The sequence below is a fragment of the Pseudoclavibacter sp. Marseille-Q434 genome (genome assembly GCF_050315415.1).
Lineage (GTDB): Bacteria > Actinomycetota > Actinomycetes > Actinomycetales > Microbacteriaceae > Pseudoclavibacter.
Genome location: NZ_JBNPQH010000004.1, coordinates 56,698 through 168,472 on the forward strand (window position 1 = coordinate 56,698; position 111,775 = coordinate 168,472).

General features: G+C 67.1%; 109 protein-coding genes and 3 tRNA genes (2 of these 112 running past the window's edge). 56 read left to right on the forward strand and 56 right to left on the reverse strand.

All coding sequences use genetic code 11. The features are described 5' to 3' along the window. The 4 genes from ACQFZP_RS14860 to ACQFZP_RS14875 all read left to right on the forward strand — a co-directional run. Positions 1-478, forward strand: partial view of an amidohydrolase family protein gene (locus tag ACQFZP_RS14860; RefSeq protein WP_211891842.1) — the 3' portion only. The gene continues 461 nt to the left of window position 1, outside the view; the window shows 478 of its 939 coding nt (coding positions 462-939); the start codon falls outside the window, past its left edge; the stop codon is at positions 476-478. Next, the gene (locus ACQFZP_RS14865) at positions 475-1,569 is read left to right on the forward strand and encodes an aldo/keto reductase (protein ID WP_307852898.1); all 1,095 of its coding nucleotides are present in this window, start codon (positions 475-477) and stop codon (positions 1,567-1,569) included. The genes ACQFZP_RS14860 and ACQFZP_RS14865 overlap by 4 nt, the downstream gene beginning before the upstream one ends. Before the next feature lie 119 nt (positions 1,570-1,688). Next, complete coding sequence (locus ACQFZP_RS14870) at positions 1,689-2,537, forward strand: fumarylacetoacetate hydrolase family protein (protein ID WP_211891843.1); 849 nt, start codon at positions 1,689-1,691, stop codon at positions 2,535-2,537. Positions 2,538-2,871: 334 nt separating this feature from the next. Beyond that, positions 2,872-3,633: an SDR family NAD(P)-dependent oxidoreductase gene (locus ACQFZP_RS14875; RefSeq protein ID WP_211891844.1), complete on the forward strand. Its 762-nt coding sequence runs from the start codon at positions 2,872-2,874 to the stop codon at positions 3,631-3,633. Positions 3,634-3,736: 103 nt separating this feature from the next. Here ACQFZP_RS14875 and ACQFZP_RS14880 read toward each other — a convergent pair whose 3' ends face one another. Together ACQFZP_RS14880 and ACQFZP_RS14885 are read right to left on the reverse strand one after the other, a co-directional pair. Beyond that, complete coding sequence (locus tag ACQFZP_RS14880) at positions 3,737-4,378, reverse strand: dihydrofolate reductase (RefSeq protein ID WP_211891845.1); 642 nt, start codon at positions 4,376-4,378, stop codon at positions 3,737-3,739. Beyond that, a complete protein-coding gene (locus ACQFZP_RS14885; protein ID WP_104310462.1) occupies positions 4,375-5,184 on the reverse strand; it encodes a thymidylate synthase in 810 nt (269 codons plus the stop codon). The genes ACQFZP_RS14880 and ACQFZP_RS14885 overlap by 4 nt, the downstream gene beginning before the upstream one ends. Before the next feature lie 171 nt (positions 5,185-5,355). Here ACQFZP_RS14885 and ACQFZP_RS14890 point away from each other — a divergent pair, with 171 nt between their 5' ends. After that, a complete protein-coding gene (locus ACQFZP_RS14890) occupies positions 5,356-6,207 on the forward strand; it encodes a sugar nucleotide-binding protein (RefSeq protein ID WP_211891846.1) in 852 nt (283 codons plus the stop codon). Positions 6,208-6,489: 282 nt separating this feature from the next. Beyond that, positions 6,490-8,277, forward strand: coding sequence for an amidohydrolase (locus tag ACQFZP_RS14895; RefSeq protein WP_211891847.1), 1,788 nt, complete (start codon positions 6,490-6,492; stop codon positions 8,275-8,277). Between the two features lie 253 nt (positions 8,278-8,530). Here ACQFZP_RS14895 and ACQFZP_RS14900 read toward each other — a convergent pair whose 3' ends face one another. Beyond that, positions 8,531-9,262 carry a FadR/GntR family transcriptional regulator gene (locus ACQFZP_RS14900; RefSeq protein ID WP_211891848.1) on the reverse strand — a complete coding sequence of 244 codons (732 nt, stop codon included), beginning with the start codon at positions 9,260-9,262 and terminating at the stop codon, positions 8,531-8,533. Positions 9,263-9,383: 121 nt separating this feature from the next. On the opposite strand from ACQFZP_RS14900, the gene ACQFZP_RS14905 reads away from it, so the two are divergent. The 10 genes from ACQFZP_RS14905 (at position 9,384) to ACQFZP_RS14950 (ending at position 21,006) form a co-directional block, all read left to right on the forward strand. Then, positions 9,384-10,529 (forward strand): mandelate racemase/muconate lactonizing enzyme family protein, encoded by a 1,146-nt coding sequence (locus ACQFZP_RS14905; RefSeq protein WP_211891849.1) that lies wholly within the window; start codon positions 9,384-9,386, stop codon positions 10,527-10,529. 235 nt (positions 10,530-10,764) lie between these two features. Next, positions 10,765-11,910 (forward strand): Gfo/Idh/MocA family protein, encoded by a 1,146-nt coding sequence (locus ACQFZP_RS14910; RefSeq protein WP_211891850.1) that lies wholly within the window; start codon positions 10,765-10,767, stop codon positions 11,908-11,910. 73 nt (positions 11,911-11,983) lie between these two features. After that, the gene (locus ACQFZP_RS14915; protein WP_104310466.1) at positions 11,984-12,898 is read left to right on the forward strand and encodes a sugar phosphate isomerase/epimerase family protein; all 915 of its coding nucleotides are present in this window, start codon (positions 11,984-11,986) and stop codon (positions 12,896-12,898) included. Positions 12,899-13,029: 131 nt separating this feature from the next. Next, entirely contained in the window at positions 13,030-13,785 is a 756-nt protein-coding gene (locus ACQFZP_RS14920) for an SDR family NAD(P)-dependent oxidoreductase (RefSeq protein ID WP_211891851.1), read from the forward strand. Further along, positions 13,782-14,927 (forward strand): aldose 1-epimerase family protein, encoded by a 1,146-nt coding sequence (locus ACQFZP_RS14925; RefSeq protein ID WP_211891852.1) that lies wholly within the window; start codon positions 13,782-13,784, stop codon positions 14,925-14,927. The genes ACQFZP_RS14920 and ACQFZP_RS14925 overlap by 4 nt, the downstream gene beginning before the upstream one ends. 98 nt (positions 14,928-15,025) lie before the next feature. Further along, positions 15,026-16,456 carry a CaiB/BaiF CoA transferase family protein gene (locus tag ACQFZP_RS14930; protein WP_211891853.1) on the forward strand — a complete coding sequence of 477 codons (1,431 nt, stop codon included), beginning with the start codon at positions 15,026-15,028 and terminating at the stop codon, positions 16,454-16,456. Next, positions 16,453-17,772, forward strand: a complete 1,320-nt coding sequence (locus tag ACQFZP_RS14935; protein ID WP_211891854.1) for an ABC transporter substrate-binding protein — start codon at positions 16,453-16,455, stop codon at positions 17,770-17,772. Before ACQFZP_RS14930 ends, ACQFZP_RS14935 begins: the two co-directional genes overlap by 4 nt. Further along, the gene (locus tag ACQFZP_RS14940; protein WP_211891855.1) at positions 17,769-18,563 is read left to right on the forward strand and encodes an enoyl-CoA hydratase/isomerase family protein; all 795 of its coding nucleotides are present in this window, start codon (positions 17,769-17,771) and stop codon (positions 18,561-18,563) included. The genes ACQFZP_RS14935 and ACQFZP_RS14940 overlap by 4 nt, the downstream gene beginning before the upstream one ends. Before the next feature lie 197 nt (positions 18,564-18,760). Continuing rightward, the gene (locus ACQFZP_RS14945; RefSeq protein ID WP_249312591.1) at positions 18,761-19,981 is read left to right on the forward strand and encodes a fumarylacetoacetate hydrolase family protein; all 1,221 of its coding nucleotides are present in this window, start codon (positions 18,761-18,763) and stop codon (positions 19,979-19,981) included. After that, positions 19,978-21,006: a LacI family DNA-binding transcriptional regulator gene (locus tag ACQFZP_RS14950; protein ID WP_211891856.1), complete on the forward strand. Its 1,029-nt coding sequence runs from the start codon at positions 19,978-19,980 to the stop codon at positions 21,004-21,006. Before ACQFZP_RS14945 ends, ACQFZP_RS14950 begins: the two co-directional genes overlap by 4 nt. A 92-nt stretch (positions 21,007-21,098) precedes the next feature. On the opposite strand, the gene ACQFZP_RS14955 is transcribed toward ACQFZP_RS14950, so the two are convergent. From ACQFZP_RS14955 to ACQFZP_RS14985, 7 genes are all read right to left on the reverse strand, one after another. Next, positions 21,099-22,673, reverse strand: a complete 1,575-nt coding sequence (locus tag ACQFZP_RS14955) for an AMP-binding protein (RefSeq protein WP_211891857.1) — start codon at positions 22,671-22,673, stop codon at positions 21,099-21,101. 154 nt (positions 22,674-22,827) lie between these two features. Next, complete coding sequence (locus ACQFZP_RS14960) at positions 22,828-23,250, reverse strand: RidA family protein (protein WP_211891858.1); 423 nt, start codon at positions 23,248-23,250, stop codon at positions 22,828-22,830. 39 nt (positions 23,251-23,289) lie between these two features. Further along, entirely contained in the window at positions 23,290-24,369 is a 1,080-nt protein-coding gene (locus ACQFZP_RS14965) for an acyltransferase family protein (RefSeq protein ID WP_211891859.1), read from the reverse strand. 241 nt (positions 24,370-24,610) lie between these two features. After that, on the reverse strand, positions 24,611-25,666 hold the full coding sequence (locus ACQFZP_RS14970; protein WP_211891860.1) for an ABC transporter permease: 1,056 nt from the start codon (positions 25,664-25,666) through the stop codon (positions 24,611-24,613). Next, complete coding sequence (locus ACQFZP_RS14975) at positions 25,663-26,682, reverse strand: ABC transporter permease (protein ID WP_211891861.1); 1,020 nt, start codon at positions 26,680-26,682, stop codon at positions 25,663-25,665. Before ACQFZP_RS14975 ends, ACQFZP_RS14970 begins: the two co-directional genes overlap by 4 nt. Further along, entirely contained in the window at positions 26,679-28,325 is a 1,647-nt protein-coding gene (locus tag ACQFZP_RS14980; RefSeq protein ID WP_211891862.1) for a sugar ABC transporter ATP-binding protein, read from the reverse strand. Before ACQFZP_RS14980 ends, ACQFZP_RS14975 begins: the two co-directional genes overlap by 4 nt. Before the next feature lie 75 nt (positions 28,326-28,400). Beyond that, positions 28,401-29,483 (reverse strand): substrate-binding domain-containing protein, encoded by a 1,083-nt coding sequence (locus ACQFZP_RS14985; protein WP_104310478.1) that lies wholly within the window; start codon positions 29,481-29,483, stop codon positions 28,401-28,403. A 601-nt stretch (positions 29,484-30,084) separates the two neighbouring features. Between ACQFZP_RS14985 and ACQFZP_RS14990 the strand changes: the two genes are divergently transcribed. Then, the gene (locus ACQFZP_RS14990; protein ID WP_211891863.1) at positions 30,085-30,810 is read left to right on the forward strand and encodes a hypothetical protein; all 726 of its coding nucleotides are present in this window, start codon (positions 30,085-30,087) and stop codon (positions 30,808-30,810) included. A 178-nt stretch (positions 30,811-30,988) separates the two neighbouring features. Here the strand turns inward: ACQFZP_RS14990 and ACQFZP_RS14995 are convergent, their stop codons facing one another. From ACQFZP_RS14995 to ACQFZP_RS15005, 3 genes are all read right to left on the reverse strand, one after another. Then, positions 30,989-31,861, reverse strand: coding sequence for a DUF3592 domain-containing protein (locus ACQFZP_RS14995; protein ID WP_211891864.1), 873 nt, complete (start codon positions 31,859-31,861; stop codon positions 30,989-30,991). Continuing rightward, complete coding sequence (locus ACQFZP_RS15000) at positions 31,858-32,703, reverse strand: hypothetical protein (RefSeq protein WP_211891865.1); 846 nt, start codon at positions 32,701-32,703, stop codon at positions 31,858-31,860. Before ACQFZP_RS15000 ends, ACQFZP_RS14995 begins: the two co-directional genes overlap by 4 nt. Positions 32,704-32,852: 149 nt before the next feature. Then, complete coding sequence (locus ACQFZP_RS15005) at positions 32,853-34,187, reverse strand: uracil-xanthine permease family protein (RefSeq protein ID WP_211891866.1); 1,335 nt, start codon at positions 34,185-34,187, stop codon at positions 32,853-32,855. A gap of 299 nt (positions 34,188-34,486) precedes the next feature. Here ACQFZP_RS15005 and ACQFZP_RS15010 point away from each other — a divergent pair, with 299 nt between their 5' ends. Continuing rightward, positions 34,487-36,031 carry an NCS2 family permease gene (locus ACQFZP_RS15010; protein ID WP_211891867.1) on the forward strand — a complete coding sequence of 515 codons (1,545 nt, stop codon included), beginning with the start codon at positions 34,487-34,489 and terminating at the stop codon, positions 36,029-36,031. 31 nt (positions 36,032-36,062) lie between these two features. On the opposite strand, the gene ACQFZP_RS15015 is transcribed toward ACQFZP_RS15010, so the two are convergent. Beyond that, positions 36,063-36,599: an NINE protein gene (locus tag ACQFZP_RS15015; protein ID WP_211891868.1), complete on the reverse strand. Its 537-nt coding sequence runs from the start codon at positions 36,597-36,599 to the stop codon at positions 36,063-36,065. 100 nt (positions 36,600-36,699) lie between these two features. Next, on the reverse strand, positions 36,700-37,626 hold the full coding sequence (locus ACQFZP_RS15020; RefSeq protein ID WP_249312593.1) for a DUF368 domain-containing protein: 927 nt from the start codon (positions 37,624-37,626) through the stop codon (positions 36,700-36,702). A 222-nt stretch (positions 37,627-37,848) separates the two neighbouring features. On the opposite strand from ACQFZP_RS15020, the gene ACQFZP_RS15025 reads away from it, so the two are divergent. Both ACQFZP_RS15025 and ACQFZP_RS15030 read left to right on the forward strand, forming a co-directional pair. Next, positions 37,849-39,543, forward strand: a complete 1,695-nt coding sequence (locus ACQFZP_RS15025; RefSeq protein ID WP_211891870.1) for a molybdopterin-dependent oxidoreductase — start codon at positions 37,849-37,851, stop codon at positions 39,541-39,543. A gap of 166 nt (positions 39,544-39,709) precedes the next feature. Beyond that, positions 39,710-40,357 (forward strand): hypothetical protein, encoded by a 648-nt coding sequence (locus tag ACQFZP_RS15030; protein WP_211891871.1) that lies wholly within the window; start codon positions 39,710-39,712, stop codon positions 40,355-40,357. A gap of 218 nt (positions 40,358-40,575) precedes the next feature. On the opposite strand, the gene ACQFZP_RS15035 is transcribed toward ACQFZP_RS15030, so the two are convergent. The 12 genes from ACQFZP_RS15035 to ACQFZP_RS15090 all read right to left on the reverse strand — a co-directional run bounded on the left by ACQFZP_RS15035 (position 40,576) and on the right by ACQFZP_RS15090 (position 50,648). Continuing rightward, entirely contained in the window at positions 40,576-40,938 is a 363-nt protein-coding gene (locus ACQFZP_RS15035) for a hypothetical protein (protein WP_211891872.1), read from the reverse strand. Between the two features lie 221 nt (positions 40,939-41,159). Then, positions 41,160-41,495: a hypothetical protein gene (locus ACQFZP_RS15040; protein WP_211891873.1), complete on the reverse strand. Its 336-nt coding sequence runs from the start codon at positions 41,493-41,495 to the stop codon at positions 41,160-41,162. Beyond that, a complete protein-coding gene (locus tag ACQFZP_RS15045; RefSeq protein WP_211891874.1) occupies positions 41,492-41,815 on the reverse strand; it encodes a hypothetical protein in 324 nt (107 codons plus the stop codon). Before ACQFZP_RS15045 ends, ACQFZP_RS15040 begins: the two co-directional genes overlap by 4 nt. After that, positions 41,812-42,273, reverse strand: coding sequence for a hypothetical protein (locus tag ACQFZP_RS15050; RefSeq protein WP_211891875.1), 462 nt, complete (start codon positions 42,271-42,273; stop codon positions 41,812-41,814). The genes ACQFZP_RS15045 and ACQFZP_RS15050 overlap by 4 nt, the downstream gene beginning before the upstream one ends. A 63-nt stretch (positions 42,274-42,336) precedes the next feature. Next, a complete protein-coding gene (locus tag ACQFZP_RS15055; protein ID WP_211891876.1) occupies positions 42,337-42,897 on the reverse strand; it encodes a hypothetical protein in 561 nt (186 codons plus the stop codon). 258 nt (positions 42,898-43,155) lie between these two features. Then, positions 43,156-43,410, reverse strand: a complete 255-nt coding sequence (locus ACQFZP_RS15060) for a hypothetical protein (protein ID WP_211891877.1) — start codon at positions 43,408-43,410, stop codon at positions 43,156-43,158. Positions 43,411-43,505: 95 nt separating this feature from the next. Continuing rightward, entirely contained in the window at positions 43,506-44,321 is an 816-nt protein-coding gene (locus ACQFZP_RS15065) for a hypothetical protein (protein ID WP_211891878.1), read from the reverse strand. A 4-nt stretch (positions 44,322-44,325) separates the two neighbouring features. Then, positions 44,326-45,186, reverse strand: coding sequence for a hypothetical protein (locus ACQFZP_RS15070; protein WP_211891879.1), 861 nt, complete (start codon positions 45,184-45,186; stop codon positions 44,326-44,328). 123 nt (positions 45,187-45,309) lie between these two features. Further along, the gene (gene nrdH / locus ACQFZP_RS15075) at positions 45,310-45,546 is read right to left on the reverse strand and encodes a glutaredoxin-like protein NrdH (protein WP_211891880.1); all 237 of its coding nucleotides are present in this window, start codon (positions 45,544-45,546) and stop codon (positions 45,310-45,312) included. Between the two features lie 35 nt (positions 45,547-45,581). Next, the gene (locus ACQFZP_RS15080) at positions 45,582-47,102 is read right to left on the reverse strand and encodes a DNA polymerase (RefSeq protein ID WP_211891881.1); all 1,521 of its coding nucleotides are present in this window, start codon (positions 47,100-47,102) and stop codon (positions 45,582-45,584) included. A 152-nt stretch (positions 47,103-47,254) separates the two neighbouring features. After that, positions 47,255-50,329 carry a hypothetical protein gene (locus ACQFZP_RS15085; protein WP_211891882.1) on the reverse strand — a complete coding sequence of 1,025 codons (3,075 nt, stop codon included), beginning with the start codon at positions 50,327-50,329 and terminating at the stop codon, positions 47,255-47,257. Positions 50,330-50,405: 76 nt separating this feature from the next. After that, positions 50,406-50,648: a helix-turn-helix domain-containing protein gene (locus ACQFZP_RS15090; RefSeq protein ID WP_211891883.1), complete on the reverse strand. Its 243-nt coding sequence runs from the start codon at positions 50,646-50,648 to the stop codon at positions 50,406-50,408. 62 nt (positions 50,649-50,710) lie between these two features. On the opposite strand from ACQFZP_RS15090, the gene ACQFZP_RS15095 reads away from it, so the two are divergent. Beyond that, positions 50,711-51,145, forward strand: coding sequence for a helix-turn-helix transcriptional regulator (locus tag ACQFZP_RS15095; protein ID WP_211891884.1), 435 nt, complete (start codon positions 50,711-50,713; stop codon positions 51,143-51,145). 573 nt (positions 51,146-51,718) lie between these two features. On the opposite strand, the gene ACQFZP_RS15100 is transcribed toward ACQFZP_RS15095, so the two are convergent. Both ACQFZP_RS15100 and ACQFZP_RS15105 read right to left on the reverse strand, forming a co-directional pair. Beyond that, positions 51,719-51,874, reverse strand: a complete 156-nt coding sequence (locus ACQFZP_RS15100; protein WP_211891885.1) for a hypothetical protein — start codon at positions 51,872-51,874, stop codon at positions 51,719-51,721. 384 nt (positions 51,875-52,258) lie between these two features. Continuing rightward, a complete protein-coding gene (locus ACQFZP_RS15105) occupies positions 52,259-52,384 on the reverse strand; it encodes a hypothetical protein (RefSeq protein ID WP_283245204.1) in 126 nt (41 codons plus the stop codon). A 306-nt stretch (positions 52,385-52,690) separates the two neighbouring features. Between ACQFZP_RS15105 and ACQFZP_RS15110 the strand changes: the two genes are divergently transcribed. Further along, positions 52,691-52,924 carry a hypothetical protein gene (locus tag ACQFZP_RS15110; RefSeq protein WP_211891886.1) on the forward strand — a complete coding sequence of 78 codons (234 nt, stop codon included), beginning with the start codon at positions 52,691-52,693 and terminating at the stop codon, positions 52,922-52,924. A gap of 13 nt (positions 52,925-52,937) precedes the next feature. Next, on the forward strand, positions 52,938-53,948 hold the full coding sequence (locus ACQFZP_RS15115; protein ID WP_211891887.1) for a hypothetical protein: 1,011 nt from the start codon (positions 52,938-52,940) through the stop codon (positions 53,946-53,948). 206 nt (positions 53,949-54,154) lie between these two features. On the opposite strand, the gene ACQFZP_RS15120 is transcribed toward ACQFZP_RS15115, so the two are convergent. Together ACQFZP_RS15120 and ACQFZP_RS15125 are read right to left on the reverse strand one after the other, a co-directional pair. Continuing rightward, positions 54,155-54,895, reverse strand: coding sequence for a hypothetical protein (locus ACQFZP_RS15120; RefSeq protein WP_211891888.1), 741 nt, complete (start codon positions 54,893-54,895; stop codon positions 54,155-54,157). A 365-nt stretch (positions 54,896-55,260) separates the two neighbouring features. Further along, positions 55,261-55,704 carry a hypothetical protein gene (locus tag ACQFZP_RS15125; RefSeq protein ID WP_211891889.1) on the reverse strand — a complete coding sequence of 148 codons (444 nt, stop codon included), beginning with the start codon at positions 55,702-55,704 and terminating at the stop codon, positions 55,261-55,263. A 176-nt stretch (positions 55,705-55,880) separates the two neighbouring features. Here ACQFZP_RS15125 and ACQFZP_RS15130 point away from each other — a divergent pair, with 176 nt between their 5' ends. After that, on the forward strand, positions 55,881-56,681 hold the full coding sequence (locus ACQFZP_RS15130) for a hypothetical protein (protein WP_211891890.1): 801 nt from the start codon (positions 55,881-55,883) through the stop codon (positions 56,679-56,681). Here the strand turns inward: ACQFZP_RS15130 and ACQFZP_RS15135 are convergent. From ACQFZP_RS15135 to ACQFZP_RS15145, 3 genes are all read right to left on the reverse strand, one after another. Beyond that, positions 56,678-57,787, reverse strand: a complete 1,110-nt coding sequence (locus tag ACQFZP_RS15135; protein WP_211891891.1) for a pentapeptide repeat-containing protein — start codon at positions 57,785-57,787, stop codon at positions 56,678-56,680. The two genes, ACQFZP_RS15130 and ACQFZP_RS15135, sit on opposite strands and share 4 nt — an antisense overlap. A gap of 44 nt (positions 57,788-57,831) precedes the next feature. Then, complete coding sequence (locus ACQFZP_RS15140) at positions 57,832-58,281, reverse strand: hypothetical protein (RefSeq protein WP_211891892.1); 450 nt, start codon at positions 58,279-58,281, stop codon at positions 57,832-57,834. 140 nt (positions 58,282-58,421) lie between these two features. Further along, a complete protein-coding gene (locus tag ACQFZP_RS15145; protein ID WP_211891893.1) occupies positions 58,422-59,606 on the reverse strand; it encodes a hypothetical protein in 1,185 nt (394 codons plus the stop codon). A 9-nt stretch (positions 59,607-59,615) separates the two neighbouring features. On the opposite strand from ACQFZP_RS15145, the gene ACQFZP_RS15150 reads away from it, so the two are divergent. Further along, positions 59,616-59,774, forward strand: a complete 159-nt coding sequence (locus ACQFZP_RS15150) for a hypothetical protein (RefSeq protein WP_211891894.1) — start codon at positions 59,616-59,618, stop codon at positions 59,772-59,774. A gap of 906 nt (positions 59,775-60,680) precedes the next feature. Here ACQFZP_RS15150 and ACQFZP_RS15155 read toward each other — a convergent pair. From ACQFZP_RS15155 to ACQFZP_RS15185, 7 genes are all read right to left on the reverse strand, one after another. Next, positions 60,681-61,550, reverse strand: coding sequence for a helix-turn-helix domain-containing protein (locus tag ACQFZP_RS15155; RefSeq protein WP_211891895.1), 870 nt, complete (start codon positions 61,548-61,550; stop codon positions 60,681-60,683). Then, on the reverse strand, positions 61,547-61,744 hold the full coding sequence (locus tag ACQFZP_RS15160; protein WP_211891896.1) for a hypothetical protein: 198 nt from the start codon (positions 61,742-61,744) through the stop codon (positions 61,547-61,549). Before ACQFZP_RS15160 ends, ACQFZP_RS15155 begins: the two co-directional genes overlap by 4 nt. Before the next feature lie 52 nt (positions 61,745-61,796). Further along, on the reverse strand, positions 61,797-62,246 hold the full coding sequence (locus tag ACQFZP_RS15165; protein WP_211891897.1) for a hypothetical protein: 450 nt from the start codon (positions 62,244-62,246) through the stop codon (positions 61,797-61,799). Between the two features lie 64 nt (positions 62,247-62,310). Next, the gene (locus ACQFZP_RS15170) at positions 62,311-62,997 is read right to left on the reverse strand and encodes a hypothetical protein (protein WP_211891898.1); all 687 of its coding nucleotides are present in this window, start codon (positions 62,995-62,997) and stop codon (positions 62,311-62,313) included. An 11-nt stretch (positions 62,998-63,008) separates the two neighbouring features. Beyond that, a complete protein-coding gene (locus tag ACQFZP_RS15175) occupies positions 63,009-63,602 on the reverse strand; it encodes a hypothetical protein (RefSeq protein WP_211891899.1) in 594 nt (197 codons plus the stop codon). A gap of 15 nt (positions 63,603-63,617) precedes the next feature. Continuing rightward, complete coding sequence (locus ACQFZP_RS15180) at positions 63,618-64,217, reverse strand: hypothetical protein (RefSeq protein WP_211891900.1); 600 nt, start codon at positions 64,215-64,217, stop codon at positions 63,618-63,620. A 262-nt stretch (positions 64,218-64,479) separates the two neighbouring features. After that, complete coding sequence (locus tag ACQFZP_RS15185) at positions 64,480-64,911, reverse strand: hypothetical protein (protein WP_211891901.1); 432 nt, start codon at positions 64,909-64,911, stop codon at positions 64,480-64,482. Positions 64,912-65,018: 107 nt separating this feature from the next. Between ACQFZP_RS15185 and ACQFZP_RS15190 the strand changes: the two genes are divergently transcribed. The 5 genes from ACQFZP_RS15190 (at position 65,019) to ACQFZP_RS15210 (ending at position 67,829) form a co-directional block, all read left to right on the forward strand. Then, a complete protein-coding gene (locus ACQFZP_RS15190; protein ID WP_211891902.1) occupies positions 65,019-65,579 on the forward strand; it encodes a hypothetical protein in 561 nt (186 codons plus the stop codon). Positions 65,580-65,802: 223 nt separating this feature from the next. Then, entirely contained in the window at positions 65,803-66,549 is a 747-nt protein-coding gene (locus ACQFZP_RS15195; protein WP_211891903.1) for a hypothetical protein, read from the forward strand. Between the two features lie 38 nt (positions 66,550-66,587). After that, on the forward strand, positions 66,588-67,229 hold the full coding sequence (locus tag ACQFZP_RS15200) for a M23 family metallopeptidase (RefSeq protein WP_211891904.1): 642 nt from the start codon (positions 66,588-66,590) through the stop codon (positions 67,227-67,229). 36 nt (positions 67,230-67,265) lie between these two features. Then, positions 67,266-67,484 carry a hypothetical protein gene (locus ACQFZP_RS15205; RefSeq protein WP_211891905.1) on the forward strand — a complete coding sequence of 73 codons (219 nt, stop codon included), beginning with the start codon at positions 67,266-67,268 and terminating at the stop codon, positions 67,482-67,484. A 54-nt stretch (positions 67,485-67,538) separates the two neighbouring features. Beyond that, complete coding sequence (locus ACQFZP_RS15210; RefSeq protein WP_211891906.1) at positions 67,539-67,829, forward strand: hypothetical protein; 291 nt, start codon at positions 67,539-67,541, stop codon at positions 67,827-67,829. 1 nt (position 67,830) lies between these two features. On the opposite strand, the gene ACQFZP_RS15215 is transcribed toward ACQFZP_RS15210, so the two are convergent. Next, positions 67,831-69,633: an AIPR family protein gene (locus ACQFZP_RS15215; RefSeq protein ID WP_211891907.1), complete on the reverse strand. Its 1,803-nt coding sequence runs from the start codon at positions 69,631-69,633 to the stop codon at positions 67,831-67,833. A 49-nt stretch (positions 69,634-69,682) separates the two neighbouring features. On the opposite strand from ACQFZP_RS15215, the gene ACQFZP_RS15220 reads away from it, so the two are divergent. Beyond that, positions 69,683-70,678, forward strand: coding sequence for a hypothetical protein (locus ACQFZP_RS15220; protein WP_211891908.1), 996 nt, complete (start codon positions 69,683-69,685; stop codon positions 70,676-70,678). Positions 70,679-70,738: 60 nt separating this feature from the next. Here ACQFZP_RS15220 and ACQFZP_RS15225 read toward each other — a convergent pair whose 3' ends face one another. From ACQFZP_RS15225 to ACQFZP_RS15245, 5 genes are all read right to left on the reverse strand, one after another. After that, positions 70,739-71,869 (reverse strand): hypothetical protein, encoded by a 1,131-nt coding sequence (locus ACQFZP_RS15225; protein WP_211891909.1) that lies wholly within the window; start codon positions 71,867-71,869, stop codon positions 70,739-70,741. Between the two features lie 49 nt (positions 71,870-71,918). Further along, a complete protein-coding gene (locus ACQFZP_RS15230) occupies positions 71,919-72,767 on the reverse strand; it encodes a L,D-transpeptidase (protein ID WP_211891910.1) in 849 nt (282 codons plus the stop codon). 96 nt (positions 72,768-72,863) lie between these two features. Then, positions 72,864-73,301 (reverse strand): hypothetical protein, encoded by a 438-nt coding sequence (locus ACQFZP_RS15235; RefSeq protein ID WP_211891911.1) that lies wholly within the window; start codon positions 73,299-73,301, stop codon positions 72,864-72,866. Then, positions 73,301-75,730 (reverse strand): FtsK/SpoIIIE domain-containing protein, encoded by a 2,430-nt coding sequence (locus ACQFZP_RS15240; protein ID WP_211891912.1) that lies wholly within the window; start codon positions 75,728-75,730, stop codon positions 73,301-73,303. Before ACQFZP_RS15240 ends, ACQFZP_RS15235 begins: the two co-directional genes overlap by 1 nt. Positions 75,731-75,742: 12 nt before the next feature. Further along, on the reverse strand, positions 75,743-76,234 hold the full coding sequence (locus tag ACQFZP_RS15245; protein ID WP_211891913.1) for an excisionase family DNA-binding protein: 492 nt from the start codon (positions 76,232-76,234) through the stop codon (positions 75,743-75,745). A 143-nt stretch (positions 76,235-76,377) separates the two neighbouring features. Here ACQFZP_RS15245 and ACQFZP_RS15250 point away from each other — a divergent pair, with 143 nt between their 5' ends. Further along, positions 76,378-76,884, forward strand: coding sequence for a helix-turn-helix domain-containing protein (locus ACQFZP_RS15250; protein WP_211891914.1), 507 nt, complete (start codon positions 76,378-76,380; stop codon positions 76,882-76,884). 78 nt (positions 76,885-76,962) lie between these two features. Here the strand turns inward: ACQFZP_RS15250 and ACQFZP_RS15255 are convergent, their stop codons facing one another. Next, complete coding sequence (locus tag ACQFZP_RS15255; protein WP_211891915.1) at positions 76,963-77,169, reverse strand: helix-turn-helix transcriptional regulator; 207 nt, start codon at positions 77,167-77,169, stop codon at positions 76,963-76,965. A gap of 431 nt (positions 77,170-77,600) precedes the next feature. Between ACQFZP_RS15255 and ACQFZP_RS15260 the strand changes: the two genes are divergently transcribed. Further along, the gene (locus ACQFZP_RS15260) at positions 77,601-78,755 is read left to right on the forward strand and encodes a tyrosine-type recombinase/integrase (RefSeq protein WP_211891916.1); all 1,155 of its coding nucleotides are present in this window, start codon (positions 77,601-77,603) and stop codon (positions 78,753-78,755) included. Positions 78,756-78,921: 166 nt separating this feature from the next. Here ACQFZP_RS15260 and ACQFZP_RS15265 read toward each other — a convergent pair. The 3 genes from ACQFZP_RS15265 to ACQFZP_RS15275 form a co-directional block, all read right to left on the reverse strand. After that, positions 78,922-78,994 (reverse strand) — tRNA-Phe (locus ACQFZP_RS15265). Positions 78,995-79,073: 79 nt separating this feature from the next. Then, a tRNA-Asp gene (locus ACQFZP_RS15270) sits at positions 79,074-79,150 on the reverse strand. A gap of 92 nt (positions 79,151-79,242) precedes the next feature. Continuing rightward, positions 79,243-79,315: transfer RNA gene (locus ACQFZP_RS15275), tRNA-Glu, on the reverse strand. A gap of 360 nt (positions 79,316-79,675) precedes the next feature. Here ACQFZP_RS15275 and ACQFZP_RS15280 point away from each other — a divergent pair. Continuing rightward, positions 79,676-81,469, forward strand: a complete 1,794-nt coding sequence (locus ACQFZP_RS15280) for a peptidoglycan DD-metalloendopeptidase family protein (protein WP_211891917.1) — start codon at positions 79,676-79,678, stop codon at positions 81,467-81,469. Positions 81,470-81,783: 314 nt separating this feature from the next. Here the strand turns inward: ACQFZP_RS15280 and ppa are convergent, their stop codons facing one another. After that, positions 81,784-82,272, reverse strand: coding sequence for an inorganic diphosphatase (gene ppa, locus ACQFZP_RS15285; RefSeq protein ID WP_068479635.1), 489 nt, complete (start codon positions 82,270-82,272; stop codon positions 81,784-81,786). 237 nt (positions 82,273-82,509) lie between these two features. On the opposite strand from ppa, the gene ACQFZP_RS15290 reads away from it, so the two are divergent. The 4 genes from ACQFZP_RS15290 to ftsH all read left to right on the forward strand — a co-directional run bounded on the left by ACQFZP_RS15290 (position 82,510) and on the right by ftsH (position 86,648). After that, on the forward strand, positions 82,510-82,770 hold the full coding sequence (locus ACQFZP_RS15290) for a PLDc N-terminal domain-containing protein (RefSeq protein WP_104310610.1): 261 nt from the start codon (positions 82,510-82,512) through the stop codon (positions 82,768-82,770). A 95-nt stretch (positions 82,771-82,865) separates the two neighbouring features. Further along, complete coding sequence (gene tilS, locus ACQFZP_RS15295) at positions 82,866-83,894, forward strand: tRNA lysidine(34) synthetase TilS (RefSeq protein WP_211891918.1); 1,029 nt, start codon at positions 82,866-82,868, stop codon at positions 83,892-83,894. 64 nt (positions 83,895-83,958) lie between these two features. Next, positions 83,959-84,516, forward strand: a complete 558-nt coding sequence (gene hpt, locus ACQFZP_RS15300; protein ID WP_104251707.1) for a hypoxanthine phosphoribosyltransferase — start codon at positions 83,959-83,961, stop codon at positions 84,514-84,516. A 155-nt stretch (positions 84,517-84,671) separates the two neighbouring features. Beyond that, a complete protein-coding gene (gene ftsH / locus ACQFZP_RS15305) occupies positions 84,672-86,648 on the forward strand; it encodes an ATP-dependent zinc metalloprotease FtsH (protein ID WP_104310490.1) in 1,977 nt (658 codons plus the stop codon). Between the two features lie 90 nt (positions 86,649-86,738). Here the strand turns inward: ftsH and ACQFZP_RS15310 are convergent, their stop codons facing one another. Next, positions 86,739-86,939, reverse strand: coding sequence for a hypothetical protein (locus ACQFZP_RS15310; RefSeq protein ID WP_211891919.1), 201 nt, complete (start codon positions 86,937-86,939; stop codon positions 86,739-86,741). Between the two features lie 354 nt (positions 86,940-87,293). Between ACQFZP_RS15310 and folP the strand changes: the two genes are divergently transcribed. From folP to ACQFZP_RS15330, 4 genes are all read left to right on the forward strand, one after another. Further along, positions 87,294-89,231, forward strand: a complete 1,938-nt coding sequence (gene folP, locus ACQFZP_RS15315) for a dihydropteroate synthase (RefSeq protein ID WP_211891920.1) — start codon at positions 87,294-87,296, stop codon at positions 89,229-89,231. After that, a complete protein-coding gene (gene folK / locus ACQFZP_RS15320) occupies positions 89,224-90,675 on the forward strand; it encodes a 2-amino-4-hydroxy-6-hydroxymethyldihydropteridine diphosphokinase (RefSeq protein ID WP_249312594.1) in 1,452 nt (483 codons plus the stop codon). The genes folP and folK overlap by 8 nt, the downstream gene beginning before the upstream one ends. Then, positions 90,672-91,271 (forward strand): DUF3180 domain-containing protein, encoded by a 600-nt coding sequence (locus tag ACQFZP_RS15325; RefSeq protein ID WP_211891921.1) that lies wholly within the window; start codon positions 90,672-90,674, stop codon positions 91,269-91,271. Before folK ends, ACQFZP_RS15325 begins: the two co-directional genes overlap by 4 nt. Before the next feature lie 727 nt (positions 91,272-91,998). Then, positions 91,999-92,925 (forward strand): type IV toxin-antitoxin system AbiEi family antitoxin domain-containing protein, encoded by a 927-nt coding sequence (locus tag ACQFZP_RS15330; protein WP_211891922.1) that lies wholly within the window; start codon positions 91,999-92,001, stop codon positions 92,923-92,925. A 16-nt stretch (positions 92,926-92,941) separates the two neighbouring features. Here the strand turns inward: ACQFZP_RS15330 and ACQFZP_RS15335 are convergent, their stop codons facing one another. Then, positions 92,942-94,027: a GTP-binding protein gene (locus ACQFZP_RS15335; RefSeq protein WP_211891923.1), complete on the reverse strand. Its 1,086-nt coding sequence runs from the start codon at positions 94,025-94,027 to the stop codon at positions 92,942-92,944. 45 nt (positions 94,028-94,072) lie between these two features. Here ACQFZP_RS15335 and ykgO point away from each other — a divergent pair, with 45 nt between their 5' ends. Then, positions 94,073-94,195, forward strand: a complete 123-nt coding sequence (gene ykgO / locus ACQFZP_RS15340; protein WP_179557095.1) for a type B 50S ribosomal protein L36 — start codon at positions 94,073-94,075, stop codon at positions 94,193-94,195. A 119-nt stretch (positions 94,196-94,314) separates the two neighbouring features. After that, on the forward strand, positions 94,315-95,304 hold the full coding sequence (gene galE, locus ACQFZP_RS15345; protein ID WP_211891924.1) for a UDP-glucose 4-epimerase GalE: 990 nt from the start codon (positions 94,315-94,317) through the stop codon (positions 95,302-95,304). On the opposite strand, the gene ACQFZP_RS15350 is transcribed toward galE, so the two are convergent. Continuing rightward, positions 95,294-96,484 carry an acyltransferase family protein gene (locus ACQFZP_RS15350; protein ID WP_211891925.1) on the reverse strand — a complete coding sequence of 397 codons (1,191 nt, stop codon included), beginning with the start codon at positions 96,482-96,484 and terminating at the stop codon, positions 95,294-95,296. The two genes, galE and ACQFZP_RS15350, sit on opposite strands and share 11 nt — an antisense overlap. Before the next feature lie 52 nt (positions 96,485-96,536). Next, positions 96,537-97,613 carry an acyltransferase family protein gene (locus ACQFZP_RS15355; RefSeq protein WP_211891926.1) on the reverse strand — a complete coding sequence of 359 codons (1,077 nt, stop codon included), beginning with the start codon at positions 97,611-97,613 and terminating at the stop codon, positions 96,537-96,539. A 418-nt stretch (positions 97,614-98,031) separates the two neighbouring features. Here ACQFZP_RS15355 and ACQFZP_RS15360 point away from each other — a divergent pair, with 418 nt between their 5' ends. From ACQFZP_RS15360 to ACQFZP_RS15415, 12 genes are all read left to right on the forward strand, one after another. Further along, entirely contained in the window at positions 98,032-98,574 is a 543-nt protein-coding gene (locus ACQFZP_RS15360) for an SGNH/GDSL hydrolase family protein (RefSeq protein ID WP_211891927.1), read from the forward strand. A gap of 212 nt (positions 98,575-98,786) precedes the next feature. Further along, the gene (locus tag ACQFZP_RS15365; protein WP_211891928.1) at positions 98,787-100,250 is read left to right on the forward strand and encodes a polysaccharide biosynthesis tyrosine autokinase; all 1,464 of its coding nucleotides are present in this window, start codon (positions 98,787-98,789) and stop codon (positions 100,248-100,250) included. Positions 100,251-100,370: 120 nt separating this feature from the next. Next, positions 100,371-101,672, forward strand: a complete 1,302-nt coding sequence (locus ACQFZP_RS15370; protein ID WP_211892093.1) for a UDP-glucose dehydrogenase family protein — start codon at positions 100,371-100,373, stop codon at positions 101,670-101,672. A 65-nt stretch (positions 101,673-101,737) separates the two neighbouring features. Then, a complete protein-coding gene (locus tag ACQFZP_RS15375; RefSeq protein ID WP_211891929.1) occupies positions 101,738-102,787 on the forward strand; it encodes a hypothetical protein in 1,050 nt (349 codons plus the stop codon). A 1-nt stretch (position 102,788) separates the two neighbouring features. Further along, a complete protein-coding gene (locus ACQFZP_RS15380; RefSeq protein ID WP_211891930.1) occupies positions 102,789-103,625 on the forward strand; it encodes a polysaccharide pyruvyl transferase family protein in 837 nt (278 codons plus the stop codon). Between the two features lie 7 nt (positions 103,626-103,632). Then, positions 103,633-104,361 (forward strand): hypothetical protein, encoded by a 729-nt coding sequence (locus tag ACQFZP_RS15385; RefSeq protein WP_211891931.1) that lies wholly within the window; start codon positions 103,633-103,635, stop codon positions 104,359-104,361. Positions 104,362-104,365: 4 nt separating this feature from the next. Continuing rightward, a complete protein-coding gene (locus ACQFZP_RS15390) occupies positions 104,366-105,760 on the forward strand; it encodes an O-antigen ligase family protein (protein ID WP_211891932.1) in 1,395 nt (464 codons plus the stop codon). A 26-nt stretch (positions 105,761-105,786) separates the two neighbouring features. Then, a complete protein-coding gene (locus tag ACQFZP_RS15395) occupies positions 105,787-107,202 on the forward strand; it encodes a lipopolysaccharide biosynthesis protein (protein WP_249312634.1) in 1,416 nt (471 codons plus the stop codon). A 2-nt stretch (positions 107,203-107,204) separates the two neighbouring features. Beyond that, positions 107,205-108,242 (forward strand): glycosyltransferase, encoded by a 1,038-nt coding sequence (locus ACQFZP_RS15400; RefSeq protein ID WP_211891934.1) that lies wholly within the window; start codon positions 107,205-107,207, stop codon positions 108,240-108,242. Beyond that, entirely contained in the window at positions 108,239-109,285 is a 1,047-nt protein-coding gene (locus ACQFZP_RS15405; protein WP_211891935.1) for a polysaccharide pyruvyl transferase family protein, read from the forward strand. Before ACQFZP_RS15400 ends, ACQFZP_RS15405 begins: the two co-directional genes overlap by 4 nt. 162 nt (positions 109,286-109,447) lie before the next feature. Continuing rightward, the gene (locus ACQFZP_RS15410) at positions 109,448-110,578 is read left to right on the forward strand and encodes a glycosyltransferase (RefSeq protein WP_211891936.1); all 1,131 of its coding nucleotides are present in this window, start codon (positions 109,448-109,450) and stop codon (positions 110,576-110,578) included. Positions 110,579-110,754: 176 nt separating this feature from the next. Beyond that, positions 110,755-111,775 carry the 5' portion of a hypothetical protein gene (locus ACQFZP_RS15415; RefSeq protein ID WP_211891937.1) on the forward strand. Its footprint extends 557 nt past the window's final position, so only the first 1,021 of its 1,578 coding nucleotides appear in the window; its start codon is at positions 110,755-110,757; its stop codon lies off the right edge, out of view.

Below are 111,775 nucleotides of genomic sequence, written 5' to 3' on the forward strand. Positions count from 1 at the left end.
GGGCCTGGCCGAGCTCGGCACGCGGGGTCTGAGCTTCGATCTCGTGATCAGGCCATGGCAGCTCGAGCAGGCCGCACGCCTCGCGCGGCGCGTGCCAGGAACGACCTTCGTGCTCGACCACCTCGGCAAGCCCCCGCTGTCGACGGGCGAGCTCGAGACCTGGCACTCCGGACTGCGGCAGCTCGCGGCGCTGCCGAACGTGGTCGCGAAGATCTCCGGTCTCACGATCGAGGACGACTGGGGCGACTGGTCGCAGTCGGCCGTGGCGCGTGCCATCGACCCGGCGCTCGAGCTGTTCGGACCGGTGCGTCTCATGTTCGGGTCCGACTGGCCACTCGTCCGGCTCACGCGCGGCGGCTACCGCGACTGGATCGATGCATACCGATCCGCGACCGCGTCGCTGAGCCCCGCCGAGCAGCGGCAGATCGACGTCGGTACCGCCCACCGGGTGTACGGGATGCGCGGGGTGGGCGCGTGAACGCGGCCAGCGGCTCTCGGACGGCCGGCGACTCCGACGGCTTCAGCCCCGAACCTGCGGGGGATGCATCCGCCGGCACCCGCAGAGCTCCGCACAGCCCAGGTCTGCCGCGGCGACGCATCGGCGACTCCGCCGTGCACGTCAGCCGCATCGGGTTCGGTGCCGCCTCGCTCGGCAACCTCTACCGCGAGACGAGCGACGAGGAGGCCGCGGGTGCCGTGACCGCCGCCTGGGATGCCGGCATCCGGTACTTCGACACGGCCCCGCACTACGGACTCGGGCTCTCCGAGCGACGCCTCGGGGCGGCGCTCGCGGCCTACCCGCGCGACGAACTCGTCATCTCCACGAAGGTCGGCCGACTGCTCGTGCCCAATCCGGAACCCTCGGGCCTCGACGACGACTTCGTCGTGCCCGACACCCTCATGAGGCACTGGGACTTCAGCCGCGACGGCGTGCTCCGCAGCCTCGAAGGCAGCCTCGAGCGGCTCGGCACCGACCGAATCGACATCGCGTTCGTGCACGACCCCGACGCCTTCAGCGAAGGGGCCGCCCGCGAAGCGCTCGTGACTCTGCGAGAGCTGCGCGACGAGGGAGTCGTCGGCGCGATCGGCGTCGGCACCAACGAGACCAGCCAGCTCGGCACCCTCTTCGACGAGCGCCTCATCGACGTCGCCATGCTCGCGGGCCGCTACACGCTGCTCGAGCAGCCCGGCCTCGAGAGCGTGCTCGAACCCGCCCGCAGGGCAGGAGCGTCCGTCATCGCCGTAGGCGTCTACAACTCGGGCCTCCTCTCGACGCCGCGGCCAGGCCCGGACGCCGTCTACAACTACCTGCCAGCCCCGCCCGCCGCGCTCGAACGGGTGCACCGCATCGCCGACATCTGCGAGCGACACGGCGTGACACTGCCGGACGCGGCCCTCGCGTTCCCGCTGCAGCATCCAGCCGTCGCCGGCATCGCCCTCGGGATGCGCACTGCCGGCCAGGTGCGCGACAACCTGCGGCGCGCATCCGTCGCCGTCCCAGATGCGCTGTGGCCGGACCTCGAACGCCACGGCCTCATCGACCCGCGGAGCATCCGCCTCACCGCGTAGCCACGCGCACCCGATTCCACAGCCCGCACCCGCAACCCCACCCGGCGCCGCCGACCGCTCAGCGCCCGCCGCACACCGCCGCACCCCCGACCCGACAGCAACCACCAGGAGGAACCACCGTGAGATTCGTTCAGCGCAGAGACGGCGACCGAGTCGTGCCAGGCATCGTCGACGGCGACCGGGTCTACGACCTCGCCGGCGTCGACCAGGTCGACGGCGCGCTGCTCGCCCGCTCGGAAGAGCAGCTCGGCGAGCTCGAGGCGGCAGCCCTCGCGACCGAGGGACGTGACCTCGAAGGCCTCGACCTCGCCGCGCCCATCGCGCGGCCCGTGAAGATCGTCTGCATCGGACTCAACTACCGAGACCACGCCGCCGAGACCGGCGCCGCCATCCCAGAAGAGCCCGTCATCTTCATGAAGGACCCGTCGACGATCACAGGTCCGTTCGACGTCGTCCGTATCCCCCGCAACTCCGTCAAGACCGACTGGGAAGTCGAGCTCGGCGTCGTCATCGCCCGCGAGGCGCGCTACCTCGCGTCACCCGCCGACGCCGCCAACATCATCGGCGGCTACGTGCTCTCCCATGACGTGAGCGAACGCGAGTTCCAGCTCGAGCGCGGCGGGCAGTGGGACAAGGGCAAGAGCTGCGAGACCTTCAACCCCCTTGGACCATGGGTCGCGACCCCTGACGAGCTCGGCGACGTGCAGGCACTCGGCCTGCGCCTCAGCGTCAACGGCGTCCAGCGGCAGGACGGCACCACCGCCGACCAGGTCTTCGACGTCAACCACGTCGTCTGGTACCTCAGCCAGTTCATGGTGCTGCAGCCGGGAGACCTCATCAACACGGGCACCCCGGCCGGTGTCGCGCTCGGCATCGAAGGCACCCCCTACCTCCGCCCCGGCGACATCGTCGAGCTCTCCATCGACGGTCTCGGCACCGCCAGGCAGCGCTTCGAGGACGCACCGTGAGCGCAACGAGTGTCGCGGGCACCCGCGCCCGTTCCCGCGCCCGTTCCCACGCCCGTTCCCACGCCCGTTCCCACTCCCGGGCCCGCGCCGCGCGTTTCGGGATGGGAAACGCGCTTCGTTCGGGGAAGTTTCCCGCTACGAAGCGACGTTCCCAGCCCGAGTCTGCCGGAGTGGCGCCCGCCGACGGCGCGGCAGGTCGAGTCTCGACCTGCACAGGGATCCGCCCGTCCGCGGCCGCATCTTTCGGGATGGCTTCCACGCTTCGGGATGGGGTACAAGCCATCCCGAAGCGTGGAACCCATCCCGAGTCGTCGAGTCGCGCCGGGATCGCCGCATGAGCGGCGATGAGTTCGGCGGGCGGGTCGCGATCGTCACGGGCGGTGCATCCGGGATCGGGGCGGCCGTCGCCGAAGAGCTCCTCGCGCGCGGCGCCGACGTCGCCGTCTTCGACCTGAACGGGGGCTCGGTCGAGGGGCCGGCCTTCGGCGTGAGCGTCGACGTGTCCGACAGGAGATCGGTGGATGCGGGGGTCGCGGCCGTGCTCGAGCGCTTCGGCCGGCTCGACGTCGTCGTCAACTGCGCGGGCATCGGTGCGTTCGGGACCGTCGAGGACTCGAGCGACGAGGACTGGGCGCGCGTGCTCGACGTGAACGTGCAGGGCGTGGCTCGCGTGTGCGCCGCGGCGATGCCCGCGCTTCGCGAGTCGGACGCGGCAGCCATCGTCAACCTCACGTCGATCGCGGCCACCACGGGCATCCAGCAGCGCGCGCTCTACTCGGCCACCAAGGGTGCCGTGCACGCGTTGACGCTCGCGATGGCCGCCGACCACGTGCACGACGGCGTCCGCGTGAACGCCGTCTCGCCAGGCACCACCGATACTCCGTGGGTGCAGCGGATGGTCGCGAACGTCGCCGACCCAGTGGCGGAACGCGCGGCCATGAATGCTCGCCAGCCGACGGGGAGGCTCGTCACCCCTGCCGAGGTCGCGGGCGCTGTGGCGTACCTCGCGTCACCGCGTTCCGCGTCCACCACCGGCAGCGTGGTCGCCGTCGACGGCGGGTTCGGCGGCCTGCGGGTGAGGCCGGTTCAGGCGTAGCCGATCCGAAGACCCCCGCGCTGCTGCTCCGCAGCCTCCACGATCGCTGCCAGTCGAATGGCCGTCTGCGGGCCTCGCTGGAGGGCCATTCGACTGGCAGCGATCAGCTGCGTGGGCGGCTCAGGCTCAGGAAACGGTAGCGGATGCCGGTGCGCGACTCGAGCCAACCGTCGGACGGGTCGCGCGCATCCACTCGCCAGTCGTCGCCCGACCAGTCCGGGGCGCGGGCGTCGCCGTCGACCTGCAGATCGATCTCGGTCACCTCGAGGCGGTCGGCGCCGGCGAGCGCCTCGCGGTAGAGCTCGCCGCCGCCGATCACCCAGGCCTCGGCCGCGTGGCCCGGCTCCGCGGCTGGGGCGGCGCCCGCGCCCGCGCCGGCGTTCGCGCCCGCCGCGGAGAGCGCCTCCTCGAACGAGCCCGCGCGCTCGGCACCGTCGGCGGCCCAGTCCGCCTGGCGCGTCACGACGATGTTGCGCCGACCGGGGAGCGGGCGGAAGCGCTCCGGCAGCGAGTCCCAGGTCTTCCGGCCCATGATCACAGGGTGCTTGAGCGTGACGGCCTTGAAGTGCGCCAGGTCCTCCGGCACATGCCAGGGGATCCCGCCTTCGGCGCCGATCACACCGCCGCGAGCCTCCGCCCACACCAGCCCGACCGTCAGACCGCGATCAGCGTCGAGGTCGCCGGCGCGCTCGGCCGCCGCGCGCACCGCATCCGCCGCCCAGGTCGCTCCCGCTGCGTCGCTCATACGGCGATCGCCGCGCGGATCGTGGGGTGGTGCTCGTAGTTCGCGACCTCGAAGTCCTCGAACTCGTAGTCGAAGATCGTGTCGGGCGTGCGGTGGATGCGCAGCTGCGGGTACGGGTACGGGTCGCGTGTGAGCTGCTCGCGCACCTGTTCCTCGTGGTTGTCGTAGATGTGCACGTCGCCGCCCGTCCACACGAACTCGCCCGGCTCGAGGCCCGTCTGCTGAGCGACCATGAGGGTCAGCATGGCGTAGGACGCGATGTTGAACGGGACGCCGAGGAAGAGGTCGGCGCTGCGCTGGTACAGCTGGCAGGAGAGCTTGCCGTCGGCCACGTAGAACTGGAAGAGGGCGTGGCACGGGGGCAGCGCCATGGTCGAGATCTCGGCGGGGTTCCACGCGGTGACGATGTGGCGGCGCGAGTCGGGGTTCGCGCGGATCTGGGCGACGACCTGCTCGATCTGGTCGATGTGTCCGCCTTCGGGTGTCGGCCAGGAGCGCCACTGCACGCCGTAGACGGGGCCGAGGTCGCCGTTCTCGTCGGCCCACTCGTCCCAGATCTTCACGCCGCGCTCCTGCAGCCAGCGCACGTTCGAGTCGCCGCGCAGGAACCACAGCAGCTCGTACGCGATGGATTTGAAGTGCACGCGCTTCGTGGTGATGAGGGGGAAGCTCTCCGAAAGGTCGTACCGCAGCTGGCGGCCGAACACGCTGCGCGTTCCCGTGCCGGTGCGGTCGGACTTGCGGGCGCCGTTCTCGAGCACGTCGCGCAGCAGGTCTTCGTACGGGGTCAGGATCTCCGAAGTCACGTCCCGAGGATACGCCCGCGGAGTCGGACTGCCCAGTCGTCCGCGGGTACGCGTCGCCCGGTGTCGACCCGGCGCGTCTGGCCACCGCGAGCTGCCGCTCGGGGTCGATCTCAGGGGCGGAGTCGCGACCCTCTGGGGCGACTCGCGGGAGTCGAGTTCTACGCTCGGGGGATGAGCACCCCCGCCTCGCCGACGTCCGCGCCCGCCCGCCTGCTGATCGCGGGCTTCGGCAAGCTCGGCGCGCGACTGGGGGAGCGCTACGCCGCGCGCGGGACGGAGGTCTTCGGCCTACGTCGGAGCGAAGGCGACGCGGGGGCGGGCATCGAGCTCATCGCCGCGGACCTCGCCAGCCCGAAGGCCCCGCCCCTCACGCTGCCTGCCGTGGACGCACTTGTCATCACGCTCCCGCCGCCCGCCGTCGACGGCGTCGTCGCGCCGGACGGGTATCGGCGCTCCCTCGAGGCGCTCGCGGCGAGCCTCCCCGGCGCCCCGGACCGGGTGGTCTTCGTGTCGTCGACGCGCGTGTTCGAAGGGCGCGGCGACGGCCATCTGATCAGCGAAGCGGATGCGCCAGCCCCGGCCTCGGACCGCGCGCGTGCGCTTGTCGACGGCGAGCGTCGCGCCGTCGCGCTGTTCGGCGCATCCGTCATCAGGCCGTCAGGGATCTACGGTCCCGGGCGGGACAGTCTCGTCAGGCGCGTCCTCGAGGGTGCCCCTCTCCAGTACGCGCGTCGCACCAATCGAGTGCACGAGAGCGACCTGGTGCGGGCGATCGAGGCGACGCTGGAGCGCCCAGACGCACCCCCGCTGCTCCACGCAACTGATGCGCACCCCGCTTCCCTGGGGGAGGTCGCCACCTTCGTGGCCGGAGAGCTCAGCGTGGCCGCGCCACCGCGCATCCACCCGGAAGAGGCCAGCGGTACGCTGCTGGGCGGCGAGCGGATGCTGCAATTGCTCGGCACGCTCGACTACCCCGGCTACCGCGAGGGCTACGCCGAGATGGTCCGCCTCCGCACGAGCTGACGCGGTCGCCGCGCCGAGCCCGAGCTAACCCGGACCGCGGCGACGTTGTGGTCGTTCTCAGCCGAAGTTGACGACCACAACACCGCCCTGGGCTCATGGCGTCGCCACCGGAGTCAGCGGGGGCGGCCTTGTGGTCGTTGTGGGGCGATGTTGACGACCACAACTCCGCCCCTCGGCGCGCCGACGGGCGACGCGCCATACTGGTGGCGTCGCCGAGAGGCGCCCTGCTGCACCATCCCCGCATTCGTTGCCCCGCCTTGCCGCGGCGCCCGAAGGAGTCGCATGTCAGAGCCAGCCTCCGCCACCGCCACCGCCACCGCCACCGCCACCTCCACCGCCCTCGCGCACGCAGCGCCGGACTCGTTCATCCTCACGGCTGGCACAGTCGTGACGATGGATGCGCAGCTGCCGCGCGCGTCAGCCGTCGCGGTGTCTGCGGGCAAGATCGTGGCGGTCGGCACGCTCGCCGAGTGCCTCGAGGTCGTGCCGGGCGCTCCCGTCATCGACAGCGGCGCGCCCGTGCTGATGCCGGGCTTCATCGACCCGCACAGCCACCCGTTCCTGAGCGGCCTCGCGACGCAGCTGCCCGCCTTGTCGATCGCGCCGTGGAAGGCGCCGACCTGGAGCGAGGTGCTGAGCATCTTCTCGCAGGCGATGGCCGAGCACGACGCCGACGTCCCCCTCCTCTTCAACGGCTTCGATGCGCTCCTCCACGGCCGCCCCGCCCCGACGGCCGCCGACCTCGACGACATCTTCGGCGACCGGGTCGCGGTGGTCGTCGACAACTCCGGGCACGCCTGCTCCTTCACGTCGGCGCTCATCCGCAGCCGCGGGTGGGACTCGAACCCGCCGGCCGACCCCATCGGCGGCTCCTTCGCGCGCGACGCTGATGGCGCCCTCACCGGCATCTCGTTCGAGATTCCCGCGAATGCCGCCGTGCTCGGCCCCGTGATGCAGCAGCTCGGCGGCAGCCCGCTTGGCAGCGCCGCCGAGTACTACGCCCTCATGGCGCGGGCCGGCATCACGTCGACCTCCGACATGACGTTCTCCACCGACCTCGCCCCCGCCTACGAGGCGCTCGCGGCCATGCCATCCTCGCCGTTGCGCGTGAGTCTGTGGGAGGTGTCGACGGCTGCCGCCCCGGGCGCCGCGGCGAACTTCGACGCTGGTGAGGAGCGCCTCGTGAAGCAGGGCGTGAAGCTGTGGACTGACGGCTCCCCGTGGATCGGCAACATCGCCACCTCCTTCCCCTACCTCGCGAGCGACGCGACGAAGCGGGCCGGTATCGACCCCGCGACGGCGGGAGGCGCATCCGCCATGAACTACTCGCGAGCGCAGGTGGACGCGACGCTCGACGCCTGCGCACCGCTCGGCTGGCAGATGTCGTTCCACGCGAACGGCGACCTCGCCATCGACGTCGCGCTCGACGCCTACGAACGCGCCCTCGCCAAGCACGGACTGCTCGGCACGGACCACCGCTGGCGCATCGAGCACGCCGGGGCCGGGCGCCGCGACCAGTTCGAGCGCGCCGCGCGCCTCGGCGTGCACGTGTCGCTCGCCCCGTTCCAGTACTACTACTGGGGAGACCTGCTCGACGGGCAGATGTTCGCTCCCGAGCAGGGCGCGCGCTGGCAGGCCTTCGCGGATGCGGTGGAGGCTGGGGTCGTCGTCTCGCTGCACAACGACGGCTCGGTGTCACCGCCGTCGCCCATCCTGAACGTGCGGACGGCCGTGACTCGGCGCACGAGCAGCGGGTGCATCCACGCTCCGAAGCAGGCCATCTCCGTGGATGCGGCGCTCAGGGCGCACACGATCGACGCGGCGCGCACCCTCCACCGCGAGCACCTCGTGGGCTCGATCTCGGTCGGGAAGGTCGCCGACTTCGTGGAGCTGGGCGCTGACCCGTATGAGGTGCCTCCCCGCTACCTCGACGAACGCGTCAAGGTGCTCGGCACCTGGGTGGGCGGCGCACGCGTCGACCTTCCGGAATTCCTCGCCGCGGCGCATGCCAGCGATCCGGCCCCGCACGCCCACCACTCGGTGCGTGGCCACGTTGGGCACGGCTGCTGAGGAGAGCGTCGGCTCGCGAGAGTTGTGGCTGCGCGCACCGCGCTGCCGCACTCGCTGCGTTCCGCCACGACTCGCTGGTGGATGCGTGCGCGAGCGTTGGCCGCCGAGTGTCCGCCGCATGCGGAGAGTTGTGGCTTTGTGCGGTTCGGTGCGGCCCTGAGTGCATTCCGCCACAACTCTGCGTGCGGATGTGGCGGCCGCGCGGGACCGGAAGCCTGGGAGCCCACGTCCGTCGGCAGCTCGCGCCCACAAGCTAGTCCCGGATGCGGCGGCGCTCCCACGCGAGCGCGATGTGGTCGCGCATCTCGCGCGCGGCGGCTTCCGCGTCTCCGGCCTCGATGGCGTCGTACACGCGCTGGTGCTCGTCGAGGGTGAGGCGAACCGCGTCGGGGCCGGGCGCTCCGTAGTAGCGGCTGCTCTCGCCCGCGCGCTTGGAGAGGCTCCGCGCGATGCCGGACGCGAGGCGGTCGCCCGCGACGTCCATGACGGCGAAGTGGAAGGCGACGTCGGCGGCGGCGAATGCCTCCCGCTGCTCCGCTGTCGCGTGCATGGTGTCGAGATGGCCGTGGATGATGAGCAGCTCCTCGTCGCTTCGTGCGCCGGCGGCCGCGGCGGCGATGCTCGACTCGAGTTGTCCTCGCACGACGGCGAGCTCGTCGAGGATCCCGAGCGTCTCGTCGTTCTCGATCATCGTGCCGAGCACGACCTTGTCGAGGATGTTCCACTCGGACTGCGGGGCGATCTGCGTGCCGCGGCCCTGGACGACGGAGACCATCCCCTTCTCCTCGAGGCGCTTCATGGACTCGCGGATGACGGTGCGGCTCACGCCGAAGTTCTCGCAGAGCTCGGTCTCGGTGGGGAGGAGGTCGCCGGGGGCGACCTCACCGGTGACGATGGCGGAGACGAGGTCGTGCACGACTTGCACGCCGAGCCTGGCGGCGGGCGTGCGGTGGGCGCCGAGCCGCGGCGTGGTGGTGCTTGGCATGCGGCGATTGTAGTCACGAAGTGATGGGCGGGTCGGTGAACACGGACAAAAGCGCGAAAAACATATGACGAATAAATCGTGTGATGTATGCTGAATCTCCCATCTGAAGATCAAGGACGATATGAAGATCACCGGCTTCCGTTTGCTCACCACCAGGCACGACTGGGGGCGGTCGATCGGCGATGTCAACGGGCACATCCGCGCTGCGGTCACCGACGTCCCGATCGTGATCCTCGAGACCGACGAAGGGGTCGAAGGCGTCGGCATCGGCTCTCACGCCGACGTCGCGAGGCTCTTCCCGGCACTCGAGGGAGAGGATCCCCGCGCGGTCTCGTCGCTCTTCGATCGCATGCTCGCCCAGGTCTTCAAGTCGGGTCACGCCGGCGCGACCTACGGCGGAGTGGCGACGCTCGACGCCGCCCTCTGGGACCTCAAGGCGAAACTCGCCGGCGAACCCCTGTGGCGTCTGCTCGGCGGGCGCGACAGGTTCGTGCCCGGATACGCATCCGGTCTCGACATCGCCCTCGACGACGGAGAGCTCTCCGCGTTCTACGAGGACTTCGCCGATCGCGGCTACGTGGCAGGCAAGCTCAAGGGCGGTGTGGACCCGCTTGCCGATCTGCGCCGTCTCCGCGTCATGCAGGCCGCGCTCGGCCGCAACACCCCGAATCCCGGTCTGATGCTCGACGCCAACGAATCGTGGCAGGTGAAGCAGGCGGTGCGCTACGTGTCGGCGATCGAGGCCGAGGTCGACCTGCTGTGGGTCGAGGAACCGCTCCGGCGGTGGGACGCGCTCGGTCACGCGCGCCTGTCCGCCGCCGTGCGCGCGGCCGTCGCCACCGGAGAGAACCTGACCGGTGTCGACCAGTTCCGTCCGCTGTTCGACGCCGGTGCGCCCGACGTCGTGCAGGCCGGTGCGATCTGGGGGGTCACGCACGTGCTGCGCCTTGCGTACGCGGCGGACGCCAGGAACCTCCCCGTCAGTCCGGTCGGCTACAACGCGAATCCCGCGGTAGCCGCGGCGATGACGGCGGTGCCCAATCACCTGACGACCGAGGTGCAGTCGCTGCACTGGGCGCACGGCATGAGTGTCGATCAGGAGTTCGCCGACGGGGGCATCGTGCTGGGGGACGCCATCGGGTCCGGCATCTCGATCGACGAGTCCGCGATCGTGGATGCGGGGCGCGGCTGGGCGGATCCGGCTGGTCCACATATGCGGCCGTCCCGGGCTGGCCTCCGGGTCGTGCTGGACGGCGTCGAGCGCTGAGCGATCGAGTGGCGTGGCGGCGCGGCTGCGGGCGCGGTTGCGGCGGCGTGTGCCTGCGTGTGCGCCGGTCGATGGGGCATGTGTCGGGCGCGACGAAAGAACCCGCGGGGAGGACTTGCGGCGGGATCGTCACATCGCTAGATTAGGTGTAATGGCAGCGCTACCAGTAGCGCTCACATACGCCGGGCCGACCAGCCCGAAACAGACGCTCACGCAACGGCGCGAAGGAGTCGCAGTGTCCACGAGTTCCACTGAAGAACAGGCCGAGACGGCCCAGGCCGGCAGCAACCGGCTCCTCCCAGACGGCCCCATCCGGGCCCGCTCCGCGAAGATCGGCGCAATCGGAGCCGGCGCCATCATGGCAGACCAGCACCTCGCCGCGTACAAGCAGGCAGGCTTCCCGGTCGTCGCCATCGCATCCCGCACGAAGGCCAACGCCCAGCGCGTCGCCGAGCAGTGGGGCATCCCGACCGTGCACGACACCCCAGAGCTGCTCATCGAGGACCCGGACGTCGAGATCGTCGACATCGCGTATCCACCCGACCTGCAGCCCGCACTCATCCGCAAGGCGCTCGCGCTGCCGCACGTCAAAGCCGTGCTCGCCCAGAAGCCCCTCGCGCTCACCCTCGATGAGGCCATCGCCCTGCGCGACGAGGCTGCAGCGGCCGGCAAGATCCTCTCCGTCAACCAGAACATGCGCTACGACCAGTCCATCCGCGTGCTCAAGCAGCTGCTCGACGGCGGAGAGCTCGGAGACCCCGTCTTCGTCGAGATCGACATGAAAGCCGTGCCCCACTGGCAGGGCTTCCTCGAGGGCTACGACCGCCTCACCCTCGCCAACATGAGCGTCCACCACCTCGATGTCCTCCGCTTCCTCTTCGGAGACCCCGACGAGATCATGACCGTCACCCGCACCGACCCGCGCACCCAGTTCCCCCACACCGACGGCATCGTCGTCTCCACACTCCGCTTCCCCGGCGGGCTCCTCGCCCTCTCGACCGAAGACGTCTGGGGTGGCCCGCGCGAAGAGGGCTTCGACGACGACTTCTCCATCACCTGGCGGGTGGAGGGCACACGCGGCGTCGCGAAGGGCACGATCGGCTGGCCGAGCGGCACGCCCTCGACCATCACCTACGCATCGGCGGCTCGCGATGACGGCGGCCCATCGACCGACGGCAAGTGGGTGACGCCCACCTGGGACACCCACTGGTTCCCGCACGCCTTCATCGGCGTCATGGAGCAGCTCCAGTTCGCAGTCGAGACCGGCAGCGAGCCAGCCCTCACCGTCGCCGACAACGTCAAGACCGTCGCGCTCATCGAGGCCGGCTACCGCTCCATCGCCGAGCGCCGCCCAGTGCGCCTCGACGAGTTCCAGCTCTGACCGCACCACCCCGCATCCACTTCACCAACACCTCAATCGGCCAACGGCCCCTACAGAAGGAGCAAAGAAGCTCATGATCCAAGTCGGCATCTTCAGCGGATACTTCCCCTACGACCTCAAGACCACCGCCCAGAAGGCGCGCGAGCTCGGCTTCAACACCGTCCAGCTCGACCTGCACTTCAAGGACCTCGACCTCACCGCAGGGCAGATCACGAAGGAGAAGGCGAAGCTCGTCGCCGACACCTTCCGCGACAACAACCTGCCCATCTCGGCGATCTCCGGCTACACGAACATCGTGCACCCCGATCCCGAGCACCGCCGCGCCAACGTCGACTACCTGAAGGAGATCATCCGCAACGCACGCTCCTTCGGCACCCCATACGTCATCTCCGAGTCGGGCACGTTCAACCCCGACAGCGAATGGGACAGCGACCCGCACAACAAGACCGAGGACGCCTACGAGCAGGTGCGCGACGTGCTCGCCGAGCTCGCGCAGGAGGCCTACGACCACGGCTCGATCTTCCTGCTCGAGACGTACGTCAACAACGTCATCGGCTCCGTGCGCGAGACCGTTCGCGTCTTCAACGACATCCGCTCGCCCGGCATCGAGCTGCTCATGGACCCGACGAACTACTTCGACGCGTCCAACATCGACGACCAGGCCGGCGTGCTCAACGAGGTCTTCGACACGCTCGCCGACAAGGTGCGCGTCGCCCACGCCAAGGACGTCAAGCGGGCCGGCGACGACAAGAGCGAGAAGCACGCCGACATCGGTGACGACGACGCGCTCGCATCGCACACGTTCCGCGGCGTCGGCGAGATCGAGCTGCCGGCCGCTGGCCTCGGCTCGCTCGACTACGAGCTCTACCTGCAGCGCCTCGCCGAGCGCAACCCGAACGCGCCGCTCATCATCGAGCACCTCGACGAGTCGGACATCCCGCGTGCGAAGAAGTTCATCGACGACATCCTGCGCAAGTACTCGATCTAGTCGTCTCTGACAGTCAAGGTGACGTGGGCGGGCAGACGCGCCGCCAAGGGGTGACGAACGTGCGCACGTCACCTTGACTGTCAGAAGACCCTGAAGACCCCAGACCACAACAGGCTTCGGCCGGAGGAACCATGACGGAAACAGGTGAGAAACCGGTCGCGATCGTGACCGGCGCCGGGGGATCGCTCGGGCGGGCGACCGCGCTGCGGCTCGGACGCGACGGCTTCGCGGTCGCGGTGCTCGGGCGAGGCGGCGCGACCCTCGCGGAGACGGCCGAGGAGCTGCGTGCGGCCGGCGTGCCCACGTATGTGCTCGAGGTCGACCTGCGCGACGCGGCGGCGATCAAGGCCGCGGTGCGCGAGGCCGAGGCCGAGCTCGGGCCGGTGCATGCGCTCATCAACAACGCCGCGATCTACCCGCCGACGCCGTTCTTCGACATCACCGTCGAGGAGTTCGACGACGTCGTCGCGGTCAACCAGCGCGGCTACTTCGTTGCAGCGCAGGCTGCGGCCGAGCTGATGCGCGAGCGTGGCACAGGCGCGATCGTCAACATCGGCTCCATCACCTGGAGCGGCGGCTGGGACAAGCTCGCGAGCTACGTGACGACGAAGGGTGCCGCCGTCGCCATGACTCGCGCCCTGGCGCGCGAGCTCGGTGAGTTCGGCATCCGCGTGAACCTGCTCTCGCCCGGCGCGTTCCCGACGAAGGCCGAGGAGATCCACGAGAATCCCGAGCAGTACACGCAGTTCGTGCTCGACCACCAGTCGCTCAAGCGGCGCGGTGACCCCGACGAGGTGGCGAGCGTGATCTCGTTCCTCGTCGGCAAGGATTCGAGCTTCGTGACCGGGCAGACGATCAACGTCGACGGCGGATGGGTGATGATGTGAGCGAGCAGACAGCAGGATCAGGCGTCGATGTCTTCGGCTCGAACCTCTCGGTGGCCGAGCTCCGCAGGCGCACGGGCGACCTCTCGGCCGTCGCGGGCATCCGCCAGGTGGTGCTCGACAACGGCGTGGAGCGTGGCGTGCGGGCGATCGACCTGCGCACCTCCACTGGCCTCGAGCTGGAAGTGCTGGTCGACAGGGCGTTCGATCTCGGTTCGATGCGCTTCCGCGGAGCCCCCATCGGGTGGCGCAGCGGCAATGGGTTTCGCCACCCGGGACTGCACGAGCACAACGACGAGGGCGGGCTCTCGTGGCTGCGCGCGCTCGACGGCCTTCTCGTCTCGGGCGGCCTCGACCACACGCTCTTCGGCGGGGAGGTGGATGCGACGCGCTACAACTACCCGCCGAAGCAGACCGTGACGCATGGGTTGCACGGGCGGCTGACCGCGATTCCGGCGCGGCTACTCGAAGCCCGTGAGGTCGAACGCGACGGCCGCGTCGTGCTGCGGGTGGTCGGCGAGGTGATCCAGGCTACCGCGTTCGGCGAGCATCTGCGCCTGACGCGCACGATCGAGCTCGACTTCGACGGGCGCGAGGTGCGCTTCGACGATGTCGTCGACAACCTCGGATTCGACCCGACGCCGCACATGTTCCTCTACCACATCAACGTCGGCTGGCCGTTCCTGGATGAGGGGGCGAGGTTCGTGGCGCCGATCGCCAGGCACCTCTGGCAGTCGGACTCCGTGGCCGAGCAGGGCGCCAGCTACCGCGTCATGCCGGCCCCGATCGACGGCTTCGTCGAGCAGGTCACCGAGCACGAGCTCGTCGTCGGCGACGACGGCAGGCACCGCGTCGCGCTCATCACCGCGGGTGGCGAGCGGGGTATCGAGCTGAGCTGGGAGGCCGCGGGCATGCCGCACTTCTTCGAGTGGCAGAACCTGCGCAGCGGCCAGTACGGCATCGGCCTCGAGCCGAGCACCCATCACGTGTCGGGGGATGCGGCTTCGCGTCAGGATGGCACGGCGCTGTTCCTCGAGCACGGGGAGTCGCGCAGCTACTCGACGACCATCCGCGTGCTCGACGGGGTCGCGGAGACGAGCGCGGTCGAGGCCGCGATTCGTGCCATCGGCGATCAGCCGGAATAGGACTCCACGCCCGGGGCTGACGACGATGTTGGCCCCGGGCGCTCTACACTTGACATGTTAGCGCTGCCAGTAGCGCATCCACCGAAACGAGGAACACCATGAGCGGCGCAGAAGACACCAGCGAGACGCACCAGCCAGAGGCCGGTGCCGGCGGCGGAATCCTCTCCAGCATCCGCGTGCTCGACTGCTCGATCGCCATGGCGGGCCCCTTCGCGGCACAGCGCCTCGGCGACCTCGGCGCCGACGTCATCAAGGTCGAGCCGCCGGCCGGCGAGTGGCAGCGCCACGCCCCCGCGGGCGGCGCCAACGGCAACGAGATCAACGTCTCGTTCCTCTCGCTCAACCGCAACAAGCGCTCCATCGCCCTCGACCTCAAGTCCGACGACGGCCGCCAGGTCCTGCGCGAGCTCGTCGCGACCAGCGACGTGTTCCTGCAGAACTACCGGCCAGGCGTCGCCGCTCGTCTCGGCGTCGACTACGAGACGCTGCGCGCCATCAACCCGAGCATCGTCTACGTGTCGGTCTCCGGCTACGGCGAGGACGGTCCGTACCGGATGCGGCCGGGCCAGGACCTGCTCCTCCAGGCCATGAGCGGCGCCATGCTCTCCACCGGTCGCGACGGCGAGCCCCCGCAGGCCGCCGGACAGTACCTCGTCGACGCCGTCACCGCATCCACCGCCTTCGAAGGCGTGCTCGCGGCGCTCTTCCACCGTGAGCGCACGGGGGAGGGGCAGCTCGTGACCGTGAACATGCTCGACGCCATCACGACCCTGCAGATGCAGGAGCTGTCCGTCTTCACCGCGGGGGGAGTGCCGCAGCAGCGCAGCGCCGAGCCGCACGCGCACGTCTACATCCGCTCGCCGTACGGCTCGTTCGCGACCTCCGACGGCTTCATCGTGCTCGCCATGCCAGACCTCGAGGAGCTCGGACGCACGATCGGCGAGGACAGCTTCATCGGCCTCGACACGCTCGACGACTCGTGGCGCCTGCGCGACGAGGTCTTCGCCAAGACCGCTGCCCGGCTCGCGACGAACACGAGCGCCCACTGGCTCGACGCGTTCTCGAAGACCTCGATCTGGGCCGGCCCCGTCTACGGCTACGCCGACCTCGTCGCCGACCCGCAGATCGCGCACAACGGCACGTTCGTCGAGTACGAGCACCCCACCGAGGGGCTCGTGAAGACGCCCGGCTTCCCCTACAAGTTCTCGAAGACGCCCGCTCGAATCGACCGAGGCGCCCCGCTCACGGGCGAGCACACGCGAGAGATTCTCAGCGAGCTCGGGCACGCGGCCGCCCACATCGAGGAGCTCGCCGAGCGCGGCGCGATCGCCGTGCACGCCACCCTCGACAATGTGCGGGAGCAGCTCGGCGGTGCGGTGTCGGCCGACGGCACGGCCCTGCCTGGCGGGTCGGATGCGGTGCTCCCCGGAGAAGGGGCGCCGGAGCCGGCCGCGGCTTCCACCCCCGGGCTCGACGCCAGTTCGAGCGCTCAAACCGCGAACGTCGGCGCGAGCGCCGAACGATCATGAGTGGGACGCCGCCGGTCGCCGCAGAAACGCTGGGCCATCCGCCTCGCTACCGCGGGCTCACCTGGGACCATCCGCGAGGACGCGCTGCGCTCGAAGCGGCCGGTTCGACGCTCGACGGTAGCCGCGGGGGAATCGAGATCGAGTGGGAGGCGCATCCGCTCGAAGGCTTCGAGTCGGCGCCGATCGCCGACCTGGCCGACCGCTACGACCTCATCGTCCTCGACCATCCGCACCTCGGCGAAGCGCTCGCGAGCGGCTCGTTCCGGCCGCTCGACGAAATCTTCGACGCGGCCGTCCTCGAACGGATCGCGGCTGACGCGATCGGCCCGAGCTTCACCTCATACTCTCTGGACGGCGCGCAGTGGGCGCTGCCACTCGACGCGGCCACGCAGGTCGCGGCGGCGCGGGTCGACCTGATCGCCGCGGCCGTGCCGAGCACCTGGGACGACGTCGTCGCTCTCTCCGAATGCGCCTCCGTGGCGCTGTCGCTCGCCGGCCCGCACGCGTTCCTCACATTCGCGTCCGTGCTCGCAGGGGCCGGCGCGCCGATCTCCGACAGTCCTGCCGAAGGGTCGCTCTTCTCCTCCCGCCCTGCCGCTCAGGAGGCGTTTGCGCTGCTCCACACCATCGCCCGCCGGTCCCCGGCAGCGACGCAGGGCGAGAACCCCATCGCCCTCCTCGAGCGCATGTCGAGCAGCGACTCGCTCGCCTATGTTCCCCTCGTCTACGGGTACGTGAACTACTCGTCGCCCACCCTGCAGTTCCGGGATGCGCCGCGCTGGGCCGCATCGGCGCGCCTCGGTTCCACGATCGGCGGCACGGGCATCGCCATCTCGAGGCGCTGCCGCGTCACCCCCGAGCTCGTCGCCCACCTCGCCTGGCTGCTCGACCCCGAGACGCAGCGCACGTTCATCCCGCAGCACGACGGTCAGCCCGGACTGCGCTCCGCGTGGCACGACGCCCACGTCAACGAGGCCGCGCATGACTTCTACGCGAACACGGCGGCGACCATCGAGGAGTCGTGGGTGCGACCGCGGTACGACGGCTACATCGCGTTCCAGACCAAAGCGTCTGAACTGTTGCGCGATGCGCTGCTCTGCGACGCGAGCCACGTCGCAGAGCTTGGCGACGCGTGCCTCGACGCGCTCGAGGCGGCCTTCGTCGCGTCGGCGGGGGCATCTGGCGCTTCGCCCGCATCTCCGGCTGCGGCTGCGCGTGCCGCCTCGCCTCCGCCGACTGCTGCATCGACGCGCATCGATGCATCCGTTTCGCGCTTCCACGCAGCCCACCCCACGACCTCAGGAGCCAGCTCATGACCGACAGCATCCCTCAGCTCGGTACCGACGAGATCCTGGTAGAACTCGACGGCTTCACCGCCACCGTCACCATCAATCGCCCCGCGAAGCTCAACTCGGTGACGCAGGAGATGTCCGACGCACTCGTCACCGTCGCAACCTGGGCCAACGAGAGCGACGACGTGCGCGTCGTCATCCTCACCGGCGCGGGTGAGCGGTCGTTCTGCGCGGGCAGCGACATCCGCTCGCTCGACAAGTACGCGACCCCGTGGGACTTCCGCAACCGCGAGGACTACTGCGACGCCCTCCGCGCCCTCCGCAAGCCCATCATCGCCGCCATCAACGGCTACGCGTTCGGCGGTGGGCTCGAGACGGCGATGACCTGCGACATCCGCCTCGCCTCCGAGACCGCGTCGCTCGCCGCCCCCGAGATCAAGCTCGGCTGGATCGGCGGCGGTGGCATGGCGTCGTTCCTCGCCCACTCCGCCGGCGCGAGCAACGCCGCCCTCATGCTCCTCACCGGCGACCCCATCTCGGCGCAGCAGGCGCTCGCCTGGGGCATCGTCTCGGAGGTGCTGCCAGGCGATCGACTGCTGGACCGGGCTCGCGAACTCGCCGCGATCATCGCATCCCGACCGCCCATCGCCGCCGAGACGGCGAAGGCCAACCTGCGCGCCTCCTACAACATGGGTCAGGACGCGGCCGTCGCCTACGAGCGAGACCTCCAGACCATCACCTTCGCCACCGCCGACGCCGACGAGGGCCGCGCCGCCTTCGCCGAGAAGCGCGAGGGCATCTTCCACCGCCGCTGACGCCGAGCCGACCTGAACCGAGCGAAGCCCACCATGTCAGCCACCAGCCTCAACTCGTGTGACCTCCCGCCTTCGTCTCGGGATGGGAATGTCGCTTCCTTCGGGGAAAGTTCCCGCACCGAAGCGAGTTCTCCATCCCGAAACCTCACGACCCACTCGCCACGACCGACCATCACGACCAGAATCCAGGAGCTCACATGACATCGCAGCAGATGGCCTCAGGCCAGCAGCCGGCAGCCGGATGGTCGGGCAGCGCCGCCCAGGCGCTCCCCGCCGACGGAACGACGGGCACGCTCATCGGCCGGGTCTGGGACCCGGCGGTCGGCGGCCCATCACCGGTGCTCATCACTGCTGACGGCGTTCTCGACCTGAGCGGAACCTTCGCGACGGTCAGCGACATCACCGAGTCGGCCGAGCCCGCGGCTGCGGTGCGGGAGGTCGCGGCGCATGCGCCGAACCTCGGCTCACTCGACGAGATCTTCGCGAACACAGAGCCCACCACCCGCGACGAGTCGAAGCCGTGGCTGCTCGCCCCGGTCGACCTGCACGTGCTGAAGGCGGCGGGTGTGACCTTCGCGGTCTCGATGATCGAGCGCGTCATCGAGGAGCGGGTGCGCGGCGACATCGAGGCGGCGGCGCGGATGCGCGAGCAGATTCTCGCGGAGATCGGCACCGACCTCGCGAGCCTCAAGCCTGGGTCCGAGGAAGCGACGGCGCTCAAGGCGTACCTCGTGGGGGAGGGGCTCTGGAGCCAGTACCTCGAGGTCGGCATCGGCCCGGACGCGGAGATCTTCACGAAGGGCCCGACCCTCTCGGCGATGGGCACCGCCGAGCAGGTCGGCGTGCACTCCTCGTCGGAGTGGAACAACCCGGAACCGGAGGTGGCGCTGCTCATCGCATCCACCGGCACGATCGTCGGCGCGACGCTGGCGAACGACGTGAACCTGCGCGACGTCGAGGGCCGTTCGGCGCTGCTGCTGCCGAAGGCGAAGGACAACAACGCGTCGTGCGGGCTGGGCCCGTTCATCCGCCTCTTCGACACGGGCTTCGACCTCGACTCGGTGCGCGGCATGACGGTCGAGCTCGACATCCTGGGGCTCGACGGCTTCACCCTGCACGGCTCCTCCGACCTCGCGCAGATCTCCCGCGACCCCGCCGACCTCGCCGCGCAGCTGCTCGGCCCGCACCACCAGTACCCGGACGGGGCGGTGCTCATGCTCGGCACGATGTTCGCGCCCATCGTCGACCGCGACCAGCCCGACCACGGCTTCACGCACCACGCTGGGGACGTCGTGCGCATCTCGTCACCTGCCCTCGGTAGTCTGGTGGGCCAGGTACAGACCAGCGAGGAGTGTGCGCCGTGGACATTCGGGATCGCAGCGCTCATGCGCAACCTGGCGGCCAGAAGGCTGCTGTGACCAGGCGGTCGACGCAGAAGGTGACGCTCACCGACGTCGCGGCGTCTGCGGGGGTCTCTCCGCAGACCGTCTCGCGTGTGCTGCGGACGCCAGAGCTCGTGTCGGCCGACACCCTCGAGCGAGTGCAGTCGGCGATCGGGGCGCTTGGCTACGTGCCGAACCTGGCCGCGTCGAACCTCGCGTCGAACCGGTCGATGACGGTCGCGGCGATCGTCCCGTCGATCTCCGCATCGGTGTTCGCGGATGCGCTGCACGGCCTCGAGGCGATGCTCTCGCCGTTCGGGTACCAGCTTTTCATCGGCACGACCGGGTACAGCCCGGAGCACGAGGAGGAGCTCGTCCGTGCCTTCCTCGGGCGGCGACCGGATGGCATGTTCATCGTCGGCGCGCAGCACACGGAGGCGGCGTCGACGCTGCTGCGAGCCTCCGGAATCCCCGTCGTCGAGGCGTGGGACTCGAGCGAGAACCCCGTCGACAGCCTCATCGGCTTCTCCAACGAAGATGCCGTCCGCGCGCTCGTCGAGTACGTGCGGGACAAGGGATACGCGCATCCGACGTTCGCTGGCTCGTTCCAGTCCGGCGACTTCCGTGCGGCGGCGAGGCGGGCGAGCTTCGAGCAGTCCGTGGCCGAGCTGTTCCCGGGCGAGCCCGTTCGGGTCGTCGACTCGGGTGTCGCGGCCGTCGACCTCGAGACGGGTCGCGACCTGCTCGACGCGACGCTGCGCGAGCATCCCGAGACCGACGCGCTCATGTTCGCGAGCGACGTCTTCGCGGCGGGCGCTGTGCTCGAGTGCGCTCGCCGCGGCGTTTCCGTGCCCGGGGAGCTGGCTGTGACGGGCTTCGGCGACTTCGAGCTGTCGTCGCACCTCACGCCCACCCTCACGACCGTGGCGGTGCCCAACCGCGAGATCGGCACGAAGGCGGGCGAGCTGCTGCTCGCTCGCATGAGTCGTGGCGGTGCGGATGCGCCCGAGGGCGAGACTGTCGACCTCGGCTTCGAGGTCGTCGCCCGCGAGAGCGCGTAGGCCGAGCTCCAGGGCGGAGTTGTGGTCGCCTCACGTCGATGTTGACGACCACAACACCGCCCTGGGCGGCGACGGCGAGGCCCGCCCGAGCCTCAGCGGCCGCGGAGGTCCTTCCGCAGGATCTTGCCTGAGGTCGACTTCGGGATGACGTCGATGAACGCGACGGCCCGCACCTTCTTGTGCGGCGCGACGTGCTCGGCGACAAACGCCTCGACGCCGGCCTCATCGAGCGAGGAACCCTCGCGGCGCACGACGAACGCCTTCGGGATCTCCTGCCCGTCCGCATCCAGCGCCCCCACCACGGCCGAGTCGGTGATGTCGGGATGCGTGAGCAGCAGCGCTTCGAGCTCGGCGGGCGCGACCTGGTAGCCCTTGTACTTGATGAGCTCCTTGAGCCGGTCGACGATCGTGAACTCCCCGAGCGGGCCGACCGTCGCGATGTCACCGGTGTGCAGGAAGCCGTCACTGTCGACGGCCTCGTGCGTCGCATCGTCGCGGCCGAGGTAGCCGAGCATGATCTGGGGGCCGCGCACCCAGACCTCGCCAGGTTCGCTCTGCCCGCCCTCGACGGCGTCGATCTCGGCACCGGTCTCGGTCGAGACGAGCTTCACCTCGGTGTTGGCGATGGGCACGCCGACCGAGCCGAGCGGCATTCCGTTCCGCTCGAGGGGGAGGACGTGCGTGACGGGGCTTGCCTCGCTCATCCCGTACCCCTGCCTGGTGCGGGTGCCGAGGCGGTCGGCGACGGCCGTCATGAGCGCCGAGTCGATGGGGGCGGCGCCGGAGAAGACCGTGCGAACGCTCGACAGGTCGAAGTCGTCGATGAGCGGATGCTTCGCGAGCGCGACGGCGATCGGCGGCGCGATGAACAGGTAGGTGCATCGATGCGTCTCGATGATGCGCAGGAACTCACCGAGGTCGAACTTCGGCATCGTGACGAGGCGGGCGCGCTTCTTGATGGCGATGTTGAGGAGCACGGTCATGCCGTAGATGTGGAAGAAGGGGAGGAGCGCCAGCACCACGTCGTCCGCTTCGACGTCGAGGACCGGGTAGGTCTGCACGACGTTCGCGACGAGGTTCGTATGGCTGAGCTTGACGCCCTTGGGGTTGCCGGTGGTGCCGGAGGAGTAGGGGAGGACGGCGACGTGGGTTGCCGGGTCGAAGCTCACGTCGGGCGCGGGGAGGCCGGCACTGAGGAGCTCGCGGAGGTCGTGGTAGCCCTCGGCGCCGTCGAGGACGATGATGGCGTCCTGCTCGAGGCCCGCCGCGATGCCGCCGGCGTGGGCCTGCGCGAGCAGCGGGCTCACGGTGAACAGCAGCTTCGCGCCGGAGTCGCGGAGCTGCGTCTCGATCTCCTCGGCGTTGTAGAGGGCGTTGATGGTCGTCGCTGTGGCACCGGAGCGGAGGATGCCGTGGAAGACCGACGCGAACGCGGGCACGTTGGGGCAGTGCAGGGCGACCACGTCGCCAACCCCGAGCCCGCCGCCGGCGAGGGCCCCGGCGATGAGCTCGATCTGCTGCCTGAGGGCCCCGAAGGTCGTCTCGGCGCCGCTCGTGCCGTCGACGATGACGGTGCGGGCCGCATCCGCTTCGCTCAGCTCGGCGAACAGGAAGTCGAAGACCGAGACGTTCGGGATCTGCTCGTCTGGGTATGGGCTCTTGAACACGGCGATCTCCTTTGATCGAAATGCAGGCGGCGCGGCGGTCGGGTTGTGCCCGGCCGGGCCGTGTCTGGCGGATGCACGTGTCGCATCCGCTGCTCATCTTGCGCACCCCAGATGGGAACGACCCCAGCGCGAGCTCCGCCGGCGCAGGCTCGAGCTACGCGCGAGGCGTGGCGGGCGCCACCGCTGCGACCGCCTCGATCTCGACGAGCTGGTCGTCGTAGCCGAGCACGGTGACGCCGAGGAGGGTGCTCGGCACGTCGTGGTCGCCGAACGCGTCGCGCACGACCTCCCACGCGGTGACGAGGTCGGTCTGCGAGCTGGATGCGACGAGCACGCGCGTGCTGGCGACGTCCTCGAGGCGCGCGCCCGCCTCGGCGAGGGCGATGCGCAGGTTCTCGACGCACTTCGCGGCCTGACCCGCGTAGTCGCCGACGGCGGCCGTCGTGCCGTCGTCGTTGAGGGGGCAGGCGCCTGCGGGGAAGACGAGGCGCGCGCCTGCGTCGACGGTGGAGGCGTAGGCGTATTCGGCGGCGTCGCTGAGCGCGTTCGCGCGGATGAGGGAGACGGAGCTGGACACGGGGTCCTCCTGGTGGTCGTCTGGCGGGTGGATGCGCGGCTACGCGGGGCGGACTGGCGGTGCGAGCTGCGTGCTGCGGCGCGCGAACCTGGGGAGCACGAACAGCGCATCCACGACCCGGAATCGGCGCAGCCAGCACGCGAGATACGCGACGGCGAGGGCGCCGAAGAAGCAGGCGGGCAGGGAGATGTTGGGGTTGGTGACGCCGAGGCTGCTGAGGGAGTTCGTGATCCACACCTGCGTTGGGAAGTGCACGAGGTAGAACACCACCGAGTTGCGGCCGATGTACTGCAGCCACCTGGCGCGGTCGTGGCTGTGGCCCTCGTGGGAGCCCGTGAGTCGGCGCACGGCCATGACCGTGCCGGCGATGCCGGCGATCACGACCGGCAGGAGCTCGAGGCGGTGCGCGTCGAAGCCCGCGGTCATGGCGTTCGTGTAGCCGCGGTTGCCGGCGATGATGAACGCCCCGAAGCCGGATGCGACGGCGAGGCACACCCACATGAGGGTGCGCGTCTCGAAGCGGGAGAGTCGCGAGCCGAGGCGCACGCACAGGTGGCCGGCGAAGAAGAAGCCTCCGTAATAGCAGAGGTTGGAGAGGTCGCCGTCTGGCAGCGGCCAGCTGGCGATCCACAGCACGGCGGGCACCAGAGCGAACCAGGTGCCCGGGATGCGCGCGAGCAGCGGCGCGACCGCGTAGTAGACGGCGAGGAAGAAGATGAACCACAGCCAGTTGTTCGGGATCCAGAAGAACGGGTCGCGCAGGTCCGTGTAGCCCTCGGTGAGCATGCCGATGATCATCCACACGAGGTACGGCCAGATGAGGGTGCGCACCTTGTTCCAGTAGTACGTGCCTGGCGGTTTCGCGAGCGACCGGGTGAGGAGCACGCCGGAGAGGAGGAAGAGGAGGCTCATCCGGTATGGCGCGAAGAACGAGTTGATGTCGTTGACGACGCGGCCCGAGCTGATGCCGCCGAACATCCAGGGGATCGCTGTGGCGTGCAGGAGGACGACGAGGAGGATCGCACTTCCGCGGATGAGGTCCATCCAGCGGGCCCGGGATGCGCCGCTCGGGGCGCGGGAGCTGGCCGGTGGCTGGGACTGCGGAGATGGTGAGGTCATTGCGGGTGCGCGTCTGGTTGGGAGCTGGCGGGGCGCGACGGCGGCGCCTCGGCAGTGTCCGACCATACGCGACTCGGGGCGGCGTGGCTCTTGCCTCGCCCCGGAAGCGGGAATCGAGTCGCGCGCATCCACGTGTGTGCCGGGCGCATCCACCTCGACCAGCGCGCAGAGTCGTGGCGCGGTGCTGTTCCCGAGTCGGGGAGCGGCACCACGCCACAACTGCGAACGCCTGGCAGCGTCGTTACCCGCGCTTGCGCCCGTACAGCGAGATGACGACGAGGATGATGGCGCCGTAGATGAGCTGCTGCACGTTGGAGCCGAGGTTCAAGACGGTGACGAGCGTCGCGACCTGGCCGAGGACCAGCGCGCCGCCGACGGTGCCGACGACCGAGCCTCGTCCGCCGAAGATGGATGCGCCACCCACGACGACCGCGGCGACGGAGGAGAGCAGGTAGCTGTCGCCCATGGTCGCGGAGGCCTGCTGGAAGTAGCCGACGATGACCATGCCGGCGAAGGCGGCGAGCATGCCGGAGATGACGTAGCCGGTGATGCGGATGCGGTCGACGGGCAGGCCGGCGAGCCTGGCCGTCTCGGGGGCCGCGCCGACGAGGAACAGCGAGCGCCCCCATCCGGTGTAGCTGAGGACCAGCTGCAGCACGACCATGAGGACGAGCCCGAGGGGGAGGACGGCGGCCATGGAGAGCCCGAGGACGCTGATCTGCGCTGACGTGATGGCGGTGATGAAGTCGGGGATCTGCGTGAGCTCGGAGAAGTTGAACTGCAGCAGGATCACGCCGAACAGGAGGCCGTTCATGGCGATGGTCGTGACGATGGGGGTGAGCCCGAGCTTCGCGATGACGAGCCCGTTGAGGAGGCCGATGACGGCTCCGGCGAGCAGCGCCCCGATGAACGCGCCGAAGGGCCCGAGGGGTCCGACCATTGCCAGGAACGACAGTGCCGAGAACGCGATCGTGTTGGGTACCGACAGGTCGATGCCCGCCTGGATGACGGCGAAGGTCTGCCCGAAGGACGCGATCGAGAGGATGATCGCGAAGGTCGCGGTGCCGATGAGCGATTCGATGGTGATGAGGTTCGGTCGGATGATGCCGCCGATGAGGAACAGCACGAGGAACGCGACCAGCGGCCACACGCTGCGGGGGACCCGGGCGAGCAGCGACTTGGACGGTGAGTACTCGACCTCGTGGTCGCCGCCGCCAGTCGTTCCCGGGCCCGTCCCCGAATCTCCGGCGCCGGATGCCCCGGTGCCGCCGACTGCGGCCGGAACTGTTGTGGTCATGACCGTGCTCCCTTCCGAGCGAACGACACCTTGCGCCACACGACGGGGATGCCCACGACGGAGACGATGATGAGCGCCGAGATGACGTACTGCCAGTACGAGTTGATGCCTGCGAAGAAGAGCAGGTTGCCGATGAGGCCGAGGGTGATGCCGGCGAGGATCGTGCCGATGATGCTGCCGCGTCCGCCCGTGAAGCTGGCGCCGGCGAGGGCGACGGCGGCGATCGAGGACAGCAGGTAGGGGTCGCCGCTGCGCGGGTCGCCGGTCATGGTGGAGCCGGCGAGCATGATGGCGCCGGTGGCGGTGAGGACCCCGGCGATGCCGAACGCGGCGAGCTTCGTGAGGCGGGCGTTGAGGCCTGCCGCGCGGATGCTGTCCATGTTCGAGCCGACGCCGTAGATGTGCCTGCCGAGGGCGGTGCGCTGCAGGATGAACCAGAGCAGCACGGCGATGAGGGTGAGCCAGACGAGCGCGACGGGGACGAACGGGATCGCCTCACCGCTGGTGGCGAGGTGGAACTCGGTGGTGATGTCTCCTCCTGGCCGGTCCATGACCTCGCGGGCCAGGGAGCCGAAGATGAAGGCGCTCGCCAGGGTGACGGCGATCGCGGGGAGGCCGCCGTAGGAGACGAGGAAGCCGTTGAAGAGACCGCAGGCGAGGCCGGTCGCGAGTCCCATCAGGACTGCGATGGGGACGGGGACCAGCTCGGTCTGCGCCGCGAAGACCACGTTCGAGAGGCTCATGATGGCGCCGATGGAGATGTCGATGCCGCCGACGAGCACGATGAGCAGCTGACCGAGGGCGACGAACGCGAGCGGCACCACGAGGTTCGCCGCCGTCTGCAGCTGGAACCTCGTCAGCAGCTCCGGGTTGATGATGATGTAGACGATCAGGAACACGACGAACGCGGCGGCTGGCGCGAACGCGCCCTCGCGTCGCAGCCTGACGAGTCCCTGCCGCTTCGCGACGGCCCGGGTGACGGGGGATGCCGGGGGCGGGGGGACGGTGGCGGTCATCTGCTGCTCCTCGTGGTGGTGTGTCGTGCCGCCTCTTCCAGCTCGGCGGCCGAGACGGTCTGGATGCTGCCCGTCGCGCCGACAGCGGCGCCGACGATCGCATCCGCCGTCAGCCGCTCGCCGGCGAGCTCGTCGGTCACCTGGCCGTTGTAGAGCACGAGCACGCGGTGGCAGACGTGAACGAGCTCCTCGACCTCGGTGGAGAACCAGAGCACGCCGACGCCCTGCTTGGCGAGGTCGACGATCGCGCCGTACAGCTCCTGCTTGGCGCGCACGTCGATGCCGCGTGTGGGGTCGTGGAGCAGGATGACCGACCGGGAGCGGTTCATCCACCTGCCGAAGACGAGCTTCTGCTGGTTGCCGCCGGACAGCGAGCCGGCGGCCTCGAGCGGGCCGCGCGTGCGCACGGACAGGGCGGCGAGCACGCCGTCGAGCCAGCCGCGCTCGCGGCCGAGGCGCGGCTTCCCGCCGAGCTGCCAGGCCTTGAACCAGGGGGCGAGGAGGTTCTCTCCGACGCCGAGCTCGAGCGCGAGCCCTTCCTTCTTTCGGTCTTCCGGCACGTAGCCGAGGCCGCGCCGCACGCCGCGCACGGGGGTGAGGCGGGTGACGGGGTCGCCGTCGATCGTCCACGAGTCGGCGGTGGCGGCGGATGCGCCGAACAGGGCGCGCAGCAGCTCGGCCTGGCCGTGCCCCGCGAGCCCGCCGATGCCGACGATCTCGCCCGCGCCGATCGTGAGAGAGATGCCGTGCACGCCCTCGGCGCGGAGCCCCTCGACTTCGAGGACGTCGCCGTCGTCGGTGCGCGCTGGCGGGTCTGGGAAGAACCGCTCGGCCTTGCGGCCCGCCATGAGGGAGATGAGCTCATCGTCGGTCCAGGAGCCGCGCGAGAACTCGCCGGCGAGGCCGCCGTCGCGCAGCACGATGCCGCGGTCGGCGATCTCTGCGATCTCGCCGAGGCGGTGCGACACGTAGATGACGCTGCCGCCGCGCGCCGTGAGCTCGCGGATGCGTGCGAACAGCCACTCGACGCCAGGGGGCGTGAGCGCCGATGACGCCTCGTCGAGGATGAGCAGCTTCGGTTCGCCCGCGAAGGAGCGGGCGATCTCCACGAGCTGCCGGTTGGCGAGCGACAGGTCTGAGACGAGCGCTCGCGGGTCGATCTGCGGGAGCTCGAGCGACTCGAGCAGCGCGCTCGCGGCCGAGATCGCCTTCTTCTGCGAGAAGCCGCGGAGCGGCGCCCCATCCGGGAGGCTCAGGTTCTCGGCGACGGTCCACTCGGGCACGAGCGCGAGCTCCTGGAACGCGCAGCGCACGCCCGAGCGACGCGACAGGCGCACGCTGCCGGACGCGAGCGGCGCATCCTCGACCGTGATCGTGCCGGAGGTCGGCGTGACGGCACCCGCCAGCATCTTCGCGACGGTGCTCTTGCCCGCACCGTTCTCTCCGACGAGCGCCAGCACCTCGCCGGGGTGGCAGACGAAGCTCACCCCCTGCACTGCCTTGACCGGGCCGTAGCTCTTGACCAGGTCGGTCGCGACGAGGAGCGCCTCGCCGCTCTGCGCCTGCCCGGTCGCTGGCGGCCCTGGCGCGGCGGCGGGCTGGAGCGCGTCCGGTGCCGCTGCGCCCACTTCACTTGCATTCATGACTCGATGTGTCCTCGCTGATCGATGCGATTGAGACCTGTCGGCGGCCCCGTCGAGCAGGGCCGCCGGAGCCGGCTAGGAGCCGGAGTAGTACTCCATGACGTCCTCGAGCTTCAGGTCGAGGCCGGGGAAGTCGTAGCCGAGCTGGAAGTTCGCGGGGCGATCTTCGAGGCAGTAGTCGGCGGCGTTGTCGGTCGTGATCTCGAGCGGCGGGAAGAACTGCTCGCGCTCGATGTCCTCGCCTTCGAGGAGCTTCACGGCCTGCTCGAGGCCCTTGGCGTAGATCGACGGCTGGCCGAAGATCATGTTGCCCGAGTAGCCCTCTGGCCCGTACTCGACGAGCGCGCACGCCTCGCCGTTGTAGCCGGAGCCTCCGACCGTCGGGACGAAGGGGATGCCAGCGGCCTTGTAGGCCTCCGCGACGCCCTGGCCACCGGTCAGGAACGAGTAGACGCCACCGATGTCGGGGTTGGAGCGCAGGATGTTCGCCATCGACTCCTGCGCGGTGGCCTCGTTCCAGCCGTTCGTGTCTTGGGCGACGACCGATGCGCCGCCGGCTTCGAGCGCGTCGATGACGCCTGGCATGGAGCCCTCGTTGAGGGGAACGCCGGCGAGACCTTCAAGCACCGCGACGTCCTTGTTGTCGGTGAGGTTCTCGAGCAGCCATTCGGCGCCGATGGTGCCAGCGCTCGCCCAGTCGGTGGAGACCGTGTAGACGTCCTCGCTCTCGTACGGGCCGCCGTTGGCGATGACGGGGATGCCCTGGGCGGTGGCCTGCGCGATGGCGGGGTCTGCGCCGCTCGAGGAGGCGGGGTCGAAGAGGATGAGGTCGACGCCGTCCGCGATGAGGTTCTGCATCGCGGCGTTCTGCTGGGCGGCGTCGTTGTCGTCGGTGCGGACGATCTTGAGCTCGACCTTGTCGACGTACTCGGGTGAGTTGGCGAGGGCCTGCAGCGAGGCGAGGCCCATCTCGCGCCAGGCCTGGCCGCCGAGGGGCTGCTGGAAGCCGATGACGAACTTGCCGTCCTCGCCACCTGCGGAACCGCCGCCGCCTTCGGCCGGTGCGCTCGTGCATCCGGCGAGGAGGACCACGGCCGAGGCCGCGGCGACGAGTGCTGAACCCATCCTGAAGCGCGATGTGGGTCGACGAGAGTGCATGATTTCTCCTTTGAAATCTGGCGGATGCTGCTGGCGACAGGGAGTGTGGGGTTGGCCGTCTGAGGGAGGTCAGGGGCTGTTCGCCGGCTTGCTTCGTGACACTAGCCCAAAAATGGCAGCGCTACCAGTAGCGCTGCCAAATTGGGTTGAGACGGTGACCCGGACTGGAAGGTCGGGCACACGGATGCGGGATGGGCGACCCCCGCCACCCTGTGCTGTCGGTGCGCGCTGCCCGACTCTGTCGGCACGCTGCCCGACTCTGTCGGCGCGCAGACCTGCGACGGAAGCATGCTCCTGCGCTCGGGAGCCTGCATTCGTCGTAGGTCTGTCGCTCGACGGCGGCGTGCGGATCGCTGCCAGAGAAGTGGCCCCTTGGGAACCGGCATCGGGGCCACTTGACTGGCAGCGACGGGCCGTGCAGTGGGGGAACGGGCCATTTGGCTGGCAGCGATGGGGCTGCGGGTTGCGGCGTGCGGATCGCGGGATGCGCACATCACCTCACGACCGACCTTGCCGCTCGGGAGTGCTGAGTAGGGTGGCAACGACGAGGGGATGCGACGTGGGATCACTTGCTGAAATTTCAGGGGCCGTCGGTGCACAGATGCGCGAACGGCGCGACGAGACGCTTGCGCGACGTTCGGTGCTGCTTGGTGGCGGGGCGGATGCGCCCGCCGAGCCGAGCGCGAAGCCCGGAATCACCGCATCCGTTCCTGCGTCGTCTGGCGCCGAAACCGCACCCGCCGCGGAGGCTGTCGGCGCGCACGCTCGGCACGACTGGGTCGCGCAGCCGATGCACTCCGACGCGGCGATCCGCGCGCAGACCGGGCAGGGCTGGGACGACTGGATCGACGCGATCGACGCCGGTGTGGGGCGCGACGCCGCGCATCCGCGGATCGTCGAGTGGGTCATGGCCAACTCGGAACAGAATGGCTGGTGGAGCCAGGGCATTGCGGTCAGCTTCGAGCGGATGACGGGCCGGCGCCTCGCCGGGCAGATGCCAGACGGTACGTTCACGGCCAACCGCTCGCGCACGCTTCCCGTCGACCGCGAGGTGCTTCGTGCGCTCATCGCCGACGACGAGGACCGGGATGCACTGCTCGGCTTCGAGACGGAGTTCCGGTCGAAGGTCGCGTCGAAGACCTACAAGGTGCTCATCGCGCGCGGCGGCGAGCCGATCGGCGGGCTGCTGTTCACGTTCGACGCCACCGCGGATGGCCGTACCAAGCTCGCCATCATGCACGAGAAGCTGCAGGTGCTCGACGAGATCGAGCTCTGGAAGGCCTACTGGGGCGATTGGCTCGATGCGCTCGAGGCGGCGCTGGTCTGACGCCGCCGTCCTAGGAGCCGCCCCGCACGCGCGCCATCCGCCCGCAAACATGCGGCGGACGCATCTTTGTCACGCCGGGAAGATGCATTCGCCGGTGGATGCACGCACTGGCTGGCACGGGCGGACGCGGGCCGATGCGGGCGGTGCGCGCCATCGAGAACACCGCGCAGCCCGCACCTCACGCGCCGAACGGGAACGGCGGCTCGTGGGCCCGGTACGACTCGATCCGGTCTGGATGCTCGCGGGCGACGAAGATGCGGCGTTCGTCTCCGGGGCTCGCGGGATCGTAGATGACGGTGACCTGGTCGCCGATCCCGGGCAGTGAGTCCTCGTGGAACAGTCCCGAGGGGGTGGTCCAGCGGGTCTGCCCGTGGTGGTCGGTGAACTGGATCGTCCAGCGGCTGACGACGCGCGCGCTCGCGGGCGGACGCTCGACGCCCTGCGTGACGACGCCCGAAGTGCGGGTGCCGGTCGCGAAGACAGCTTCGAACGTCGACCTCGTGCGTCGGTGTCGCCTGGCGCGAGCAAGGCGCCTCCACACCGACAACGCGAGTCCAAGCGTGAGCAGCGACGGCAGCACCAATGGCAGCACCGTGACGACCCACGGGGTCTGCTCCTCGACCGGGGTCCCATCGCCGTTCGAGATCAGCGGGCCGGTGATGAAACTCGTTTCTATGGCCAGCGCGGCGAGCGACGCCCACGCGCCAACTGCGGCGCCCGCGAACCAGATCGGCTGCCCGTCTGCCAGGGCGCGCGTGAAGTCCGTCTCGCCCGTGTAGGCGCGCCGAGCGACGGCCTGCGCAATCAGGAGGCCGACAGACACGAAGATGCCGATCGGGATGAGGAGCGGCAGCAGCGCGACGAGCGGGAAGGTGCTGGTCGCCTCGAGTTCGGCGATGAAGAACAGCGAGCTCAACCCCACGACTCCGAGAAATCCACCCGCCGCCAGGCCGAAGTCCATCACCAGGAGCACGGCGAGTGCTCGCCCGCTTCCTACGCGGTCGGCCTTGGCCGCGTGGCGTTGCGCGATCGCCGGGTCGACGGTGCTCATGCGTAGTCCTCCGCTCGGTCCGGAGACGACCTCGAGACGAAGATCCGCGAGGTGTCATCCGGACGTGCGGGGTCGATGAGCACCCACACGCGCTGCCCCGGCTTCGGGGCGTTCTGCCACTCGAAGGCGTTGGTGCGCTTCACCCAGCGCTGCACGCCTTGGGCGTCCGTGTACGTGAAGCGCCACGACGCGATCGTGCGTGTGCCCGGCGAGATCTCCACCCCCTCGGTGATCGTGCCAGGCACGGGGCGGCCCGCCGCGAGTATCCGCCGGACCGCATCTCCTCGCCGCGAGGATCGGCGTCGGAGCAGCGTGCACGTCACGAAGGCGACGACGGTGAGGGCTGCAGCGAGTGCCGGCAGCCACAGGGGGAGCCAGTAGGAGGCCCAGGCGCTCGACGACCAGGTGTCGAGGGTGGCGAAGTGCTCGTCGCGCGTGAAGCCGACGTGGTGCGGCTGCGACCAGAGACCGCTGAAGGCGAGAAGCCCGACCGTCGTGCCCGCCAGTGCGATCGTGAACGGGTCCACGGGCGGCAGCGGACGCGGATCGCCGATGAGGTTCGCGTAGACCAGGAAGTAGAGGGGGAGTGCGCCGAGCAGCAGCACGAACGCGGCAGGGAGCGCGTACCAGGCGTCGTTGATCCACGGTTCGGCCCCGAGGTCGAGGATCCCCAAGGCCATCTGGCGACCGGAGTTGCGCTCGGCGATCAGCCCGAATCCGAGCAGGGCACCGAGGAGGAAGAGCGCGGCGCCGACCGTCCAGAGCGCCGCGAGCGTGCGCGGGCTCCCGATGCGGCGCTCCGCTCGCGCTCGCCGTGCTTGGACCGGGTCGATGGTGCTCATGGCTGGATAGTGACAGGCGGATGCGCCCCGCACCAGTCCCGGATGCTTCGACTTCGCCGCGCAGGTGCCCCGTGTCGCAGCGCGTCGCACCGCACGCCCCCGAGCGCGCGGCGTCGGATGCACGCAACGGCGCAGCTGGCTCGTGCGGGTTAGCGCGCGGCCCGCTCCGCATCCGCTGCCCCGTCGGCCCCGGCGACGAGGTCGTCGCCGGCCTCATCGACGTCGGATCCGCGGAGCTTCGCGATGCCGCTCATGAGGTGGTACACGACGAGCGTCGCCACGGTGCCGAGGACGATGCCGCCGAACGTCACCTGGCCGCTGTTGATCGTGAAGTCGCCGATCGCGACGATGAGGCCGACGCCCGCCGTGAACTGGTTCGTGGGTGACGAGAAGTCGACCTTGTTCTCGAGCCAGATGCGCACGCCGATGATGCCGATGAGTCCGTAGAGGGCCGTCGTGATGCCGCCGAGCACGCCGGCCGGGACGCTCGCGATGAGCACTCCCACCTTGGGGGAGAGCGCGAGGAGGATCGCGGCGATCGCTGCGACCCAGTAGGCGGCCGTCGAGTAGACGCGCGTCGCCGACATGACGCCGATGTTCTCGCCGTACGTGGTGGTGGGTGAGCCGCCGCCGAAACCGGAGAGCACCGTCGCGAGGCCGTCAGCCAGCAGGGCCCGGCCCGCCATCGGGTCGAGGTTGCGGTTCGTGAGCTGCCCGACGCCCTTCACGTGGCCGACGTTCTCGGCGATGAGCGCGAGCACAACCGGCACGAACATCAGGTAGACGAGCAGGTGCTCGGCGGCGAAGACCGGAGCCGTGAACGTGGGCAGGCCGATCCAGGCGGCCTCGTCGAATCCCGCGAGGTCGACCTGATCCATGAACGCGGCCACGATGTAGCCGACGACCACGCCGATGAGGATCGACAGACGCCCGACCATGCCCTTGAAGGCGACCGCGACGACGATGACCGTCAGGAGCGTCACTGACGCGACGAGGGGCGACGCCTCGAAGTTGTTCTTCGCGGCGGGCGCGAGGTTGAAGCCGATGAGCGCGACGATCGTACCCGCGACGACGGGCGGCATGAGGAGGTTGATCCAGCGGGTACCCGCGAGGTTGACGATGAGCCCGACCACCGCGAGCAGCGCGCCGACGACGATGATGCCGGCAAGTGCTACACCCTGCCCGTCGGAGGCGACGGCCGCGAGGATCGGCGCGATGAACGCGAACGACGAGCCGAGGTAGCTGGGTACGCGGTTCCGGGTGATGAGGAGGAACAGCATGGTGCCGATGCCCGAGAACAGCAGCGTGGTGGACGGCGGGAAGCCAGTCAGCAGCGGCACGAGGAACGTCGCGCCGAACATCGCGACGACGTGCTGAGCGCCGAGCCCGATGGTGCGCGGCCAGGTGAGGCGCTCCTCGGGCAGCACGATCTCGCTTGCGGGGACGTTCTTGCCGTCTCCGTGCAGTTTCCAGGGCAATGCCACGGCGGTCTCGCTTCCAGGTCGTTCGGCGGGGATCGGCCTGCGCGGGGGATCGGCGCGTGACCTCTACGAGATTAGGGGATACGGTGACCGCCGTCGCGCGCCAGCCAAGGTGACGTAGGAGTGAGATCCAACTCGGCGGCGGCGGCGATGCGGCTCACGTCACCCTGACTGTCGATGCCGCGCGTCACCCTGACTGTCGCGCGGAACAGGGCGGCGCAGAGCGGTCGAGGGGCGACGGGCGCTTCGCGCGCTGACTACGCTTGTGCCTGTACCGCGAGCAGCACGATCAGGGGAGCCGCATGAGCGACAGCCACCAGTCCGCAGTCGACGACGAGCAGGCGGAAGGCGGCGGCGGACACGTTGCGACGCCAACGCGTGCAACCCAGGTCGCGCCGACGAGACGTGGCAGCGGGTCGACGTTCAAGGAGCGCCTCGACACGTTCTTCGAGATCACGCACCGCGGCTCGAACGTGCCGCGCGAGATCCGCGGTGGCCTCGTCACGTTCATGACGATGGCGTACATCGTCATCCTGAACCCCCTGATCCTGGGCGGTTTCTCGCAGGACCAGGCGACGCTCGACGTCGAGGGCGGCTGGCTGCAGGCTTCGCAGGTCGCCGCCGTCACGGGGCTCACGGCCGGCGTCATGACCATCCTGTTCGGCGTCATCGCGAACCTGCCGTTCGGCCTCGCCGCCGGTCTCGGCATCAACTCCTTCCTCGCCGTCAACGTCGTGCAGCAGGTCACCTGGGCCGAGGCGATGGGGCTCGTGGTCATCAACGGCCTGGTCATCGTCGTGCTGTCGGCGACCCGCCTGCGCGAGATGATCTTCCACGCGGTGCCGCCGCAGCTGAAGACCGCGATCACGGTGGGCATCGGCCTGTTCCTGGCGTTCATCGGGCTCGTGGACGCGGGCTTCGTCACGTCATCGGGGAACGCGTCGCCGCCCGTGCAGCTCGGCGTGGGTGGTTCGGTGACGACGGTTCCGACGCTCATCTTCGTGATCGGCCTCATCGTGATGGGCGTGCTCATGGCCCGTCGTGTGAAGGGCGCGCTGCTCATCGGCATCGTCGGCACGACAGTCGTCGCGGTGATCGTCGAGGCCATCATGAAGCTCGGCCCCGCGTTCGAGAACGAGGGCGGATGGTCGCTCAACGTGCCCATGCTGCCGACGCAGATCGTCTCGGTGCCGGACCTCGGCCTGATCGGCGCGTTCGACTTCGGTGCGTTCGAGCGCATCGGCATCCTGGCCGGCGTCATGCTGGTCTTCACGCTCGTGTTCACGAACTTCTTCGACGCGGTCGGCTCCCTGACCGGTCTCACGCGCGAAGCGGGTCTGCAGGACAAGCAGGGCAACTTCCCTCGCCTCAAGTCGTCGCTGGTCGTCGAGGGCATCGGGGCGGTCGCGGGAGGAGCGACCTCGAGCTCGTCGAACACGATCTTCGTGGACTCCGCCGCGGGTGTCGGTGAAGGTGCCCGCACGGGACTCGCGAGCGTCGTGACCGGTGTCATGTTCCTGCTGGCGATGTTCTTCACGCCGCTGACGCAGATCGTCCCGCTCGAGGTGGCGGCCGCGGCGCTGGTCGTCGTCGGCGTGCTCATGGTGTCGCAGGTCCGCGAGCTGAAGTGGGACGACTTCTCTGTCGCCCTCCCGGTCTTCCTGACGATCGTGATCATGCCGCTCACCTACTCGATCGCGAACGGCATCGGCGCGGGCTTCATCTCGTGGGTGCTCGTGCAGACCCTGACCGGCAAGGCGCGCACGGTGTCGCCGCTGCTGTGGATCGTCGCCGTCGGCTTCCTCATCTACTTCGCACGCGGCCCCATCGAGGGCATGTTCGCGTAGACGTGACGGGGAGCCGCTCACCCGCCCGCTGCTAGTACTGGCCGGGGTACTGCCCGCCGCCGCCAGCGGGCCCGTATCCCTGATGCGCCGAGTATGCGCCAGCCCCGGCGAGACGCGCGTTGGCTTCTCGGACGAACTGCGGGATGAGGAAGAGCTCGACGATGACCCAGATCGCGACTCCGAAGACGAGGAGCAGGCCGATGCCGAGCCAGGACGTCGCGAATCCCACGAGGTAGAGCACGAGCTGCGTGATGGCGATGCCCGTGCGGCCGAGGTAGAAGTTGTGGATGCCGAGTCCGCCGAGGAAGATCGCGAGCACGTACGTGATGCCGACTTCCTTGCCCCCGCTGACGACAACCGTCTGCTGGTAGAGCACGGGTGCGTTGGTGGCTGGTGCCTGCGTGGGCGCGTAGTGCCCCCACTGGGTGCCGTCCCAGTAGCGCTGCCTGCCCGTGGGGTCCGGGTACCAGCCGGCGGCCGGCGAGGACGGCCCGTGGTTGGCGTCGGACGAGCCGAAGGTGTCGTCTTCGGGCTGCGATGCGTACGGATCCGATGGAACGAGGCTCATCAGGCACTTCCCTGCTGTCGAGTGGATGCGTCACTCATGCTAGCGAGCACCACCGACACTGGGCGGGCCTGTGCGATTCCGGGACCAAGGCGCGGCAGGGTCAGGGCGTCGGGTGTGCGCCTGGTGCCTTGCGCAGCGCTCGCCGGACGAGCAGTCCTTCAGCGATGAGGAGCGCAGCCACGATCGCGGCGCCGAGCAGGAACCACAGCACGGGGCCGACGACGTCGCCGGACGCCCAGAGCAGCTCGCGGTCCTCGGTCTGCCACGGCCACAGGGCGCGGAGCGACCCGGCCATGAGGCCCGTCATGAGGGCGAGGGTGACGCGGCGGTGCTTGGTGAGGAGCCACAGCAGCACCTGCACGAAGAGCGCGAGGCCCGTGACGGCGCCGACCGCGAAGAGCGCGATGTAGCCGAAGTCGAGCGAGTTGAGGGCGCGCAGCGTCGGCTCGTACATGCCCGTCGTGACGAGGACGAAGGATCCGGAGACCCCGGGCAGCACCAGCGCGCAGACCGCGACGGCTGCCGAGACGAGGATGGCGATGGGGGATGGGTCAGCGTTGTTCGCAGACGGGAGTCCCGTCATCACGAAGCTCAGGATGGCGGCGGGGACCGCGATCGCGTAGTCGCGCACCTGCCAGCGGGCGCCGAGCATCCGGGCCGGAACGATGAGCGACACGGCGATGAGCCCTGCGAAGAGCGCGCGGGATGCGACGGGGTGCGCCTCGACCAGGGGCGCGACGATGCGGGCGGCGGCGACGATCGCCACGAGCATCCCGATGCCGATGGGCAGGACGACGCCCCACCTGACCTGCGCGAAGTGCTCGCGTGCGCGCTGCAGGCCCTGACCGCGGACTGTGTCGACGGCGGCTCGCACGACGCCGCGCACGAGATGGCCAGCTGAGTCGATGAGGGTCTCGTAGACACCGATCAGCAAGGCGATGGTGCCGCCGCTGACGCCCGGGATGATCTCCGTCACGCCGATGAGCGCGCCTCGGAGGAGATTGACGAGGACGTTGAGCGCTGACAAACCGGCCCTTCTCGGGCGCCGGGGTCGGGGGCGGCGCCGGATGCTCGTGCGCCAGGAGAGGCGGCACAAAGCCTCTAGTCTGTCAGGCCGCATCCGCGACCGCACCCGCGGCGCCTCGCCGCCGCCGGCATCCGGGTCACGCGGCGGGCGGCATTCACAGCGGATTCACGCAATCCACCGGCACTCAGCCCGGCCGGGTCTGGCGCGCGTACCGTGTCCGCCATGTCCTCCGAACCCAGCCTCGCAGTGGCTCAATCGCGTCGCGGACGCCTCCGCGGCGCAGCCCCCGCCGGCCTCGCCGGCATCGGTGCGGCGGCGCTCGGAGTCGGCCTCGGCGAGCTTGCGGCCGCGTTCCTGCAGACCACGGCAAGCCCGATCGTCGCGGTGGGGGCCCTCCTCATCGACCTCGCACCGCCCTGGGCGAAGGACACGGCGATCGCGCTCTTCGGGACCGCCGACAAGATCGCCCTCATCGCGCTCGTCGCGGTCGTGCTGCTCGTCGTCGCCGCGGTTGCCGGCGTGCTCGAGCGGGCTCGGCCGCCGTGGGGCCGCGTGCTCATCGGGCTCATCGCCGCGATCGGTGCTGTCGCTGTAGCCACCCGTACCCCCTTCTCGCCCCTCGATACCGTGCCGCCGCTGCTCGCCATGGTGGTGGCTGTGCTGACGTTGCAGTTCCTCTCGAAGACGCTCGCCGATGCTGAGCAGCGGGCCCACCAGCGCTCGAGGGAGTCGGCCGTCGCCGTCGGGCGGGGCTCAGCCGCAGGCGCGACAGGACGCGCGACCGGAAACGGTTCGGAGGCCGAAGGGCCAGCTGGCGCCGACGTGGAGTCGGCCGCGCCGCCCGCCGGCGTCGACCGCCGTCGCTTCCTCATCTACTCGGGGGCATCCCTCATCGTCGGCGCGATCGCGGCCGCCTCAGGTGCCGCGCTCTCGGCCGGAACTCGCGCCGTCACGGCCGTCCGCGAGGCGATCGCCCTGCCCGCGGCCGCGGTGAAGGCCGCCGCCGTCCCTGCGGGCGCGCAGTTCGACATCCCGGGCCTCCCGCCCGTCGTCACCCCGAACGCCGACTTCTACCGCATCGACACGGCCCTCAGCGTGCCGCTCGTGAACCCCGAGGGCTGGTCGCTGCGCATCCACGGCCTCGTCGACAACGAGGTGACCATCACCTGGGACGAGCTGCTCGCCCTGCCGCTCGAGGAGAGCATCACGACCCTCATGTGCGTGTCCAACGAGGTCGGCGGCGGTCTCATCGGCAACGCCCTCTGGCTCGGCTACCCGCTCCGTGAGCTGCTCAAGCGCGCGGGCCCGCAGGCGGACGCCGACATGGTGCTCTCGAAGTCCGCCGACGGGTGGACCGCCAGCACCCCCATCGGCGCGCTCACCGACGACCGCAACGCGATCCTCGCGGTCGGCATGAACGGCCAACCCCTGCCCGCCGAGCACGGCTTCCCGGTGCGGATGGTCGTGCCAGGCCTCTACGGGTACGTGTCGGCGACGAAGTGGGTCGTCGACCTCGAGGTCACCCGCTTCGACCGGGTCAACGCATACTGGACCGACCGCGGGTGGAGCGCCGAGGGGCCGATCAAGATCGGCTCGCGCATCGATGTGCCAAGCGCCGGAAGCCTGAACGCGGGTCCGACGACGATCGCCGGGTTCGCGTGGCAGCAGCACACGGGCATCGAGGCCGTCGAAGTGCAGATCGACGACGGCGAGTGGATGCCGACTGAGCTCGCCGCGCCCATCTCCGACGACACGTGGCTGCAGTGGAAGCTCGACTGGGACGCCCCAGCCGGCGAGCACTCCGTGCGCGTTCGCGCGACCTCCAGCGACGGCGAGGTGCAGACGGATGCGCGTGCCAACGTCGTCCCAGACGGTGCCACCGGGCACCACGAGATCAAGGTCAACGTCACGGCGTAGACCTCGGCATCGGCGGGGCCGCCCGCATCCGCTCGCGCCACACCTTCCTCCTCCGCAGAGGCGTGGGAAGCGCAGCCTCGTTCCGGGATGAGCCCGCATTTCCCAAAGGTCTGCGCCGAGTCTCAGCCGGATGCACCGCGCAAGACGCCCCGATAGCCTGGCCGGGATGCCCCCACATTCCCCCGAAGAGCCTCCCCGTCCGTCGACCCTGCGCGATCTGCCGCGCGCCGCGTGGATCTCGGCACGCGCATCCACCCCGAATACGCCCCTGGCCGTGCTGTCAGTGCCGATCTACGCGTTCTCGATCGTGCCGATGACCCTTCGAGGTGGGCTCTACCTCGACGCGTCGCGCACGGGGACGGTGCTGTTCGCGCGGCGGAGGCCGATCTTGGACGGGGTGGTCGTCGGGCTCGTCACGGCTGCGGCGTTTGCGCTCTGGGTGGCCGGCATTCTGCTGTTCGACACCATGCTCGTGCTGCTGCTCGGGATGCTCGCCTACGCGGCGCTGCTCATCGGAGCTGTCATCGCGCTGGTGCAGCCGGGAGGGACGACGCTCTCGGCGTCCGGGCCGGAGACCCCCAAGGGGGAGCGGTGGATGGTCGCGGCGCTGGCGCAGCTTCCTGGCACCCGCATGACCGCGGTGATGCTCGCGAGGCGCTTGATCGAGCAGGCACCGCCCGGCTCGATCCTGGTCGCGGCCGCGGCGACGGATGCGCTGCACGAGCGCTACGTGCGCGCCGGCTTCACGGCGGGGCGGGCACGGCGCGTCTATCGCCTCGTTCCCCCGCGGACGCAAAGAAACCCCGCCATGTAGAAGCTAGGCGGGGTTTCAGTGGCTCCGACGGGCGTCGATCCCGTGACCTCACGATTTTCCTCCGACGCCTTGCACCGCCTCTCAACAGAATGCGCACGCGGACGCTCAGCCCTGGAAATCAAGGGTCGGCAGGGTGACGACCTTGCATGAGATTGCATCGGGACGCAGCCAATCTGCGGAGTAAATGCGGAGCTGTCGGCGCCTTGCGTCAGCGTGGCTCACCCGAGAAGGAGCGCAGTGAGTGTGGAGCCAAGCCCGACCGCGGTGCCGACGATGCCGACTGCGTCGAGGCGGCTGCCTTGCAGCTCGCCACCCTTGAACTTCAACGTCCAGGGTAGCCAAGCGGCCGCGACTACGGAGAACAGCGCTCCAACGAACGCGACTATGTCGGAGGCGTTGAAACCCTCGGTCCGAAGCCCGCGCGGTGCCTCAAGGTTCGGCCAGACGGCATGAATGACCCCGGGCAGGAAAAGGTACGCCAGCGTGATCAGGATGAACAGGCCGTAGAACTGCAAGACGCGTTTCGTGCGTTCGCGGGTCGAGGGTTTCGTCGTATCGTCCTTCTCAGCTGATTCGCTCATCCGACCACGTTATGCGTGAGAAACACAGCCCCGCTTCACCGGGGAATCAGCGTCATATCGCATTCGACGCACGCCTCGAACCCCGCGGCCGACAACGTCGTCGGCAGGAGGCAGGACGGGCAGTTCGACGCGGCGAGTTCAGCGGAGGGGTCCATGGAGTGATCCTGCCGGACGCCCGGCGCGGGCGGGGCGCGGTGATCTGTGGAGAACTTGGGTCGCAGTTAGAGGGGGCGCCAGGTCAGGTGTTCGGCAACCTTGGGCGGGATGCGTCCTTGCCTGCTGATCCGGCGAAGCATGGATGACGCGAAGCGAAAGCTGACGGCGTAGTCGGCTCGTCGTCGGTCGGGGTCGACGAGCACCCATCGCGTCTGGGTGCTGCCGCGTCCGATGAAGACATCGAGGTAGGCCGTTCGTTTGCTGACCGGGCTGGCGAGGGCGACCAGGTCGTCGACGGTGACAACACAGTCGATTCCGGCGCCGAGGGCTTCTGCGAAACCGCGCGCAGGTGTCGCCCGTGAGGCGAGCTCGCCGCCGATGATGACCTCGACACCTCTCATTCGGGACTGAGGAGTGCTTGCAGGAACCCGGGGACGACGCCTGACTCCGCAACGCGTGCCATGAGGCGCGAAGCCTGGGCGGTGTCCAGTGGAGCATCGGTTGTCCAGGCGCGGACCCTGCCGTCACCCGGGCGTACATCGAACACCTTCACGCTGATCCGAATACCGCCGAGCGTGGGCGCTGCGGTGATCGCTCGGAGCGGGAGAGAGATGCGGACGCTGGCTTCCGACCGGAGCGCCGCTTCGAGCGCGGCGGCGGTTGGCTCGGCAGGGCGTTCGACGGGGGCATCCGGACGAAGGATCGAGACGACGATGCTCATGCCGTTGGCTCCTGGCCGTCATCCTCGATGGGGATCAACCACTCGAGGATCGTTGGGTGGAGTTCGCCCTTGAGGTAGAAGTTCCAGAGCACGTTCGAGACGCTCGGCATGTCCCAATCGGGCACTTCTCCGACGGGTGCGAGCGCGAAATCTTGTCGCTTCATGGTGGTCTCTTCGTCGAACACGAAGGTGGAGAAATGCACCCGGGCCACATCCCAGTCGGCTTGTTCGGGGTCGGCGTCCGCCGCTTCGGCGAGGCTAGGGGTTGCCGTGAGGATGCTTCCGTCCTGTGACTCAACGGAGACGACCGCACGTTCGCGAAGATGCTTCAGCACTCGGAGGCGTGTGGCGTCGGAGCCGTGAACGAATTTACCGTCGGCGACGCTGCCGTCGGCCGGGATCACCTTGAGCCGCGTGCCGATCGGTTTGCGGACTGGGCGGCGCTTCGAGGCGGTCATGCCCGGGAGTATGCGGTGCAGGACGTGTTTTCCGTTTCCGCGGGGTGGAGATAGTCCGACTCGCTAGTCCAGATGCGCGCGCAGTTCTTCGTCCCACTCCAGATCGACGCGGCACGGAAGGTGGAGTTCGACTGCGAGTGCGTCCAATTCATCGAGGCGAGACTGATCACCGCGGGTCCGCGCGTAGATCCAAGCGGCGAACATGCACGCCTGAGCCACGAGAACTCTCGTGTGCTCGGAGAGTGGGTCTTCTCGTCGGGCACTCAGTGACAGGGAACCGTCCTCAGGGGACTTCGTGAAGTAGGCAACGACTGTCTCGTTGGTGACGTGGACGCTTTGCGAGAGCACTGCGTATCCCGGTTGGAGCATCCGGTTGTCCGGATCGAGTGTGTCGAGGATGCCGTCCGCGCCGGAGACACTTGGAAGACGTTTGCCGGTCTCAGGCCCAGGCTTGACGGGCAGCTCACCGCCTCTCCACTGCGCCAAACGGTCGTCGATGGACCAGCTAGCCCATTCTGCGCTTGCCGCGAGCATGTCAAGACCCCCAGCGCGGAGGTAGGCGAACTCCACCGTTACCGCGTGTTCGAGTGCAGCCCGTGCGGGCGTCCTGGCTTCGAGCGTCATCCCGAGCTCGCACAGAGCGAGATATGCCTCTGCGTAGCGAGCGGTTTGACAACAACAGCCGTAGGTCATGTTGAACTCGCGAACGCGTTCAGCCGGAACCGTGAGCGGTGGTCGAGGTACGAAATCCTGAATGCAAGAGCGTATGAAATTGTCAAGCTGGCCCGGGTCCGGGCGAGGTGCTGTCTGAGCGTTCGCGTTCACAGAGCCGATGCTACGGTGCGTCCGTCCCGCTTCATCACGATCTGTCCGCCCTTGGGGTCAGTCAGTAGGTGAAGGATCGGGCATCATGTCTGCTGGAATGACGGCCGCGGTTGAGTTCACTACTGCGATCCAGTCGCTTAGCTTGAGCAGAAGCTCATGACCATGTCCGTCGAACCGCAACGTCTCGGTGGCATCCGAATACGAGAAGTTCAGCGGTCCCCGATACTTTCGCACCAAGTCGGACACAGCCTCGATGGATTCCCGCCCCGTAAATTGAACGGCCTCTTTGGGCCACTCCTTGAACTTTGCCACGTCTCTCCCTGGTTCGATGCTCGTGCTGCGGTGCAGGCAATTATCGACCAAGAGCCACCCGGCCGTCCTGCTTGAACGACGCTCCCCCTATGGGCCTACGTTTCCGTTGCGCTGCCTTCCGAATCGGGAAGTCCTAGATCCTCGACTGTGGGCGCTCGCCATTCTGGTCCGAGCGGGCCCATACCCGCTTCTGGCATGGGCGTCCCAATTTCAGCGATCGAAAACCGGATCTGTTGTCGCTCCTTGTCGGGCACCTCGGACATTACAACGGGCAACGTAAGGCTCTCCTCGGAGATGCCGAGCTCCACGCGGTACTTCAACACAAGCATGAGCACCTCGAGAGTGAAGAGCGCGATCCTGCTGTAATGCGCAGAAGCTCCCTCGAAGCGTTCACGGATCCCGTACGACATTGCGTCTGTATGGCGGTCGACGGAGTTGTGGACCACATCACCGTAGAGCCAAGCTTCGGCGAGTTGGAGGTTCGTGACTCTCGGCTTCAGGACGTCGCCGTCTTGATGCTCGACGCTGTAGGACTCGCTCTTCAGCGCCTCGGAGTAAGACTTTCGACGTAGGGCGGACCGTTCCGAGTCCTCGTCGCTGAGGATTCCTGCGCCCAGGTACTCGAGCGACTTCATGACCTTGGTGAGCAGCACATCTTCCTGGTCCAGCGTGAAGGGACGCAGACGAGCGGCGAGTGACTCGAGTTGTTCTTCTGGCGGAGTTTCGACGTCGATGCTCGTCGGGACGGGAACCCCGTCACGGACTTCGATGTGCATCTTCATCTGCGCGCGGGAGTAAGCCACGAGCTGCGGCACGTTCTGAGAAAGGGAGTGCGCCCAGACGCGGCGGGCGCGTCGCGTGAACTCGTTGAGTCGGTCGCGGTGACGTTGCTCGATCTGGGCGGCTTCCATGGAACTACTTTGCAGCCATGACTACTGCGCCGGTTGAAAACCAACCGACGAGAGTCGCAGCGAGCAGTGCGTGCGCCTGAGCTCCCGTCTGCGACGGTGGTTCTCCACTGTGACGATGCTGCTCTGCGAACGTGAGCGTTTCGAGCATTCCCAGGACCACAGCGTGGTGGTCCGGGTGGCCGTCGTCGCGCCTTTGGAGCGTGAGGGACCAGTCCTTCTTGTCGCGCAACCGGCCGACGATCTTCCCCATGCTTGGCTTCCGGTCTTTCGGCGTGACGACGGCACCCGCTGCTGCTTCGACCGCACGGATGCCTTCAGTCATGACCTTGCTGGTGTCAGGTTCGAGACTCTGCATCTCACGCAAGGCTTTCGCCAGGTGTGCCCCGGCGGTGGCGTTCGATGCGTCAACCGAGAGCTGGGTAGCTCCCTCCACGCCTTCCGGCAGTCTGTGCTTAAGGCGATAGGTTCCGGCTTCCGCTGTAATCGTGACGGCAGAGAGCGATGCGTCCAGGTGCCAGCGAAGCTCCCTAACAGTGTCAGGCTCGTCGTCGCTATACAGTTCCCGCTCTTGGCCGCTCAGTAGGAAGTCGACGACGCGAAGGACGAACTTATCGCCGCGCGCCTCTATTGCCTTGACGACGGTGCTTGCGAGTGGAGCTCCCTGACCGACGTCTAGGTCTACACGAAGAGCCGACTGGATCATGTTCACCGTCGACACAGCTGTGTGTCCATGTCGGTTCCCCGTGTTCAGGACTCCCCGCAACCAGGACGCGACAGCGGGGCGCATCGTGTCAGGGATCGGTTCCCGAATCACCTGAAGTTCTTGTTGCTCAGTCTCGTCCGCATCAAAGGGAATCCACACCATGCGCCGATGCTACAGCGAGGCCCATCTCGCCTCGCCGGTCCGCCCGGCACGCACGAAGCCCCGCTGAGCTCGGGGAGAGCTGGCGGGGCGGAGTGCGGGGGAGTAGGTGCGGTTGGTGCGGGGTTATGCGGCGATGGCCGCGGCGAGTCCGGCGATCTTGTCCGGTCGGAAGCCCGACCAGTGGTCGTCGCCCGCGATCACGACGGGAGCCTGCATGTAGCCGAGCTCCTTCACGGTCTGGAGGGCCTTGTCGTCGGTGGAGACATCGAAGATCTCGTACTCGATGCCCGCCTTGTCGAGAGCTCGGTAGGTGGCGGTGCACTGCACGCAGGACGGCTTGCTGTAGACGGCGATCGTCATTACGGGTTCCTTCTTTCTGGTTAGGTGTTGAGGGGTTACGGGTGGCCCCAGGTGGGACCGAGAATCTTGGGTGCCGCGGAAATCGTGACGCCGTTGATCGTCGTGGTCATGTGCTTCTTCAAGACCTCGACGGCCACCTGCTCAGCGCCGATCGGCACCTGCACCGTGAGTTCGTCATGGACCGGGAGCCAGCAACTGCCTGGCAGGCCTGCGGCCGCTAGTTCTGCGTCTACGGCGAGCACCATCGCCTTGTAGAGGTCCGCGGCGGAACCCTGCACCATGTAGTTCACGGCTTTGTAAGCCTCATCCGCCTGCGCAAGGCGGCGACCAGACAGTGCGAAGAGCGGGTGGCGCCGCTGACTCGTCTGCTGCACTTCACGACGCCACGCGGCGAACTGGGGCCACGTTGAGTCGATGAATGAGCGCATGGCGCGTGCGTCGTCTTGCGAGAAGCCGATCTTCGCGGCGAGCGATCGCGTGCCCTGACCGTAGATGGTCGCGAGGAGTGAGGTCTTAGCGATGTCGCGGCGCGGGTCGTCTTTGACGATCGGCTCGCCCCAGATTCTCTGGGCCAGCGTGCAGTAGATGTCGACCTCGTTGCTCAGGTCGGAAGCCATCTGCTGATCGCCGCTGAGGATGCATGCGACGCGCGGCTCGACCGATGAGAGGTCGGCGCCGACCAAGGTCATGCCTGCATCGGCGAGGAGCACCGGACGGAGAAGCTTGGGGAAGTTCTGCATGGCTGGCTTGGCCACCGTCATGCGACCGGTCACGGCCCCGAATGCGTGGAATCTGGGGTGGACGCGGCCAGCGGTGGTCGAAGCACGACGTAGTTCCTTGAGCTTCGATTCCACAGCCGCGGCTTCGCGACCTCGCGCGATCGCGTCGCGAAGCCACTCCAAGCCGGGCGGCGCTTCGACGGCAACCGCGATGTCCTTGTCCAAGCTCGGTAGCCCGGCGCTGTCCAACGCGGGCTGGCCATCGGCGGTCAGCGGCACGATGTCGTAGTCGCGCATGGCGAGCTTCACCGACTTGGGCTGCCTCGCATCTACACCGGTCTGTGCACGCACCCTGTGGAGCTCTGCGTCGGCGTGCGCCTGCATCTGCGCCATGGCATCGACGTCGAGCTGGTAGCCGCGGCGCGATGCCGCTCGCCACAAACGGTCTGTCGCGACGTCGACCTCCACGCCGTGCCAGGCCTGCGCCGTTGCAGTCGATCGCGCTGTCGCCACCTCCGACAGGAGGTCACCACTTGCGGCGCCACGAAAGGCGATGGCCGCCGGGTCATCCGCGGGGAGATGTTCGAGCGCCCGCGTGATCCATGCCCGGGAGTAGTTCGGCGTTTTCTCGCCGGAGACCGCGTTCCACCGCGCAGCGAGCGTCGCGCGCGCGGTGGCGTTCTCAGCGGGGGCAACCGCCATCTGCCCGACTCCATGCTTGGTGATGAAGATCGCCTCGCGCAGCGAGTCCCAGCCGCGGCCACATCGGGCCTCGACAGCCTTGGAAGCGGCATCGGCGTCGCGCGCCCAGCACTCGCGACCGCTCTGCGCGATCACGGACAGCGAGGCAACGAGTGTGTCGGGGTCCGTCGCCGGGATCGTGAGTCGCTCCGTGCCCGAGGCAAGCTCGAGGGAAACCAGGCCCGCTGGGCCGGTGAGGTGCGTCACCGTCACGGGCCCGACTGTTGCCGCGAGGAAGGCCGCGACGCTCATGCTCCCAGTCCCGTCTGCTGTCCACGACCGAAACGCGGATCGTCAATCGACGCGACGACGAATGGAACGTTCGGGGCGAAGCTGCCGACTGGCGGCGCATCGCGCTGCAGCCAGGCGATGACGTCACCTTCGGTTTCCACCCACCAGCGATGCGACCCGGAGGTCAGCTTGCTCTTGATGCGGAGGATGACTCCGTCACCGGCGGGGATGGCCGTGTCGAGCATCGCGCCGACCTTCTTGCCCCACTTCCGAGCGCGCGTGGTCACGGATTCGCCTAGGGTCATGCGGAGTTCCGTGGGAAGCTCGACGAAGGGCTTGGAATCGTCGACGGCTTTCACAACCTCCGTCATGCGAAGCTCGCGTCCGATCATCGACGATCGGCGGTAGAGGAGTTCTACGAACGGGATCCACTCGAATGCGTCGTCGTCCTGATCGGCTGTCCAGGCTGCGCGACCGTCGACTGCGAGGTCCGCCAGTGTGTGTCCGTTCAAGCTGATGTGCGTCAGCGAGCCGAGTACGACTCGCCGCCATTCCCCGAACCCACCGAAGACCGGGATCTCCGCAGCGGGATTCTGGATCCCGTACGCCAGGATCGTGTGCAGAGCCGCGAGCAGCTCGGGGCGGTGCTTGGCGGCCCACTTCCTGATGTCTGGATGCCGGAACTTGCTCTCGTCGCGCTCATGGGCGATTCCCGATTGAAGCACGAACTTCGCCTCGATGAAGCGCCTGTTCAAGTCGGCGCCAGCGCGCACATTGTTGCCCGCGACGCTGACGACGAAGCTGTCGAGCGCAGCCGAGCTGTTGCCTCCGAGGATGCGCTCGTTGAGCGCACTGGGCGGCATAGTGAGCAGCTCGGTCACGGCCTTCGACGTGATGGCATCGCCACGTCCGACCTCGTCGGCGTGAAGAATGATCCGCCCCGCCAGCGTCGCGGTGACGAAGGCTTTGCGGGTTTCTGTGTCGTCGTTCGCATACACGCTGATGCGCTGGTAGGCGTCTGAGCCGGTGGCGATCATGCAGGACACTTCGCGGAAGAGACTCTTGCCGGAGCCTCGGTCCGCGGCAGCCAGCATGAAACCTGGCACCGTCGGGACGAGGTGTCGCGACGCGATGGTCAGCGGGTACAGAAGCCCGCGTGCAAGGTCCGCGTCAGATGCGAAAGGGAAGTCGCGGAGGAACTCGCGGTGCAGATACTCAAACGCAGCCTGCGCCTCCTGTTGGGATGGGGTCTCGGAGACGACGTAGCGTGCCCGGTCGAAGCTGCGTGTCGGATCGTCATGGATCAGCACTTGCTCCCCCCGGTAGTAGCCGGGGTGCTGCAGGGTTCGACCTTCTGCGCTGAGCACCGGTGCTTGCGAGACGATGCGCGCAGTCGCGAGGTTCGTGTCGGATTGGAGCCGCTCTTCTACCGTGGCGGTGATCTTGGTCGGGTGGTTGTGGGCAAAGTCGCGACCGGACTTCTTCTCAACTACTGGCTGCACGAACCCGAGCGGGAGGTCGTCCTTTGCGAACTGCCTCGTCGAGGTCGGACGGCCACCCAGAACTGGGCGCAGATGCGCCAGCGTGGCTCCCGTTCGATCGACATGGCGGATGTACTGAGGGACGTCCACCATGCCAGCGACACGACGCCGTGCCAGCTCACCAAGGATGAGAGTTACGTAAGACTCGGAGTCGATCGAACGCGGGTCGACTTCGCGGAGCGGCTCGTGCTGGTCGACTTCCTCCCGCATATCGGCGAGCTCCGCGGCGGTGAACCCGTTTTCGGCCAGGAGGTCCTCGGCAACGCCGTCCTCACTGGCAGCATGGACGGGCTCTTCGAACTCGTCCAGCAGAGCCTGGTCGGCAGTGAACTGGGTCTCGAACCTCGCCATTGCCCACGCGATCGCAGCATCGGTTGGTGGCACAACGGATGCTGCGACAGCTTCCCAGTCGGTGTCGGCATGCGGGTCCTCGGTGGGTCCGTCGTCGACGAGGTCGCTTACCGAGAACTGCACGTCGACCTCGATTTCAGGGGGCGTTGCGATCGCCTCGGCGCACGCGACGGGGTTACCACCATGCACGAGGAAGGCGCGCAGCGCGAAGGGGGTGTAAAAGCCCGGGCCGAGGCGCGCGTCGCTGGTGCTCCAAACGCGAAGCAGGCTGCCTTGCTCACCGCCAAGGGATGCAGACTGACCCCGGTCGGGGTTCTTGCTGCCGGGACGCTTCAACTTGAGCTCGTCCGGCAGTTCACCTGCGCGGATGGTCCAGCCGTGCTCGAGGAGGAGCTCCGCGACATCTTCGGCGGAGCACTCCTTGTCGTACGCCTCCGCGATGTCGCGGCTCCGGATGGTGTGGCCCTCAAGACGGTGCATGACCTTGGTGCTCGCGAGGGAGCCGTCGTCGGCTACCTGCATGGCGGTCGCGATGGCGGTCAGCTCCGACCAGGTGAGGACCGTGGGCGACGCCTGCGGGTTGGACCCGGCGGCGTGCGTGTATGGCAGACCGGAGGCGTGCACGCCATACGACGGCGCGACAATGACGTTGGTGGCGAGGATCTCGTAGGCAGTCTCGCCGAGGTGCGCTGCGCTGCGCGTCGGCAGTGCGCGAAGTCGGCGCTTGAAATCGATGTCGTCCGCGGCCTCGAGCCAGGCATGGAGGTGCATGCCGCCGGACGGTGAGATGTCGGCGTGCCCTGCGAGCATTCGAGAGACGGCACCGGTTCGGTCATGCTCGGCCAGGGCTGCATTCATGCGTTGCTGGACTTCGGGGAGGCACTTCTCGGTCGGGTTCTCCGACTCGACCACAACCGGGTAGTAGGTACGGCCGCTGGTAGTGATCTTGCCGCGAACGCCGAGTTCCATCCGGACGCCGGTGCTCTGGCCCGCGAGCACCTTTTCACGGGATTCCGCAGTGATCTCGGGGATCGGGCGCTTCGTGAATCCCTTCCCGAATGCCGGGCGCTTGTCGCCAGCCGCGTTCGGGCGGGCGAGGGCTGTGTACTGGATGCCGAGGGCATCGAAGTCGTCGAGGCGCTGGACCAGCGCCTGGTGCTGGGTAGCCGCGTCCGGGTACGCTTGGAGTGTTGTGGTCATGCTCGCTGCTTTCGAGGTGGCTACAAGCGTCAGGCAGTGTGCAAGCTGCCTGGCGCTTCTTTCTTTTGGTGGTGGGTTACGCGGAAGTCATCGCGGGCTTGCCTGGACGCAGCTCAGCCAGCGGGCGTCCGGCCTTGGCTTCGAGCGCTGCCACCGGGAAGCGCCACTGGCGACCGATCTTGAAGGCATTGAGCAAGCCCGTTCCCTTCCGCGCCTGGCGATAGAGCGTCGATGGGTCTACTCGGAGGAGTTCCGCGGCCTCTTCGAGGGTCACAAAGAGTTCCTCTGGGGCTCCGGTGGTGCTGGAGGTTGTGGTCATACCGTCAGCCTAGCACACTTATACCCGCCTATGCCTACTTATTCTCGGGATAGTCTGAGGCCGTGAATGCACGAATCTCAGGGGCTGAACTCCGCGAGGCGAGGGTTGCCCTCGGCATGTCCCAGGGGGCGCTCGGTGAGGCCCTTGGCATCTCCACGAAGCACACCGTGGCTGCTTGGGAGCGAGATGGGCGGTTCGTGCCGACCCTGCGCACTGAAGCTGTGCGCGCCGTGCTCGGTGATGCCCTTCGTTGGGCTCAGCTCCCCGACGAGCATCAGCCGCTGAGCTACCACCAGTGGCTCTCCATGGAAGCGGACCTTGATAGGCAGGCTGCGTCCATGCCCGAGCCGGAGGTGGACTCCTCAGGCGACTCCGTACAGCCTGCGCAGGATCAGACCGGGCCCACCTGGGATCAGCGAGCGGTGACCCGTCAGGCGCTCCGGCATGCGACGACGGATGAGCTTCTCGACGAGCTGCGGAACCGCCTCTCGAAGTAGCTCGCGTGGGGCTCGCGTGGGTCCGTGGGTTTGCGTGGGTTCTTTTTCAGAGGTGGCGGCTCCGGCGTTCTGGTCTCAGCAGGCCGTTTTCTAGAAGATTTCTGAAGTAGGGGATAAAACCCACCAAACCCACGCTCCCCCGGAATTGCAACGATCTCAAGCCTTTCGAAACCCACGCGAAACCCTTTCCAAACCCACGCTGACCCACTCCTAGTTCCGTCCGTGGGCATCTCGGAGCCTGCCATGCCCATGGCAGGTAGAGCCGTGGGCATTTGGTGTGCTCGGATGCACACCCCTGGCTAGGGGTCGTTCGGAGCTCCCAAAGGACCCCTGTTCCGCAGGCACCGGTCCCTGAACACGACACCTCCACCTCCACCGCCTCCGAGGTCCCGGTCATGCCAAACGCGGGGAGTCGCGCTGACTCCCCGCACTCGGTGAAGCTCTGCAGGTCAGGCGGTGAATCTCGCCGACTCCCGGCGGCTGGGAATCTGCAGGACCGAGGGGCCAGTTCCGTGCAGCTAGGCATACTGCCCGCCGGGGAGGCTCATGCCGCAGGAACGGGGGAGGGTCCGGTCAGACGACCGGGGCGGCTTCCGCGCGTCCGTCACCCGTGACGGTGTCCGCGTTCAACCTCGCGGGGCCTCCGTCGAAGTCGTCCAAGTCCGTCTTCATACAGTCGAACGAGATGCCGAGTTGGAAGCCGCCGAGAACCGGCGAGAGGTTCTCCATGCCGCCTCTTGGTCGGCGGCTGCGGAAGCATGGCTCGCGACTGCTGGGCACGCTCCTGCTACCCGTGACGGCTACCGGAAACGTATCCGCAGCCTGGCGAAGCTGGCTCCATGGTGGAACGCGCCGATCGCCTCCCTCAGTGCCGCTGAGCTCCAGCGCTTCCTTGACGGACTGAGGACTCGATCGGGGTCTCCTGCCTCCTCCTCAATCCGCCGCGCTTGCCTCGCGGTTCTCCGCGGCGCTGCAACCACTGCGCTCCGCTACCCGGAGTTCGGCATAATCACCGACCCCACGGTGGGGCTCAGGATCACACCAGTTCAGTCACGTAAGTCATCAACGGAACCCCTCACGGAGGCGGAGGTCGAACGCCTGGTTGCAGCCGCGTCACATCGCGGCGAGGCGCTCCGCTGGCTTCTCGCCCTCCACTTCGGACTTCGGGCATCTGAGGCCCTGGCCCTCGAAGACGACGACCTCGCCGATGAAGGCGACATCCACGTCATCCGAGTGCAAGCAACGCTTGCCCGCCTCTCGGCAACTCCCACGACTCCAGCCACCTGGGCTCGCCAGGCCACTCAAGCCGAGCGCACCATCCCCATCGAGCCCGACTCCCGCATCGGTCAAGCCCTCGCCACACATCGGGAAACCCTCACCGCTCGCCGCCGAACGCAGCCAGCTCCGACCGCCAAGCAAGTCCGAGAGTCCCAGGAAAGAGCACTCGCTTTCGGCCGCGCCGTTCGGGCGGGAGCCTTCGGTCCGGCGGAACTCCGACTCCCGTCCGGGCTCCTCTTCCCGCACCCGTCTGATGTCACCAGGCCCATGCCTGACGACCGCGACGCTGCTGCCTGGCGGTCCCTCCTCGCTGAAGCCGAAGCCGCCTACCGCCCGCGCTCAGCTGCACGCTTCTACGCCGAGCAGCGCCTCCTGGAGCAACTCGGCGACGACAACGTCGCCGCAGCCGTCCTCGGCACCACGCCCCAGACACTCCTTCGCCGCCACCCGACCGTGCTGACTACCCGCATGCGATCCGCGATGCGCCGGATCACCCCTTGAGAAACGAGAACACATGAAGACGAAGAAGACCGCCCGGACTCTGGCCGCTGGCGCTGCGGTGTTGATGATTGTCGGAGGACTGAGCGCATGCTCGACAGGGCCTGGCGACACCGCCATCGGTGCTGCGCAGGCCTACTTGAATGCGATTGCCGAGGGGAACGCCGAGCAGGTCGCGGAGCTCTCCGGACTCACGAGTGAGGACCTTGCCATCAGTGCGCTGGTTTCGGCCACTGAGCGCATCTCCGACCCGACCGTCACTAGTCCGGAACCAACGCCGTCGCCGGACTCGGATCAGCGCGTGTCACTTGGTGTGAGTTACACGATCGCCGGACAGCAGGTCGAGACCGAACTCACGCTCGAACGCCCTGCGGACGGGAAGTGGTTGGCGAATGCGTTGACCGGCACAATTGGCAGCCTGGACGAAGACTCGCCGGTCACGGTCGGCTCTGCGACGGGGGCAGCCGTCGCGTGGCAGGTCTTCCCTGGTGTCTACCCGGTGGAAGTGCCAGCGCTGGCGTTCACAGACGTGAGCGACAGCGTGACCGTGGTGCGACCGGGAGAGACGTACCTCCCTGAGATGGTGCTTCAGCAGGATGCCTTCATGGAAGTTGCCGTCCCGGCCGTGCAAGCCGCGATCAAGGCGTGCGGCGGTAGCGCTGAGCTCTCCAGCGTGCCGACGCCGGGCAACGGCATCGTCTGTACCGGACAGACGGGTTTCACGAGCAGGAGCCACTCGATCAACCCGTTGGGGCGGGAATTCACCTTCGGGGAGCTGGAGTTCTCGGAGCTGCCGAACTTCGAGATCGGATCGCTCGCCCTGCCTACTGTGTGGCTGGACCCGATGGACACCTTCACCATGGAGCAGGACGTGACAGGGACCTTGAAAACTCTGGGGTCAAGCATCACGTCTCGTGCGTTCCTGAAGGCGACTGTTTCTGCGTCAGCAGAGGTCACACTGGGCCCGGACGGCATAGCTTCAATCCTCATCACCGGGGACTCCTCCGTTACGGGAGGTACGCCGTAGATCCGATCCGGTCCGACTCTGGCGGTCTACTTGCCTCGCCTGCCGAGAAGCCAGAGTCCGACGCCGACGGCGGCAGCGATCGCCACGATGACGGCTATGAGGATGACGACCTGGGCAGCTGACATGGTTTCGAACATGACCTCAGGCTCTCATGCCGAAGGGCCATCCGCTCGGCGGATGACCCTTCGGCAGATGACCAGCGCTACTTACGGCGAAGCAACCGACGCCGAGTCGCCCGAAACGATGAGACGCACGGAACCGGTGCTACCAGCAACGCCCGCGGTGGATCCGTAGGTGAAGAACAGACGTGCCTCAGCAGGCGATGCACCCGCAGTCTGCTGCGTAATCGAGACAGACGGCTCCTGCCCGAACGTGCCAGCGACGACATTGGCATTCTCGTTCCACACGCGCTGGATCGACGCTGCGGTCGTCGTGCTCAGCGTGAAGTTAGCGTTGAAGTCAGCGGAGAACAGCGAACCGGAGTACGAGACCTTGCAGTTCACAAACGGCTGCGTACCAACAGAAGTCAACTCGTCACAGCCGCTGATGCCCTGGCCCAGCGCAGCCCGGCTGTTTGCATCGGCGTCGCTCGCAGGTGGAGCGATGTTGAGCGCGATGAAGGATCCGTCAGCGAAGCGGTCGACTGTGTAGTCGAGGCCTTCGACCTGCACGTTGTCCGTCGATACGGGCGCCACGCCGGTATCCGCGTCGAGGGTCTCACCGGTCGCAGCCTTGGCGACCACGGAGTCTGCATCGGCGCCTGTCACTCCGTAGAGCTCCAGGTGCTCGCGAATTGCCGCTTCATCTTCCTGCGAAAGCTGGCTAGCCGCGACGGTTGCGTAATCAGGCGACGGTGCCGCCATCGCCGGGGTTGCCCCCAGCATGCCAGCAGCGGCGGCAAACGCCAACGGGGCGAGGGCTGTCTTCATCCAGGTCTTCTTCTCCATCAGTCTCAGCTCCAATGCTTCGATGAGTTTCGATTCGTCCTTTGCGTCTTCCCGAAGGAATTACTTCAAGCCTGGACCGTGCCATGGTCGGCCGCATTCATGAACGAGCCAGCCGATCGTTACTCTGCGGTGCGAACCGCGCGAGAGTAACGAAGGGACCGTTATCTTCGAGGAGCAAACAGTTTGAGAGTGTCGGGCCCAAACCTTAAGCCTTGGCGCCAGCTGATTGGATGCCCGAATCTTGAACCGAGGGCCTGCTACACCCGCGCAACGAAGAGGTGCTCAATGAGAAGGTCCGCTGCCCGGTCGGGTGGCCGGGTCACCCGTATGAGGGCAACGATCGCCTCGACGCAGCGGCTTGAGGATCAGGCCTCGGGGTTAATGCTGCCAGGCATCGGGTTGTCAACGTCGAACTGCTCGCGCATCCTCTTACCCTGCTCTGACTTCCGAACTGCCGTCTCTTCCAAGAGCGCTCGGAACTGCTCCGGGGAGAACCCTGTGACCTTCTTCACTTCGCCGTCGACGTCGAGCTCCACGCTCTTGCCATCGTTTCGGGTGAAGAAACGGTGCAGAACCAGCGAGAGCCCAGTAAGGGCAGCGCCAGCGGAGCCGCCCAAGACGGTGACGTTCTCGATCCACTCGGCGGGCCCGAAAGAGAACTCCAGGCCCGTGTTGTGCTCAACCCCCTCCTCGTCCAACAGGGCGAGCACCCCCTCCTGACACTCGGGCGGGAAGCGCAGCTGAAGCTCGTCGCCCTCCCAGTAGCCGAGCGTGATGCGGAGAAGGATCGAGCTATCAGCGGTCGTCATGGAGTCATCCTGACATCCTGATACGACGGGGCCGGACAGCCAGGAGTCATGCAGTAGCGAGTTGCTCTCGGGGAGCCGGTCCCTGGCCCATCATGAGGGCATGATTCTTCCGACACGACGCGCTGCGTCAGTCCGAGTGCCCACGACTGCATCGGTGGCGCCAGAGGTGATAGGCCATGCTCGGCTCATTCAAGCGAACCACCGCCATGCGTGACCGGTGGGAGGAGCAGCGCGCTCGCCAGATTGTGTCCGAGGCCCTCGGAGCACCAGTCCGGCTTCACGACGACGGAACTGCGCACCGGATGCCGGACGCGATGATCGAACTACCCGGCGGCGACGTACCGATGGAGATCGTCTCCGACCCCGGGAAGGACTATCAGCGGCTCGAGAAGGCACTCCGAAAGCACGGCGACGAGCTGACGGTCCCCGGACTCCGGTGGGGGTGGCAGATCACGCTCGAACACGCCGCCGACGTCCGGGCCCTTCGCCGTGACTTGCCAGAGCACCTCGAGGCCCTCGAAGCGCGGGAGGAGTCGGCGGCGGACTACATCTCCACGCCCCCGGAGCTTCGGGCGATGGGCGTGCAGCATACGATCCCGCTCCCAGCTCAAGCGGAGTTCGTCCGCCTCTACCCGCGCGGATGGGTCGTCGACCAAGCGCGACCGGAGACTGCCCTGAACGACTTCGTGGAGTCCATGCTCGCGGAGAACGACGACGTTCCCAAGAAGTTGTCGCGCATCGACGCTCCGGAGCGCCACGCATTCCTGTGGGTCATGCCCGAATCCGGCCGCGCGGTCGTCAGTCTCCTTGGCGTCGGCCGCGACTGGCCCAAGCAGGACGGCACTGGGCTCAGCCTGCCGGACGGTGTGTCACACGTATGGGTTGCAAGCACCGAGGGTGGAAGCCGAGTCATGCACTGGAAACGCGGGAAGTGGTTGAGGATCGAGCGATCGCCGTCACTCGACGTCGTGCCCTAATCGCGCACGTCTTCAGGCCTCACATAACCGCTAGGCCAGATCGTGTCTTCGTCAAAGAGAACGCCGCGCTCGAACTGCGCAGACGTCCATCCTGTAACCCCGTGGAAATTGCATCCTCGAAGATCGGCACCGTCGAAGGACGCTTCAGCGATGTGTGCCTCCTGGAGCGTTGCATTGTGCAGACGTGCTCCGTCGAGGTTTGTGCCCAACAGTGTTGCTCTCCGCAGTGTTGCATCGCTCAAATTTGCGTTGTGGAGGGTTGCTCCAGTGAGGTCAGCACCGTGGAGGCTCGCACGCACAAGCGAGGCACGGGAGAGTCGGGCCCCGTTCAAGTGAGCGCCGGACAGGCGCGTGCGATCTAGGGACGCATCATGGAACAGAGTGTCCTCCAACCTCGAACCGCCAAGGTCGGCGCGATAGGCGTCGAACCGCTGGCAGTTCCAGCCGGAGAAATCTGCGTTGCGGAGATGAACCCCGCGGAGGTTTGTGTCGGCCAGGCTAAGCGCCTGACTAGATGCCTCCGCGTCCGTGAGGCGTGCGAGCACTTCGGCCGCAGTTTCAACGTCACCTGGGACCGTGGCCTCGTCCCCTTCGGCGTTGGCCGCTCGGCTGTGTTCGCGGATGAACTGAGCGAGAACCGCCAGAACTGGGAAGTGGTATCCGCTGGCAGCATTCGCGGTCCTCTCTAGGCCGTGAATACCGCCCAGTCGAATTGATTGGCTTCCGGTCTCACCGAGCTGGTTGATGGCTGCTGTGAACTGCGCGGACATCTGCTCATCGCTTTCACGATCGGCGCGGGCGCGTGTAATGGCATCGCGGCTAATGGTGACGATGAGGGTGATCAACGCGAGCCCACCACCCGAGGCGAGCAACACACTCTGCCTTGCGGCTGACACCGCGGTTAGGCGCTCCGCCTCGGTCAGCTCCGGGGCCGCAGATGCAGCGCCTGCCTCTGCTCCTTCTAGCGGAGGCCGGAAGAGTGAAGTTGCAACGAGCCAGTCGGGCGCCACAATGATGGCCCAGACAGCGATGCCGACGTACGCCGCGATGGCCAGTGGCCAAGCGATCTTTTCGGTCTTGGTCCACCCGATCTGTTGCTTCTGCACCCGCTGAATCTAGCGGACCGCTGACGATTGTGAGGCTGGGCCGGTCACTGCAACGACCTAGGCTGAGGCTCCGCATCCTTGAGGTCCAGAAGCCCGAGCGTCAGCGCGAACAGGAGCCCTTCGACGATCCCGGCCAGCCCGCCGATGACGAACTCTTCCGCAACCTCAACCGCAGTCCGCTGCCGTCGCTGAGCCACCGCCCGAGCCACCACTCCACCGCGTTCGCCGAGGCCAGCCGGGGGAGCGCCAGCACCTTCGCCCATCAGCCATTCCAGCGCGTCGAGCGTGCCGCCCGCGGCGGTCTGCACCCAGCCCGGGCGGGCGCCTTCGTCGGCGTCGGATGCAGTGGTGATCGTGTCGGCGAGCTCTTCCAGCTCTTCTTCGAGCTCGGGCAGCTCGGGGTCGTCGGCGAGGGCATCGGCATCGTGCTCTGCGGCGAGTTCTGCCTTCATGACCCGCTCGAATTGTGCGAGCGTCTCAGCTTCGATTTCCACCCAGGTCGGCTGCTCTTCCTCGACCTGCTCGACCTCGGCCGCCCGCTCCCGTGCACGAACTCGACGGGCTTGTCGCGCTGCACTTTCGGCGGCTGTCGATCGGCAACGGCGACCGCCGTGCCGCTTGTCCCGACACATGCCTATGCCGCCACGCTCTGAGAGATGTCCGTCCCCCTGCGGCGGAGGTCAGTGACCACCTTCTGCGCGGCAGCGGCGGAGAGCTGCTCAGGGTGCCCCGCAGACACCAGCGCGCGCTGAAGCTGGACCCCGACCTGACCGAGGAGGGCTTCGTCGATGCGCTGTCGGATGAGACCCAGCTGCAGGCGCACGAGCCAGGCTCGGAAGGCCTCCGGTCCGACGTCGAGCGGTGGCACCAACGCCGCCAGAGTGCTGCGTCGGCCGGGGTCGCTGACCGCTGCACGAGCGGCGGCAACCAGGTGGGCACGCGCGGCTTCCACGCGGGCCCGCTGGGCGTCGAGGTTGCCGGTCAAGTACACGTTGCCCGCCGCCTCGAACGCGGACCGCATCTGCTTGTCGGCCTCCGCCATCGCAGCCTCATCCAGACCTCGGTCAACGAGTGCGGCACGCACTCGGGCGGCCCACTCCTGCGAGGTTTCAGCGCCGTGCTCAGGCCCGGGCACGAACGACTGGAACGCCTTCCTCTTGCCCGGGTGCTTCACTGTGCGGCGGGCAACGTCGCGCAGGTGCTCACCCACCAACTTCACGCGGGCGGCGTGCTCATTCGACACCTCGGCGAGAGCGAGTGCCTTCTCTGCCCGCGCCCGCTCAGCAACCTCTTTCTCTGCCGCTGCGAGCATCCCCGACCGCGACCGGTGCTCGACCCAGGCGACCAGCTCGGACACACTCAGGCCTCGGCTGCGCGTCCACGCTCGGGCAGCTGCCCGAGACCGTGGATTCAGCCCAAGCGGGCAGCCGCTCGCCTCCTCAACGGCATATGCCCACACGGGGGTGCCCGGTGCATCCGGACCATAGGTCCAGGCGGCAGCCCGGGCAGTCAACACCAGGTCGGCGAGCACGCTCTGCCCGCGGGTGCCCGTGGTGAGCGCGTCGATGGTTGCCGCGTGCCGCTCGAACAGGTCCTGGCCCTCGACGCTTGTGAGGCGTGAAGCCTTGTAGACGCGTGCGCGCCCGTTTCGAGCGCGACGACCTTTCGAAAGCCACCGAAGCTCTGTGAGCCGATCAAGCGCCTTCTTCCCGGACTGCGGCGAAGACAGTCCGAGCTCGATCGAGAGCCACGGGCCGGTCATGATGACGCCCGACCAGCCCTTCGACCGCGCCTCTTCGAGTTCCCGTCCAGCGACCACTGCGAGCGCATGACGGGTAACCGGACCGAGCCGGGTGGAGAGGGCCGGTGGCTGCTCTGCGAGAAGGTGGCCGACGAGCTTGCGCGCAACGGCGACGGCTGCGGCATCCCGAGCTTCCGCCCCGGCGACCGCCCCGGGATGAAGGAAGGCCGAGGAGTGCTGCGCTGAGAGCCTGAGTGCCTGTGACCAGGAACTTTTGCTGGAAGCGACTTTTGCGATCCGGGGCGATCCGCTCCGGCGGCACGCCCTCCGAAGTGTGGCGTGATCGACGCGGACGTTCGCAGCGATCACAGCGAGAGCGACCTGCACCGGCAGCACGCTGTGATCGCTGCCGTAGCGGCGGTCCATGGCGGCGATCCGCTGTGACAGCTCGAGGAGATGAGGGTCAGAGGAGCTCATGTGATGCCTTTACGTGAGATAACTATTCAGGAAGCCCTGCGGAGCTGAGGTGCTTCCTGAGATGTGTTTATTTTACGCGTGACCAGGACTTTTCAGCTGAGAGCTATCGCTGAAGCCCAGAGCTGTCCGCGTCCGCATGGACGCGCTGCGGAGCGAACCAGCTGAGGGAACGTCAGGCGTGCGGTGGGCGAGACGCAGCGGAGCGGACCGAGACGCGAAGGTCGAGCACTCAGCGGCGGATCAGCGGCGACAAGCCAGAGGTCAGATCAGAGCCGAAGCGATCGGGAAGAGCTCTGCAGTCGGGGGAGGGATGAGCCTCAGGGGACTGCGAAGGGTTGGCGTTCTAGCGGGAACGTTTCGGGCGTCGCGTGGCGTGACGGCGATTCGGGAGATGGCTCGACTCGTGCTGACGCACGGTCTCACCATCTCCTAAGCACCCTCATTTTCCAGACCTCATACCCTCATACCTCATCCCTCAGAGCACTACCGGCCTTCCTCCACGCCAACTTCTTCTCGCAGAGCCCGAATCGGCGAAGGCACCACATACTCAGGACAGGCCGCGGGGTGGTGCCCCGGCCGGGCCGCTTCGGCGGTCGTCCTTTCGAGTGTGTGATGCGAAGAGGGGCCCTGTCGGATTGGTCTCCGGCTGGGCCCCTCTTCTGCGCTCTCGTTCGTCTACGCGGCGGTCTGCTTCGCCTTAACCAGCTCACGCTGAAGCGTGGCTCGGGAGACACCGAACTTGGCAGCTGCGGCGCTCTGCGACAGCTCGCCGCCGAGAACTGCGGCGACCGCCTGCTCACGGGCTGCTGTGTCGGCCGCGGGCGCGGTGCTCGACGGCTTCCGGGCAGGGGTGCTCGATGCCTTCACGACCACCGGGCGGGCGGCCCGCTCAACAGCCTCGGTCGCCTGCTCAACCTCCGTGCTCGCCTGCGGGCGGACGGCCTGCTCAACGACCTCGGGCACCTGCTGCTCAGTCCGTGCAGGCGCCTGAACCGCAACATGCTCAACAGCCGCGGGCACGACCTCAACGACATGCTCAACGGTCACCTGCTCACGCGCTGGGCCCGTCTCGCGCGCGTCGTCGTCGGCGGCCGTCTGAGTGTGCTGCCCGCGGCGAGGCGCTGGCGCGATGGCCAGGTCGAGGATCGCGTGCGTGGAGGCGAACACGACCGAGGGGAATGCGCCCGCAACGACGGCTCCGGCGATCGCTGTTGCCGTGACTGCGCCGCTCTCGAGAAGGACGTGCGCGACCTGAGCGGCGACGCTTCCGAGCGTCAAGATTGCGAGGCACGACCAGGCGAAGATTGCACCTTCATGGCGGGCTCGACGGACGACGGCGACGAGGCTGAAAACGAGGATGCCGCCGTCGACGATCACCGGCACGAGGGCGCTCATCCACCCCGGCAGAAGCGCCCAGGCGCCGACCGCCATGAGGCCGGGAACACCGGCGGTAAAGCTCACGATGCCGAGCGCTGCAACAAGTGCTGTGACGGCGACGACAAGCGTCCGGGTGTCGCCGTGGAGACGGGTGGACGTGGTGCTCATGAGCGTTCTCCTTCGGACTTGTTCTCGGCACGCAGGGTGAGTGTCGGGCGCGGTTCAGGCGCCCAGTCGAAGTCGGGGCTGCGGCGCTCGACTGCGGCCCTCAGGCGTGAGCTCAGGGTGCCCGTTGCGGCACGCTGTCGGACTACTCGGTGCAGTGTCGTGACCGCCCGGGCGGCGGTGAATTTCTTGCTCATGTTGCCCTCCTCAGGCGATGAAAGACGGGCCGGACGACGTCCGGCAAGTAGGTCAGTGGGCGATGCCCTGCGCGGCCACGAGCTCACGCGCTCGGAACAGAAGCCAGAGGCTGATGCGCATCTCGTCGTCGGCGCCGAGAGGCACTATCTGCACCCCGGCTTGCCGCTCGATGTGACGGTGGAGTGCGCGGCTGAAAACACTCGGCGGGGTCTCGACGAAAGCCAAGAGAAGCGCGCCGTCGGAGACGACTCCGGACCGGAGAAGCGTGAACCTCGGCGCCGCCTTTCCGGTGCCGCCGTCGGCCATTGTGACGACGATTCCGACACTGGCCGCCAGTGCAGCCTCGGCGGCCGGACGGTCCCAGAGGAAGTCCGGGTCGAGCTTGTCCACCTGGTCGATGATCGCCTGCGGAAGCGTCCCAGCGGCGCGAGCTTCACACAGCGAACGGTGTTCGTCGTCGAGCCGCGCGATGTACTCGGCGGCGGTTTCGATACCGGTCATGGTGTCCTCCTCAGGCGGTGAGAGATGGAGCCAGGGCGGACAATGCGCCCGCCCCGGTCGGGGTCTAGAAGACGGCCTTGGGTGTGGAAGAGACGGAGGTGGTGCCGGTGACGACAATGGCCGTAACGGCACCTGCCGCATCCACGGACACGTCGGCCGCCAGCGTGATTTCCGCCTCGATCTGATCGACGACGTCGAAGCCGGACGCGGTGCTGGCATCGGTGGTCCCGGTCGCACTCTGCGACACCTCCCACGCACCCGTGGACGTCAGTGGAACGGTTGCCGTGCGCCCGGTGGTCATGGTCGCGTAGGCACTGCGGTCCTGCAGGAGCTGCACGCCTGGGAAGGCCCCGACGGTCGTCGCGTCGACGGTCACGTCGCGGCCCCGCATGCCTCCAGACAAGTCGGAAGCGAGAGGACCCAGCTGGCCTGCGCACGTCACCCTGGGGTCGGAAGTCGACGTTCGAGGCGCCGACTCCTGAACCCCCGTCACGCACTCGGAGAGCACCGGCGACAGGATCTCATTCGCCTGACGCACCACAGCCGTCAGATCGAGCGCAGTCACCTGCGCCGCGGACCCGCTCGGCTCGCCCGGTGCGTCGTTCTGCGAGGGGCCTGCCGGGGCCGCAGGCGCCGCTGGGGCAGCGGGTTCGTCAGCGAAGACATCACTGAACGGCGATGCGACGCACCCGGTCAAGGCCGTGATGCTGAGGGTGGCGACGGCGGCCGCCCGGATGAATCGTGCGTGCATGTGCAGTCCTCCTAGTCCACGATCGAGAGCTTCAGCGAGCCGCGGGCGCCGGGCCCGTAGATCCAGCTGTCGACCGCGCCGAGACCGTCCCAGGCAGCGGGGTCGGCGTGGACGACAAGCGTGGTGTTCGTCTCGGGGACCTCATCAGTTGGGAGGGCCGGAGCGTCGCCTGCCTCGAGGATCTCCACGCGGTGATAGGTGTCCGCGTCGTCCCAGAAGTGCCCGCCGATCGCGTCGATGCCCGCGTCGCCGCGGGTGAACCACGCGATGTCGCCGGTCACGGGACCAGCAACTTCTCCGGCCAGTTCGACAGGGATCGTCGGGCCGAGCTGAAGGCCTGACGCGTCCGTGAGGATCAGAGTGCTGTCCCTGATGTCGATGGTTGCCGCGCCAAGCGAAGCGGAACCTGCACCGTCGACGACCACGGGGATGCGAGCTTCTGCCTCCGCCGTGCCGGTCGGAGCGGCGGCCGTTGCGTCGGTCGGTGCAGCCGTCGCCGTGGCGCTCGGTGCGGTCGTCGTCGTCGTGTCTGCGGTCGTGCACCCGGCGAGGGTGAGGGCGGCGAGGGCTGCGGCGGTGACCGCGCTGAGTGTGTTCTTGCGCATTTCTTGGTGCTCCTTCTATTCGGTGATATTGAGTGCGAGGTCGCCGCGGGTGACGGAGCCGAAAGCCCAGACAGCGGCGGACTCCACGTCCCATGCCGCGGGCGCGACGTGGCCTTTGAGGGCAACGTCGCCCTTGAAGTCTTCAGGGGATCGGACGGGGGCGTCGTCGCTGGCCCTGACGTTCACGAACTTCAGCTCGTCGTAGCCGTCCAAGTAGATGGCGTTGAAACCGATGATGTTGCCGTTCGCATCGCTGAGAATCGCGGTGACGTCGGCAGATGCGGAGGTGATGACCTCGGCGTCGACGGCGACCGGCATGGGCGCTCCGATGGGCAGCCCGGCGACGTCCGTGAAGGCCAAGGTGCCGTCGCTGAGGTCGACCGTCGCCGTGCCAAGTGCGGGTGCTGAAAAGTCGCGCTGTCCGTCGATTTCGAGGACGAAACGCGACTCGACGGCTGCGGCTGTCGGGGTTGCCGACGGAGTGGTGACCAATGCCGGTTCGGCAACAGTCGCTGGCGGTGCCTCTTCGAAGGCTTCGCCGATCGGTGACGCGCATCCGGCGAGAGTCAGGGCAGCGAGGGCGGCCATGCCCGCGGCTGCGGTGATCTTCCTCATGTCGGTTCCCCCTATGCCCGACGCGCGAGGCGCGCGTCGACCCGATCGAGCTCGGCGGCCAGCTCGGACGCGCTCCAGGCCTGCAGGGCGAGAAGCATCGTGCGGATGCGGGGGTGGAGCTTCATGAGTGTGCCTTTCAGTGGGGCGACCAGTTGTCGCGATGCCGTCATGTTATCACAGAAACCACGCACCTAACAAACGTGGTTGGGAAGGCCGCGGACGACGAAACCCCCGCCGGGGGTTTCAGGTCTGAAAATGCGGACTACGCGGTGGCCTCCTCAGTCCGACGCTTGGCGAGCGCTGCGGCCGCGGTGGCCTCATCGTCTGCCTCTTCGATCCAGCGGGCTGCGAGGTCGACGTCATCGGCGTCGGGCTTGTAGAGGGTGAAGCGGCCCTCAATGCTCTCGCCGTTGCCCCATTCAGCGGGGAGAGTGAGGAGGTAGCTGATGGTGGAGCTGCGTTCAGCGGTGTTGCTCTCGGCGAAAGCGCCGTAGCGAGCACCGCGGCGGCGGAGGAAGGAGGTCAGTGCGATGTCGATGAGGACCTGGCGGATGCCTGCCCGGTCCCGGATGGTTCCGTCAAAGGCGTAAGAATCGGCTGCGCACTCAAGGAAGAAGGCGCGGTTGATGCGCACGTCGAGGTTCCCGACGCTGACGAACAGGGTGCGAGGGGTGGTGGTGGTGGTGGTGGTCATGACGACTCCGTTTCGTTCTGTGGTGATGCCGTGGGTGGCGTTGATGCTAAGGTTAGCACAGAAACCACGCACCTAACAACAGTGCCCGCATACTAGGAGTCATGCCAATGAGCGATGCGATCGAAGTCGCGAAGAACAAGCTGGCGCGCGAACTTGCGCGCGAGGAGTCTGCCGACCCCGGCGACCCCACCATCAAGCTCGCCGCGGTCGCGGCGATGCAGTCAGAGATCCGCGAAGTAGGGGTACAGGAGGCGGTGGACGCTTGCCGTGCGACTGAGCCTCCGATCACCTGGTCAGTCATTGCCGAGCGGCTCGGCCTCGGTTCTCCACAGGCGGCGATTGCCCGGTACGGTCCAGGTGCTGACGAGCATCGGGCGAAGGCTGCTGTAAGGTCTGCCCGACGTGATGCCCTGGCTGCGTCTGCGCGTGGAGAAGAGGCGCAGGAGCTGCCGGGCATGTCCGTCGCCGACGCCGCCGCGGAGGTCGGCATCACGGAAGCGAATGCTCGCGTGAAGCTCAGCCGCATCCGCAAGGCTGCAGCTGAGGGGGATGCCCGTGCGGAGGCCGCGCTGGCGGAGAAGATCGCTGAAATCACCGGCCCCGGCGATCGGAAGTCCGTCCGAATCCTTGACCTCAGCATCCTTGGCTCACAGCGCGCTCACAGCTAGCGTTATGTTAGTGTTTCTAACAGAGACGCCGAGTGTTGACCTGCGGCTTCTCGTCCAGTGATCTGTGGTGGGTTGCAAACAAAGGCCCCTGAGCTCTCAGCTCAGGGGCCTTTGTCATGCCCACCCAACCTTGGGGATCTTCATCTTGTAATGTGCGTGGCTTTAGTGTTACAGTCGGTTCATCGGGCGAGCAAGATCGCCCCGCACCGAAGGAACCGCAGCCATGACCTCCACTCAGGCACCCCGCCCACGCAACGCACGCCGCGACCGAATCCGCCTCATCGTCGCTGGCACCGCAGTGGTCCTCGCAGGCGCCGGGGTCTTGGCCGGATGCGCGTCGCTTGGACCAGCGCTCGCTCAGCCGGTGGTGACTCAGACGGTGAGCGGTCCGCTGCCGGTTATTCAGTCGGAGGTCGCCCCGGCCGTTGAGACTGCAGAGCTGCCCGCAGAGGGTGTGGTGGCTCCGGCACTGCCGGACTACTCCAGCTCGATCCCTGCGCAGGCGATCGCAGAGGCTGCGCCCGTCGTTCAGGCAGCGCCAGCTGAGGCGGCGCCCGTCGAAAGTTCCGACGAAATCGACGTCGAGTACGCGGGGGAGAGCGCCCCGACCGCTGCGGAGTCCGCAGAGGCTTCGCAGGCTGCTGACCCGGCGATCCACTCGGCTTGGTACACCACCTACGGCAGTCAGGCTGAGCTGGATGCGTGCACAGGCGACCTCGTCTATCAGCCCTACGGAGCCTCCGTCGCCGTGGCCGCAATCCACAATTACTGCGGTGGCGACAGTATCCCCAAGGAAGCGGGCTACTTGGTCTCGATCGACGGTGTCGTCTATCGCAGCCTCGGAGTTGCAGCCGTCCTGAGCCAGTCGCAGCACACCTCGCTCGACATTCCCGCCGTTGGCGACCTGCAGATCCAGACGTGCTGGCCCAATGCGGAAAGCATGGCCTTCATCGCGTTCGAGCTGGCGTAGCCCCGGCCCGCCACAGAGACCTCTAGGAGCCCTTCATCATGCGCGCCCGAAACGCCGCCGCAGCCCTCGCCCTCGGTCTCACCGTTCTCCTCGGAGCCCCGGCAACCGCAGCCCTCGCAGCCCCGGCTGTTGGGGCGGACGGTGACACCACGACCGTCGCCGAGCTCGCTCGCTCGCAAGCTCAGAGCTTCACCGTCTCCGCCGACTCCGCGCCCGCGACCATCCGCGCTCACGAGCCTGTCTCCATCACCGTCCGCCCAGCAGTCGTCGCTCCGACTAGCGGCGCCCTGACCGACGACTTCGGCCCACGCATCAGCCCGACGGCAGGAGCCAGCTCGAACCACATGGGCATCGACCTGGCTCCAGGCGAAGGCACTCCGATCGTCTCCGCCGCCGACGGGGTCGTCTCCGCCGTCCAGGCCTCAGACAACGGAGGACTCGGCGTGCACGTCATCGTCGAGCACCCGACGCTCGGCATCCGGACGGTCTACGGCCACGCCCTCGCAGGCAGCATCAGCGTCAACGTCGGCGACGTCGTCCAGGCAGGTCAGCAGATCGCCGCCGTCGGGAACACCGGCACATCGACGGGCCCGCACCTGCACTTCGAGGTTCGCGATGCCGCGACCGGCGAGGCGCACGACCCGCAGTCGTGGCTGGCGGGGCACGGCGTCGGTCTGTAGCAACAGCTTCATCGGCGCGGGCTACGCTCAGGTCGCATGACGACGATCTACACGACTCAGGAACGGCCGGGGTTCGGCAAAAGCTACTACTGGAATGAGTACCGGCTCGAGGGTGACACCGTCACCAAGTATCGGTGCAGCAAGCACAAGTTCTTCGACGGCGACGAAAGCAATTGGGAACCTGACGAGAGTACGGTCGGGTCGTGGCAGGTTGACGATCCTGCGATGCCCGACTGGCTGCGGAAGCACCTCTAGGGCGGGAAGGGCGGCAGCCACCGCACTGTCGGTGGCCGCTGACATCCTCTCTGCATGACCACAGCCACGCTCACCCGAACGCTCGATGACGAGATCAACGTTGAGCTGGTCGACGGACAACCCGCGGTGTTCTGGTGGCGGCGGTTCCCGTACGTTGTCGAGGGCCAGCCGATGCTGTTCTACCGGCGACGGCCCGGCCGCTGGTGGGCGGGTGAGGCACGGTCTGACCGGCTCGACGATGAGTTCTGGCGGGTCAACGCAGCGCGCGACGGGTCGGCCGAGGAGCCGCAGCTCTACGACTTGAAATGGGATGGCGAACGATGGAGCTTGGTCCTGAGGTGGTGAGTTACAGATTCCTCTTCGCGACGCGTGCGAGATAGTCCCGGGTGAAGTCTGAGCTCTTGAACACTGAATCTCGCGACGCTCTTGGATTGGCGCGTTGGAACACTCGCGCTTCTGCCTCGAGGTCTCGAAGTGCGTCGAGCAGGTAGGCCTCGGTTAGAGGACGCTTCAGCCGAGGGAAGTTCACGTCGAACCGCATGTCATCAGCCTTCTTGAGCCTCAGGGCGAGGACGGCGTACCCAGCGGTCAGGTGGAAACGTGCGTTTGTAGCCTCGTCCATAATCGCCTTCGCTTGGCGGGTCGCCAGGAAGGCCTCGACGCCTTTGATGACCTCTACTGCGACGACGTACGCATTCTTGTCGAGCTTCTCGGGGAAGACGCGGTCATGCCCGCCCTTTCGCCCGAGGACTGTGCCTGGGCGGGCCCGTGCTTCGTCGGGCTGTCCAAGCAGGAGGGTGATGAGCGCTTGAGCCAGGTACGTGATTGCGATCCGCTTCTTGGCCGGTTTGCCGAGGTTGCGGTAGCGGTTCTTGCGACGCTCATACCACCATCCGTGAGCCCCGAGAATGCGCTCGATGTCATGTTGCAGTGGCTGGGTGGCGAACAGGGCCGCGGCCGGGACCTGCGTCTGTCGATTCGTCCCGGCTATCACCCGGTCTCGCAGGTCTTCGTCTGTCGACGCTATGACTCGGACGACGACACCGTTCTGCAAGCGTTCGGGGGCCAGAGTGCCTTCCCTCTGCGATCGGTGCAGCACATGCGAAGTCTGCAAACCGTTGACGATGAGTGGATGGCGGATCGTCATGACCTGGAGGGGGCTGTCAACTTCGTCCCCGAGCACGGTGATCCCGTTGTTGAGCCACCAGAACTCCGCGTTGTCTGCGGTGGCGAGGGTCGCGCCGATAGCCTCGTTGACCGTGTTGTCGCCCTCGAAATCACGGACGTTGCCTTCGAAAAGTTCGTCGCGGATGGCACCCGACTCGTCGCGAATGAACGCGAGGTAGTCCTCGACTGCTGCGACTCCAAGGAAGGACTCGGGTTCCCGAATCAGCTGCCGGAATTTGAGCTGAGCGGGTTGACTGTACTGGGTGCCCGCAAGCTTGTAGAGGGCCTCCGCGCCGACGTGCTGACACTCAACATGCGCGTTTTGCGTCAACATGCCCCGGATCTTTTCTTCCACCAGGACGCGCCGCGCTTCGATCGTTGGGGTGATGTTGTCGAAACGGCCCTTCGTTACATAGCGGACGAAGAAGCTGACCCTGGGAAATTTCGGTGCGAGGCTGACGGTTGCCTGCCGGAAGATGCGGGTGCGCTCGACGACGTCGGAGTGGAAGAGGACGTCGAGTTGGACATCGTCAGCCGACGGGTTGAGGAGATAGGGCGTCGATGCAAGTAGATGCTCCCAGGCGCCTTCTTCCCATGTGTGGGTGTTCTTTGACTGAATCAGAAACACCTCAAGCCGGGAGTTGGTCGCGACCTGACGAAGGGCCGGGTCTCCGGGAATCAGAAGGGGACTTTCGGGGGTCAGCAATGTTCCGTTCAAGAACACGAAGAAACTGTCGATGCCCCCGTCTTTGGCCTCGTCCACAACGCCGTCGCCGAGCTCGTCGGGGTTGAGGTCTCTCGGCTTGAGAACCTGCGTGGCGGAGTAGAGCTCGAACACGTCGTCAGGGTTTTCGCCGGGATACTCAGTGTTCAGGAAGTTCTGGAAGTCACTCTCGAGGACAGTTTGGTTCGCGCTTTGAATCGCCATCGCGTCTCCTGAATCTAGGGTGGCCGTACCGCTGCGGTGAGGAATCTTCGCCACGCTCAGCAACCTAGAGCGAATCGAGTTTCTGCGCGGCACGATAGGTCAGGTGACCACCCGCATTCAGTATGTCGGCAACGTGAAGCTCTCAGACCTCTCGCAGCGCCTCTACGTGTACGCGTCGGCCGCCGCCCGTAAGGCACTCGAAACGCCATCGGAAGTGGACATCCTTGGGGCGGTTCAACGTGCTTCCGCAATCGGTGAAGCCTTCGAATGGCTGACACGGAGCGCGATTGCAAAGGTGCATCCAGCGCTACTCGCCAAGCACACGGCGAACAAAGCGTCGGCTTCGTTGGTCGCGCTAACCGGGTCCGCAACAACAACTCTGCCCGCGGCAGAGCTACGGACTGTAGACATGAGCGTGGCGGTTCAGACTGTCCAGGCTCTCTATGCGTCGATGACACTTCCGGCCGCCGCGGTCGACCAAGTGCTCTCTGTTCGTAACGCGGCGGCGCACATGGCGATGTCAGACGCGGACAGTACACACGCTGCTCTAGTCGAATTGACGGCGCTGGCGAAGATCCTGCTGGATGCGGTTGAGCGATCCGAGGGCGACTTCTGGGGCGAGGAGAACCTCGACATGGTCGTTGGACTTCGAGAGAAGCGCTTGGAGCGGCTGGAGGCAGCCATCCAGATGAAGATCAGCGCGGCGCAGGCGAGATATCGAGAGCTCATCGGCGATCTGGGTGCCGAGGAGACGGCGCGCATCGTTGCGCTGCTCAACTCCAGACGCGGCCGTTTCTATGTGCCACCTGACGAGGAAGATCATGCGGAGGATTGTGTCGCCTGCCCCGGTCGGGCGATCGTCACCTATCTCCGCGTGCCCGCCGATGACGATGCTCTGGTGATGCGTGAGGGGTACGTGGAGCGTCCGGTCTGGCTCGTCGCAGAGGCACTCGTCTGTCCGGTTTGTGCTCTGGAGCTCGACGACGAGGAACTGGCGTCCTTGGAGCGATTCGAGTATTCGTCGGAGTCGGAGGACCCGATCATCGAGGATCCAGCCGACGACTATGAACCGGACTGGAAAGAGTTCTCCGGCAGATAAGGCACAGAACAGCGCCCCGCTCGGATCGAGCGGGGCGCTGTTCTGCAGGAGGGATTGGGGCTAGCCGCTGACGATCGGCGGCAGGGCAGGGGTCGAAGGCGTGACCTGCACCTCCTTCACCGGCGTAGGCGCCGGAGCGGTCGGCGTGGGCGTGGGCTCCTCAGGCGTTCGTGTCGGGGTCGGTGTGGGCTCCTCGGGCAGGAGCTCGTTCACGGCGTCCACGCGCCAAGTGCCCGAGCTGGTACCGCTGCTGGTGCTCTCCTCCGTGTACTCCGCTGCCGTGTAGACGCCGCCGCCGTCCACGCCCCTCACCGCGGATTCGACGTGGTTCCCGTAGCCGGAGCTCAGCACCAGCTCTGCTCCGACGCCTGCCGGGTCCACGCCTTCGGGCACTGCCGTTTCGGTGATGATCCAGCGGTCGCCACCGCCGTCGCCGCCACCGCTGCAGTAGTACGTGGGAAGCACGATCCTGCCCTCGGCATCCGTGGTGACGGTGAGGGTGTCGACCTCCGCGTCAGCCATGAGCTGGTCCGAGATCGCCTGGGCTGCCGCCACCGCAGCAGTCCGTGCGTCGGCGGCAACCTGCGTGAGTGCGTCCATTTCAGGCTGCATGGCGTCCAGGGCGGCCTGAGCCTCATCCACCGCCGCCTGAGCGTCGACGACCGCCTGCTCCCGCTCAGGGGTGGAGCCACCGGCGAGCACTGTTTCTGCGTAGGAAAGGTCCGACTTGGCCGTGGAGAGAGCGTTCGACGCCGGGTGCCAGAAGTCACGGCGGTAGTCGTTCACCGCAGTGTCGGCGGCGTAGAGCGCGTGCTCTGCGTCCACGCGCGTGGCCTCGAGGTCTGGCGAGCGCACTTCCTGCCAGCTGTCCAGCGAGATCGCGTGGGTGGACGCCGCGTTCGCCTGGAAGTCGATCGTGAACTCGACGCCCTCGATGGGCACACCGGTCGGGTCCTTCTTGACGATTTCGAAGTCGGTCTGCACCGGATCGCTGAGGATCTTCGCGTGGCAGAAGCCGCGCAACTGCGAGCTGATCTCACCCGTCGAACTGTTCGGCAACACGATCGCGCCTTCTGGGCTATCCGGCTCGATTGCCTGAGCCGGGGACGCGGCGATCGCGACGCCTGCGAGGGTGAAGAAGGCGAGCGCGGCTGCGGAAACGCGGGTGCGGGTCTTGGTCTTGTTGGTCATTCGGGTTGTCCTTTCCCTGGACGGTTTGGTGTGTGGATCGGTCTGGTGACTAGTTGGCGGCGATGATTCGAACAACGTCGCCCGGGGACACGATGTCGGTCAGAAGTGCCTGGTCCGCGGGCCTGAGGCGGATGCATCCAGCGCTGACTGCGCCGCCGACTTCCTCCGATGCGTGGATGCCGATTTCGCCCGCATTTCCGCTGTAGGAATCGCTGACGGTGCTGTGGAGAGAAGTCAGGAGGATCGGCTGTCCCGCGCCTTGGCGGTCGTCGACGAACTCGCTGACGACGTAGCCGACGCCGCTTGGGGTCTCTTCACCTTCGCGGCCGATACCGACGCCGGGGACTGCGAGGAGCACTTCGCCCGCGCGGTTGGTGACGCTGACGGAGCTGTCGCGAAGGTCAACGGTCACCGTGCGCGGGGCAGGCTCGATGAAGCCAGCGAGCGCGCTGTCGGGGATCCATGCGGTTGCAGATGCGGACGGGGAGTCTGCCTCTGAGGGAAGCGCAGCGCGACTCGGGATCAAGACCTCCGTCATGCCGCAGGTGTCGTCCTGCCGAACCACGATGGCGGGAACGGCAGTCTCCGGGGCCCACGGCATCGCAGCCGGAAGTACGCCTGCCAGATCGTAGGTACGGTCGCTGGTCGAAACATAAAGAGGGGCATCGCCGGTGAGTGCAGCAGTTCCCAGCGCGGCTGCGCCAAGGTCGTCAGCCGTTCCGGCGCCGGGGATCAGAGCGTCGGTGAGGGCCATCGTCGTGAGGCCGGTGGAGTCGTCCATGGAGCACGCAGACGTTGCGTCAGCCGTGCTGTCCGGTGCGGGTGCAGGGGTCGCGCATCCGGCGAGTGCGAGCACCGCAAAGGCAAGCCCAGTGGCTGCTGCGGTCTTGATCTTCATGTGGCGGTCCGTTCGTTAGGTGCGTGGCTCTACCATAACGAACAGAGCCCAGCTTGGCAAGCTGGGCTCTGTTCGTTTCTGTACGGGACCTGGGGATTAGCGCGTAGCTTCCGCCTCGATCCAATTGACAGCCCAGGGGGCGTCGCGCAGATCTTCGACACGAATCGCGACGATCAGGCCGACCGAGAATCCGCGATCACAGGCTTCCTCGAGGAGCTTGGTTGCCGACGTCCAGCGCCGGAAAGCGACCCACTCAGGGATGACGACTACACGGTCCTGCATGCCGATAAGTCGCTTTTCTTCGGGACTCGCCTGCCAGAAACCCCTCGTGCCGAGGGTTCTCCAACGCGCATTCAGAGCCCATGCCTCGTCCCGCAAATCGCGGAGCTGGTCCGCCGGGCGAACCGGGTGGAGGTATTCCACCCGGGCGCCCAGCTCCCGCTGAGCGTCCGCCCATTCATGGATGGACGGGGCCGTGTCCGGGAGGAAGACCCTGTGTCCGCGCTCCTCAAGCATTGGCATGGTGCTGGACATTACTTGCCCCAATCCGCGGACAGGTCGGGCGGCGTGAAGCCGTCGCCGCTGTCCAGATCGTCGAAGCTGAAATCGCCGAGGAGGTCGGACAGGTCCATCTCCTCCTCAGCGACCACCTCTTCGGGCTCCGCTACCTCCGTGCCAAACACCGCGGCTGCGGCTGCGGCGTTCGCGTCGGCAGAGGGAGCCGTGTAGTCGAGCGGAATGCCCGCTGGGATCGCGTGGTCCTGCAGGAGCGGGGCGACCTGTTCGGGGTTGAGCAGCCCCACCCGGAAACCTCGGACGCCCCCACCGTCGATGAAGCTCAGCGCGAAGCCAGGGCGTCCGTTCTTCAGTGCGTTCATCTCCTCGACCGCATCTGCGGCTGCGTCCGTGAACGTCATGCGCAGAGCCTCAGGGCTCGGCGGACGGCCCGCGGGGATGAGCTGAATAACCGATCCGAGGTTCTCTCGAATCTCGCCCTCGATGATCTTCGCGTCGGGGCGCTGCGTCAGCACAACGAGGTGGATGCCCGCGGACCGAGCCTCCGCTGCCATGAGGCCCATGGTGCCGATGATGGTGTCGCGGTTTTCGACCGCGGCTCCGTACGCGGTCGCCTTCGGGCCCTTCGCTTCCGCGGGCTTGATCGGCATTGCAGTCAGGCCGCGGAACTCATCGAGGACGATCAGCCACGGCTTCACTCCCGGGAGCTCCGTCCAGTCCTCCACACCGGCTTCGTCAATCAGATCGACGCGGCGGCGCACCTCGGAGTAGACCGCTTCCATGACGGCAGCAGCCTGCGCCTTGGAGTCGGTGGCCCACACCTTGACGTGCGGCTGAAAGTCGCGCAGACCCGCGCCCTTCTTTGTCGGGTCGATGTAGACGACCTCGAAGCCTCGGGCGAGTGCCTGCAGGACCAGGAGTCGAGAGGCGACGCTCTTGCCGGAGCCCGTTCCGCCGACGATCAGCGAGTGCGGGCCTGCCTTGAGGTCGAGAACCGCCTCGGTTCCGGCGTCGGTGCGTCCCAGGGGAATCTTCGACCAGGACACAGCTGCGCCCGGAGCTGCGATCAGCTCGGCAGCGGGCACCAGCGCCGGAAGGCGGCGAGGCGGCCGATGCGTGAGTACCGCCGTGCCGGTTCCCGGTTCTTCTTCGACGGTCCAGTCGGGGTGTCCACCTGGGACGCGGTGGAGGGCTTCCTGCCACGCAGCTTCGCGCCTTGCCGTAAGCGTCCCCGCGGGGATGCGACGAACAGTGATGCTTCGGACTGGGGCTTCGTCGTCTTCCTGATCCTCAAGCTCAACCTCAATCGCCCACGGGCGGTCGGCGATGCCGAGTCCGGCGGCGACGGCCGTGCGAACCGCGAGCTCGGTCTCAGACAGCTCGTCGAGAACCGCCCGTCGCTTCAGTGGCGCCCACTCGATGAGGGTCAGGCCTTCGTTCTCCGCGAGCAGGTTTGCCTCTTCAGCGCGGGCGGGAGAGACGCCCTCGGCCAGCTGCCAGACAACGCGGCCGTCAGGCTGTGTCTCGCTGGCCTCCACCATGCCGTTCGACGCGGCGAGGAGCGCGCGACGGCGCTCAACTTCCGGCGTCAGCGGGGTGAGGACAATCGCTTCATGGTCGAACCTCGACGCGTGCAAGTTGGGGAAGACGCTGGATACAGCGCCGTCGAAGACCTCAAGGCCCTTCCGGCCCACGTCAATCACAACCCCCTGCGGAACCGGGCTGATTGTGAAGCCCTCATCCTCGTTGTGCGGCGCGAGGATGCCTGCGGCGAGGACCTTCTCTGCGGTGTTCAGATGACCGCCGAGCAGAGCGGCAACACCCGCGGCGACCGCGTACGAGCGTCGCTCGATGTGTGCGGCAGTCTCCTTGTGTTCTGAGCCGACTTCGCGCGCGAGGGCGGCGCCGACCAGGACGGGCGCGAGGCCAGCCCAGAATCCGTGCGCCAGTTCGGACGGCAGGCGTGCGCCAGTTGCCGATGCGATGGCAGCGACGACAATAAGCAGCACGACAACGCCGAGGCCGCCGACGGCCACCCAGCCCGCGATGCGCCAACGGTCAGAGGTGCGAATCAGACTGGCCGCGCGGCCGACAAGGTCGCGGAGTGGCAAGCCGTATGGACGTGCGCTCCAGCGAGCGATGACGACAAGCATCAGCGGGATCGTGACGATCTGGCTGAACGGCACCAGGGAGAAGAGGAGCACCATGCCACCGCTGGCCCACAGAAAACGACTGATGGCACCCAGGATCGGGTACGTCTTGAAGTCAGGTGGGTCGAGACGGTCGCGGTCGAGCTTTCGCGGGGAGAGGGACATCGGTCCGTAGGCGAGCAGGATCCAGGGCCAGACGATCAGGCTCAAGAGAAGCTGCTCCTGAGCCCACTGCCCGAGGGTGCGGGGGCGGAGAAGCCGCTGCGGCGGCGGTGCGTTGACAGTTGGGATGACCATTTCGGTGCCTTTCTAGAGGTACTGCGGGGTGACGGCGTTCAGGCCGCTGCGCATCGGATGACGACGGGGGAGGCGCGTGCGTGCGTCGCGTGCGTGGGCGGAGAGCTCAGCGTCGATGGACTCGTCGGCGATGAAGCCGCGGGCTTCCGAGGGTTCGCGGCCTTCGATCCGCTCGAGCAACTCAGCGGCGAACGCGCCCAGCGGGTCGTCGTCATCAAGCTCGGCGATGCCCTGTTGCAGGAACAGTTCGGCGAGGCCGCTGATGCGCACGAGCACCGGCACGCCGGGCTCGCGTTCGGGTGCGAGTCCGGAGGCGATGTAGGCATCGAGGTCATCGAGGTGGATGCGCCAGTCGCGGCCTGGCTTGAGCACGCGGATGTGCAGCTCAGCGAAGCGGCCGCTGTGGATCATCCGCAGCACGGTCGACTTGCTCATGCGCAGCCGCACAGCGGCCTCCTCGACAGTGGCGAGCTCCCACTCGCCGACCTCTGTGTGACCCTGCATACTCATCCTGACTCCGATCTGTTTTGCCTCATGTGAGGCGGAATGCACCCATCATGCCACGCAATGACGCGAAAGTCACCTAATGAGGCGATATGAAGAGACTTGCTACGATGCTTTCTGCCCCACGCGGTACGCTCAGGGACATGCCTGACGTCCCCGACCGCATCCCCGGAACAGCCGTTCGAGCAGCGCGAGAGCTTCGCGGCTGGACGCAGCAGCAGCTGGCTGACGCCATCGGTGCGCCGACCCGCAGGGTGGTCGTCGCCATGGAAGCCAGGGGAGTACCGGTCGCTTGGCGCCGTGCGATCACGCAGGAGCTCGGCGCCGAGCTGGCACAGGCGTCGACCGGCGAGGTCTCCGTCATGACCGGCGAGGAGCTGCGGGAACGGCGTCAGGCGGCGGGGCTTTCGCGAGAAGAACTCGGAGCCCGCATCGGTGTCTCCGGCATCACGGTCGGTGGCTGGGAGTCCTCCCGCGGGGTGCCAGCGCGACGCATCGCCGCGCTCGAGACGGCTCTGTCCGGAGGTGCGCCTATAGGAGAGGAACCGGCGGGGGAGTCGGAACCGGAGTCGACGACACAGGTGCTGGCGCGGTTCACCACGGCGGAGCTCGCAGAAGAGATTGCACGACGTGCCCGCGAGGGATCATAGGGGCACCACCACGCACGAACGCCCCGAGCTCAGGGAAGAGTCGGGGCGTTTATGTTGGAGTCGGCGGACAAGCGACGGTCATGCAGCCTCCTGGGATTCGAGCTCGGAGAGCCAGGCGTCGACAGTGTGCAGGCGCCAGCGGGTGAGCGCGCCGAGCTTGATGCTCGGAGGGAGCGGCTTGCCTTCCTGGCGCCAGCGCCAGATGGTCGACGTGTCTACGCCGAGGTACTCGGCGAGCTGTTGCTGATCCAGCAGGGGTGCTGGGGTGATCTTCGTTGTGGTCATGGGTTCCTCCTTCCTGTCGGGTGGTGATCGCTGGGAAGTATGGAGTGGCCCCTCGTTTTGACGCTCGCTCGCCCGTTTCGTGACCAATCCGTGATCTTCGACCGGCTTCGTCGTCCCGCTCGGTCGGCCCCGTCAAAACTCACAGGAAGCAATTTCGTCGTCGACGGCGGCCGCTCCCGCCCTGGGTAAGAGGACGTGTCGCCGTCCGACAAGCGATGCCCCGACTTCCGCGGAATGACGGGGAAGTTGGGGTCTCCCAGATTTTCTGCCATGGGGTGCCCATGCCGGAGGGAGAGGGCTCCAGCAGGCGGGGTGCGGGCCGTCTGAGCGGTCCCGATTTCGGTGACTTCCCCTCCCCGGAGCGGTGAAAATGCGGAGCCACCCCATACTTCCCGGCGATCCAGCCACCACACCGAGGAAGCCCACGCACCATGTCCAGACCACGAACCCCGATCGGCGCACACGGCGCCATCCGCATCGACCGCATCACGCACCGGGGCGAGGAGCGCATCCGCGCACGCACCCGCGTGCGGACACAGGACGGCCGGTACGTGCAGATCGAGCGCCTCGGCACGAGCGAGGCGGGGGCGACCGCCGCAGTGAAGAAAGCCGCGCTCGAACGCTCCGTCGCGGTCACCGGCTCCGATGACTTTTCGCCGTCGATGACGCTGAACGCGCTCGCCGCAGCCTTCATCGCCGACTGCATCGCGGCCCGCCGGAGCTCCGGCACGATCCGTCAGTACCGATCGGTGGTGGACACGCATCTCAAGCCGCGCGGGGCGCTGACGCTGGGAGAGCTCACGACTGGTCGACTCCAGCGCATCGTCGACAGCATCGACGGGGAGGGTTCCCGCGCCAACGTCCGCCGGGTGCTCTCCAGTGCGCTGTCGCTCGCCGTCCGCAACGACGCCCTGGCGAAGAACCCCATGGAAGGGGTGCGTCGGGAAACGACCGGCGTGAACAGTGACCGCACGCATGTTCCGCCAGAGTCGGTCGACAAGTTCCTCGCCGACATCTACGCGAACGAGCACCTCCTCCGCAACGACGCGGCGGAGCCCAGCGAGCTGATGATCCTCATGGGGCTGCGCGTGGGGGAGCTGTGCGCGCTTCAGTGGTCCGACATCGACTTTGACGCGGGCACGCTGCAGATCGAAGCCACCGCCGTGCGGGAGAAGGGGATCGGCATGCTCCGGCAGCCCGCGCCGAAGACCGACGCTTCCCGGCGCACTTTGGCGATCCCGGCACGAGCGAAGACGCTTCTGCTCGCGCGGTTCGAACGCATGGGGAACCCCGGCGCGGGCGAATCGGTGTTCCTTTCCGTTCGGGGAACGGTGCGGGATCCGCAGACCATCACCAAGGCGGTCGGCGCAGCGGGCGCGGCGCTCGGCTTCCCACGCATCACGTCGCACAGCTTCCGACGGACCACTGCGACGTTGCTCCACGCAGCCGGGCTGTCGGCGAAAGACATCGCCGACTTCCTCGGACACAAGAATCCGGCCATGACCGAGGCCGCGTACATCCAGCGTCAGCAGGGCGCGGCGCGGGCGGCGGCTGCCATCGACCAGGTGGTGGCAGCGGCGTCGTGACCGACTACGCTCAGACGCAGAAGAAGGCCTCGACGACAACGTCGGGGCCTTCGGTGGTTCGTGCGGCGGCAGTTTCAATCTGCGGAGTAAATGCGGAGTTGGCTCCTGAAAACCAAGCCGCAGACGCAAAGAAACCCCGCCATGTAGAAGCTAGGCGGGGTTTCAGTGGCTCCGACGGGCGTCGATCCCGTGACCTCACGATTTTCAGTCGTGCGCTCTACCAACTGAGCTACAGAGCCGGAGGCTGATGCCTCGTGGCGACGCACTGATGTTCGTCGCCGTTGCAAATTGCCCTCTTCGAGAAGAGGGCAAGATGCTTGGCGACCCTGACGGGACTTGAACCCGCGACCTCCGCCGTGACAGGGCGGCGCGCTAACCAACTGCGCTACAGGGCCTTACTGTGGTGTCTCAGCCTGGGCTGATCCATTCGTATTCGATTGCGACAGTTCAATGTACAGCATCCCAGCACCTGGTGTTGTCACGACCGTGACCCCAACGGGATTCGAACCCGTGTTAACGCCGTGAAAGGGCGCCGTCCTAGGCCGCTAAACGATGGGGCCGAGTGCTTGTAGCTGACTTGACTACCGAGAGAAGAGCATAGGGGCGTTTTCGGCTCGCGGCAAATCCGGTGCCGCATCGCGGCTCGTTCGGCGTGTCGCGCCGGACGTGGTCTCCTGCGCGCGCAGGCTTCCACGTATCCGGATGTTCCCCACGAGGCGCGGGATTCCGGCCCACACGACGACCCGATACAGGTTTCCTCACCCGGGTCTCTGTGACGCGCTAGGCAGATGTTGACAAACTTGTTACTGTTTCTCGTGTTGTTGGTGTGAAACGAGTGACTGCAGTGGTAAATGCAGTCTCGCGTTGCCGCAGAGGCGTCCGCCTCGTTCCGCACCCAAGATCCATCACGAGGAGAGCGAATGCCCGCCACCAGGAGCCGGAAGCCCCTGCGACTCCGCGACCGCTGGCGTACCCCGCTCGTGGGCGCAGCATCCGCCGCCGTGCTGGCCGCGCTTGCGCTCTCCGCCGGCCCCGCATTCGCCGCCGACGATGACTACGCCACATGGGAAGACGTCGTCGCCGCCGAGGGCAACGTCGACCGCCAGGAATCGCTCATCAGCGAGATCGAGCAGCAGATCGCCGACCTCGACGCAATGGTGACCGCAGCAGCCTCCGAAGCGCAGGCCGCTGGCGAAGAGCACGGCAAGGCGCAGACCGCGTCGAGCGAGAAGTTCGCCGAGGTCACGATCCTGCAGGAGCAGGCGGATGCGGCCGAAGAGAAGGCCGCGACGTCACGCGAGAAGGCCGGTCAGCTGGCTGCCGCCATGAGCACCCGCGGCGCAGGCGACCCCAAGCTCGCCCTCTTCCTCAACCCAGGCGACGCCGACACGCTGCTCTACCAGCTCGGCACCATCAGCAAGCTCTCCGAGCAGACCGACGGCATCTACAACCAGGCCGTCACCGAGAAGAACACGGCAGACGTCCTCGGCACCCAGGCGACAACCGCGCACGACGAGCTCGCGAAGCTCGAAGCCGACGCGAAGACCAAGTTCGACGCCGCGCAGGCCGAGCAGGTTGTCCTCCAGAACGAGAAGTACCTCGCCGACAACAAGAAGGCCGACCTCCAGGCCATGCTCGCGCCGCTCAAGGAGAAGCGCGACGTCACCGCCAGCGACTACGCAGCCGGTGAGAAGCTCCGTCAGGAGCAGGTCGCGCAGACGAACCGCGAGCGTGCAGAAGCCGCGGCCGCCTACCAGGAAGAGGCGTACCAGCAGGCCGTCGCCGACGCTGAAGCAGCCGGCGTCCAGGCGCCAGCCAAGCCCGACATCTCCACGGACGTCCCAGAGGCATCCGCCCCGCTCGCGCCAGCAGACCAGACGGACACCTCTGTCGCCCCGGAGTCGCTGCGCCCGCCGGCACAGGCTGCACCTCCTCGCCAGCCCTCTGCCCCGCCGACGGCCACGGCAGACCCGACTGCGCCGGTCGCGCCCCAGCAGCCGACCACTCCCGCCGAGTCGCCCGCCCCGAACCCTGACCCCGTCAAGCCAGCGCCGACCACGGACCCAGCGCCGACCACGGCCCCGGAGCCGACGCAGGCCCCGGAACCGACGCAGGCCCCGGAGCCGACGACCGCGCCGCCGACCACGGCACCCGAGCCCGACCCGACGAAGCCCGACATCGAGATCCTCCCCGAGGAACCGCAGAAGCCTGACGTCGAGCTCGAGCCGGAGCCCGAACCCGAGCCCGAGGTTGTCGCACCGACCACTCCGGAGACCCCGAGCGGCGTGCTGGCCGGCTACTACGGACCGATCAGCAGCGGCGTCGTCACCGACGAGTACGGCATGCGCCTGCACCCGATCTTCGGCACCTACCGCATGCACAACGGCCTCGACCTCGGCGTCAACGGCGGCACCTGCGGAGCCCCGCTCTACGCAGTGCACAGCGGCACGATCACCTACGCCGGCTACAACGGCGGGTTCGGCAACCACGTCGTGCTCGACTTCGGCAACGGCACCCAGGTCTCGTACTCGCACATCATGGACGGTGGCATCAACGTCTACGTCGGCCAGACCGTGAACGCCGGTGACGTGCTCGCCTACGCCGGAACCACCGGCTCCTCCACGGGCTGCCACCTGCACTTCGAGCTGAAGTACTGGGGCACCCTGATGGACCCGAAGCCGTGGCTCGCCTCGGCAGGCATCTACTACTACTGATCCCCGCTCGCACTGGCTGACCCAGCGCGCGCAGAAGGGCGGCTCCTCGCTTCGGCGGGGAGCCGCCCTTCTGCGTCTGACGTCGGCGGCGGTTGCCTGCACGACGATCCTCGCGCTCGACGTCTGTCCAACATCAGTGCGATTTCGTGCGATTCCGGGCCCTAGGGGCCGCAGATCCCCGATATTGCACTCATGTTGGACAGCCGCAGCCGCAGCCGCAGCCGCAGCCGCACCGGGCGCACGAAGAAGCCCCGCATCCACGTGGGATGCGGGGCTCTCGTCAGCCTGCCGCCGGACGAACCGGCGAACGGTGCCTACTCGGCTGGCTTGTACTGCGCGATGGAGCGCTCGATGATCGCCTCGGCGGCGGCGGCGTCGCCCCAGGCCTCGACCTTGACCCACTTGCCGGGCTCGAGGTCCTTGTAGTGCTCGAAGAAGTGCTTGAGCTGGTCCTTGGTCGAGTCGTCGACGTCGCCGAGGTCCTGGATCTTGGCCCAGCGGGGGTCCTTCGCGGGGACGCAGAGGATCTTGTCGTCTCCGCCTGCCTCGTCTGCCATGTTGAGCACGCCGACGGGGCGCACCTTGAGGCCGACGCCGGGGAAGAGTGGGTACTCGAGCAGCACGAGCGCGTCGAGGGGGTCGCCGTCGTCGGCGAGGGTGTGCTCGAAGAAGCCGTAGTCGACGGGGTACACGAACGGCGTGAAGAGCACGCGGTCCAGGAAGACGCGGCCGGTCTCGTGATCGACCTCGTACTTGTTGTGGCTTCCGCGTGGGATTTCGATGACGACGTCGTAGCTGCCCATGGCGCTCCTTCGTTGCGCCTGGCGGCGCTCATTCTCTGTGGCTTGTCGGCGGGGCCCTGTGGGGCGCTGCTCGCCGCACGAAACCGTTGGTCTCGTTCGGCTTCAGGGTAGTGGATGCGCCTCTGTTGGGGGTGCGGATACGCGCTTTCCGTCGGCATCGGCGGCGGCCGATGCCTGCGCCTCGCCTTGTGACGCTCCGCTGGAGCGGCGGCGACGGATCGTGGCATGCTGGTCTGCATGGCTGATCTCAAGGAAGCGCTGCACCTCGATCCGTTCATCCCGCTTCGGGAGGGGACGGGCCAGGCGCTTCCGCACGCGTTGTCGCTTGGGACGGCTCTTGTCGCCGGAGTGCAGTTCACCCTCCTCGCCGCGGCGCTCTTGAGCCTCGTGCGTCGCAAGCCGACCGAGGTGCGCGGTTCGCGACTCGCGTGGGGTGCGTTCTCGCTCGTGAACTTCGTGGGTCCGATCTCGTACTTCCTCTTCGGCCGCAAGCGTTGAGCCTGCTGCCCGCCACCGCGCCTCGCTGCCCCTTCGGCGGCGCTTGTTGCGGCTCCGAGCGTGACGGTTCGCGCGGGCGCGTTTAGGCTGTACCTGTGTCAGATCGCCCTCGCCTCACTCCAGCAGTCGCCGACCTTCGCCGAGCCGTCCGTGGTTCGCTCCTCGGGCGTGTGCAAAAGGGCGACCGTGTGCTCGTCGCCCTGAGTGGCGGACCCGACTCTCTCGCTCTTGCCGCTGCCGCCGTCTTCGAGGCCAAGCGCCTCGAGGTCGAGGCTGGCGCGATCATCATCGACCACGACCTGCAGGAGGGTTCGGCGAAGATCGCCGAGCACGCTGCGGAGCAGGCGGCTGAGCTTGGCCTCGCCCCGGTGAGCGTCGTGCGCGTCAATGTCGAGGACCTGGGGGCCGGCCCTGAGGCGTCTGCCCGCGTGGCCCGCTACGAGGCCATCGAGGCCGTGCGCGTCGAGACCGGCGCATCCTGGGTGCTGCTCGGCCACACGCTCGACGACCAGGCCGAGACGGTGCTGCTGGGCCTCGCTCGCGGCTCCGGCGCGAAGAGCCTGCACGGTATGGCGCCCGTCACGGGAACGCTGCTGCGCCCGCTGCTCGGCCTGCACCGCCAGGTGACGGTCCAGGCGTGCGAAGACCAGGGCATCACGCCGTGGATCGACCCGCACAACAGCGACCCCGCCTACACCCGCGTCCGCGTGCGCGACTCGGTGCTGCCGCTCCTCGAGAAGGAGCTCGGCCCCGGCATCTCCGAGGCGCTCGCCCGCACGGCGACGACGCTCCGCGAAGACTCGGAGACGCTCGATGCGCTTGCTCTCGAGTGGGCGCACGAGATCGTGAACACCGATGATGACGGCCGCATCTCCCTCGACGTCGGCGGCATCGTCGCGCAGCCTCCCGCGCTGCGCCAGCGCATCTGCCGCATCGTCGCCGAGCAGGGCTTCGGCGTCTCCCTCACGCGTCGCCACACGATGGCCGTCACGGCCCTCGCGACGGAGTGGCGCGGTCAGGGCCCGGTCGACCTCCCCGGCATCCGGGTGGAGCGCGAGAAGGGTCGCATCCTGTTCGGTGCGACGGCCTCCGCGCACGACGACCACCTCGACGAGACCGCCTAGCTTCACCCGTTCCGCCGCACACCACGTTCGTCTTCTCGAGCGCTGAAACACCCCAGGAGCCAGGATGCGCGCCACTGATATCCCGAACGACGTCCGCGAAGTCCTCATCACGGAAGAGGAGATCCAGGCGAAGCTCGCTGAGATCGCCCGCCGCATCGAGGCTGATTACGCCGAGTGCGAGCCGCTGCTCATCGGCGTGCTTAAGGGCGCGGTCATGGTCGTCTCCGACCTGTCCCGTGAGCTGACGATCCCGCTGAAGATGGACTGGATGGCCGTGAGCTCCTACGGCTCCGGCACCGAGTCGAGCGGCGTCGTGCGCATCCTGAAGGACTTGGACACCGACCTCACGGGCCGGCACGTGCTCATCGTCGAGGACATCATCGACTCGGGCCTCACGCTGTCATGGCTCAAGCAGAACCTCGAATCGCGCGGCCCCGCATCCGTGGAGATCTGCACGCTGCTGCGCAAGCCGGAGCGCCTCAAGTCGGATGTGCCCGTGCGCTACGTCGGCTTCGACGTGCCCAACGAGTTCGTCGTCGGCTACGGCCTCGACTACGACGAGCAGTACCGCCACCTGCGCGACATCATCGTGCTGCAGCCGCACGTGTACGGCGGCGAGTAGGCGGGGTAGCGCGACCCGGTGCATCCGCGCGCCTTCAGCGAACACTGGAGACCCGTGTCGGTGGTGCCGAGTACCATGACTTTCGATCGCGCGCCCCGGTGCGCTGGCGAAGAACCGGCTGAAAGGCACCGAGCACGCCACTCGAGTCTCGACTTATGAAGCAAGTTACCAAGATCCTCAAGAGCCCGATCTTCATCGTGGTGCTCGCCGTGCTGGTCATCGGCCTCGGCTTCAGCCTCATCAACGGCAGCGGCACCCGCGAGGTGACGACGCAGCAGGGCCTTCAGCTCCTCCAGGAGAAGAAGGCAGACAAGGTCGTCATCGTCAACGGTGACAACCGCGTCGACATGGAGCTGGCGCAGGCCGACCCCGAGTACGGCCAGAATGTCCAGTTCTACTTCGTGGATGCGCGCGCCGACGACGTCGTGTCGGCCGTCGACACGGCTGCTCCCGCCGGTGGCTACGACGACGACGTGCCTCAGCCGAGCTGGCTGCTGTCGGCCGTCAGCATCCTCTTCCCGCTGCTGCTCATCGGCTTCTTCATCTGGATCCTCTTCGCTGGAGGCCTGGGTGGCGGCGGTGGCCGCGGCGTCATGCAGTTCGGCAAGTCGAAGGCGAAGCTCGTCTCGAAGGAGAGCCCGCAGGTCACGTTCGACGACGTCGCCGGTGCCAACGAGGCGCTCGAGGAGCTGCAGGAGATCAAGGAGTTCCTCAAGGAGCCCGCCAAGTTCCAGGCTGTCGGCGCCCGCATCCCGAAGGGCGTGCTGCTGTACGGCCCTCCAGGAACCGGCAAGACCCTGCTCGCTCGCGCCGTCGCGGGCGAGGCTGGCGTGCCCTTCTACTCCATCTCGGGTTCCGACTTCGTCGAGATGTTCGTGGGTGTCGGCGCGAGCCGCGTCCGCGACCTGTTCGAGCAGGCCAAGCAGAACTCGCCCGCCATCATCTTCGTCGACGAGATCGACGCCGTCGGTCGTCACCGTGGCGTCGGCATCGGCGGCGGCAACGACGAGCGCGAGCAGACCCTCAACCAGCTGCTGGTCGAGATGGACGGCTTCGACGGCTCGACGAACGTCATCCTCATCGCCGCGACGAACCGTCCGGACGTGCTCGACCCCGCGCTGCTCCGCCCCGGCCGCTTCGACCGCCAGATCGGCGTCGACGCGCCCGACCTCGACGGCCGCGCCCGCATCCTTGGCGTGCACGCCAAGGGCAAGCCGCTGTCGCAGGACGTCGACCTCCGGGTCATCGCGCGCAAGACGCCCGGCTTCACGGGTGCCGACCTCGCGAACGTGCTCAACGAGGCTGCGCTGCTCACGGCCCGCTCGAACGCGCAGATCATCGACAACGAGGCCCTCGACGAGGCGGTCGACCGCGTCATCGCCGGACCTCAGCGTCGCAGCCGCGTCATGAACGACCAGGAGCGCCTCATCACGGCCTACCACGAGGGCGGCCACGCCCTCGCAGCCGCGGCGATGCGCCACACCGACCCGGTGACGAAGATCACGATCCTCCCGCGCGGTCGCGCCCTCGGCTACACGATGGTCCTGCCGTTGGAAGACAAGTACTCGGTCACCCGCAACGAGCTCCTCGACCAGCTGTCGTACGCCATGGGCGGCCGCGTCGCGGAGGAGATCGTGTTCCACGACCCCACGACGGGCGCATCCAACGACATCGAGAAGGCCACGAAGACGGCCCGCAAGATGGTCACCGAGTACGGAATGACCGCATCCGTCGGCTCCGTGAAGCTCGGGGAATCCTCCGCTGAGACGGTCTACGGGCAGCAGGCCGGCGCAGGTCGCAACTACTCGGAGTCGGTCGCCGAGACCGTCGACCGCGAGGTGCGCCTCCTCATCGAGCAGGCGCACGACGAGGCGTGGAAGGTCATCAACGACAACCGCGACATCCTCGACCAGCTCGCGGCCGAGCTCCTTGAGAAGGAGACGCTCGACCACGTTCGGCTGGAAGAGATCTTCGCGCCCGTACGCAAGCTGCCCGAGCGCCCGCAGTGGCTCTCCAGCCCCGACCGGCCCGTGAGCGCGCTGCCGCCCGTGCCGCTCAAGCCGCACATCCCGGTCGACCAGATGGACCCGATCGAGCACGCTCAGGATGGCGGCGCCGAGCTCGGCTTCTAGACCCCGCATGCACGACGAAGAAGGCAGGTTCCCGGCGATGGGAACCTGCCTTCTTCGTGTGTGCGTGCACCTGCGGTCAGGGCATGGTGGCTAGGAGCCGCGCGTCTTCTTGAGAGCGGCCGCCGTCACGGCGATGCTGACGACTGCGAGGGGCACGATGAGGATGCTCATCTGCAGCAGGTTCCAGCCGAACGCGAGGAACATGGCAGTCAGGAGGGCCGTGGCCACCCAGAGCGTGATGGCGAGTGGCGTGGATGCGAAGCTCCGGAAACCGGGGCGTTCGGTCGTCATAGGTGCTCCTCCGATCGTCGGTACGCACTTCGTGGCAGCTACGCCGGGGTTTGCGTGGCCCTTCGACCCTCTCGAGGCGGGCGGTGGCCTGTCAACCTGAGGCGTTGATGCCCAGGCAACCTGCAACCGGCACGACGTCGCTGGCCCGGTCGGGGGCGCCGTCGCGCCCGCCGCCCGCTTCCATGAGCCAGTTGCTGATGATGTCGAATCCGGATGGCTCCCCTCCGCCTCGGACGCACGCCTTCGCGTCGCCGCGCGACTCGCGCGAGTGCCGCGGGGATGCGCGCGGGCTTCGTTTCGCGGGAGGATGGAGACCGACCCGCGTTGCGGGCGCTGCGGAGTGAGGACTTGCAAATGAACGATGTCGGTTCCGGATCGTCGGAGCGGGTCAATCTTGCGCGCGCGCAGGCTGCCGTGCGGGAGTTCCTGGCGGCAATCGGCGAGGACCCCGACCGCCCTGGCCTCGCGCGCACTCCCGAGCGGGTCGCGGAGGCCGCGCTTGAGCTGTTCGGCGGCATCGGGGTTGACGCGATCACGCCTCTGGCTGGCGCCAGGTTCCCCGTCGCCGACACGCAGCAGCCGCTCGCGGCTGTCTCCGGCGCGGCCGGATCCGCGGCTCCGCTCGCCGCATCTGCGAGTGCCGTCGCGTCCGAATCAGCCTCCGCACGCGAATCCGCGTCCGCATCTCCATCCGCGGACAACGCAACCGCGCCTGTGTCGCAGCCCGTCGTCCTCCGCGACCTCGCCTTCAGATCCATGTGCGAGCACCACCTGCTGCCCTTCTCTGGCCGTGTGCACCTCGCCTACGTGCCCGGTGATTCGATCGTCGGCTTCGGTCGTCTGCACGCGCTCCTCGAGACGCTCTCCGCACGACCGACCCTGCAGGAGCGCCTCGGCGACGAGCTGGTCGACGCAATGATGACGGCGCTCGACGCCCGCGGGGCGCTTGCGATCATCGAGGCGAGTCACGCGTGCGCCGGGCTTCGCGGCTCGCGGCAGCAGGCAGGCGTCGTCGTGACCGTGTCTGCGCGGGGCGAGCTCTCCGAGCCCATCGCTCGCGCCGAGATCATCTCGCTCATCGGGGCGCAGCCGATCGTCGCCGCCGATGAGGCCGCCGCCGCGACGCCCGCCGCGAGCGGTCAGTCGGCTCCGCCCGCCGCGCCCATCGTCGGTCACGTGCTGCGCGGCGCGCGCTTCGACCCACGGTTGGGGACGCAGGCGAGCTCCGCGTCAGCTGACGACGAGGACGACGCAGCTGGAGCGCCAGAAGCAGCGGAGCCGGAGGCTGCAGGGACTGCAGCGGCGGCACCCGCATCGCACGCGCCCGCCGAGGTCACCGAGCGCGACGCGCAGCTCGACGCGGCGACGGGTGAGCAGTGGGCGGAGGACTCCGGCCCCGTGAACACGCGACCGTTCGAGCTGCCGCAGCGGTTCACGAACCTGCTGCAGCCTGCGATCCCGAAGCGGCCGCGCATCCTGGGCATCCTGAACATCACGCCGGACTCCTTCAGCGACGGCGGCAAGTTCGAGGATCTCTTCAGCCAGAATCGCCGCACGAAGCGTGCGCTGCGACGTGCGCGTGAGCTCGTCGCACAGGGCGCCGACATCATCGACGTGGGTGGCGAGTCCACGCGCCCCGGCGCCGTGCGGGTGCCGCAGGAGGAGGAAGCCGCGCGCGTCCTGCCGGTCATCAAGGAGCTCGCGGGGCTCGGCGTGCTCGTGAGCATCGACACGATGTACGCGAAGACGGCCGAGGCCGCACTCGAGCTCGGCGCCGAGTACGTCAACGACGTGTCGGGCGGACTGGCCGACCCCGCGATGCTCGGCCTCGTCGCCGAGAGCGGGAACCCGTTCATCCTGAGCCACTGGCGCGGCCACTCGGTGCGCATGAACGAGCTCGCCGACTACCGCGACCCTGCCGCCGAGATCCTCTCCGAGCTGGCGGGTGCCCGGGACCGTGCCGTCGACGCCGGGCTGGACCCGTCGCAGATCGTGCTCGACCCCGGCCTCGGTTTCGCGAAGCGCCGCGACGACAACTGGGCCGTGCTGCGCGAGCTGGAGCAGTTCGTGGCGCTCGGGCATCCGCTGCTGGTGGGCGCCTCGCGGAAGCGCTTCACGGGCGAGATGCTGGGACCGGATGCGGACGTGACCGAGCGCGACCTGCCGACGGCGGTCATCACGGCGCTCGCCGCGAAGGCGGGCGTCTGGGGCGTTCGGGTGCACAACGTCGAGGCGAACCGCGTGGCGCTGGATGTCGTCGACGCGTGGCGGGAAGGAGCACAGGATGACTGATCACTCGAGCGGACACGAGCCGAACCTGGACGCCAGACGGGTGGCGGATGCGCCCACCGCCACACGCAGTGCGGCCGCTGACGCTGCTCGCGGGCATGCGCACGAGCACGCGTTCGTGCGCGAGCCGGTCGTCGGTGCGACCAACAGCGTCGCCGGTCGCGTCCCGTCTGAGCTCGCAGCAACGGCGACGCCAGAGCCGGCCCGCCGCACAGGCGTCCCTGAGCCCGAGCTCGACCGCATCATCATCACGCGCATGCACGCCCGCGGCCATCACGGGGTGTTCGAGCACGAGCGCCGGGACGGGCAGGACTTCTACGTCGACGCTGAGGCATGGGTCGACGCGGCCGCCGCCTCGTCGAGCGATCACATCGGCGACACGCTGCACTACGGCGAGTGGATGCACGCCTTGCACGCGATCGTGACCGGTGAGCCGGTCGATCTCATCGAGACGCTGGCCGAGCGCCTGGCGGCGGCCACGTTCGGCTTCGACGACGCGGTGGCGGTGCGGATCACGGTGCACAAGCCCCAGGCGCCTGTCGCCTTGGACTTCGAGGATGTCGCCGTGAGCATCCTGCGGCATCGGCCGGCCGCTCCGGGGGAGTACCTGGAATCGGCGGCCGCGCACGCGGTCCAGGCGCCCAGCGCCCAGACGGCAGCCACGGCCGTTCCTGCCGCCGTTCCCGCTGCGGCTCCGAGTACCGCCGCGTCGGCGAGCGCCGAGGACGAGTTCCTCGCGCGTGAAGCGGCCGCCGCCGCGCACACCGCCTCCGACGCGTCGATCGTCCTCGACTCCGGGGGAGCCCCCAACGTGCCGCTGCCACGCATCGAGCCTGCCGGCGACCTCTTCTCGCCGATCGCGCAGCGCGAGCAGGACGAGCGTTCGCCGTCCGATGCGGCCGTCGTGAGCCGCGCCGGTGGCGCTCCGAACGCCACGTCCGCCCAGCTGCCGACACGCGTTCGCCAGGCGGTGATCGCGCTCGGCGCCAACCTCGGCGACCGCGACGCGACCCTGTCCTCCGCCCTGCGCAGCATCTCGGAGCTGCCAGGCACGAAGCTGGTCGCCGCTTCGAGCCTCTACGAGACGCCCGCGCTGACGCTCGAGGGCGTCAGCGAAGAAGCCCCCGCCTACCGAAACGCGGTGGTGCTCGTCGACACCGATCTGCCCGCCGAAGACCTTCTGCAGGCGCTGCACACCATCGAGGATGCGCACGGCCGTACGCGCGAGACGCGCTGGGGGAGCCGAACGCTGGACCTCGATCTCATCCAGGTGTCCGGCGAGCTCCGCGACGGCGAGCTGCAGCTCCCGCACCCGCGGGCGCACGAGCGTGCGTTCGTCCTGGCCCCGTGGCTCGAGGTCGACCCGCGCGCGCAGCTCGCCCCGCACGGCAGCGTCGCGGAGTTGCGGGCGGCCGCTCCGGATCGGGTCGATCGGATCGTGCAGTGAACCTCGCGAGCAGAACGCGACCTGGCCTGCTCGTCGGGCTGGTCGTGATCGGGGGCGTGCTCGCGTGGTGCGTGGAGACCTGGCTCGTGACCTCGGGTCGTCCCGTCATGGCGCCGCCGCTCACGATGCCCCTGACGCTGGTCGTGCTCGCGGCGCTGCTCCTGTGGCTCGCGTGGCCCATCCGGGCGTACACGCGCCGCCTGTGGCGTGAGCGCCGCGAGGCCGAGTCGCGGCGGCGTGCGCCTGGTCTCGAGCGCGGTGGGGCCGGTGGTGGCGCGGACCGCCACGAACGCCACGGCCGCGAGGTCGAGCGCGACGTCAGGGGAAAGCGCGTCGACCCGCAGTACGCGTTCCGCGTGCTGGCGTTCGCGCGCGCGGCGAGCTTGGCTTCGTCGCTCATGGCCGGTGTCGCGCTGGGCGTTCTCGCGTTCGCGGTGACACGCACGGTGCCGCCGGAGGAGCCCATCTGGCACGCCGTCGTCTCGGTGATCGGCGCGGCCGTCCTGCTGGCCGTCGGCCTCATCGCGGAATCGTGGTGCCGCATCCCGCCGGGAGGCGAGGAGACCGCCACTTCGCAGAACCCCGTCGCCGCGTAGCGTTCGGCGCCTCCGACCAGCGCGTTCGGCGAATCGATCGAGCGCTTCCAGGATGGGCCGGGCTGGGCTGGCCCGGTTAGGCTGCCCGCGTGATCGGCCTGCGCCTCTGCGTGCTCGCTGATCCCGTCCTGGGAACGAATCGGTGTCGACAGCCTCGGCAGTTCGCCGCTATGAGCATCTCGCCACCTTGACTGTCCGCATCGAGTTCTCGGTCGTCGGGTGATCGAGTGATGACATCGCCCCCTCTGTCTCCGGTCAACTCGCCGGCGCTGGTAGGCCAACCCGGGCGGACGAAGTCTCTCAAGGGCTGCGTTCTGGCAGTCAAGGTGACGTGGACCTGGGGCGGCCTCGTAAACGCAGTGATGCCAGCGTCACGTCACCGTGACTGTCAAGCTTGCTTGTTGCCGCCGGCTCGACCGCCAAGCGCGGTCGCCCAGGCCGCCTTCCGGTGCAGACGTCGGCTATCTGTTCGAGTTCTCGCGTGTTCGGTCGTCGTCGACAGGGGTTCGCTCTTGTCCTCCAGCAGTCGAGCTGATCACCGTCCGGCCAGCAACCGGCCTGATCGCGGGTTCGTTCGAGAACCGTGTCAGTCACGGTGACGTGGTGTGCCTTTGACGCTGAGAACAGGCTCCCTCGACTCTGTCGTCACCGTGAGTGTGAGCAGGTGTTACTCACAGTTCGAGCCGCTCGGAGTCGGCGGCGACGTATTTTGGGTTCTCCTGACCACATGACAGAACACGCGTCGCACACGGCGAGCATCACGAAGCGCGCGCTCGGTGGGGTCTTCTCTCGCGCCGAGTGGCATGACGAGGGGCTGACCGACGCCGAATTGCGCCGGGCGATGCGTGAGGGGCAAGTCGCTCGGGTCTGCAGAGGCTGGTACGAGTTCGGTGCTGGCCGACTCGAGGTGAAGCGCGCGGTTCGGGCGCGGGCGCGTCTCACCTGCACGAGCGCATTGGCGCTGCACGGCGCCTGGGATCTTCGTCCCGCCTACCCGCATGTGCGTATTCGGTTCGGGGAGCGCGGGCACACCGAGCGTCGCAGCGAGGGCGCGCCGGCGTTCGGCCCGTCTGAGCGAGGTCTGCTTTTGCACCGGCCGTCTCGAGGGGGTGATGTTCCGCTGGGCAGGTGCGCGGTCGATGATGTCGAGTTGGCGTTGCGAATGGCGTTCGAATGTTTGGGCGCCCGCGATCTTGCGGTGGTGAGCGACTCTCTGCTGAATCGCGGGCTGGTGAGCGAGGAGGTTCTGCTCGGCATTGCGGCGAGCGGGTCGGCTGGGGCGGCGCGGAAGGTTGAAGGGGTGGACGGGACGAGCATGTCCGGAACGGAGACGCTTGTGAGGTTCTGGCTGCGTGGCCGAGGTTGTGCCGTTGAGACGCAGGCGCAGTTCGACGGCGTGGGTTATGTCGATCTGCTCGTCGACGGGTGGTTGATCGTTGAGTGTGACTCTCGGGAGTTCCATGTGTCCCCTGCGGCCGCTGCGGAGGACCGGCGACGCGACTTGCTGCTGGTTGCGATGGGGTTCGTCGTCGTTCGTTTGACGTATGAGCAGGTGATGGCCGAGTGGGAGTCGACTGAGCAAGCGCTTCTGAAGGTTCTGGCGCGTGGGCGGCGTATCTCGAGGAGGTTTTCTGGGGGTTCCGTCGGGTCGTGAGCGCTTTGGGAGGTCGCTACTCCCATCCCGGGAACTGGTCGGCATAACCATGCCAGGCGGTCGGGCCGGCGATGAGCTCATCGTCGGTGAGGGCGCAGTCGTGCAGGGCGGCGTCGATGGCGTCGGTGCGGAGGTTCTTCCCGAAGAAGGCGATGGTGGTGCCGACGGGTGCGTCCGGGTCTGAGCTGGCGAGGCCGGAGGCGCCGAGCTGGATGCTGCTGCCGGTGCTCGACCAGTCGCCGACGTGATCCGTGCGGCTGGCGAGGCGGAAGAGTCCGCGGGAGCGGGCGATGAGTCCGACTCGGTCGGGGGTCAGGCCGCCGAGGGCTGTGGCGAGGCGTTCGGGGTGGAGGGGTCTCGGCTCGTTGAAGACGTGGCAGTCGAGGGGGCCGCCGGCCGGCGGGAAGCGCGTGTGTTCGTCGAGGCGCAGCATCCAGCCGGCGGTGGAGGCGAGCTGGTGCGCGAGTCGTGGACGGATCGGCCGCAGTCGCCGCCCGAGTTCGGTGGCCGCGGCTGGTGTGGTGATGGCGGCTGTGGGGTTGAGCTGCTGGATGAGCGCGCAGGTTTCGCTGACGACGCCGGCGGGGTGCGCGTCGGCGGCGGTGAGGACGATGACGGTCGCGAACTCGAGCTGCCCGACGAGGGTGGCGGATGCGTCGGTGTCGTCTGGCAGGGAGGTTCCCTCTTGGAACAGCAGGCGTCTGACGTCGGAGATGCTGGCGACGGTGACGAACTCTCGTGGGCCTATGACGAGCCCAGCTTCATCATCGCCTGGAGTTGGAGCCCTCGCGCCGCGTCCCTCGGCGAGGACATGCTCCATCGCGAGTCCGATGCTCTGCGGGTCTGCGTCTGCCGAGAGCTCGACGATGGTGTTGCCGCGCCGTCCGTCCGAGGCCTGCCGCAGCAGGTCCTCGGCGAGTTCGACGCCGAGCGCCAGCGCCCCCGTCTGCTCGTCGCCGTAGTCGCTCGCGGGCGTCGGGCCGCCGGGTTCGCCGCACATGAGGGCGGTCACGAGTTGCCGCCCGGAGGTTTCGAGGCCGCTGACGAGGGTCATGCCGAGTGAGCTCGTCGAGGTCTGGCTGGTTGGCTGGTCGGGGGTCATGCGAGTAGTCTAATGAGAAACATTCTCAACAAGGAAGACAGGATCATGAAGGTTCGCAACTCGCTCAAGGCGCTCAAGAAGGTCCCCGGCTCGCAGATCGTCCGCCGCCGCGGTCGCACGTTCGTCATCAACAAGAAGAATCCGCGCATGAAGGCGCGGCAGGGCTGACCCGCCGCTCGGGCGCGCCTGTTCCCCGGAACTGCCAGAATGGTGGCGGGTGCGTTCCGGCGCGTCCGACGAAGCCCGGCGCAGCCGCTCGGCGCTGACGCACTCTGAGGAGATTCACCATGACTGTGCTCATCACCGGCGGTGCCGGTTACATCGGCGCTCACGTGCTTGCTGCCCTTGAGGCTCGCGGCGACACGGCGGTTGTCGTCGATGACCTCACGACGGGCACTCCCGAGAAGGTCGGCGCGACCCCGCACTTCAACTTCGATATCTCCACGACGGGCGCGGCGGATGCGCTTGCCGACATCATGCAGGCGCTCGAGGTGACGAGCGTGATTCACTTCGCGGCGAAGAAGCAGGTCGGCGAGTCGGTGGCGAGGCCCGCCTGGTACTACCAGCAGAACATGGGTGGGCTCGCGAACGTGCTCGAGGCGATGCAGCGCGCGGACGTGAAGAGTCTCGTCTTCTCGTCGTCGGCGGCCGTGTACGGCCTCGGGACCGGGTCTGACGAGCCGATCCGCGAGGACGATGTGAAGAACCCCATCAACCCGTACGGTCAGACGAAGCTGGCGGGGGAGTGGCTCGTGCAGGCGGCGGCGAAGGCCGCGGGCATCAGTGCTGTGTCGTTGCGCTACTTCAACGTCGCGGGTGCTGGCAGCGATGAGCTGGCCGACCGCTTCGCGTTGAACCTCGTGCCGATGATCTTCGAGAAGCTTGCCGAGGGGAAGTCGCCGCTGGTGTTCGGCGATGACTATCCGACGCCTGACGGCACGTGCGTCCGTGACTACGTGCACGTCGTCGATCTGGCGGATGCGCATCTTGCGGTGCTGGATGCGATCGCGGCTGGCGAGCCGGTCTCTGCCGAGTACAACGTGGGTCGCGGTGAGGGCTACTCCGTGTTCGATGTGCTGGATGCGGTGCGTCGCGCGAGCGGGCAGCAGTTCGAGGCGGACGTCGCGCCGCGTCGCCCGGGTGACCCGGCTTTGCTGGTGGCTGACGCATCCCGGATCAAGGATGAGCTGGGGTGGACGGCGAAGTTCTCGCTGGACGACATGGTCACGTCGGCGTGGTCGGGGTTCGAGCGCAACGGCGCTCCGGTCAAGGCGTAGGGCGGCGGCGGGGACGCAGCTTCGGGAAGACGAAGACGGCGTCTCCTGCTGGCCAGCGGCGCAGCCAGCAGAAGAGGTAGCTGAGGCTCATCGCGACGGCGGTGTTGATGATGAGCATCCAGGTGGGGTCGCGCATGCCCCAGTCGCCGAGCCATGAGGTGATCATGATCTGCGCGGGGTAGTGGACGACGTAGAAGACGACGGAGTTGCGGCCGATGTATTGCAGCCAGCGGGCGGAGTTGCCGTCGAGGCCCTGTTGGGCGCCGGTGAGGCGGCGGGTGATCATCATGATCGCGGCGACCCCGGCGAGGACGACGGGGATCCAGACGAGCTCGTAGCGGTCGATGAGGCGGGTCGCGGCGGTGAGTGAGCCGTCGCCGGGGGCTGTCGAGGTTGTGCCCGAGACCCACTGCAGTGCGCCGTCGAGGCCGAAGTAGGTGCCGCGTGTCTGCCCGATGAGCAGCGCGCCGAAGCCGCCGGCGATGGCGGTGCAGGCGATGAGCAGCGGCAAGCTCTCGATGCGGGCGAGCTGCTGTCGGTGCTGGGCGACGAGGTGGCCGGCGAAGAAGAATCCGCCGTAGTAGGCGAGGTCGCCCCACATCCCGGATGGGCCGATCCCGTCGGCGGAGAGCACGGCGCTGAGGCCCCAGAGGGCGAGGGGCACGAGCGCGAACCAGGGGCCGCGGATGCGGGTGAGGAGCGGGGCGGCGAGGTAGTAGATGGCGAGGTAGAAGATGAACCAGAGCCAGCTGAGGGCGATCCAGTTGCCGGGGTCTGTCCACCCGTCTTGCATGGTGACGAGCCAGTACACGGTGCCCCAGAGCAGGTACGGCCAGACCAGGGTGCGGAGCTTGCCCGTGTAGTAAGTGGGGCCCGTCTTCGCGAGGGAGCGGCCGAGGAGCATTCCGGAGAGGAGGAGGAGCGTGCTCATCCGGTAGGGCGCGAAGAGCGTGTTGAGGTCGTTGATGACGCTGGTCGGGTCGACGCCGGCGAGGAAGATCGGGATGGCGCTGGCGTGGAAGGTGACGACGAGGAGGATCGCGGCGCCGCGGACGAGGTCCATCCAGTGCTCGCGCCGTCTTGCGGGTCCGGGGCCGGGTCCGAGGCTCGAGGCGGAGTCGGGCGTCACATGGGCCGGGCCTCTGCGGGCTGACTGCTCGGTGGGTGCTGGTGTTGGCATGGGGGTTCAGTGGGCGCTGGAGGGGTGTCACGGTGCGCGAACCGCGTTCCGATCATCTGGTGGCCGGCGTTGCTCGTTGCGGGAAGACGAAGAGCGCATTCACGACGCGGCTGCGGCGTCGAAGTGCAACAGCGCCGAACGATACGGCAAGTGCGGCGATGATGCACGCGCTCATCACGATGGGCTGCTCGGTGATGCCCGCCGCGGCCAGGAGTCTCACGAGCACGATCTGCAGTGGGTAGTGAATGAGGTAGAACACGACCGAGTTGCGGCCGATGTGCTGCAGGAAGCGTGAGGGGGCGGGTTCCCGGTGTCCGTCGAGGGTGCCGCGGATGCGTCGCGCGAGGAGCGCGGTGCCGGCGATGCCGGCGAGTACGACGGGAACCCAGATCAGGTCGAAGCGCTCGATGGCACCGTCGTCGTTCGTGCCAGGCGTCGTGGGCGAGGTGAGGGTGAGCCCGTGCTCCTGGAGGACGAGCAGTGCGGCGAAGGTGGAGCTGCCGGCGAGGAGCAGCACCATCGCCAGCGGGGTGTCGAAGCGCCTCAGCAGGTGCTGGGTTCGGGCGATGAGGTAGCCGGCGAAGAAGAATCCGCTGTAGTAGCTGAGGTCGAAGAGCGTGCCGTCTGGGGCGACGGTGCTGAGCAGCCAGAGGGTGATCGGCACGAGGGCGAACCACGGGGTCGGGATGCGGGTGAGCAGGGGCGCGGCCACGTAGGAGAAGAAGAGGCAGAGGATGAACCAGAGCCAGCTGCGTGTGGCCCAGCCGTCTGGGCGCATCCACTCTGTGGGGTTGGAGGTGGCGATCCAGAAGATCACGAGCCAGACGACGTACGGCCAGGCCAGGGTGCGGAGCTTGCTGGCGTAGTACCGGCGGGGTGGTTTCGTGAGGGCGCGGGGGAGGAGGAGGCCGGAGAGCAGCATGAGGGAGGTCATGCGGAACGGCGCGAAGTAGAGGGTGATGTCGTCGATGACGGTGCCGGGGGTGATGTCGGCGATGTGCATGGGGACGTCGATGGCGTGGTTGGCGATGACGAGGAGGATGGCGGTGCCGCGGATGAGGTCGATCCAGCGTTCGCGCTGCTGGGGCACGGTCGACGATGCACGTGCTGTCGCGTCGTGTGTCACCATTCGTTCTCCGTCTCGCCGTGTCTCGACGCTACACTTGCCCGTTTTCTGGGCTACGACATGGCGAATTTGGATGAATCTGAAATGACGTCCAGGGCTAAATCCCGCGGATCTGCGCGTGTCGGAACGGCCTTAGGTTCCCCGGGGAGTACAAGGTGTGCCGCTGGGCCGGTACGATCACTGGGAAATGAAAACACGCAACCAGAGTGCGCGTCGTTGGCCCCAGCTGACACTGCTCGTGGTCGTGGCTCTCGCTGCGGCTGCGTTGGTGGCTCTGGCGTTCATGCCACGGCAGGCCCCCGCGGGGGTCGGCGCAGAACCCGTTCTTACCATTGCCAGCTCGGAAGATGCCGCTTCGGCGACGAACTCCGGTGGAGCCCCATCCGCTTCCGCACCGTCGGCGACCCCTGCGGGAACCGGCTTGACGGTCGCGTTCATCGGCGACTCGTACACGGAGGGTGTCGGCGCGAGCGACCCGTCGCTGCGGTGGACCACGCTGCTGGCCGCGGCGAACGGCTGGGAAGAGCTGAACCTGGGCGTGAGCGGCGCGAGCTACGGCCAGGGCCTCGAAGAGTGGAACTCGTACGCGGTCCAGGTCGAGGAAGCCATCGAGGCGCAGCCTGACGTGGTGATCGTCTCCGGCGGTCTCAACATGTCGGAGCTCGATCAGGAGCTCGGCGTCGAGTCGGTCTTCACCGACCTTCGCGCCGGGTTGCCGGATGCGCGCATCATCGCGGTCTCGCCCTTCTGGGTGAGCACGGCGTACCCCGCGCAGCTGACGCTCACGAGCGAGCTGATCGAAGCGGACGTGACGGCAGTTGGCGGCCAGTACCTGGACGTGGGTCACCTGTTCGAGGACGAGTTCCAGTACTTCGAGCTCGATGGCCTGCACCCTGACGACGCCGGTCACCAGCTGATCGCGAACGCTGTCGACGCGGGCCTGCCCGTGGAAATCGGCGGCTGATCAGCGTTCTGCGCCAGCGTGTGCCCGATTCGCGACAGGTTCGGCACATTTCACGAATTTACAGCCCAATAACATGACACCAGTAGTATGAGGCCGGGCTTGCCCCAGCTTGCCTGAGATACCCCCTGCGCTCCGAACCGCGAGCCACCCGTTTCGTGCCTGCCGCGAAAGCGGCTGCGGCACGAGCGCGAGAGACACACGGACGGACCTTTATGGAACTGCGCGACTACCTGCGAATCCTGCACAAGAACTGGATCATCATCCTGATCTGCACGCTGGCGGGAGTGGCGGCAGGGGCCGGCGGATCACTGCTCATGTCGCCACGGTATTCGTCGACGGCCGAGCTCTATGTTTCGGTGCGATCGTCGGATGGAGCCGTGGCGCAGGAGCTCAATCAGGGAACCACGTTTGCGCGTCAGGCCGTCCAGTCCTACACGAGTGTCGTTGACAAGGAAATTGTCACCTCGCGAGTCATCGAAGAGCTCGGACTCGAACTTTCACCGTCGCAACTTGCTTCCAAGATCTCCGCAGTGAATCAGACGGGCACAGTCGTGATCGAGATCTCTGTCGAAGACGGGGACCCAGCCATGGCAGCGACGCTCGCCAACGCAGTTGCGAGCAACTTCATCGAAGTCATCGTGGACGAACTCGAGAAGCCTGATGGTGCTTCGCCGAGCCTTGTAAAGATCGAGCCAGTGCAGTCGGCAACTCCGGCGAGCAGCCCGATCAGCCCGCGCGTTCCGCTCAACATCGCGATCGGTGCAGTGATCGGACTGCTCATCGGACTTGCTGTCGCCGTGCTGCGCCAGGTCGTCGATACCAAGATTCGCAGCACGCACGACATCTCGCAGATCACGGATCGCCCCGTCATCGGCACGATCGCCTATGACCCGGATGCCGGCAAACGCCCCCTCATCGTGCATGAAGAGCCGAAGAGCCCCAAGGCCGAGTCGTACCGTGCACTTCGCACGAACCTGCGCTTCATGGACATCGAGAACACGCGTCACAGCTTCGTCATCACGAGCTCGCTGCCCTCCGAGGGCAAGAGCACGACGTCGGCGAACATCGCGATCGCGCTCGCCGAGCAGGGCGCCAAGGTCGTGCTCGTCGACGGAGACCTCCGCAAGCCCAAGGTCGCGACGACCATGGGCGTCGACGGCTCGGTCGGTCTGACCGACCTCCTGAGCGGTCGCGCTGAGCCCAAGGACGTCCTCCAGCGTTGGGGCCGCGGTCGCCTCTACGTGCTCCCCGCCGGTCGCATCCCGCCGAACCCGAGCGAGCTCCTCGGCTCGCACACGATGCAGCAGGTCCACGACCAGCTGCTCGCAGAGCACGACTACGTCATCATCGATGCGCCGCCGCTGCTCCTCGTCACCGACGGTGCCGTCCTGAGCGAGCTTGCGCACGGCACGCTGCTTGTCGTCGCCAGCGGGCAGACGCCCCGCTCGGCGCTCGCTGGTGCGGTCGCGCAGCTCGAGGGCATCGGCTCCGAGGTGTCGGGCATCGTCGTCACGAAGGTTCCGACCAAGGGCCCCGACTCCTACGCCTACGGCTCCTACGGCGCCTACGGCGCCTACTACGGCACCGATGAGCAGGGCAACCCGACCACGGAGTACCGAAAGATCGGCACGGGGCAGATGCCGATCGTCGGTGCAAAGGCCCGCCGCAAGGATTAGTTTCCACTTCATAATCGGCTCTTGGACGTCCGACTGGACACCCGACTCGAGCCGCCCCCGAGATAGCCATCCCCACAGCCCGGTGCCAAGCACCGGGTGAGACCCATGGAGAAGAAACAGATGCGAGTTTCCGTCATCGGATGCGGATACCTGGGAGCAGTCCACGCCTCGGCCATGGCCGAACTCGGCCACGAGGTGATCGGCATCGATGTCGACGAGCGGAAGATCGAGGCTTTGGCTGCGGGCCAGCCGCCGTTCTTCGAGCCCGGCCTCCCCGAAATCCTCACGTCGGCCACGGCCAGCGGAAACCTCGAGTTCAGCACCGATATCGCGTCGGCAGCCTCCGCGACCGTGCACTTCATTGCCGTGGGCACTCCGCAGGCGAAGGACAGTGCATCAGCTGATCTCACGTACGTTGACGCTGCTCTCTACGGGCTGCTGCCACATCTCAAGGCCGGGGACCTCGTAGTCGGAAAATCGACAGTTCCTGTGGGCACGGCGGAGCGTCTGGCGGCCATCGTCGCTGAGCACGGAAGCGGCGCGAGTCTGGCCTGGAACCCAGAGTTCCTCCGCGAGGGCTTCGCAGTAAAGGACACGCTCGAGCCCGACCGCCTGGTCTACGGTGTGGCCGACCAAGGTGCGGCCGATGTGCTCGACGACGTCTACGCGCAGGCACTCTCGACCGGTACCCCGCGCATCATCACCGACTACGCGACGGCAGAACTCGTTAAGGTCGCGGCGAACGCGTTCCTTGCCACAAAGATCAGCTTCATCAACGCTATGGCCGAGATCTCCGAGGTCGTCGGTGCTGATGTCAAGGAGCTCGCGGATGCGATTGGGCACGATGTGCGCATCGGCCGTAAGTTCCTCAACGCGGGAGTCGGATTCGGTGGCGGTTGCCTTCCGAAGGACATCCGTGCGTTCACGGCGCGAGCGGAGGAACTCGGACGTGGTGAGTCGGTGGCCTTCCTCAAGCAGGTGGACGCGATCAATCTGCGCCGCCGTCAGCGCGTCATCGATCTCGCAGTAGACGCTCTGGGCGGATCGGTGCATGGCAAGAAGATCGCTGTGCTCGGCGTCACGTTCAAACCTGAATCGGATGATGTCCGAGACTCCCCGGCGCTCGATGTCGCTGTGCAGCTCAAGGGCCTCGGTGCGAACGTTGTCGCGACTGACCCGCAGGGAATTGAGAACGCACGCCGTCGCCACCCGCAGCTTGAGTACGTCGAGTCGACTGACGACGCTCTGCGCGACGCAGAAGTCACTGTGCTCGTGACGGAGTGGGCTGAGTACCGCGCTCTGGACCCCGCGCGCACCGGTGAACTCGTCGCGAACCGCGCCGTCATCGACGGCAGGAACGTTCTCGACCCGACCGCATGGCGCGACGCGGGTTGGAACTTCGTCGGTATGGGCCGCCGCTAGCTCGTTGTCGGTCATCGCGGCCGCCCGCACCTGCCAGCAATTCGGTTCGATTAGGAGGAGCTTCCGTGACAGCAACACGCACCGCGTCTATGCGCGTGATGATGCTGCCGAATTCTTCGCGTCCTGGCGGTAATCCATTTGTGGGTCTACTCGTGGAGAATCTCGATGAGGGCATCACTACGGTGCCATTCACGTGGAAGACCGCGTTCCTCGGGAAGTACGACGTCTTCCATGCGCACTGGCCGGAGTATCTGCTGCAGGCAGATTCTAGGGTTGCAAGGAGTGTGCGTGCCGCCGCTTTCGGCTCGCTGAGACTCCTTCTCGCTCTTCGTCGAAAACCGGTTCTCGTCACCGTGCACAACCGACGTGCTCATGCAGGCGCGGGTCCGCTTCAAGACCGCCTCGCAGCCCTCTTCAGGCGTTCGGCCACGCGTCGCGCGTTTTTGAACGAATTCGATCGGAGATCCGAAGACTTCCGCGAAGGCGATGCCGTGATCCCGCATGGGGACTATGCCAGCGTTGTGGCTCCCTTTCGCCCGAGCCTGACGCAGACCTCAAGCGAGCCCGGTCGAGTGCTGCTGTTCGGAGGATTGCGCGCCAACAAGGGCATCTCGATGCTTGTGAAGGCCTTCGCGGACGTCGCGGATCCGCATGCGTCCCTGGGTATTTGGGGCCGGGTCCAGGACCCGCGCTTTCTAGCGGAACTGAAGGCGATTGTCGCCGAGGACCCCCGCGTTGAACTCGAAGCCCGGGAGATTCCCGATCGCGACCTTGCAGTCGCCATTCGCAGCGCCCAACTCATCGCGCTTCCATATCCGGACCTCTACAATTCTGGAGCGCTCTTCATGGCGCTGACGCTCGGACGGCCCGTTCTGATTCCCGATTCACCCACCGCCCGCGAACTGAGGGATGAGTTCGGAGCCAGCAGCGTGCACATTTTCAGTGGCGACCTCACCGGAGAGCGCATCGAGCTGGCGCTCGGGCAACGCGCGCCTTCTCTCGATGAGGTCCCGAAGGTCCTCGGAGATGCAAGGTCCTGGCCCGCGATCGGGCGAGCCTATTCCGACCTCTACCAGCGCGCTCTTGATCGACGCGCGAGAACGGAGATGAGCTGACATGCCGCTCGTCTACTCCTGGAACCCCCGGCGTCCCCTGCTGCCGGGTCGACTTTCGAAGTACTCGCGCTTCGGGCGTCGAGTGAACAACTTTGGCGATCTGCTCGGCGGAAAGATCGTCGAGGCCGTTATCCAACGACGCCACCTTGGTGAATCTAGTCCGACCTCACCTGGTCAACAGCTGCTGTCTATCGGGTCTGTTCTTCACGAGGCACGTGATGGCGACGTCGTCTGGGGGAGCGGTCGCAACGGTAAGAAGACCTCGGAGCAGCACTCGTTCGATTCTCTTGATGTCAGGGCAGTGCGCGGACCGCTCACGCGAGCATTCCTCGAAGGTCGTGGCATCCATGTCCCGGAGATTTATGGCGATCCGGCACTTCTCTTGCCCACGCTGTATCCGGAGACGGTGGAATGGGCAGCCAACAAGCGCCGCAAGTACGCCGTGGTGCCCAACTTCAACGAATGGGACGCCTACCGGGATGCCCCCAACGTGGTCGATCCGCTGGGGCCCATCTCATCCGTGATTGAGTTCATCGCCAGCAGCGAGTATGTAGTCGGGTCTTCCTTGCACGGCGTCATCGTTGCGGAGGCGCTCGGGATCCCAGCAGTGGCGATAGCGTCCCGCGTGGAACCGGACTTCAAGTACCGCGACTACCACTCTGGAACGGGCCGTCCGCCAGAGTCTCTCGTGCTGGCCGAGGACCTCGATTCCGGACTGCGCGCCGCTGCCAAGCTCCCACCACCAATTCTGGACTGGTCGCCGGACCTGCTGCTAGACGCATTCCCTAGCGAGCTCTGGCAACCCTCCACCCACGAATCCGAACCTCCGAGACTCTAAGGTCAATATGTCAACGCTCATCTTCACCATCGCTCAGAACGGTTATGGCGTCGCCTACCAGGACTGCATTGATTCGCAGCGTCGCTATGCAGCGCGGATCGGTGCCAACTACGCGGCGGTCACAGAACCTAAACAGGTGGCCGAGATCGCCCTCAGTGCCTGGCTCAAGGTGCCACTGATTCTTGGTGCGCTCCGCGCCGGGTATGACTACGTTGCTTTCATCGACGCTGACGCGCGCGTTGCTGAGGACGCGCCAGACTTCCGTACCGAGACGCTTCAACAGGAATCCGTGGGCATGGCGCTTGGGCGCAGCGGCCGTGTGAACTCAGGTGTCATCTTCACCAAGCGAGACGAGGCATCGCTTGCCTACTTCGAGCGCATCATGGCGAGCTTAGAGGAAGAAATTCCAGCAGAGGACCGGCAGAACCTCAAGTATGAGAACGGAAATCTGATCTACGTTACGAAGCTGCTGGGAGGAGTGGAGACTCTCGACCTCAAGTGGAACAACACGAGTGACGTGGACCTCAAGGATCACATTCGGCACTACACCGGCCCGCTACGCGACACGTACCGGCGGAGCTTGTCCGCGAACCTCAAGTATCGGCTTGCGAGGATTGGACTACGCAAGGCGACGCCGCAGCCAGCCCAGCGCAGCGCCTCCTTCGTGAATAAGCTCCAGGCTGAGGTTCAGGCGGCCGAGGAACGGTACCCCAAGCTCGTGGCGCCTCAGAACTAAACGCATGAACTCGAAATGGGCGCTCGTTCCAGTCGCGGTCGTCGTCACCGTGGGCTTGACGCTCGGCGTACTCGGCCTTGGTGATGGCGCGTACCTCGGGATCGGAGCAATACTCGCGCTCGCCGCGCTGATCATCATTCCGAAGCACCTCCTCCCGTCACTGGCGCTGGTGCTCTGGGTTCTTGTTCCGCGGCGCCTGTTTGAGGACGTCGGTCCACTCGCACTCGTCTTCCCGGTCTGCGTCGTGATGCTGATCTGGGGCATTCGTGAAGCGCTCTCGAAGGAGAAGACCCGCTCGCGGCTACCGGCCAAAACAGCAATCGCTACGATCTTCGTCCTTGCTCTGCTCTGGTTCCTCGTCTCCACAGTGATAGGCCAGAAATGGGGAGACAGTCTCTCTTGGGTGATAGCGTTTGCAGCTCTCGCACTGCTTCCTACGCTTTTCGCGGATGTCCGTGCCACTAACGCGGCGCGGGCAACCATGCTCGTTCTCGTGGCCATCACCGGTGCCTACGCGTTGGTGGAGTACCTTCTGGGCGCCAATCTCATCTACGATCCGATCTACGCGCTCCTGGGCCAGCCAGAGGTACAGAACTGGTCCGTGTACCGGTCTCATTCCACGTTCGGTCACCCGCTTTACGCGAGCTTCTTCCTTGCTGCAGGTTTCGCCCTTGCTTTGGGTACAGCCCTTGAGCGACCACGCTTCTGGCCCTTTGCCGTTGCCGCCATCGCGGGTATCGGCGTGGTCACGACCGTTTCTCGAGGCGGCCTCGCGGCCGTCGCGGCTTCCGCTGTTGTCGTTATCCTTCTGGTCGTCTTCCGATCTGATCGTGTGTCGGGAGTAGTCAAGTTCCTCACGATTGCGGCCACTGCCGTGGGAATGTTCGTTGCGTTGCAGTCGGATGCCTTCAGCGAGCGGTCGAGTTCGAGCGAGGCGGGCTCATCGGCCGACGCGCGAACGTGGATCTTCGAGCTCGCGTACCAGTCGGCGAATGACACCTACTGGCTTGGTTCCGGCCCGGCGACCTCGGCCGACACAGTTCGCGCGCTCAACAGCTACCAGATTCTGGTGGAGAACGGATACCTGCAGATCCTCATCTCTGCCGGGCTGCCAGCGTTGATACTCTTCCTCGCAATCCTTGGAGTGAGCGCAGTGCAAGCCATCCGCGCGCAGCGTTACGCGGGCCTCAGTGTTCTGGTTGCGTTCTCGACCGCCATCTTCGGCTTCAACGGTCTCGAATCGAACGCATCCATCTTCCTCGTTCTCGGTTTCGGACTGATGCTTATTTGGGTGCCAGAAGTCGTACCCCCAGCAGTGCCTGACGCTGCTGAGGCTCTTCACGTGAAACGAGTCGACGAGCCTCGACGTGCTCTGCTGCGAACCGGAGGCGCGCGGTGAATATCGCTTCGAAAGCTGTAACGGGGATGGGCTGGGCTGCGGTTGAGAAATGGTCGAGCCGCCTCGTCTCGTTACTTGTGCTGCTGGTACTAGGCCGGCTCCTCACTCCGGCGGACTTTGGGCTTGTCGCACTGGGAACCGTCTTCATGACGTTCCTCAACGTGTTCGTGGACCAGGGGTTCGGCCGAGCTCTTGTCCAGCGGAAAGTACTCGGTGAGAAACACGCTTCTACCGCGTTCTGGTTTGGGCTGACAAGTTCCGTAGCGCTTGCAGGACTCCTGATCTTGCTTGCGCCGTCACTCGCATCGATCTTTGACGAGCCAGGGTTGGCGCCCATCATCCAGGTGATGTCACTCGGTCTTGTGCTGTACGCGTTGAGTTCCGTTCCCCAGGCTCTGCTCGAACGAGAATTCAAGTTCCGGGCGCTGGCTGGACGTCGTGTGCTCGGAACGCTCCTGGGCGGTGTGAGTGCCGTCGTTGCGGCTTCGTTCGGCATGGGAGCCTGGGCACTGGTCGTGCAGACGCTTGTGACAGCGGCTGTGGGCGTCATCGTTCTCTGGAGTACCGCGGACTGGCGACCCAGCTTCACCTTCAGCTGGCAGTCGTTCCGTGAGCTCTGGCCCGTCGGTTTCAGTGTTGTCGGAATCGAACTCGTTGGGTTCGCAAACTCGCAGGCTGACAAGCTTCTCGTTGGAGCCTTCCTTGACGCGACCGCCCTCGGTTACTACTTCTTCGCCATGCGCATCATCTCCATCATGGTGGAGCTGTTCTCGGCCGTGTTGTCGTCGATAAGTCTCACTACATTCTCGCGTCTGCAACATGACCGTGAACAGATGCGAGCCTGGCTGTACCGCCTAACGTCCATCAGCTGCTGTCTGGCAATGCCGGCGTTTGCGGTTCTTGCGGCGGTCGCTCCTGAGGCGGTGCCGCTGGTCTTCGGGGAGCAGTGGCGAGAAAGCGGCCCCTTGGTCCAGATCCTGTGCGTTCTCGGAGCGATCAACGCGGTGGCGGTCTTCGATCGAAGCGCCCTACTGGCAGTCGGCCGCAATCGCACTGCGTTCTTGCTCACCCTGGGTCAGGCGATTGTTGGCATCGGCCTGGTCGCTGCTGCCCTGCCCTTCGGGGTCGTAGCTGTTGCTGTCGCAGTCTCAGCGCGTCAGCTGATCTGGTGGCCTGTACGGCTCGCGGCATTGGTGTCGGGCGTAGGGATCGATTGGAAGAAGTATCTCGGCCTGTGGCTCAAGCCATTCGTCCTGTGCTGCTTCGCAGCCGCCGCAGGCTGGGTGCTCTTCGCTGTGATCTGGGATCTCTCCGGCCTGCCGATCGTTTTCACCATCGTGACGACCCTCGTGGTGCTTGTCGTTTCAGCGGCCCTGTTCGCGTTGTTGCTTCGCCCGACGCTGAGCGACGCGATCGCGCTCATCAAGCAACGGAAGGCCTGATCATGCCCGAGCCCACTGCACACGATGCTTCTGAGCTGAACCGCAGTTCCGTGAGCCTGCTCAATACGCTGCCCAAGGCTTTGCGTCACTATGAGAACGAAGTCCGAGCCACCCTGGGAGTCGAGGCAGCTCGGGTTACGTCCGTGCGGACGCCATCGGCAGAGATGGGGTCTGCTGGCAAGGTGACGAAGCTTGCCCGCGCCGCCCAGCATGCGAGCTTCATGGGGCGGCAGCGCGAGCCATTCATCTCCCTCTGGCCAGCTCTCGGCCACCTCGAATTCGCCGTGGCGAGTCGACGAGCCGCGGGCGCGGTAGTGATCCACGACCCGGACCCGATTCGCCAGTCGATCGGCTACGGTGCGCGCTCCATGCAAGCCGGAGTCGCGGCGAGCCGCCGCGCAGGACATTTCGCGATCGCGCATTCACGGGCAGCTGAGGCCCGCCTCCGTGAGATCGGCTACGGGAAGGTGCTCTACGTCCCGCATCCCATGCTCGAACCGACGCCTCGGCTTGTGAACCCGGCGGGGGACCGCGTAGTCCGCGTCCTAGGTCAGTACAAGCCGACACGAGACCTGGACCTGCTTGAAAAGCTGGGAGCGCGCCTCACCGAGCAAGGTGTGCGCGGGGAGATCGTCGGTCGCGGCTGGCCGCAGATCCAGAACTGGACGGTCAGAGCGGAGTTTGTCTCGGAAGAAGAGCTGGACCTGCTCGTTGCGACAGCAGGCGCGGTCCTGGTTCCGTACACGAAGTACTGGCAGTCGGGACTAGCAATTCGAGCCGCCGAGCACTCCGTCCCCGTCGTCGGTGCGGCCGGCGGATTCCTCGATGAACTACTCGGCACTCACAACTCAGGACTCGTTGCGGACGTGGACGATCTCGATGAGTGGACCACGGCGCTCGTCACGGTTCTGAGCGATGCTGCGACCACGACATCATCTGACTCGGCCGTGAGCTACTTTCGCCAAGCCCGCACCGGTTGGACGGACCTCCTGACCAGGCTCGGCGCCTCGAGCACCGAATCTCGAAACGAAAGCGAATGACGTTGAAGCGACAGACTCTTAACTACTTGGGCTTCGCCGGCCACGGAAACCTTGGCGACGATGCGATTCTCGAGGTTTACCGCGAGCAGTGGCCGGATTGGGAACTCTGGCCGGTGCCGGTCCGTAAGAAGGACGTGGCGAAGTCCGTCCTTAAAGGCGAATTCCTTCCGCGACGCGGAGCGCCGCTCCTTCTGGGGGGCGGAACTGTGCTCGGGCGAACGATCTGGCGGCACCACATCGCTCGGACAAACAAGCTGCTGAATCCGCGGTTCGCCATGTTGCTCGGGGCTGGAGTCGAGGACCCGGACTTCGTCGGTGACAAGAGCTACACCTCCGTTGAGGAGTTGAAGCTCTGGGGAGGGATCGTCGCTGATTTCGGCAATGTGACGGTGCGCGGTCCGAGGTCACAGGAGATTCTTGCTTCTGTCGGCATCCCTGTCTCCATCGTCGGAGACCCGGCGCTTCTACTAGGCGAGCAGGAACTCGACGAATCCGTCAACGAGGGCGGCTCTGTCATTGTCAACCTCACACACGGAGAGGACCAGTGGGGTGGCACGGACTTGAACTGGGTCCCGGCCGTTGTGGAAAGCCTGCGTGAGCTTCAGCTCCAGGGTCGACGGATCGACTTCGTCTCCATGGAGCCCGAAGACTATGCCTGGAACGACGAGGCAGCTCGGGCACTAGGTGGCGAACACACGCACCACAAGCCGTCAACGACAGCCGAGCTAGTGGAGATTCTGCGTGAAGCTCGGCTTGTGATCGGTACACGACTACACACCTGCGTTCTGGCAGTCGCTGTAGGTGTTCCCACCCTCGCCCTCGAGTACCGCCCGAAGTGCAGAGACTTCATGGCCTCGGTGAGTGCTGACGAGTGGTGTGTGCGTGTTGATCGCATCGAATCTGCGTCGTTGACAGACCTCGCAGAGCGCCTCCTTGAGGGGTCGGCCGAGCAGCTTGCTGTGCAGAATCGCAGCGTACGCGAGTTGCGTGCCCTTCTGCGGGCGGAAATGCAACAGCTGACGACGCGGATTTTGGCTTCGTAGCGGTGTAAGACCTGCTCGACCGGCACGGAGTCCGTACCCTGTTCAACAGGGCGCAGCCTTCACCCCGGTTCCCCTTCGTTTCACCCCCTAATCCCTGTCTTGAACACGAGCATGAGCCGGACGTCGCCACGAGCGGCGTGCGGACATCACCTGAGGTTTGCAATGACTAGAAGAGTCGCCATCATCGGCACCCGTGGCTACCCCAGCTACTACGGGGGCTTTGAGACCGCCGTGCGTAAGCTTGCTCCGTATCTCAGCGATCGCGGGTGGGAAGTGACCGCATACGGCCGCCCTGCGGCCCTGGAGATCGACGATCCGACTCGAGACGAGCGCGTCATCCAGCAGACGACATGGGGACTCGAGACCAAGTCGCTGAGCACGCTCAGCTACGGGTTCACCGCAGCCATCGATGCGGCAGTCAAGAAGCCGGATGCCGCGATTGTAATGAACGTAGCCAACGGCTTCTGGTTGCCTTTCCTCCGTGCGCGGGGCATACCAACGCTCGTGAACGTTGACGGCATGGAGTGGGAACGAGCCAAGTGGGGCACCCTGGCCAAGAAAGTCTTCTACAGCGGTGCTCGCGCGACTAAGCGGTACGCGGATCTGCTCGTCTACGACTCGCACGAGATCGGACGACGCTGGCGGGAAGAATTCGGTCGCTCGGGGCTATTCATTCCGTACGGGGGCGACGTCTCAGAGACCCAGCCACTGGAAGACGGGTTGGAGCCCGGCGGATACGTGCTGCTCGTTGCGAGGTTTGTTCCCGAGAATACTGTCGGCGAGTTCCTGGAGGCCGCGGAGAAACTGGCTGAGAAATGGCCCGTCGTGCTCGTCGGGTCCACCGGTTACGGGGGCGAGTTGGATGATCGAGCCCAGAAGTTGAGCGATGCCAACCCGAACGTGAAGTGGTTTGGGCACATCAACGATGACGGGCGCCTGCACTCGCTCTGGTCGAACGCGGGGGCGTACTTCCATGGACACAGCGTCGGAGGGACGAATCCGGCTCTGGTTCAGGCGATGGCGCTCGGCGCTCCCACCGTCGCACGCGAGACGGTGTATAACCGAGAAGTTCTAGGTGACTCCGCGGTGTTCACCGACCCGACGCCCGCGTCGATCGTGACGGCCGTCACTTCCGTGATGGAGAACGACGAAATTCGACGACGGCTCGCCGAAGAAGTGCGGGCCCGCGCCGTCGAGCATTACTCCTGGGATTCTGTCTGCCGGGGCTATGAAGAGGGCCTGGAGAAGCTGATCGCATCGCGGGGCGGGTCTCAGAGGCCCTCCAATGGCTGACGGCGCGTTATAGCGCAGCTAATACATCGGGTGCGGTGAGTTGAAGCTTTTTGCTATCCGGCTGTGCTGTTTTGTCGCAACAATGTCGTCTTCGACTGGATCGAGTTGAGAGCTTTCCGCTATTCTATTCAGAGTAGCCGCCGGGTCTCCTAGCCGCTCTACCCGTCGGGAGACAGATGAAGAAGCTCTCAGCAGCTTTTGCCCTTATCGTTGCTGTTGTCGCCGGCACGAGTTTGTCTGCGCACGCAGTTAGTGCTTCCCCGCTTGATCAACTACCGCCCGAACTGCGATCTCTTAGCATCGATGTCGGCCAGCCCGTCCAAGGCGGAGACACGATCGTCGCTCGCTGGACCGTGGCTGAGGTGAGCTCGATCGACCACGTGCGTCTCACGTTCAAACACCCAAGCGGGCGCACACTTTGGCTAGGTGAGACTCAGGTCACGTCTGACGGAGGCGGATTCGTGACCGGGACCACCACCGCCGTGGTCGACAGCTCGGTGGTGCGTCCGGGTACTTACACTCTCGACGTCATAAATCTCGCGGATCAAGCGGTGAACCACACCTCACTGAGGGAAGGCGACCGCCGATTTGTTCCGCTGAGCTTCGAAGTCGCCGATTCTGGGGTGGATTTCCAAGGGCCAGAGAACGTGAGTTTCTCGCTGCGAACACCGGGGCCATTCGCCCCAGATGATCGCATCGTCGTTGACTGGGCGGCTGAGGACGAGCACCGTGTCAACGTGCTTCGCCTCATCGTGACTTCACCGTCTGGACGTTCTTTCTGGTTCTACATCGAGAGCTCGGAGCTTGGCGAGGACGGCGTGCAGCGAGGGACGGCGAGCATCTCCGTGGACGGAGAGCGGTGGCCCTCGGGTGCCTATTCCCTCACCGAGTTCTCGATGGGTGACGAACTAGGCAATTTCACGTCTATGAAGTCGGGGGAATCGGGCTTCCCAGTCCTCACCTTCGATGTTGGTCCGACGAACCTGGACGTGACAGATCCTGAGCTGATCTCGGTTGTCATGACTTCGCCAGAGGTCGTTCGGCCCGGAGAAAGAGTGTCCTTCGTGTGGAGCGCTTTCGACGATAGAAAAATCCACAGCGTGACCTTCTCGTACCGCTCTGTCAAGCCTTACAGTCCATGCGAGGTTCTCCAGCCTTGCCATAGCCACCATGTCGGGATCTACACCGGAGAAGTCT

Bases quoted from the DNA above. Each gene is read 5' to 3' on its own strand.
- ACQFZP_RS14875 (WP_211891844.1), top strand. From the start codon at position 2,872: ATGAGCGGCGATGAGTTCGGCGGGCGGGTCGCGATCGTCACGGGCGGT.
- ACQFZP_RS14880 (WP_211891845.1), bottom strand. From the start codon at position 4,378: ATGAGCGACGCAGCGGGAGCGACCTGGGCGGCGGATGCGGTGCGCGCG.
- ACQFZP_RS14890 (WP_211891846.1), top strand. From the start codon at position 5,356: ATGAGCACCCCCGCCTCGCCGACGTCCGCGCCCGCCCGCCTGCTGATC.
- ACQFZP_RS14895 (WP_211891847.1), top strand. From the start codon at position 6,490: ATGTCAGAGCCAGCCTCCGCCACCGCCACCGCCACCGCCACCGCCACC.
- ACQFZP_RS14900 (WP_211891848.1), bottom strand. From the start codon at position 9,262: ATGCCAAGCACCACCACGCCGCGGCTCGGCGCCCACCGCACGCCCGCC.
- ACQFZP_RS14905 (WP_211891849.1), top strand. From the start codon at position 9,384: ATGAAGATCACCGGCTTCCGTTTGCTCACCACCAGGCACGACTGGGGG.
- ACQFZP_RS14915 (WP_104310466.1), top strand. From the start codon at position 11,984: ATGATCCAAGTCGGCATCTTCAGCGGATACTTCCCCTACGACCTCAAG.
- ACQFZP_RS14920 (WP_211891851.1), top strand. From the start codon at position 13,030: ATGACGGAAACAGGTGAGAAACCGGTCGCGATCGTGACCGGCGCCGGG.
- ACQFZP_RS14930 (WP_211891853.1), top strand. From the start codon at position 15,026: ATGAGCGGCGCAGAAGACACCAGCGAGACGCACCAGCCAGAGGCCGGT.
- ACQFZP_RS14935 (WP_211891854.1), top strand. From the start codon at position 16,453: ATGAGTGGGACGCCGCCGGTCGCCGCAGAAACGCTGGGCCATCCGCCT.
- ACQFZP_RS14940 (WP_211891855.1), top strand. From the start codon at position 17,769: ATGACCGACAGCATCCCTCAGCTCGGTACCGACGAGATCCTGGTAGAA.
- ACQFZP_RS14945 (WP_249312591.1), top strand. From the start codon at position 18,761: ATGACATCGCAGCAGATGGCCTCAGGCCAGCAGCCGGCAGCCGGATGG.
- ACQFZP_RS14965 (WP_211891859.1), bottom strand. From the start codon at position 24,369: ATGACCTCACCATCTCCGCAGTCCCAGCCACCGGCCAGCTCCCGCGCC.
- ACQFZP_RS14970 (WP_211891860.1), bottom strand. From the start codon at position 25,666: ATGACCACAACAGTTCCGGCCGCAGTCGGCGGCACCGGGGCATCCGGC.
- ACQFZP_RS14975 (WP_211891861.1), bottom strand. From the start codon at position 26,682: ATGACCGCCACCGTCCCCCCGCCCCCGGCATCCCCCGTCACCCGGGCC.
- ACQFZP_RS14980 (WP_211891862.1), bottom strand. From the start codon at position 28,325: ATGAATGCAAGTGAAGTGGGCGCAGCGGCACCGGACGCGCTCCAGCCC.
- ACQFZP_RS14985 (WP_104310478.1), bottom strand. From the start codon at position 29,483: ATGCACTCTCGTCGACCCACATCGCGCTTCAGGATGGGTTCAGCACTC.
- ACQFZP_RS14990 (WP_211891863.1), top strand. From the start codon at position 30,085: ATGCGCGAACGGCGCGACGAGACGCTTGCGCGACGTTCGGTGCTGCTT.
- ACQFZP_RS14995 (WP_211891864.1), bottom strand. From the start codon at position 31,861: ATGAGCACCGTCGACCCGGCGATCGCGCAACGCCACGCGGCCAAGGCC.
- ACQFZP_RS15000 (WP_211891865.1), bottom strand. From the start codon at position 32,703: ATGAGCACCATCGACCCGGTCCAAGCACGGCGAGCGCGAGCGGAGCGC.
- ACQFZP_RS15010 (WP_211891867.1), top strand. From the start codon at position 34,487: ATGAGCGACAGCCACCAGTCCGCAGTCGACGACGAGCAGGCGGAAGGC.
- ACQFZP_RS15015 (WP_211891868.1), bottom strand. From the start codon at position 36,599: ATGAGCCTCGTTCCATCGGATCCGTACGCATCGCAGCCCGAAGACGAC.
- ACQFZP_RS15025 (WP_211891870.1), top strand. From the start codon at position 37,849: ATGTCCTCCGAACCCAGCCTCGCAGTGGCTCAATCGCGTCGCGGACGC.
- ACQFZP_RS15030 (WP_211891871.1), top strand. From the start codon at position 39,710: ATGCCCCCACATTCCCCCGAAGAGCCTCCCCGTCCGTCGACCCTGCGC.
- ACQFZP_RS15035 (WP_211891872.1), bottom strand. From the start codon at position 40,938: ATGAGCGAATCAGCTGAGAAGGACGATACGACGAAACCCTCGACCCGC.
- ACQFZP_RS15040 (WP_211891873.1), bottom strand. From the start codon at position 41,495: ATGAGAGGTGTCGAGGTCATCATCGGCGGCGAGCTCGCCTCACGGGCG.
- ACQFZP_RS15045 (WP_211891874.1), bottom strand. From the start codon at position 41,815: ATGAGCATCGTCGTCTCGATCCTTCGTCCGGATGCCCCCGTCGAACGC.
- ACQFZP_RS15050 (WP_211891875.1), bottom strand. From the start codon at position 42,273: ATGACCGCCTCGAAGCGCCGCCCAGTCCGCAAACCGATCGGCACGCGG.
- ACQFZP_RS15055 (WP_211891876.1), bottom strand. From the start codon at position 42,897: ATGACGCTCGAAGCCAGGACGCCCGCACGGGCTGCACTCGAACACGCG.
- ACQFZP_RS15065 (WP_211891878.1), bottom strand. From the start codon at position 44,321: ATGGAAGCCGCCCAGATCGAGCAACGTCACCGCGACCGACTCAACGAG.
- ACQFZP_RS15070 (WP_211891879.1), bottom strand. From the start codon at position 45,186: ATGGTGTGGATTCCCTTTGATGCGGACGAGACTGAGCAACAAGAACTT.
- nrdH (WP_211891880.1), bottom strand. From the start codon at position 45,546: ATGACGATCGCCGTCTACAGCAAGCCGTCCTGCGTGCAGTGCACCGCC.
- ACQFZP_RS15085 (WP_211891882.1), bottom strand. From the start codon at position 50,329: ATGACCACAACACTCCAAGCGTACCCGGACGCGGCTACCCAGCACCAG.
- ACQFZP_RS15090 (WP_211891883.1), bottom strand. From the start codon at position 50,648: ATGACCACAACCTCCAGCACCACCGGAGCCCCAGAGGAACTCTTTGTG.
- ACQFZP_RS15100 (WP_211891885.1), bottom strand. From the start codon at position 51,874: ATGGAGAACCTCTCGCCGGTTCTCGGCGGCTTCCAACTCGGCATCTCG.
- ACQFZP_RS15110 (WP_211891886.1), top strand. From the start codon at position 52,691: ATGCCTGACGACCGCGACGCTGCTGCCTGGCGGTCCCTCCTCGCTGAA.
- ACQFZP_RS15115 (WP_211891887.1), top strand. From the start codon at position 52,938: ATGAAGACGAAGAAGACCGCCCGGACTCTGGCCGCTGGCGCTGCGGTG.
- ACQFZP_RS15120 (WP_211891888.1), bottom strand. From the start codon at position 54,895: ATGGAGAAGAAGACCTGGATGAAGACAGCCCTCGCCCCGTTGGCGTTT.
- ACQFZP_RS15125 (WP_211891889.1), bottom strand. From the start codon at position 55,704: ATGACGACCGCTGATAGCTCGATCCTTCTCCGCATCACGCTCGGCTAC.
- ACQFZP_RS15130 (WP_211891890.1), top strand. From the start codon at position 55,881: ATGCTCGGCTCATTCAAGCGAACCACCGCCATGCGTGACCGGTGGGAG.
- ACQFZP_RS15150 (WP_211891894.1), top strand. From the start codon at position 59,616: ATGACGGGTAACCGGACCGAGCCGGGTGGAGAGGGCCGGTGGCTGCTC.
- ACQFZP_RS15155 (WP_211891895.1), bottom strand. From the start codon at position 61,550: ATGAGCACCACGTCCACCCGTCTCCACGGCGACACCCGGACGCTTGTC.
- ACQFZP_RS15160 (WP_211891896.1), bottom strand. From the start codon at position 61,744: ATGAGCAAGAAATTCACCGCCGCCCGGGCGGTCACGACACTGCACCGA.
- ACQFZP_RS15165 (WP_211891897.1), bottom strand. From the start codon at position 62,246: ATGACCGGTATCGAAACCGCCGCCGAGTACATCGCGCGGCTCGACGAC.
- ACQFZP_RS15170 (WP_211891898.1), bottom strand. From the start codon at position 62,997: ATGCACGCACGATTCATCCGGGCGGCCGCCGTCGCCACCCTCAGCATC.
- ACQFZP_RS15175 (WP_211891899.1), bottom strand. From the start codon at position 63,602: ATGCGCAAGAACACACTCAGCGCGGTCACCGCCGCAGCCCTCGCCGCC.
- ACQFZP_RS15180 (WP_211891900.1), bottom strand. From the start codon at position 64,217: ATGAGGAAGATCACCGCAGCCGCGGGCATGGCCGCCCTCGCTGCCCTG.
- ACQFZP_RS15185 (WP_211891901.1), bottom strand. From the start codon at position 64,911: ATGACCACCACCACCACCACCACCCCTCGCACCCTGTTCGTCAGCGTC.
- ACQFZP_RS15190 (WP_211891902.1), top strand. From the start codon at position 65,019: ATGAGCGATGCGATCGAAGTCGCGAAGAACAAGCTGGCGCGCGAACTT.
- ACQFZP_RS15195 (WP_211891903.1), top strand. From the start codon at position 65,803: ATGACCTCCACTCAGGCACCCCGCCCACGCAACGCACGCCGCGACCGA.
- ACQFZP_RS15200 (WP_211891904.1), top strand. From the start codon at position 66,588: ATGCGCGCCCGAAACGCCGCCGCAGCCCTCGCCCTCGGTCTCACCGTT.
- ACQFZP_RS15205 (WP_211891905.1), top strand. From the start codon at position 67,266: ATGACGACGATCTACACGACTCAGGAACGGCCGGGGTTCGGCAAAAGC.
- ACQFZP_RS15210 (WP_211891906.1), top strand. From the start codon at position 67,539: ATGACCACAGCCACGCTCACCCGAACGCTCGATGACGAGATCAACGTT.
- ACQFZP_RS15225 (WP_211891909.1), bottom strand. From the start codon at position 71,869: ATGACCAACAAGACCAAGACCCGCACCCGCGTTTCCGCAGCCGCGCTC.
- ACQFZP_RS15230 (WP_211891910.1), bottom strand. From the start codon at position 72,767: ATGAAGATCAAGACCGCAGCAGCCACTGGGCTTGCCTTTGCGGTGCTC.
- ACQFZP_RS15235 (WP_211891911.1), bottom strand. From the start codon at position 73,301: ATGTCCAGCACCATGCCAATGCTTGAGGAGCGCGGACACAGGGTCTTC.
- ACQFZP_RS15240 (WP_211891912.1), bottom strand. From the start codon at position 75,730: ATGGTCATCCCAACTGTCAACGCACCGCCGCCGCAGCGGCTTCTCCGC.
- ACQFZP_RS15245 (WP_211891913.1), bottom strand. From the start codon at position 76,234: ATGCAGGGTCACACAGAGGTCGGCGAGTGGGAGCTCGCCACTGTCGAG.
- ACQFZP_RS15250 (WP_211891914.1), top strand. From the start codon at position 76,378: ATGCCTGACGTCCCCGACCGCATCCCCGGAACAGCCGTTCGAGCAGCG.
- ACQFZP_RS15255 (WP_211891915.1), bottom strand. From the start codon at position 77,169: ATGACCACAACGAAGATCACCCCAGCACCCCTGCTGGATCAGCAACAG.
- ACQFZP_RS15260 (WP_211891916.1), top strand. From the start codon at position 77,601: ATGTCCAGACCACGAACCCCGATCGGCGCACACGGCGCCATCCGCATC.
- ACQFZP_RS15280 (WP_211891917.1), top strand. From the start codon at position 79,676: ATGCCCGCCACCAGGAGCCGGAAGCCCCTGCGACTCCGCGACCGCTGG.
- ppa (WP_068479635.1), bottom strand. From the start codon at position 82,272: ATGGGCAGCTACGACGTCGTCATCGAAATCCCACGCGGAAGCCACAAC.
- ACQFZP_RS15290 (WP_104310610.1), top strand. From the start codon at position 82,510: ATGGCTGATCTCAAGGAAGCGCTGCACCTCGATCCGTTCATCCCGCTT.
- hpt (WP_104251707.1), top strand. From the start codon at position 83,959: ATGCGCGCCACTGATATCCCGAACGACGTCCGCGAAGTCCTCATCACG.
- ftsH (WP_104310490.1), top strand. From the start codon at position 84,672: ATGAAGCAAGTTACCAAGATCCTCAAGAGCCCGATCTTCATCGTGGTG.
- ACQFZP_RS15310 (WP_211891919.1), bottom strand. From the start codon at position 86,939: ATGACGACCGAACGCCCCGGTTTCCGGAGCTTCGCATCCACGCCACTC.
- folP (WP_211891920.1), top strand. From the start codon at position 87,294: ATGAACGATGTCGGTTCCGGATCGTCGGAGCGGGTCAATCTTGCGCGC.
- folK (WP_249312594.1), top strand. From the start codon at position 89,224: ATGACTGATCACTCGAGCGGACACGAGCCGAACCTGGACGCCAGACGG.
- ACQFZP_RS15330 (WP_211891922.1), top strand. From the start codon at position 91,999: ATGACAGAACACGCGTCGCACACGGCGAGCATCACGAAGCGCGCGCTC.
- ACQFZP_RS15335 (WP_211891923.1), bottom strand. From the start codon at position 94,027: ATGACCCCCGACCAGCCAACCAGCCAGACCTCGACGAGCTCACTCGGC.
- ykgO (WP_179557095.1), top strand. From the start codon at position 94,073: ATGAAGGTTCGCAACTCGCTCAAGGCGCTCAAGAAGGTCCCCGGCTCG.
- galE (WP_211891924.1), top strand. From the start codon at position 94,315: ATGACTGTGCTCATCACCGGCGGTGCCGGTTACATCGGCGCTCACGTG.
- ACQFZP_RS15350 (WP_211891925.1), bottom strand. From the start codon at position 96,484: ATGCCAACACCAGCACCCACCGAGCAGTCAGCCCGCAGAGGCCCGGCC.
- ACQFZP_RS15355 (WP_211891926.1), bottom strand. From the start codon at position 97,613: ATGGTGACACACGACGCGACAGCACGTGCATCGTCGACCGTGCCCCAG.
- ACQFZP_RS15365 (WP_211891928.1), top strand. From the start codon at position 98,787: ATGGAACTGCGCGACTACCTGCGAATCCTGCACAAGAACTGGATCATC.
- ACQFZP_RS15370 (WP_211892093.1), top strand. From the start codon at position 100,371: ATGCGAGTTTCCGTCATCGGATGCGGATACCTGGGAGCAGTCCACGCC.
- ACQFZP_RS15380 (WP_211891930.1), top strand. From the start codon at position 102,789: ATGCCGCTCGTCTACTCCTGGAACCCCCGGCGTCCCCTGCTGCCGGGT.
- ACQFZP_RS15385 (WP_211891931.1), top strand. From the start codon at position 103,633: ATGTCAACGCTCATCTTCACCATCGCTCAGAACGGTTATGGCGTCGCC.
- ACQFZP_RS15390 (WP_211891932.1), top strand. From the start codon at position 104,366: ATGAACTCGAAATGGGCGCTCGTTCCAGTCGCGGTCGTCGTCACCGTG.
- ACQFZP_RS15395 (WP_249312634.1), top strand. From the start codon at position 105,787: ATGGGCTGGGCTGCGGTTGAGAAATGGTCGAGCCGCCTCGTCTCGTTA.
- ACQFZP_RS15400 (WP_211891934.1), top strand. From the start codon at position 107,205: ATGCCCGAGCCCACTGCACACGATGCTTCTGAGCTGAACCGCAGTTCC.
- ACQFZP_RS15405 (WP_211891935.1), top strand. From the start codon at position 108,239: ATGACGTTGAAGCGACAGACTCTTAACTACTTGGGCTTCGCCGGCCAC.
- ACQFZP_RS15410 (WP_211891936.1), top strand. From the start codon at position 109,448: ATGACTAGAAGAGTCGCCATCATCGGCACCCGTGGCTACCCCAGCTAC.